The organism is Halomonas almeriensis (genome assembly GCF_030409235.1).
Taxonomy (GTDB): domain Bacteria; phylum Pseudomonadota; class Gammaproteobacteria; order Pseudomonadales; family Halomonadaceae; genus Halomonas; species Halomonas almeriensis.
Window position 1 is genome coordinate 225,935 of record NZ_JAUFPO010000009.1, and the last position, 113,647, is coordinate 339,581.

Here is a 113,647-nt window from a genome sequence, read left to right on the forward strand (position 1 = left end):
CAATCCGCTGATCGGCTCCGCCGGTGTGTCGGCCGTGCCCATGGCCGCCCGAGTATCCAACAAGGTAGGGCTCGAGTCCAATCCGCACAACTTCCTGCTGATGCACGCCATGGGGCCCAATGTGGCCGGTGTCATCGGCTCGGCGGTGGCGGCCGGGGTGATGATCAAGTATCTCGGCTGAACGGCGTTGCCTGTCCGACGCTGACTCCCTTCCGCGGCGCCCGAGTGGCGCCGCGCCATCGTCCTGTCATCTTTCGCTCCTAGTCTGTGGCCATCGGCGCGCGGGCGCCCGGCTGGAGCGAGTCCCGGATGATCGATATCGAACACTTCCTGCTGAGCAGGTCTTCCCGAGTGGCGGCCTGGCCCGCCTGGATGCGCCGGCCACTGGTGGCCGGGTTGCGTCGCCTGGTGCATGAGCGCGAGATCAACGACTTCCTGGCGCGCCATGGCCAACTGGGCTGGCTCGAGTTCATCGACCAGGTCTTCGACCATTTCCGCTTCGGCTACACCCTGTCGTCCCGGGAGCGTGACAATATTCCCGCGACCGGCCGGGTGGTCATTGTGGCCAATCATCCCCTGGGGGCCCTGGATGGTCTGGCGTTGATCCGGATGGTCGCCGAGCTGCGCCCCGATGTCTGCATTCTGGCCAATGATCTGCTGTGTCAGGTCGCCCCCCTGTGCGATGTGATCCTGCCGGTGGACAACCTGACGCGCAAGGGCTTTAGGCGCAGCCTGGGGCGTATGGTCGAGGCGCTGGAAGACGACCGTGCGGTGATCGTCTTCCCGGCCGGCGAGGTCTCGCGTGCCGGCCCTGCCGGGGTGCGCGACGGCAAGTGGCTGTCCGGGTTCCTGCATGCGGCCCGGCGCACCAATGCGCCGATTCTGCCGGTGCATGTCAACGGCCGTAATTCCTCCTGGTTCTATGGCCTGGCGTACCTCCATGGCCCGCTGGGTACCCTGATGCTGCCCAGCGAGATGTTTCGTCAGCGTGATCGCCAGGTGGCGCTGCGTGTCGGTGGCCTGATTCCGCTGGCTCGCTTCGACCGGGAGGATCTGACCACCGCGGTCAGGATGAAGTTGTTGCGCAAGCATGTGTACCGTCTGGGGCGGGGGCAAAAGGGCGTCTTCGTCAGCGAGGTCGGCATCGCGCGCCCCGAGAGTCGCCAGCGGCTGCGCGAGGAGCTGCGCGCTGCCAGGCGCCTGGGCGTCACTCAGGATGGCAAGCAGATCCTGCTGTTCGACAGCCGTGCCGATTCGGCGGTGATGCGTGAGCTCGGCCGGCTGCGGGAGATCACCTTTCGGCGTGTCGGGGAGGGCTCCGGCCGCAAGCGTGACCTGGATGACTTCGATCATCACTATCGTCACCTGATTCTGTGGGATGACCAGGATCTGGAAATCGCCGGTGCCTATCGTCTTGGAGAGGTCGGTCCGATTCTCGAGCGTCACGGCGCGGCCGGTCTCTACACCTCGACCATCTTCCAGCTCGATCAGGCGCCCTGGGAGCGGTGGCGCCATGGCCTCGAGCTGGGGCGCAGTTTTGTCCAGCCGCGTTATTGGGGACGGCGCAGCCTGGAGTACTTGTGGGTCGTGCTGGGGGCGTATCTGCGCGAGCATCCCGAGGTGCGCTGGCTGTTCGGGCCGGTCACCATCCCCAACCTGATGCCGCCCCTGGCGCGCGAGCTGCTGGTGGGCTATTACCGGCATTATCATGGTGATGACAGTGCCGGGATTCGGCCGCGGGCACCCTATCGGCTGTCGCTGGCGGGCGAGCAGGAGGTCGAACGCCTGCTGAGTGGCGATGATGCCCAGCAGGACTTTTGTCGCCTGCGTCATGCCCTGCAGGCGATGGGGGCCGGTGTGCCGGCGCTGTACAAGCAGTACATCGAGGTCGCTGAACCCGGTGGGGCTCGCTTTCTGGCATTCGGCGTGGATGCAGGGTTCGGTTACTGTACCGATGGCCTGGTGGAAGTGGACATCAGCCGGCTGAAGCCGGAAAAGCGGGCGCGCTACATCGGTCGTTCGGCACGGGATGATGACCAGCCGGCCGGGCGCTCCCGGGAGCTGGGTGATTCGTCGCTTGTCGCCGAATGACAGCCGGACCCGCTTGGGGCATGGCGGTCAGCTCGGGGTGAGCAGGGTCATGCGGCCCTTCAGCCTGGCATTCAACGTCTCGAGATCCTGGGCGCGGTCGAGTGGCCAGCCCAGGGTCAGGGTCACGCCATCGGCCCGGTAGTCGACCGCTTCGACGGGAATGTCGTGTTCGCCGCACCAGCTACGGGCAATGGCCTCTCCGGCGAAGTCGACCCTTACGTCGAGAGGGGTGCGCTCGATCACCTCGCGGAGCGGCAGGGCTTGCAGAGCGTCGCCCACGGCCTGGGAGTAGGCGCGGGCCAGCCCGCCCGTGCCCAGCTTGATGCCGCCGAAGTAGCGAATCACCACACAGCCAACCTGCCCCAGGCCGGCGCCCTCGAGCACCTGAAACATGGGCCGCCCGGCCGTGCCGCCGGGCTCGCCGTCATCGGCAAAACCGATGCGGTTCTGTTCACCGGGCGGCCCGGCGATGAAGGCCGTGCAATGATGGTTGGCTCCCGGATGCGACCACCTGGCGGCCCGCAGCAGGGCCTCGAAGGACTCGACACTAGGGATCCGGGCGGTCCAGGTGAGAAAGCGGCTGCGCTCTATCTCGAGCTCGGTTTCGTGCCACTCGCCCTCGGCCAGGTCGGGAATCGCGTAGCGCATCAGGCCGCGAGGTCCGGCTGGCGCACCACGCCCATGACCATACCCAGTACCCGGATATCACTGTTGTGCAGGAAGATGGGCGCCATGGATTCATTGGCCGGCTGCAGGCGAACGCCGGATTTCTCGATATAGAACTTCTTCAGCGTGACCTCCTGGTCATTGATCATCACCACGGCCGTTTCGCCGTTTTCCGCGCTTTCGCGACGCTCGATGATAATGACATCGCCATCAAAGATGTTGCAATCGACCATGGAGTTGCCGTTCACTCTGAGGGCGTAGGTATTGCGCCGGACCATGCGGGTGGGCACCTCGATGCTCTCGGCCTCAAGGCAGGCTTCGATGGGCATGCCTGCTGAGACGCGACCCAGCAGGGGGATCTCGACTTGCTCCTCGAGGTCGGCGGCGTCCAGTGGCGCCCAGCCCTCGGCAATGGGCAGGTTGGGCTGGCGAAACAGGTACTGTGTGGTGGGGCTTGACATGGCGCGACGTCTCCCTTTTGGCATTGACTGTTTATATATACAGTACTTGTCCAGCATAGCAGGCCAGTGCTATCTGGCAAGGTGCTTCAGGATTGCCCGAGGGCGCGTCGCGCAACAGCTCCCGCGGGGTGGCTGGCGATGCGAACGATTTGCGTGTACCGTGCAGGGCCCGATGTGAGTTTTCCGGAGCCCGATTTGAGCCTGCACCTGCAAGCCCGAAAGCTGGCCTGCGAGCGAGACGGCCGCTGGTTGTTCGGTGCGCTCGATCTGGAGATCCAGGGCGGTGACATCCTGCGTGTCGAGGGGGCCAACGGCAGCGGCAAGACGACGCTGTTGAAGATCCTGTCGGCCCAGTCCCTCGACTATCAGGGCACGCTGTTGTGGCGGGGTGAACCATTGCGCCGCGTCCGTCGGGACTTCCTGTCGCATCTGCTGTACATCGGTCATGCCTCGGCTCTCAAGCCGGCACTCAGCGCACTGGAGAACCTGGCCTGGCATGCCGCCCTGGCCGGTCAGCCGTCCGGCGACGCGGAGCGGCTTGCAGCGCTGTCGAGACTGGGGCTATCGGGCTTCGAGGATCTTCCGGTCGGGCAGTTGTCGGCCGGTCAGCAGCGCCGCATCGCCCTGGCGAGGCTGGTGCTCGTGCGTCGCCGGTTGTGGATGCTCGACGAGCCCTTCTCCGCCCTGGACCGGGACGGCATCCAGGTTCTGGAAGCGTTGTTGTCATCCCATGTCCGACAGGGCGGGAGTGTGGTGCTGACCACGCATCAGCCGCTGCATGTCGAGGTGCCGGTTCGTCGCTTGCGCCTCGGCGAGGAGGGCATGGATGTCACGACCTGAGCGAGACGGCGCTGCCGGCCCGACGCCGGCCAGGGCCCTGAGAGGCATGATGCGTCGTGATCTGTTGCTGCTGTCGCGCCATCCCGGAGCCTGGCTCAATCCGCTGGCCTTCTTCGCCCTGGTGATCACGCTCTTTCCCATCGGCATCTCGCCATCGGCGTCGCTGTTGTCGGACCTGGCGCCCGGTCTCTTGTGGGTGGCGGCGCTGCTGGCCACACTGCTGTCACTGGATGGCCTGTTCCGCGATGATGCCGAGGATGGCAGCCTCGAACAGCTCTTGCTCTCGCCTCAGCCCCTGCCGTTGCTGATTCTCGGCAGGGTCGCGATACACTGGGCGTCGACCGGACTGCCGTTGGCCCTGATGGCGCCGCTTCTGGGGGTCATGTTGTCCTTGCCCGCGGAAAGTTACCTGCTGCTGATGGTCGCGTTGGCACTGGGCAGTGCCACGCTCGGCCTGATCGGGGCCATCGGGGCGGCATTGACCATCGGGGTGGCGCGCGGTGGCATCATTCTGCCACTGCTGGTGCTGCCGCTTTACGTGCCGGTACTGATCTTCGGCAGCGGGGCGTTGCAGGCGGCCATCGGCGGGGGGAACGCGGCGCCCCACCTGGCAGTGCTGGGGGCTCTGCTGGCGCTGGCGCTGATGCTGGCGCCTTGGGCGACAGCCGCGGCGCTGCGTATCAGTCTCAATGGTTGAGAGGTCGTCACATTCATGTGGGCTTATTTACACAAGCTGGCGTCGCCCCAGGGCTTCTATGCCCTGAGTGTCCGCCTGTCTCCGTGGTGCTGGGGGCTGGCGTTGACCCTGATGGTGGTGGGCACGATCTGGGGACTGGGGTTCGCGCCGGCCGACTATCAGCAGGGCAACAGCTTTCGCATCATCTATGTACATGTGCCCGCGGCCCTGCTGGCCCAGTCAATCTATGTGACCATGGCCGTGGCCGGGCTGGTGTTTCTGGTCTGGCGGATCAAGCTGGCGGACATGGCGGCCACGGCCATGGCTCCCCTGGGCGCCGCCATGACCTTTCTGGCACTGTTTTCCGGCGCCGTCTGGGGGGTGCCCACCTGGGGCACCTGGTGGCAGTGGGACGCCCGCCTGACCTCGATGCTCCTGCTGCTGTTTCTGTATTTCGGTGTGCTGGCACTGCGGGGAGCGCTTGGCGGGCGTCAATCCGCCGCCAGGGCAGCCTCGGTGCTGACACTGGTGGGGGTGATCAACATTCCGATCATCCAGTACTCGGTGGAGTGGTGGTACACCCTGCATCAGCCGGCGACCTTTTCGGTGACCTCGCGTCCTGCCATGCCGTCCGACATGTGGCTTCCGCTGCTGGTCATGGTGCTGGGCTTCTACTGCCTTTTCCTGGCCGTGACGCTGACGCGCACCCGCCACGAGATCCTGCGACGCGAGGCCTCGCGTCGCTGGGTTCGGGCGCTGACCGGGGAGGGCTCCTGATGGCCTTCGACTCCTGGCAGGCCTTTCTCGCCATGGGTGGTCATGGCGTCTATGTGTGGTCGGCTTACGGCGTCGCCCTGCTGTTGTTGTCGGGCACTGTGCTGCAGGTACGCCTGGAGCGCCGACGGGTGTGGCGGCGTGTCTCTCGTCAGGCGCGACGGGGACGGCAGCGAGGCATGGACAGGGGGGCGTCATGAGAAGGCAGCGCCGACAGCGCTTGCAGGTCATTCTGGCGATGCTGGTCCTGGCCGCCATTGCCGCTGGCTTGATGCTGTATGCACTGCGCAGCAACATCAATCTCTTCTTCAGCCCGATGCAGGTCGTCGCCGGCGAAGCGCCAATGGACCGGCCGATACGCGCCGGCGGTCTGGTCGCCAAGGACTCGGTTAAGCGAGACCCGCAGAGTCTGGCCGTGCGCTTTGCTGTCACCGACCATGTGGAATCCATCCAGGTGCGCTATCGTGGCATTCTGCCCGACCTGTTCCGCGAGGGGCAGGGCGTGGTGGTGCTCGGCGAACTTCAGCCGGAGGGCTGGGTGCGCGCCGACGAGGTGCTGGCCCGCCACGACGAGAATTACATGCCGCCGGAGGTGGCCGATGCCCTCAAGGAAGCCGGTTATGCCCCGGAAGATTATCGGGACCGGGCCGATCAGTCGCCGCCACCGGCGGGCACTCAGCCAGACGCCGGCGTGGAGTGATGCGGAGCCACCATGCTGATCGAGATGATCCCAGAAGTCGGCCTTTTCGCCCTGATCATCGCCCAGTTGATGGCGCTGATCCTGGGCACGCTGCCGCTGGCCGGGGCCGCGACACGACGCCCATTGTGGATGGCTTATGCACGTCCCATGGCGACAGCGCAGTTTGCCTTCCTGTGCCTGGCCTATGCCTGCCTGACGGCCAGCTATCTGCTGGATGATTTCAGTGTGGCCACGGTGGCCAACAACTCGAACTCGATGCTGCCCTGGTACTACAAATTGAGTGCCGTATGGGGCAATCACGAGGGCTCGGTGCTGCTGTGGAGCCTGATGCTGGCCGGCTGGACCTTTGCCGTCGGTTATTTTTCCCGGGCGTTACCGCCCGAGGTCCTGGCGCGCGTGCTGGCCGTCATGGGGCTGATCAGCAGTGGCTTCCTGGCTTTCGTGCTGTGGACGTCCAATCCCTTCGCCAGGCTGTTGCCCGAGGTGCCGGCGGACGGCGCGGATCTGAATCCGTTGTTGCAGGACGTCGGCCTGATTGTCCATCCGCCCATGCTCTACATGGGCTACGTGGGCTTCTCCGTGGTCTTCGCCTTTGCCATTGCCGCTCTGCTCGGTGGTCGGCTGGATGCCGCCTGGACGCGTTGGGTCCGCCCCTGGACGAATCTGGCCTGGGCCTTTCTGACCCTGGGGATCGCCCTGGGTAGCTGGTGGGCCTACTACGAACTGGGCTGGGGTGGCTGGTGGTTCTGGGACCCGGTGGAGAACGCTTCGCTACTGCCCTGGCTGGCCGGCACGGCACTGATTCACTCCCTGGCGGTGACCGAGAAGCGGGGTGCCTTCAAGAGCTGGACCCTGTTGCTGGCGATCTCGACCTTTTCACTGTCGCTGCTGGGCACCTTTCTGGTGCGCTCCGGCGTACTGACCTCGGTGCACGCCTTCGCCAATGACCCCGATCGGGGACTCTTCATTCTGCTACTGCTCGGGTTGACCGTGGGCTGCTCGCTGCTGCTGTTTGCCCTGCGGTTGCCGCGAGTGGGGCAGCGAGCCGGGTTCACCGGCTTTTCCCGGGATGCGTTGTTGCTGATCAACAACCTATTGCTGGTCGTCATGACGGCCAGCGTGCTGCTGGGCACGCTGTATCCCTTGCTGCTCGACGCCCTGGGGCTCGGCAAGATCAGCGTCGGCGCCCCCTATTTCAACAGCCTGTTCGTCCCGCTGACGGTGCTGCTGGGCCTTGTCATGGGGCTGGGGCCGGTGTCGCAATGGAAGCGCACACCGCCGCGTGTGCTCTGGCGGCATGGCGGGCCCTCGGCCGTCCTGGCGCTGGTCATCGCGGCCCTGGTGCCGCTGGTCTATCGCGGTGACTGGAACCTGAGTGTCTCCCTGGGGCTGGCGACGGCCCTGTGGATCCTGCTGCCGATGCTCAAGGGGCTCTGGGAGCGCAGTCGTCAGGGGGTATCGCGGTGGGCAGCGCTGCGGCGCCTGTCGCTGGCCTATTGGGGCATGCTGGTGGCCCACCTGGGGGTGGCGGTCACCATTGTCGGTGTCAGCGTGGTGTCCAATTACGCCATCGAGCGCAATGTGCGCATGGCCGAGGGGGACACCACGACCCTGGCCGGCTACACCTTTACCCTGACCGAGCTCGGCGAGCGCCGCGGCGCCAACTTCATTGCCGATACCGCGCGCCTCGAGGTACGTCATCAGGGGCAGTCGCAGCCCTTCGTGATGACGCCGGAGAAGCGCCTGTACCTGGCCACCGGCATGCCGATGACCGATGTTGCGCTGCGCCCGGGACCCTGGCGGGATCTGTATGTGGCCATGGGGGAAGAGCTGGAAGCCGGCAGTTGGGCCCTGCGCTTGCAGTACAAGCCGATGGTTCGCTGGTTGTGGCTGGGGGCCCTGCTGATGGCGCTGGGCGGGCTGCTGGCCGTGGTGGATCGCCGCTATCGGCGACGTGGCCGCGCGCTCAGGCCTGATGCCGTGGAGGCGTCGTCATGAAACATCGCCTGATGCTGTTTCTGCCGCTGCTGGGGTTTCTGTTGCTGAGCGGTCTTTTGTATCGCGGCCTGTCGATGGAACCGGCAGGGCGGGAGTCGGCGATGATCGGCCAGCCGTTTCCCGCCTTCGAGCTGGCGACTCTGGCCGACCCCGGTCAGCAGGTGGATGCCTCCCTGCTGCAGGGCCAGGTGACCCTGGTCAATGTCTGGGGCGAGTGGTGCCCCACCTGCAAGCAGGAAATGCCCCAGCTTCAGGCCCTGGCGCAAGAGGGCGTGCACCTGGTCGGCATCGATTACAAGGATAAGCGGGAGAAAGGTCGTGCCTTCCTGGCGCAATACGGCAACCCCTTCACGCTCAACATCTTCGATCCGGAGGGCCGTCTGGGCTTTGATCTGGGGGTCTACGGCGCGCCGGAAACCTTTCTGGTCGACGCCGATGGCGTGATTCGTTATCACCATACCGGTTACATTGCTCCCCATGAGGTAACCGAGGTGATTCTGCCGGAGGTGGCAAGATGGCGCGAATGACAACCTGGCTGCTGTGTCTGTTGATGGGCGTCTGTCTGCCAGCGTTGGCGGCCGAGGAGATGCGCGCCTTCGAGGATCCGGTGCTGGAGGCGCGTTACGCCGAGCTGACCGCGGTGCTGCGCTGCCCCAAGTGCCAGAACCAGGCCATCAATGATTCGGCCTCTCCCATCGCCGGTGACATGCGCGAGCGCGTTTACCAACTTTTACATCAAGGGCAGTCGGATCAGCAGATCCTGGATTACATGGTGCAGCGCTTTGGCGACTATGTGCTTTATAATCCTCGCCTTGAAGGCCGCACCCTGTTGCTCTGGGGGCTGCCCGTGGTGCTGATGCTGATGGGCGGCCTGCTGGTGTTCGTGCTGGTTCGCGCGCGACGCCATGCGGCGGCGCAGGGGCTGAGCGACAGCGAGCGGGCCCGGCTGGCGTCACTGCTCGGCTCTGATGCGGCGGACGACTCGCGTGCGGGGCGCGAGTCGTCCGCACGCGGCGGCCAACGGAGCGACACATGACGCTGCTCTGGCTGGCGTTGGCCGCACTGCTGTTGCCGGCACTGTGGTGGCTGGTGGTACCCCTGCGCCAGGCAGAGCGGCTGCGTGGCACCCAGCAGGAAGCCGAGGCCTCTGAGCCGGGCATCGACGACAATCTGGCCATCTACCGACGTCGTCTGGCTTCTCTGGAAGCGGCGCGGGACCGCGGCGATGTCTCGGCACAAGGTTTCGAGGCTGACCGCCTGGAGCTCGAGCGCGAGCTGCTCGAGGACACCCGGCGCGGGCATCGCTCGCCGCTCGGGAGTCCTGGTGCCGGGCGCCTCATGGCGCCGTTGCTGATGGTCGCCGTGGTGCTGGCCAGCCTGCTGGCCTACCATCGGTCGGGCTCAGAGGGCGACCTGGCACTGCGTACCGCTCAGCAGGAGGTCTTGAACGGGCCCGAGGCGTCGGTCGAGCGGTTGATCGAGGCCCTGGAGGGCCAGGCGGCGCGGCAGCCCGACAACCCCAGTGTCTGGCGTCTGCTGTATCCGCTGTACCGCGACAGCGGACGCCTTGAGCCGGCCATGGCCTCACTGCAGCGGTTGATCGAGCTTCAGGGGCGTCGCCCGGCGCTGCTCGCCCGGTTGGCACAGCTGCGCTACTTCGCGGCGGGCCGGCGCATCGATGACGCGACGCGGGCGCTGATCGACGAAGTGCTGGCCGAGGCCCCGACTCAGCCCACTATCATGAGCCTGCTGGGCTTTGCGGCCTTTCAGGACGAGCACTATCGCCGGGCCATCGAACGCTGGCGCACGGCCATTGCGGGCCTGGACGATGAGCGTTCGGCCCGGTCCTTGCGGCAGGCAATCGACACGGCTCGTCAGCGACTTGGCGACGACACAGCGGAGTGACATGACACACACGACAACGCCAGCGCCGCCCTGCCGGTCAAGTCGGCGCACGTCATCGACACGGTGGTCGAGTAACGCATGCGCCTGACATCCATCCGCCTGGCCGGCTTCAAGTCCTTTGTCGACCCTGTGAATGTGCCCTTCGACGGCAACATGACGGCGGTCGTGGGCCCCAATGGTTGCGGCAAGTCGAACATCATTGATGCCGTGCGCTGGGTGATGGGCGAGTCATCGGCCAAGACGCTGCGCGGCGAGTCGATGGCCGACGTCATCTTCAATGGTTCCACCGGTCGCAAGCCGGTGGGCCAGGCCTCCATCGAGCTGATGTTCGACAACCGCGATGGTTCTATGGGTGGCGCCTATGCCCAGTATGCCGAGATTTCGGTCAAGCGCCAGGTTACCCGTGAGGGCCAGTCCAGCTATTTTTTCAATGGTCAGAAATGTCGCCGGCGCGATATCGCCGACCTCTTTCTGGGCACCGGGCTGGGGCCACGCTCCTACGCCATTATCGGCCAGGGCATGATCTCGCGTCTGATCGAGTCGCGCCCCGAGGAACTACGCGCCACCCTCGAGGAAGCGGCGGGTATTTCCAAGTACAAGGAGCGGCGACGCGAAACCGAGAACCGCATGCGCCGCACCCAGGAAAATCTCGAGCGCCTGGACGACATCCGCGAAGAGCTCGACAAGCAGCTCGAGAAACTCAAGCGTCAGGCCGATGCCGCCAAGCGCTACCAGACGCTCAAGCAGGAAGAATATCAGCTCAAGGGCGAACTGGCGCTGTTGCGCAAGCGCGCCCTGGCTGCCAGTCAGCAGGAGGAAGAATCTCGGGTCGCCGAGCTCGAAACCACGGTAGAGCGAGAAGTCCTGGGCCTGCGCCAGTGCGAGACACGCCTCGAGGAGGCGCGTGCCGAGCATGATCGTCTGGCCACCGAACTGGAGGGGTATCAGGCCCGATTTCATGAAACCACCACGGCCATCGCCCGGCTCGAACAGGACCTGGAGCATGCCCGCTCTCGCGATCAGCAGCTGGCCCGCGACCTGGACAACGCCCGGCGCGAGCTCGAGGATCTTCAGCAGGTCGGAGAGGACGATGGGGAGCGCCTGGCGGGCCTCGACGAACGCCTGGAGACCCTGGGGCCGGAGCAGGAGGAGGTCGCCGAGCGCCTCGCCGAGCTCGATGCAGCCCTCGAGGAGACCGAGCCCCTGGCCGAGCAGGCCGATGCCGACTGGGAAGCCTTCGGCGAGCGCTGGCAGGCGGACAGCCGCGAAGCCGAGCGCGCCCAGGACCGTCTGCGTGAACAGGAGGCGCAGCTGGAGCGCATCCAGGCGGATATCGCTAAGCGCCGCGAGCAGCGCGAGGAACTGCCCGACCTGGCCGAGCTCGAGGCCCAGCGGGGTGAGGTGGCCGAACGGCTGGCCGAATTCGACGAACACCTCGCGGCCAGTGAGGAGCAGCGTGCCAGCTGGCAGGCCCAGCGCGATGATGCCCGGGAGCGTAGGCGTCAGGATGAAGAGGCCCGCGACCTCGAGCGCCAGCGGCGCAGCAGCCTGCAGGGTGAGCTGGCGTCACTGGACGCTCTGATTCAGGCCGCCCTGGCGGATCATGACGAGCAGCTGGACGAGCATCTATCCCGGCATGGCCTGGCTTCGGCCCCGCGGCTCGGCGAACGGCTCGAGGTCACCCCGGGCTGGGAGGACAGCGTCTCCTGGGTACTGGCGCCCTGGCTCAAGGCACGCATGACGTCCGCCGAGGACGCCGCCGAGGTGTTCGGTGCCGACCTCTCGGCCGAGCTCGGGCTCTTGTCCGAGGCCCCGCACAGTCGACCGACCGGCAGCCTGGCGGCCGAGGTACAGGGAGCCGGGGCCGCCACCCCGTGGCTGGCGTCGATTCGCTGTGTGGCCAGTCGTGAGGCGGCCTGGGCCGGCCAGGCATCTCTAGCGCCGGGAGAAAGTCTGATCACGGCGGACGGTCTCTGGGTCGGTGATGGCTGGGCGCGGCATCGTGGTCAGTCCGACGGGCCGGATGCGCTGCTGGTCAGCCGGCGCCGCGAGGCCGAGGTGCGTGAAGCGCTCGCCGAGGTAGAAGAGCGCCTGGAAAGCCTGACGCAGCGTCTCGCCGATGCCGGCGAGGAAGAGCAACGCGCCGAGGCCGGGCTGGAAGAGGTGCGCGTTGCGCAGCGCGAGCTCGACCAGCAGCGTCAGCAACTGGCGGTCCAGGACAGCGGCCTGGCGAGTCGTCTCGAGCATCTGCAGGGCAGGGCAGCCGAGCTGGCGGAAGAAGTCGAGGGACTGGAAACCTCGGCACAGCAGTCACGCCTGGCCATCGAGGAGACGCGTGAGCACTGGCAGGCGGCCCTGGCGCGTCTGGAGGACGGGGCCGAAACCCGCGAGCGCCTGGAACGCGAGCGACGCGAAGCCCGCGAGCGCCTGACCTCCCTGCGCAGCCAGCGCCAGCCCCTGGCCGAGCAGGCGCAGCGTCTGGCCCTGGAGCATCAGCGGCTGACCGCCGAGCGGGCGGGGCTGGCGGAGCAACAGGGGCGCTCCGGAGAAGCGCGTCAGCGTCTCGAAGAACGCTGTCGGGAACTCGAGGAGGCCCGCGAGGGTCTTCAGGAGCCAGAAGAAGAACGTCGGGCCCAGCTCGAGGAGCTGCTGCAGCGTCGTGAGCACGAAGAGCGCGAGCTCAATGAAGCGCGCTCCCGGGCATCCGCCCTCGTCGAGCGACTGCGCGAGGATGAACAGGCTCGTCAGGGACACGAGCGTCAGCTTGAAGGCGTGCGTGAGCGATTGCAGGAGTCGCGCATGCAGGTTCAGGCCCTGGCACTGAAGGCCGAGACACAGGACGAACAGCTGCAGGAGCTCGGGCATGACACTGCTGCGCTGGCCAAAGGCCTCGACCCCAACGCCACGGAGTCCGCCTGGCAGACCCGTCTCGACGAGGTCGGCGAGCGCATCCGGCGCCTGGGGGCGATCAACCTGGCGGCGATCGAGGAATACGACCAGCAGGCCGAGCGTCGCGATTACTTGGAGGGCCAGCATGTCGAGCTCAGCGAGGCCCTGGCGACCCTGGATCGCGCCATACGTCGGATCGATCAGGAAACCCGGACACGTTTTCGCGATACCTTCGAACGAGTCAATACCGGTCTGCAGACGCTTTTTCCCAAGATCTTCGGTGGAGGGACCGCTTGGTTGACCCTTACCGGAGACGATTTGCTGGAGACCGGCGTGGCCATCATGGCGCGTCCTCCGGGTAAGAAGAACAGCACGATTCATTTGCTCTCGGGAGGCGAAAAGGCCCTCACAGCCCTGGCCATGGTGTTTGCCATCTTTCAGCTCAATCCGGCACCTTTCTGTATGCTGGACGAAGTGGATGCCCCCCTGGATGACGCCAATGTGGGCCGCTATGCCAATCTGGTAAAGGAAATGTCGGAGTCCGTGCAGTTCATCTATATCACCCACAACAAGATCGCCATGGAGGCATCCGAGCGCCTGATGGGAGTGACAATGCAGGAGCCGGGGGTGTCCCGGCTGGTGTCGGTCGGCGTGGAGGAGGCCGCCGCCCTGGCTGATGCCTGAGTGACTTGAACAATAATGAGCCGAGGGTTTACAACTAGGGCAATAATGTTGCAATGCGTGCTCTCGCAGGGATTGATGTGGGGTGATGACTCAAGGGCCGTCACTTGCTCGGGAGTTTTTTTCGAGCTTGACAAATAAAAAAAGTGGTCTTTTTTGGGGCAATAGCGCTATGCTGTTGTCGAACATCCTTCAGGCATGGAGCCTTAGCAATAGGCATGACGACCCATGGAACTTAGAGAGTGGCTGATCATTCTGGGGCTGGCATTGGTGACACTCATCGTTATTGATGGGGTGCGCCGCCTGCAGCGCCAACGTCAGGTACCGCGTCTCGACCGGGCCGGCTCCGAGCCGGCAGGCAACGAGAAAGTGGATTCCGAGAAAGACCCGGATGAGGCGGCACGCGAGGCCGAGCTCAGCTGGGAGTTGCCCAATGGAGGGGCGCGGGTCGTCAGGCCGGCGGAGTCGTCAGCGGTTCAGCCTAAGCCCAGATTGCAGCGCCAGGATCACCCTGGGCCCTCGCGCGTGCTCTCAGAGTTTCGTCGCCATCGCCATGACGATGAAGAGCCTGAAGTCGCTCGCCCGTCCATGGAAGCCGTCTCGACCCGTCAGGCGACCGCGGCACCCAGCGACGCTCGACCGGCCCCCGACAAGAGCTGGCACGAGAGGGCCGAGCCGAACTCTGTCGCTCCGCCTGATGCGACTCCTGCGGCTGCCTTCCATGAAGACGAGCCTGCGTCGAGTGGCGAGGCGACTGAGCAGGGCGCGCGTCGCGAGCCCGGCCTGCAGTTCGAAGCCGAACCCACCCTCTCCTCGAATGCCGACGCCTCCGCGCCCGAGCAGGAGCCACAACCGCTCGCGGCCGACCCTGAGGACCACGAGACCCATGACGATGAAGAGCGTTATCGCCTGGTCGATTTCGATGACATGGGCGACTCCCTGAAGAGTCATTCTCGTCGCATGGGGTCGTCGGTACACCGCCTCGGGGCCTCGTTGCAGAAGTCGCTCGCCGAACGCCGCGACAACAAGCGCCAGGAGCGTGCCCGTAAGGAACAGGAACGTGCCGAGCGCCAGCAGCGTGAAGAAGCCGAACGCCAGGAGAGGGCGCAGGAGAAGACACGCCGTGATCGCGAGGAAGCCGAAGCGAAGGCGGCGCGCAATGCCGAGCAGCCATCCGCCGAGGCCCTTGAGGAAACCCATGCCGCGGCCTTCGACGACGACCCGGCCGTTGAGCCTCATGAAGACGAAGTGGCCGACGTTCATCCCGTTCTGGAAAAGGTGCTGCGCAATGGCGTGACGGCCGAGCATGCCCGCCAGACGCTGAGCAATGCCGATGAGGTCATTGTCATCAGTGTCATGTCGCGGGACTCGCAAGGCTTCTCCGGCACGGCGCTGTTGAATCTGATGCTGGCCTGTGGTCTGCGTTACGGCAACGACATGGGCATTTTCCATCGGTTCGAGACCGATGATGCCGAAAGCCCCCTGCAATTCTCCATGGTCAATGTAGTCAAGCCGGGCACCTTCCCGATTCAGTCCATGGACGACTTCACTACACCGGGCGTGACGCTGCTGTTGCCCTTGCCGAGCACATGCGACACCTCGGCAGCCTTCGAGGCCATGGTCGAGACGGCCATGGTCGTGGTTCGCCACCTGGGTGGCGAACTCAAGGACGAGAACCTGAGTGTGATGACCGCTCAGACGGTGGAGTTTGCCCGCCAGCGGGTGCAGGAATTCGAACGCCGTCACCGGCTGAGCCGCTATCAGGTCAACTGACGCTGTCAGCCATAAACCGCAAGCTGGAAGTCTACCCCCCCCCCGGACAGGATGTTCGGGGGGTTTGACGTTTCTGGGCAGTCGGGCAAGATACTGACTTCGAGCTTCGAGCTTCGAGCTTCGAGCTTCGAGCTTCGAGCTTCGAGCTTCGAGCTTCGAGCTTCGAGCTTCGAGCTTCGAGCTTCGAGCTTCGAGCTTCGAGCTTCGAGCTTCGAGCTTCGAGCTTCGCGCCCTGCAACGAGAAACGGACCCTCATGACCCAGCCTGATCAGCGCATCCTCGATGAAGTGGCCCAGCTGCGAACCAGCCTCGAGGATGCCAACTATCACTATTACGTGCTCGATGAACCGCAACTCACCGACGCCGATTATGATCGGCTGCTGCGGCGCCTCCAGACCCTCGAGGCGGAACATCCCGAGCTGGTGACGGCGGATTCGCCGACTCAGCGGGTGGGGGCCGCGCCGGCCGATGGCTTTGCCGAGATCGAACATGCGGTGCCCATGCTGTCGCTGGATAACGCTTTCGACGAGCAGGAGCTGGCCGCTTTCGTCGAGCGGGTCGCCGAGCGCCTCGAAGTGGAGGCAGAAAGCCTGGTGTTCTGCTGCGAGCCCAAGCTGGATGGCGCCGCGGTCTCGCTGGTCTACCAGCAGGGGGAACTGGTGGCGGGTGTGACCCGGGGGGATGGCCGCACTGGTGAAGGCATTACCTCCAACCTCAAGACGCTGAAATCGATTCCCTTGAAGCTTCGTGGGCATGACGTGCCGGACCTGCTCGAAGTCCGCGGGGAGGTGACCATGCGTCACGCCAACTTCGAGGCCATGAATGAACGCGCCCGCGAGTCGGGCGGCAAGGTGTTCGCCAACCCGCGCAATGCCGCTGCTGGCAGTTTGCGCCAACTGGACCCGCGCATCACCGACCAGCGCCCCCTGGAGTTCAGTGCCTATCAGGCGGCGCGCATTCAGCCGGATGCCGGTGACGAGCATCATGCCCAGCTAATGACGCGGCTGGCCGAATACGGGTTTCGTACCAGTCGTGAGCTCGCCGTGGTCCAGGGAGCGGCTGGCGTCATCGACTATTGTCGTCAACTCGGCGCAAGACGTGATGGCCTCGGCTATGACATCGATGGCGTGGTCATCAAGGTCGACAATCTGCGTCAGCAACGCGAGCTGGGCTTCGTCGCCCGGGCGCCGCGCTGGGCCATTGCCTTCAAGTTTCCCGCCCAGGAGCAGCTCACTCGCCTCAATGATGTCGAGTTCCAGGTCGGCCGAACCGGTGCCATCACGCCGGTTGCGCGACTCGACCCGGTCTCGGTGGCCGGGGTGACGGTTGCCAATGCCACCCTGCACAATGCCGACGAGATCCAGCGCCTGGGCGTGATGATCGGCGATCGGGTCGCCATTCGGCGTGCCGGCGATGTCATCCCCCAGGTGGTGCGGGTGCAGGTCGACCAGCGGCCGTCGGATGCCCGCGCCATTGTCTTCCCCGAGCGTTGCCCGGTCTGTGAGTCGCAGATCGAGCGCCTCGGCGACGAGGCCGTGGCCCGATGCTCCGGCGGCCTCTATTGCCCGGCGCAACGCAAGGAAGCCTTGAAGCATTTCGCCAGCCGGCGGGCCCTGGACATCGAAGGGCTGGGCGACAAGCTGATCGATGGTCTGGTCGAGCGCGACTGGGTGAAGACCCCGGCGGATCTGTTCGTCCTGGAGGTCGAACGCATCGCCGAACTGCCTCGCATGGGGCAGAAGTCCGCCGCCAACCTGGTCGCGGCGCTCGACAAGGCCAGGAACACGACCCTGGCACGCTTTATCTTCGCGCTGGGTATCCGCGAAGTCGGCGAGGCCACCGCCGCCAACCTGGCACGTCATTTCGGCACCCTGGAGGCACTGATGGCGGCCGATCGTCAGGCCCTGGAAAAGGTCACCGATGTCGGCCCGATCGTGGCGGCCCATGCGCATACCTTTTTTCAGCAGCCGCATAACCGCGAGACGATCCAGGCCCTGATCGCCGCCGGACTGCACTGGCAGGAAGCCGAGGTCAAGACCGGCCCCAGCCCGCTGACGGGCCAGACCTGGGTGCTGACCGGCAGCATGCAAAGCATGACCCGCGACGACGGCAAGGCGCGTCTGCAGGCACTGGGGGCAAAGGTGTCGGGCAGTGTCTCGAAGAAGACGACCTGCGTGGTGGCTGGCGAAGCCGCCGGCAGCAAGTTGACCAAGGCCGAACAGCTGGGCGTTGAGGTCGTCGACGAGGCGACCTTTCTGCAGCGCCTGGCAGCCTGGGAAGAAGGAGGCGAAATCGATGGGTGAGCGCTTTATCGAAGTGCCTTATGGCATGCTCCCGGCTGACACTCTGGCGGCTCTGCTGGAGGCCTTCGTGACCCGGCAGGGTTACGACACCAGCGACACCGAGCAGGGCATGGGCGGCTGGACGCAGCAGTTGAAGCGCCAACTGGAAAGCGGCGAGCTGTTGATCGCGCATGACCTCGAGACCCAGACCACCGAGGTCATGACGCTCGCCCAGTGGCGGGCCTTCGGCCGCGACCTGGCCGACGACGAGGAAGAAGGCTAGCGGTCGGACCTTATCATGCTGCTCGAAGCTCGAAGCTCGAAGCTCGAAGCTCGAAGCTCGTCATTTGCCCTGTATCAGATCGCGGATCAGTCGCCGGCCCGGGTGCAGGTGGTTGATCAGCGTGGCCTCCAGCGGCATGGGCTCATCGCAGATACGCGAAGCGATGACCTCCGCACACAGAGGGGCGCTTGCCAGTCCTCGCGAGCCGTGAGCGGCACTGATCCACAACCCCTGGTGATATTGGCCCGGGGTGTCGGGCACGCGCGTGGCATCCTTGGCCAGCCGCGCATAATCCTCCCGCCAACGCGTAGCGTCGGGCACCGGACCGGCGTAGGGGGTCTTGTCCGGGCTGGCGGCACGCACCGCGGCGCGCCCTCTCATGGTGGCGGGGTCGAGAGATACGCCGGCGGCCTCGAGCCGCTCGGGATATCCGGGCAAGAGTCGCGCCAGCTCGGCGAGATTGGCCTGATGATCCGCCTCGCACAGGGTGTCGTCATTCTGATTCGGCTGAAAGGTGGCCCCGAAGGTCAGTTCACCGTTGTGCGGGGGCGCGACATAGCCGCCGCCACAGATGGCCATGTGGGGCGCTGGCATGTGATCAGGCAGGGGCAGCGCCGAAACTTGCCCGCGGACCGGCTGCAGAGGGAGGCGCTCTGTCTGGGTAAACCGATTGGCCAGGCTTGCGGTGGCGATCACCACCTGGTCGGTCTCGAGATGCTCGGTGCCCTTGTCCGTCGTCAGCGCCAGTCGCCAACTGGTCGAACTTGCCTGAAGGCTCTGGACATGGGCTCGGCGGAAGGTAACGCCCGGGGTCTCGGCCAGCCGACGACACAGAGCCTGGGGGCGTACCCAGCCGCCCAGCGGGTAATGCAGCCCGCCATGGTTCAGGGGCACGCCGGCCAGTTGACTGGCGGCGACGGCGTCGATGCGTTCGACCACATCCGACGGAAGCGGGTGATTGTCGGCAAAACGGGCCTGGCGAGCCTGTTCGCGAGGGCTGGAGGCGAGCTGCAGCACGCCGCTGGGCTGCCACAGGCGATGATGCGGGTCGAGGCTCTCCAGCCAGCGACGGCTATGCAGCAGGCCGGCGAGATAGCAGCGGCTCTGGTCATTGGTCTCGGCGGCAAGCTTGACGTAGAGCAACCCCTGCGTATTACCGGAGGCACCGGCACCGGGGGCCTCGCGATCGATGAGTGTCACCTGCACACCGCGGCGCGCCAGCGCGGCTGCCGCACTGGCGCCGGCCAGGCCACTGCCGATCACGCTGATGTGTCGGCGCGGGCCGGGGGAGGAGGGCAGAAACCAGGGGGTGGAGCGCCGACGCCGGTCCGCCGGTGGCTCGGCGATCTCGCCGACCAGCATGTCGCGTTTGCGGCCGAAGCCTGACACCTTGCGCCAGCGAAAGCCGGCGGCGGCCAGTCCGCGCTTGACGACACCGGCACAGGTGAATGTGGCCAGGGTCGCGCCGGGGCGGGAACGGGCCGCCATGGCCTCGAACAGCGAAGCCTGCCACATCCCGGGGTTGCGTGCCGGCGCGAACCCATCCAGAAACCAGGCGTCGACCCGGCCGTCCAGGTGGCGCAGGCGCTCGGTGGCATCCCCGAAATGCAGATCAAGGGTGACTCGCGCATCGAGCCACAGGCGGTGCACCCCACTGACCGCTGCAGGCCATTGGGCCAGCAGACAGGCGGCGCGCTCGGCGAGGTCCGGCCAGGCGGCCAGTGCTCTGGACAGATCGTCCCGCGTCAGCGGGTAGAGCTCCGTGGAGATCAGGTGCAGGCGGGCCTCCGGGGGAGCATGTTCATCGAAACAGGCCCAGGCGCAGAGCATATTGAGTCCGGTGCCGAAGCCGGTCTCGCCGATCACGAAGGGCCGGTCCAGCCGCCAGGCCGCCAGACGCCGAGGGAGCTGGTTGGCATCGAGAAACACATGTCGAGTCTCGGCGCGGCCATCGTGGCGCGAGAAGTACACATCCCCGAATTCCCGCGAGTGCGGGGACGCCGAGCCCGTTTCATCGGCTTGCCAGTCGAGGGATGCCGGGGTCAGGCCGGCCAGCGGGGGTAGGGCATCCGGGGCAGCGGGCAAGCGGGTCACCGTGTCGGTTGGTTAAAGATTGAACGCCTTGTGCCGGGAGGCAGGCTGACTGCCTTGTGGCGAGGCATCCGCGGCGTTTCAACAAGGTTGTCCACAGTTGCTGTGGGAAAGTGCCGGTGGACTGGTTCGTGCACTCAAGTGCCGGCGCCTGTGCGAGCGCGCTCAGGGCAGCACCTTCTTGAAGGGCTTGACGGTTACCCGCGCGTAGACTCCGGCAATCACGTAAGGATCGGCATCCGCCCAGGCCTGGGCGCTCTCCAGGTCGTCGAACTCGGCGACCACCAGGCTCCCCGAGAAGCCGGCATCACCGGGGGATTCGCTGTCGATGGTGGGCGTCGGTCCAGCCAGCACCAGCCGGCCCTCGTCGCGCAGTGCCTCGAGCCTGGCCAGATGGTCGGGGCGCGCGGCCAGACGCCGCTCCAGGCTGTTGTTCACATCTTCGCTGATGATGGCGTAGAGCATCTCGAAACATCCTCGGTTGAGCGGACTCGTGCCGCGTGATTGTGGGCTTGCCATTGACCCCCGCAGGAGCGGCGAGCACCATGGTCGGTATTCTGACAAAGACTCCTGCCAGCGTCATGCCAATGAATGCACTTCCCGAGCGTTTCGATGGGCAAGCGCTACCGATCGACCTGCACATGCACTCCACGGCGTCCGACGGCGCCTTGTCCCCGGAGGCCCTGGTCGCGTTGTGCGCTTCCCGTGGGCTGACACACCTGGCGCTGACCGATCATGACAGCCTGGCGGGTGTCGATCGAGCGGTCGAGGCGGGTCGGCAACACGACCTGGTGGTGCTGCCCGGCAGCGAACTGTCCTGTCAGTGGCGTGGCATCAATATCCATGTGGTGGGGCTGCTCCCCGAGGGTGCCGATGACGAGCTGACGGGTGGGTTGATGGCTCAGACCGAGGCCCGCTGTCGGCGTGCCGAACAGATTGCCGAGCGACTGCAGCGGATCGGCCTCGACAATGCGCTCGAAAGGGCTCGCGACGCGGCGGGCAGCGACCGCCCGCTGGGGCGTCCCGACTTCGCCCGGGCGCTGGTCACGGCGGGGCTGGTGCCGGACATGGCCACCGCCTTTCAGCGGCATCTGGGGCGTGGCAAGGCCGGGGACATCAAGTCGCACTGGCCGTCGCTGGCGACGGTGGTCGCCTGGATACTCGGTGCCAATGGCGTCGCCGTGGTGGCTCATCCGTTGCGCTATGGGCTGACGCGCCGCAAGCGCGGTCAGTTGCTGGATGATTTTCAGGCCGCCGGCGGGCAGGCCGTCGAGCTGGTCAGCGGCTTTCAGAACCCGGATGTCACGCGCGATCTGGCCAGGCAACTGGCGGAACGAGGCTTCTGGGCCTCGCTGGGCAGCGACTTCCACTTCCCCGGTGGCCATCTGGCACCGGGCAGCATGACTCGGGTGCCGCGGACCGCCGTGGCACCGGTATGGACGCACCCGCGCCTGCAAGCGGCGATGGGTGACGTTGTCCCCGTGGCGTGAAGTGCCATGGGCAGGGCGGCAACGGCCATGGTGGGACCCGCTCACCGCCAGTGTCGTGCCGAGCCGATGAACCCGTCCCGGCGATAAGGAAGCGCTCATGAGCCAGTTCTTTCAGATGCACCCGGAAACGCCCCAGAAACGCCTGATTGCCCAGGCCGTGCGCATCATCCGCGACGGCGGAGTCGTGGCCTATCCGACCGACTCGGGCTATGCGCTGGGTTGTCACCTGGGCGACAAGAAAGCCATCGAGCGCATCAAGTGGCTGCGCGCGCTGGACGACAAGCACAACTTTACCCTGGTGTGTTCGGACCTTTCCGAGATCGGCACCTACGCCAAGGTGGATAATGCCGTCTTCCGACTGCTCAAGGCGCATACGCCGGGGGCCTATACCTTTATCCTGCCGGCCACCACCGAGGTGCCCCGCCTGCTGCTGCATCCCAAGCGACGTACCATCGGGGTTCGCGTTCCCGACCACCCGATTCCCCGCGCCCTGCTGGCGGAGCTGGGCGAGCCGCTGATGAGCGTGACCCTGATTCCGGTCGGCGAGGACCGGCCCATGACCGAGGCCGAAGAGATTCGCGACCGCTTTGGCGCGCATCTGGACCTGATTATCGACGGCGGCGCCTGTCACCTGGAGCCGACCAGTGTCGTCGACATGCGCGAGATTCCGCCGCAGGTCATTCGCGACGGACGCGGTGATACCCGGGCCTTTGCCGACTGATTCGACCGGGGCGCGCGAGGTGCGGGTGTCGCCGGTTCAGGAGGCGCGCTCGGGCCTGGCGCGCCAGCGCAGCACGATCAGGCTGATACCGGCCACCACCAGGGTGCCGCCGAGCAGCTTGTGAGGCCCCAGGGAGTCCCCCAGCATGATGGCACCCAAGCCCACGGCCAGAACGGGCACCAGCAGGGTCAGGGGCACCACACGGTTGACCGGGTGACGCCTGAGAAGGCCATACCAGGCGCCATAGGCCAGGATCGACGACATGATGGCGGTATACAACACGGCGCCCCAGCCGCTCCATTCGGCACTCCTCAAGGCCTCCAGCTGCCCCTGCTCGAACCACCAGGAGCCCAGCGCCACCTGGGGCGTGGCTAACAGTGCCACCCAGCCGGCCAGCGCCATGGGGGCGACATTGGGGCCGCGCTTGATCAGCAACTGCGATATCGCCCAGCCCAGGGCACTGCACAACAACAGGCCGGTGGGCAGGGGCGCGGGCAGTGTCGGTCCGCCGGCAAGCACCACGATGCCGGCAAACGACAGGATCAGCCCCGCCAGGCGGCGGGCGCCCAGTTTCTCCTTTAGCACGATGACGGCCAGCAGGGTGGCAAAGGGGGTGCCCATCTGGACGAGCAGTGCCCCCGTGCCCGCCTCGGCCTGGCTGAGGCCGATGAACAGCAGCGCGAAGTGTAGGGTGCCGAAGGTCACCGAGAGCACCGCCAGAAAGGGCAGCTGGTGACGCGCCACCGGATGGAAGGGCACCAGCAGGAGGGCCGCCAGGGCAAAGCGCAGTGTGGTCAGCATCAGGGGCGGCATCTCGGTCACGCCGACCTTGATGACGATGATGTTGAGTGCCCAGATGAGTATGACACCCAGGCCGATGGCCAGGTCGCGAAGTGGCACGAGAGATCCTTTTCAAGGGTTGCAGCGTGGTCTCCAGCATATCAGAGGTCGCGTCTGTCGTGCCCCGTCATGCTTCCCGGATCAGGCCTTTGGGTACCTGTGGCTGCCCAGGGTGCTGGGGTATAACGTCTAGTCACGAGCTATAAGCTATGATTTGTGAGGTGTGGTGTTTGAGGGGAGATGCGTGTGGGGGAGCGATGCCTTGGGGTAGCGTGGACGAGGGCCATAAAAATTAACGAACGCTAAACGCTGTTGCCAGCTAAACTAATCCAGTAATCTAGTTACTGCATGAAGTTGCTGAATTTTTCGGTAAAGTGGAAACGGCGCTCCGCAGTCTGAGACTGGCTGTCGTGTTTCGCCAGCCAAGCACTTTAACCATAACGTCACAATGAGGTGTATTCATGAAACGCCATGCTTTCTCTGCCGCCGCCTTCTCTGGAGCCCTGCTCGGTGCCGCGATGTTCGCGTCCCCCGCCATGGCCCAGGACGAAGAGCAGTTCATCACCATCGGTACCGGTGGCCAGACCGGCGTCTATTACGTTGTCGGCCAGTCCGTTTGTCGTCTGGTGAACCGCCTTGAAGATGCCAACATCAAGTGTAACGCGCCCTCCACCGGGGGTTCCGTGGCCAATATCAACGGCATCCGAAGCGGTGAGCTGGACATGGGCGTTGCCCAGTCCGACGTTCAGTTCCAGGCCTACAACGGCACCGGCAACTTCGAGGATGACGCTTACGAAGACCTGCGCGCCGTCTTCCGTGTCCACGGCGAGCCGCTGACCATCCTGGCGCGTGCCGATGCCAACATCGAGTCGCTCGACGACCTGGCCGGCAAGCGCGTCAACATCGGTAACCCGGGTTCCGGCCAGCGCAACACCATGGAAGTGGTGATGGACGCCAAGGGCTGGACCGAGGATACCTTCTCGCTGGCCTCTCAGCTGGATGCCGCCGAGATGGCCTCCGCCCTTGCCGATAACAATATCGATGCCATGGCCTATGTCGTGGGTCACCCCAATGGTGCCATCCAGGAAGCTACCACCACGGTTGATGCCAACCTGGTCCCGTTGAATGATGAAGCCATCCAGGGTCTGGTCGAGGAGTATCCGTACTACTCCATGTCCACCATCCCGGGCGGGCTCTACAAGGGCAATGATGACGACGTCGAAACCTTCGGTGTCGCGGCGACCTTCGTCTCCACCACCGAGACCGATGCGGATGTCGTCTACCAGACCGTCAAGGCGGTGTTCGACAACTTCGATCGCTTCAAGAAGCTGCATCCGGCCTTTGCCAACCTCGAGCCGGAGACCATGGTCTCGGAAGGCCTGTCGGCGCCGCTGCACGAAGGTGCCGCACGCTACTATCGCGAGCAGGGCTGGATCGAGTAAGTTACCAGACGTAACTTCTCGCACCTTGTAGAAGGATGCGCGGCCTCTTGCTGAGGGGCCGCGCTTTGCGTTTGCGGTGCCGGTCGGTCGCCGGCGACGCACTGACACAGTGTCAACCGATACAGAGCAGGGCTCACATATGACGGAAGATAAGAAAAGAGGGCCGGAAACCGACGTTGACCTCGAGGATATGGTGACCTCGACCGACTCGGGTGCCCGTAAGCCGGCGGGAATGCCGGGTAAGCTGCTGGTCAGCATTGCCGCGGTATGGTCGCTCTTTCAATTGTGGATCTCGTCACCTTTGCCCTTCATGATGGGTATCGGGGTCTTCAACGCCACCGAGTCGCGCTCCATCCATCTGGCCTTTGCGCTGTTTCTGGCGTACATGGCCTATCCGGCGCTCAAGCGTTCGCCTCGTGACCGGATTCCCATCCAGGACTGGATCCTGGCCACCCTGGCAGCCTGTGCCGGGGCTTACATGTTCGTCTTCTACGAACAGCTGGCGCAGCGACCGGGCGCGCCCATCCTGCAGGACGTGATCGTCGGTGTCGTCGGCATCCTGTTGCTGCTCGAGGCAACGCGCCGAGCGCTCGGGCCACCGCTGATGATCATCGCCAGCATCTTTATCTTCTATTCGCTGGCCGGGCCCTGGATGCCAGGCATCCTGGCGCATGGTGGCGTCAGCCTGGCGGGCTTGATCAATCACCAGTGGCTGACCACCCAGGGGGTGTTCGGTATTGCCCTGGGGGTTTCGACCAGCTTTGTGTTCCTGTTCGTGCTGTTCGGCGCCCTGCTCGACAAGGCCGGGGCGGGTAATTACTTCATCAAGGTGGCCTTTTCCATGCTCGGCCACTACAAGGGCGGGCCGGCCAAGGCGGCCGTCGTCGCTTCCGGCATGACCGGTTTGATCTCCGGCTCCTCGATCGCCAATACCGTGACCACGGGCACCTTCACCATCCCGATGATGAAGCGGGTCGGGTTTTCCTCGGAAAAGGCGGGGGCCGTTGAGGTCTCGTCCTCGGTCAATGGCCAGATCATGCCGCCGGTCATGGGGGCGGCGGCCTTCCTGATGGTCGAGTATGTCGGCATCTCCTATGTCGAGGTCATCAAGCATGCCTTCCTGCCGGCGTTGATCTCGTATATCGCGCTGATTTATATCGTCCACCTCGAGGCCCTCAAGGCCAACATGCAGGGGCTGGAAAGCAGTAACCCGGCCAAGCCGCTGGTGCGCAAGGTGGTCGGCTTCCTGGGTGGCCTGTTGCTGATGATGATCACGGCCCTGATGGTCTATTACGGACTGGGCTGGTTGAAGCCGGTACTCGGGCCGGCCACCCCCTGGCTCGTGGCCGTCGCCCTGGTGGGGATCTATGTGGCCCTGCTCAAGCTGGCTTCCGGGTATCCCGAACTGGAGGTGGACGATCCCAATGAGCCCATCTATACCCTGCCGCAGACCCGCCCCACGGTGCTGGTCGGGCTGCAGTACATTCTGCCGGTCGTCCTGCTGATCTGGTGCCTGATGGTCGAGCGACTGTCGCCGGGGCTGTCGGCCTTCTGGGCGACCGTGCTGATGATGTTCATCATGCTCACGCAACGGCCCATCACGGCCATCTTCCGCCAGCGCAGCGATTTCGTGGCCGATGTCCGTGAAGGCTTCCTCGACCTCTGGGATGGCCTGGTGACTGGTGCGCGCAACATGATCGGCATCGGCATTGCCACGGCGACCGCCGGCATCATCGTCGGTGCTGTTTCCCAGACCGGCGTGGGGCTGGTACTGGCCGACGTGGTCGAGACCGTTTCCATGGGCAACCTGATGCTGATCCTGCTGTTCACCGCGGTGCTCAGCCTGATCCTCGGCATGGGACTGCCGACCACGGCCAACTACATCGTTGTATCGGCCCTGCTGGCCCCGGTCATCGTGCACCTTGGTGAGCAGAACGGCCTGCTTGTGCCGCTGATTGCCGTCCACTTGTTCGTGTTCTACTTCGGCATCATGGCCGATGTGACACCGCCGGTGGGCCTGGCATCATTCGCAGCGGCGGCCGTCTCGGGTGGGGATCCGATCCGAACCGGCTTCCAGGCCTTCTACTACAGCCTGCGTACAGCGGCTCTGCCGTTCCTGTTCATCTTCAACACCGACCTGCTGTTGATCGGTGTATCGCCGTTGCAGGGGGTGTTGATATTTGTGGTGGCGACGGTCGCGATGCTGATCTTCGCGGCGGCGACCCAGGGCTTCATGATCACGCGCAACCGCTGGTACGAGTCGATCCTGCTGCTGCTGGTGGCTTTCACTCTGTTCCGTCCCGGCTTCTGGATGGACATAGTGCATGACCCCTATCGCTCGATCCCGCCGGCACAGTTCGCCGAGGCGCTGGGCAATGTGGATAGCGACAGTACGCTGCGCCTGCAGATCCAGGGCGAAGATGCCTATGGGGATCCGATGACCACCTACATGACCATGCCGGTGCCAGATGGCGAGACCGGTGACGAGCGGCTGGCCAACATGGGACTCGATCTGCGCATGGAAGACGGCAGCGCCGTGGTCGACATGGTGACCTATGGCAGTCAGGCGCAGGAGCTTGGTTTCGACTTCGATCAGCAGATCATCGAGGTACTGGCACCTGTGGATCGCTGGTCCAAGGAGTGGATGTGGATACCGGCCTTCCTGGTGTTCGTGCTGGTGGTGATGCTGCAGCGCCGGCGTCGTGATCGCGATGTGGCACCGGCTTCGGCTTGAGGAGGTACACGATGTACAGCAAAATTCTCTTACCGGTGGATCTCAACGAGCAGGCTTCGTGGTCCAAGGCGTTGCCCACGGCATTGACGCTGTGCCGCAGTTTCGGCGCCTCCCTGCATGTGGTGACCGTGCTTCCTGACGTGCAGATGCCCATGGTCGGGGGATTCTTTCCCCCCGACTATGCCAGCAAGGCGCAGGAAGCCGTCAGCGAGGCCCAACATGAGTTCATTCGCGACAATGTGCCCGACGACATTCAGGTGCAGAGCGTGATTGTCGAGGGCTCACCCTGGGAGGCGATCATCCAAGCATCCAGGAAAGTGGATGCCGACCTGATCGTCATGGCCTCTCACACCAAGCGCAAGTTCGTCGATTATGTGCTGGGGCCCAACGCCGAGCATGTGGTGCACCACAGCAAGGTTTCGGTGATGATCGTGCGTTGATCGCCATGAGAGTGATGCGCTACCACTCAGGCCCTGCCTGTGTGGTAGCGTTCTTGCGACAGGCCCTGCATCGGCCTGTGGCATCGCTAGACTTCAGTCCACCACCGGTTTGCGAGGCGTACGCTATGGTCCTGGGATACCTGCGCTGGATCGGTGCCGCCGCCTTGCTGATCCTGCTCGGTGTGCCGTTTCAGACGATGGCTGCTTCCGAGGAGCTACCCAAGCCCAGTGGCGATGTCATTTTGACCATCAGTGGTGACATTGCACACACCAATGCGGGAGACGAAGCGCACTTCGATCGTGCCATGCTGGATCGCCTCGCGGCCCGCACCATCACGACCAGCACGCCCTGGCATGACAATGCTCAGCGTTTCGAGGGGCCGCTATTCACGGCGCTGCTCGACGCGGTCGGCGCCGATACCGAGCAGGTGCTTGTCGGCGCCCTCAATGGTTTCGAGGCCCGGATACCGGTAGCGGATTTTCGTCGCTACGAGGTCATACTGGCAATGCGCTGCAACGGCAAGCAGGTACCGATTCGCAACCTCGGGCCCCTGCTGGTGATGTACCCCTTCGATGAACACTCTGAGCTCAATACCGAAACGGTGCGTTTCCGGTCCGTCTGGCAGGTGGATCGCGTCTTCGTTTATTGAGTCGTCTGGAGACCCCGGTGCTGCAACATTATCCACTCCGCCTCAAGCTCGGGGCGATCTCCGCGTTATTGCTGTTCGTCGGTGCCCTGCTGGTCGTCGGCCTGGTGGTCTGGCGTCAGGACAGCCAATTTTGGCGTGTCGGCGCGGACACCACCTGGCATGCCTACAAGCTGGATCGTGATGTCGTGCAGTTGCGCAACTTCCTGTTGTCCGATCGACCGGGCAGCGAGAGCCTCGAAGGGGTACGCCTGCGTTTCGAGCTGCTCTACAGCCGGCTCAACCTGCTGGAAAGCGGCGACATTGCCGAGCTTCTCGCCTCGGTTCCACTGGCCGCGAGCCTGGCCCAGGATATCCAGGCACATATCCGCACTATCGATGACATTCTCGGCCAGGCCGATGTCATGAATGACACCGTCAGGAATCGCGTGGAGCGCGAACTGGCGGCCATGAGTGAGCCCACGGAACGCCTGGTAGTGTCGATCAATTCGCATCTGGCGGAGTCGACGACCCAGGAGCGCGAGCGCCTAAAGTGGTTGTACGGCCTGCTGCTGGTGCTGCTTCTGGCCATGAGCGTGGCGGCGATGATGGTGGTGGCCTTCCTGTTCCGCGAATCCCGTGACAACGCCCAAGCGCGCCGCACCCTCGAGGAGCTGAGTGCCGAGCTCGAGGTGACGGCGCATCAGGCACAATCGGCCAGTCAGGCCAAATCCGAGTTCCTGGCCACGGTCAGTCACGAGATCCGCACGCCCCTCAATGGGGTGATCGGCATGAGCGAGCTGCTCACCGAGGATGCGCTGAGCAGGGACGCTCGCCACTATGCCGATACCATCCAAGACAGTGCCCGGCGCCTGCTGGAGCTGATCAACGATATTCTCGACTTTTCCAAGATCGAGGCGGGGCGACTCGATCTGGAGGCGCGATCCTTCTCCCTGGAGGAAATGCTCAACGGCGCCACTTCCCTCTTCGCCCCGCATGCCGAAGCGCATGGCATTGCCTTGACGCTGCGGATAGACCCGGCACTGCCGGTGCATGTCATCAGTGACCCGGGCCGCTTGCGCCAGATACTGCTGAATCTGCTCTCGAATGCCATCAAGTTCACCGAGGAAGGCGAGGTCAGGGTGTCGGCCTTCCTCGACCAGGGAGAGCTGGCCATCGAGGTGAGCGACTCGGGGTGCGGTATCGAGCCCGAACGACAGCCACTCCTGTTCAAGCCCTTCCAGCAGGGTGACCCCTCCACGGCGCGCCGCTTCGGCGGTACCGGGCTCGGCCTGGCCATCTGCAAGCGCCTCGTCGAGGCCCTGGGAGGACGCATCGGTATGCAAAGCCAGTTGAAGTCGGGCAGCCGCTGCTGGCTTCGCCTGCCGCTGGTGGCCGGCACCGAGGAGCCGGCTCGGGCCGTGCCGAGTGTTCGCCGCGATGACAACAGCGTCCAGCAGGGGGCGCACTTGCTGGTCGTCGAGGACAATCCGGTCAATCGACAGGTGGCGCATGCCATGCTTGCCCGCATGGGATTTCAGGTCACCCTGGTGAGCTCCGGAGCAGAGGCACTGGAATGCGTGGAAGGCGAAGCGTTCGACCTGATCTTCATGGATGTGCAGATGCCCGACATGGATGGCCTGGACGTCACGCGGCGCTTGCGGGCCAGTGATGGCTGGGCCGCCGAGGTGCCCATCGTGGCCATGACCGCCGGCGGGTATGGCGGTGACCAGGCACGCTGTCTGGCCGCCGGCATGAATGGCTACCTGGTCAAGCCGATCTTCCAGGATGACCTGCACAGCGTATTGCGTCGGCATCTTGCCTGCGAGCCGGCCGACAGTGACGCCCGGGGAACGCCGAACGACGCCGAGCCCCTGCTGGACAGCGAGGCCCTGGACGCCTTGGAGAAGAGCCTGGGGCGCGCCGAGTTGCAGGACCTAGTCCGCTACTATCATCAGCAGGCCGTCGGTCAGCTGGCGGCATTGCGGCAGGCCGTGGTCCAACGGGACGGTGACGCTGTCATCCATCAGGCGCATCAGATCAAGGGCGAGTCGGCCAGCCTGGGCGCCAGCCGCGTCGCCGCCGTGGCAGCCCGAGTGGAGCAGGCCGGTCGCGAAGACCGCTTCGATGCCTTGACGCCCGAGCTTCAGCGTCTCAACAATCTCTTCGAGCTGAGCATTCAGGCACTCGAGGCGCGCTGGGCCTAGTCTTCGCAGGTTGCTGATTCTCAACGCCATCACCCCGGTGGTGCTTCACTGCTGGCCATCGTCGCCGGTTCCCTGGTCACCGGGCTGGGCTATGCCATGCTAGGCGTGGCGAGACGCCGGTGGCCGTGGAAGGCTGAACCATCTGACCATCTCGCTCCCGCTGCACCAGCGTCGAGCATGGTGCGGCGAGGATGTCCTGCCAAAGGCGTATATTCTCCCGGCGCTACATGACCAACACTGACCATGGAACCTATCATCCTCTTTCAGGAGTTATGCCATGATTTATGCTAACCCGGGTACCCCCGAGGCGCTGGTCGACTTTGCGGCGCGTTACGGCAACTACATCGGCGGCGAGTTCGTGCCGCCGGTCAAGGGGCAGTACTTCGATAATGTCAGTCCGGTCAATGGCGAGGTTTTCTGCGAGATACCGCGCTCCACCGCTGAGGACATCGACAAGGCGCTGGATGCCGCCCATGCCGCGGCCCCGGCCTGGGGTCAGACCTCGGCGGCCGAGCGCAGCAACCTCTTGCTGAAGATCGCCCAGCGCATCGAGGACAACCTGGAAGCCCTTGCGGTCGCCGAGTGCTGGGACAACGGCAAGGCGGTGCGCGAGACGCTCAATGCCGACCTGCCGCTGGCCATCGATCACTTCCGCTACTTCGCCGGTTGCATCCGTGCCCAGGAGGGTACCGCCGCCGATATCGATGCCAATACCGTGGCCTACCATTTTCATGAACCCCTGGGCGTGGTCGGGCAGATCATTCCCTGGAACTTCCCGCTGCTGATGGCGACCTGGAAGCTGGCCCCGGCGCTGGCGGCGGGCAACTGTGTGGTGCTCAAGCCGGCGGAGCAGACCCCGGCCTCGATTCTCAAGCTGATGGAAGTGATCGGCGATCTGCTGCCGGCCGGCGTGCTCAATATCGTCAATGGCTATGGCGCTGAGGCGGGCGAGGCGCTGGCAACCAGCACGCGTATCGCCAAGATTGCCTTTACGGGCTCGACCCCGATCGGCTCGCACATCCTCAAGTGCGCAGCGGCCAACATCATTCCGTCGACCGTGGAACTGGGCGGCAAGTCGCCGAATATCTATTTCGCCGACATCATGAATGCCGAACCCGAGTTCATCGACAAGGCGGTCGAGGGGCTGGTGCTGGCCTTCCTCAACCAGGGTGAGGTCTGCACCTGTCCGAGTCGTGCGCTGATCCAGGAGTCCATGTACGAGGACTTCATGGCTCGCGTCGTCGAACGCACGCGGTCGATCAAGCGTGGCAACCCGCTGGATACCGAGGTTCAGGTAGGGGCCCAGGCCAGTCAGGAACAGTACGACAAGATCCTGTCGTACATGGACGTGGCCCGCGAGGAGGGCGCCGAGTTCCTTACCGGCGGTGGCAAGGAGAGCTTCGATCCCGCCTATGACAGGGGCTATTACATCCAGCCGACCCTGCTCAAGGGCGACAACAGCATGCGTGTCTTCCAGGAAGAGATCTTCGGCCCGGTAGTCGGGATCACCACCTTCAAGGACGAGGCCGAGGCGCTGGCCATTGCCAATGACACCGAGTTTGGACTCGGCGCCGGCGTCTGGAGTCGCGACATGAACGTGGCTTTCCGCATGGGGCGCGGCATCCAGGCCGGCCGGGTGTGGACCAATTGCTACCACCAGTATCCCGCCCATGCGGCCTTTGGTGGCTACAAGAAGTCCGGTGTCGGCCGCGAAACCCACAAGATGGCCCTGGAGCACTATCAGCAGACCAAGAACCTGCTGGTCAGCTACGACAGCAACCCCATGGGTTTCTTCTGAGCGCCACGCTCGGGCGATGCCTTGTCCCGGCAGGCGGGATACACACGAAAGCGGCGGCCCTCGGGCCGCCGCTTCGCGTTTCAGGCAGGGGCAAAGTGCCCGTCAGGTCTGTGAAGCGGCCTCGGGCGGCTCGCCCACGAAGCCCGGCATGGCCTGGGCTTTGCCGTCTTCACCGGCCAGCACCAGGAAGTGCAGGTGGCGTTCGTACTCGGCCAGCACATCGCCGATGACCTGACCGCGTGTATAGCCATTGACGTCCTTGTCCGTGCCGCCCTCGGCCAGGTAGACGTCGAGACGCACATAATAGTCGTCATCCACCGGCAGGAAGCTGGGCGTGCGCAGTCGACGGGCACGCACCCGATAGACGAAGCTGGCGGCATCGTCGAAGTCGACCTGCAGGGTCAGGCTGGGTAGGGGCTCGCCCTCGAGCACCGCCTCATCAATCGTGGCCCTCTGGCCCCGTGCGCCGAGCTCCTCAGCGAACTGCTGCAGCGCGGGGCGGATGGCATGCTCGATGGTGGCGGCGGCTCCCGCACGGTTGGAGGTGTCCAGCGCCCGGTCGAGGCGCTCTCGCCATTCACCGCCGGCGGCGCCACCCGTGACATAGTGACGGGCATCGGCCTTGGTGCTTTCCAGCTTCAGGGCGCGGGTCATGCCGGCCATGATGGCAAAGATCACCAGCGAAAAGGGCAGGGCCGTGATCACCACCGCACTCTGCAGAGCCGAGAGGCCACCGGCCATCAGCAAGGCCACTGTGACAAGCCCGATGGTCACGGACCAGAAGATGCGCAGGCGTACCGGGGCGTCATGGTTCACATCGGCCAGAATCGAGGTGAAGTTGGCGAGCACCAGAGCGCCGGAGTCCGCCGAGGTGACAAAGAACACAATACCCAGCACGGTCACCACCGAGGCCGTGATCCCGATGTAGGGATACTGCTCGAGAAAGGTATAGATGGTGGTCTGAGGCGTGTTCAGTGCCTGCTGGCCGAGTTCGGCCAGGCCCTGGTTGGCCACCATCTCGATGCCGCTGTTACCGAAGATCGACATCCAGGCCATCATGAAACCCAGTGGAATCAGCAGGGCGCCGATGGCGAACTCGCGGATGGTGCGGCCTCGCGAGATACGTGCCAGGAAAAGCCCGACGAAGGGTGTCCAGGCGATCCACCAGCCCCAGAAAAAGATGGTCCACCAGCCCTTCCATTGTTGGGCATCCTCGCCGGCAAAGGCATAGGTATCGAAGCTCATGCCGACAAAGCCGCTGAGGTAGTCCCCGGCGTTGAGCACCAGGGCGTCCAGCAGGTGCAGGGTGTCGCCCTGGAAGAGTACGAACAGTAACAGCAACAGGGCCAGGCCCATGTTGAATTCGGAAAGGCGGCGGATGCCCTTCTCGACCCCGGTCACCACCGAGATGGTCGCCAGTATCACGACCAGCACGATCAGCACCACCTGGGTGGTCAGGCTCTCGGGAACGCCGAACATGAAGGTCAGCCCGTAGTTGAGCTGCATCACCCCGATGCCGAGGCTGGTTGCGATGCCGAAGACCGTCGAGATGACCGCCGTGATATCCACGGCATTGCCGATGGGGCCGTGAATACGCTTGCCGAGCAGCGGGTAGAGGGCGCTGCGAATGGCCAGCGGCAGGCGATGGCGATAGCTAAAATAGGCCAGTGCCATACCCATCAGGACGTACATCCCCCAGCCGGTCAGCCCCCAGTGGAGGAAGGTCTGAGGCACCGCGGCGCGCATCGCCGCGGCGCTTTCCGGCGCCATGTCGGGCGGCGTCATGTAGTGCGAGAGCGGCTCGGCAACGCAGAAGAAGAGCAGGTCGATGCCGATACCGGCGGCGAATAACATCGAGGCCCAGGACAACAGCGAGAACTCCGGGCGGGCATGATCCGGTCCCAGCCGGATGCGGCCAACGCGAGAGCAGCCGATCACGATCACGAAGACTAGATAGGCCACGGCGGCCAGCATGTAGTACCAGCCGAAGGTATCGCTCACCCAGGCCAGGCCGGCGTCGAAGAAGGCGCCGGCCTCCTGGGTGAACGTCATGGTCAGAATCAGGAAAACCAGGATACCGATCACACTGCCGTGGAAGACAATGCGATTGATCCGGTCCTTGTGTGCCGGGATGGCGGGATTATCCGACATTCAATGTATCCTCCTTGGTGGACGAATCTTTTTTAAATGAATGTTCAAATAAAATAACACATCCTCGAGATACTGCAAGTCGAGGGCTGTCGCCTGTCCTGCTGGCTTCGGGGTAAGGTTCGTCGTGAGCCACGGTGTCCGATCGGGGGCTGTGGCCGGATTGAACGCAGAACGCCCGGCACAGAGCCGGGCGTCGAGGGGAAGTGTGAGACGAAGCATCCTTGTCAGGCGTCGTCTTTGCTGCGCGTGTTAACCGCCTTGCGGTCCGCCGCGTCCCTGGGAACGCATGGCGTCGCCCAGAGCCTTCATCTGCTCGTCGTCGAGATGTTCCGAGAGGGCGTCACGCTGGGTGGTGACCAGTGCCTTCCAGGCGTCGCGACGCGCCTGGGGGCTTTCAAATGCTTTGTCCTTCAGGGCTTTGGCGTCGGAACGGAACTGCTCGAGCTGCTGCTCGAGGGTGCCTCGGGTGTCGTCGGACAGCTCCCACTGTTCGAAGAGCGCCTGGATGCGCTCGTCGCGCGCGGCCCTCTGCTCGGCACGCTGTTCTTCACGCATTTCCTGCTTGGCCTTTTCGAGGGCGGCCTGGCCGTCTTCGCCGAGGATTTCCTCGACCTTCTCGCGGTGCTCCGTGCGCAGCTCCATCATCGCCTCACGGTAGTCCTGGCGGGCTTGCTGGAGCTCATCACGCGTCTGTTGATCGATGCCGGCCTGTTCGAAAAGCTGCTGCTTGACGTCCGAACGCTGGTCGGCGGAGGCACTGACGGCCAGTGACAAGGGGGCGATGAGTGAAGCCAGCAGGGCGGGCATCAGCAGCTTGCGTGTGAGTGACTGGGTCATGAAAAGGCTCCTTGTGTCCTTGAGTGACCCGTGCAGTATTCACTCATGAAGTGCAAGGTTGGTGTAGCCAGCGTGCAAAGAGCGTGTAGATAGCGCCCCGAGGTATGAACCACGATCCAGGGCTTCGAGGGCCACACTAGCTCCTCACCCCTCACTCTTCCGGCTGATACTTGTAACCTACGCCATAGACCGAGCGGATGATCTCGCGCTCCGGCCAGACATCGGCGATCTTGCGGCGCAGTTTCTTGATGTGGCTGTCCACGGTGCGCTCGGAAACAATGCGGTGGTCGCGGTACATATGGTCCATTAGCTGTTCGCGGGAGAGGATGCGCCCCGGCGAGTGCATCATCACTCTGAGCAACTGGAATTCGACCGCGGTCAGGCCCAGGTCCTGGCCATCCGCCAGGGCGACCCAGCCGTCATCGTCCAGGCTGAGGGGAACGCTGGGGGCGACATCCGCCTTGGCGGCACGGCTGCGGCGCAGCACGGCACGGGCGCGGGCGACCACTTCGCGGGGGCTGAAGGGCTTGCAGATATAGTCGTCGGCGCCAAGTTCCAGGCCCAGCAGGCGGTCGACTTCCTCGACCCGGGCGGTAAGCATGATGAGGGCGACGTGCGGCCAGCGCTGGCGAACCTCGCGGCTCAGTGTCAGGCCATCGGTGCCCGGCAGCATCAGGTCCAGCAAGATCAGTTCGGGGGGCTGGTCGCGCGCCTCGATCCACGGCAGGACCTCATCGCCGTGGTCGATATGATGCGTGGTATAACCGCTGCCCTCGAGGTAGTCGGCCACCAGGCGCGCGATCTTGGGCTCATCCTCCACGATCAGGACGTGGTCGGTGTCGAGGTGGCTCATCGGTCATCCCCTGTGTGCTGGTGTGGTGGCATGGCGGGAAACATCAGGGTCCAGCATAACCCGCCCAGTTCGGAGCTGCCCGGTGTCATTTCGGCGCCGTGGGCCCTGGCCAGGGCCATGGCGATGGAAAGACCCAGGCCGCTGCCACCGCTGGCGCGGTTGCGCGACCCTTCGACGCGGTACAGGCGTTCGGTGAGCCGTGGCAGGGCGTCGCTGGCGACGCCCGGGGCGCTATCTTCCCAGTACAAGCACCAGTGATCCCCCCGTCGTGTCAGGCTGACCCGGAGAGTGCCCGGTGCCTGGGTATAGGCGACGGTGTTGTCGAGTAGGTTGCTCCATAGCTGGCGCAGTCGCTGGTGGTCCCCGCGGATCCAGGCCGGCCCCTGGATGTCAGAGGTCAGACTGACGTCGCTGTCGTTCAGCCAGCCTTCGGCTTCATTCAGGCGGCCGGTCAGGCTGTCGGCCAGGTCGAGGGGCGCGAGCTGGACCTCCAGGGCGCCGGCATCGCTCTGTGACAACAGGCGCAGGTCGGCGACGAGACGCTCGAGCTGACCGACCTCCTGGCCCAGTGAGCCCAGGCTTTCCAGGTCCAGGGGGCGAATACCATCCTGCATGGCCTCGATCTCGCCGCGCAGCACGGCGAGCGGGGTCCGCAGTTCATGGGCAATGTCCGAGACCCAGCGGCTGCGCGCCTGGCGACTGGCTTCCAGCGTTTCGGCCAGGACATTGAAATCCCGGGCCAGCCGCGAGAGCTCATCGCTCCCCCGCTCGGTCAGTCGTGTGCTGTAGTCGCCGTCCGTCAGGCGGCGGGCCGCCAGCGTCATGCCGCCGGTGCGTCGGCCCACCCACCAGGAGAGCCCGCCGGCCAGCAAGAGGGACGCCAGCCCCAGGGCGGCCACGATGATGGCCAGGTTGCGGCGCTGCTGTGACAGGAAGATCCGGTCCATGCGTGCCATCAGTTGCTGAGGGGGGCGATACCCCAGGGTGCCGACCTGCTGCCCTTTGCTGCGGATCGGCAGCCAGCGCAGCTCGGCGGCTTCCTGGTCGTTATCGGGTGGCAGGCCGATCACCGGCAGGCCATTGGCGTCATGCAGCACGAAATCCTGCGGGTCCCCCAGCCGGCGTTCTATGCCCTCGGGCGGCGTCGCTTCGCCCGGCCATAGCTGGTGGCGCACCAGATGGCGCCAGGCGCGCGGCGATTGACGCAACCATTGCCAGTCACGTCGGCGCGCCCACTCGTCGGCCAGTCCTTCGGCGAGGGTTTCGGCACGGCGCGTCTGGGTACGGTCGAGGTATTCGATGAAGCCCTGGTCGAGACTGCGTGATACGCCGATGAAAACCAGACCGGCGATGGCGACATTGACCAACAGGATGATCACAAACAGCTTGATGCCGAGACGTGAAAAGGAAGGCTGGGAAAAAGGCATGGTCGAGGCTTCCGCAGGGACTGTCCATGAAGGCGAGCGCTCAGGATACCCTTCATGGCGGTGTCGCTTCGTGCAAGCCCGGTGAAAGTTGTCGGCCGGAGTTGGCTCAGGGACAGCTTTCGCCGATGATCAGCTCGGTGGGCAGCCGCTGATCCCCGGGAGGATCCAGCCCCAGGATCATGCGCGCGGCGATGCGGCCCTTCTCGACGCTGTCCTGCCGCACCGTGGTCAGACGCGGCGCCCGATACTGGCCTTCGGCGATACCGTCGAAACCGGTCAGGCGCAGGTCCTCGGGCACGCGCAGGCCGCGCTGTTCGGCCAGGGTCAGGGCCGTCAGCGCCAGGCGATCCGACATGCACAGCAGCAGATCGGGGCGCTCGTCATCCGGGAGGTCGAGAATCCGGGCGATGACCGGCGCGCAGACCTCATGGGTATTTTCCTCCACGTTCCATATCGGCACCGTGTCGGGGGCAATGCCATGCGCTTCCAGCGCCCGGTAGAAGCCGTCGAGGCGCTCACGAGTAATGGTCTGCTCGGCGGTCAGCCAGGTCAGGTCGTCGCTGAGGGGGCCGTTGCAGGGCTGCTCGGTGAGGCGCAGGGTGAGGATGCCGACCCGGCGGGGCCGCTTTGCCAGGGCATGGTTGGCGATGGCCTGGCTGGCCGGCTGGTTGTCGATGTGCACGGTCGGCTGTCCATCCAGATTGAAGTCCACCGCGATCCGCGGACGATTGGTGGGCAGGGTTTCAATCAGCGCCATGCTGGGCATCAGGCCGTAGATGATGAAGCCGTCGGCAATGCTCATCGAACCTGGCAACTGCCCGGGTGACTGGCGCCCGGAGAGCAGCAGCAGGGTGTGATGCTGCTCATCCAGCACCTCGGCGATGCCCGACAACAGCTCGCTGGCCACGGCGTCATTGAGGCTGTAGGTGAGGCTTTCGGCCAGAATCACGGCGATGATCTGCGAGCGACCGGTTCGCAGGCTGCGGGCCTTGGCATCGGGGCCGTTGTAGCCGAGCCGCTTGGCCTCGCTGAAGACGCGCTGGCGCAGCTGGGGCGACAACTGGTCGGGGCGATTGAACGCATTGGAGACTGTCGCCGTTGATACCCCCAGTGCGGCGGCCAGTTCCTTCAAAGTGATATGGCGTGACGGTGTTGACACGTTCGTTCCCAGGCTAATCAGCTGATCATCAAGGATACCCTGCCAGGGTTCTGCGGCATAGCGGGTTCCGGCCGAAACGGCGCGCGGACATGACATTTCATGATGTCAGCCACAGCCAGATGGCCTCTCCCGGCGCCAACGAAACGGGTTGACCGGGGTGACGGCCGGCATCCCGGGCACGGCCACGGCATTCATGAAGCTGCGCAGATAGATCTGATAGATGACGGCACCGCGCCACCAGTCGGGCTGGTCGGGTCGCAGCGTGGTGGATTCAGGCACGAAACTCTACAGCAGGTAGGGGCGTCAGACGAGCCCGGCTGCCGCCGGGCCCCTGTGGGTTTCACCAGGCACGACGTCCGATTCGCTCGAGCTGGCGCTGCATCTGCGCGACGGCCGCGGCGCCCTCCAGTTCACCGGAGAGCACGCGGTGAGTGGCGTTGAAGAACGCATTGGAAACGCGGGCATAGGCGTCGCCGGTCACCGTGGCGGGCCGAGTCACCCCGTGCGTCAGGGTCTCATAGAGGTCTCCCATGGAAGGATTGCGCTCGAGCACTTCCTCGTCTTCATAAAGCGACACGATGGTCGGATTCATGCCCATGGCCAGGGCATGGTCCTTCTGTTGTGCGCGTGCCGTGATGTAGGCCACCAGTTCGGTGGCCAGTTCGGGGTGTTCGGAATAGCGTGACACCGCGAAATTCCAGCCGCCCAGAGTGGACGCGGACTCGCCCTCCGGCCCATGGGGCAGGGGGGCCATGCCGATCTTGCCGGCGACCTCGCTGCCCTCGCCATTGGCCAGGGCCCAGACATAGGGCCAGTTGCGCAGGAAGAGCGCATTGCCGGACTGGAAGATGCCGCGGGTCTTCTCTTCGGTATGGTTCAGCGTGCCTTCGGGACTGATCGTGCCGATCCAGCCAGCAGCGCGGTCCAGGGCCGCGGCGGCCTGCGGGTTGTCGATGGTGACCTTGCCGTCACTGTCGATGATGGTGCCGCCGCCGTGACTGGCGACCCACTCCAGGGCATTGGTGGTCAGGCCTTCGTAGGCGCGCCCCTGAAAGGTGTAGCCCCAGAAGTCATCGTTGCCGGCTTCGCGTTCGGCGTCCTGGATGTCGGTGGCGATGCGGGTCAGCTCCTCCCAGGTCTCGGGAACCTCATGGCCATGCCGTTCCAGCAGGTCGGTGCGGTAGTACAGCATGCCGGCATCGGTGTACCAGGGCATGGCGACCAGACGACCGTCCACCGTGTTGTTGTCGATCAATTCAGGGAAAAAACCGTCGGTGGCATCGTCGGGCAGGTATCGTGAGAGATCGACAAGGTGCTCGGAGAGCATCCCGGGCCAGACGATATCGATCATCATGACGTCGACATCGCTGGACTGGCTGTTGAGCAGTTGCTGAAACAGCGAGAGCTTTTCGGTCGTGGCATTGGGGGTCGAGACCACCTTGACGTCGTGACCGGTCTTCTCGGCCCATTCCTCGGCGACGGTGGGACAGTAGTCAGCGGCATCCCCCGAGCCGCAGGCAATGGCGATCTCGGCCGCCAGGCTGGACTGGGCGCCAAGAGCGGCGCCGGCCAGTACCAGGGAGGTCAGCAGGGGGCGAGTCGTCTTTTGGATATCAGGGTTTGGCATTGTAATGGCTCCTGACGCTATCGCGGGTTGGTCCCGGCTCTGATCGCCAGTCGCGATCGTTCGAGCGAGGTCATGGCAGGGTCATGGGCGTGGCGCGGGCAGGCGGCCCTGAGCAGGACATGGTATTTCGAGTGGACGGGAGCCGGGGCCCCCGTCCCGAGGGTGGGATGCTCGCGGGCAGTAACCCGCTCAGGCGGCTTCGGAGCGCTGCGTCAGGCCCAGGGCCTTGTCGTCACCATCGAACAGGTGGATATGTTCGATTTCCGGGGCCAGGGCTACCTTGTGCCCGACCTGCCAGTCGCTCGGTGCCTCGGTACGATGCACCAGTAGGATGTCGCCGTCCTTCGGTTCGAGGTAGACATAGACTTCATTGCCGAGGTATTCGACATTGACAATCTCGAAGGCATTGTCGCCCTGGGCTTCTTCCAGGCGCATATGCTCGGGGCGCACGCCCAGGGTCAGTTGGCTGCCCCGGGTGGTGTTGCTGGCATCCTGGGGAAGCGACAGCTCGCCGACGCCCGTTACTTGGACGCGGCAGCCCTGGCCACTGGCCTCGACCAGTTCCGCCGGCATGAAATTCATTGTCGGCGAGCCGATGAAGCCTGCCACGAAGCGTGTCTCCGGGCGCTGATAGAGATCGTGAGGGCTACCGACCTGCTCGATGCGGCCGTCGCGCAGCACCACGATCTTGTCGGCCAGGGTCATGGCCTCGACCTGGTCGTGGGTCACGTAGATCATGGTCGAGCCCAGCCGGTGGTGCAGGCGGGCGATCTCGTTACGCATCTGTACGCGCAGCGAGGCATCCAGGTTGGAAAGCGGCTCGTCGAACAAAAGGATCTTCGGCTCGCGCGCCATGGCCCGCCCCATGGCGACACGCTGACGCTGGCCGCCCGAGAGTTCCTTGGGCTTGCGCTGCAGGAGTTCCTCGAGCTGCAGGATGCGCGCCGTGGCCATGACCCGGTCGTCGACGGTTTCCTTGGCCATCTTGGCCAGCTTGAGACCGAAGGCCATGTTTTCGTAGACCGTCATGTGCGGGTAAAGCGCATACGACTGGAAGACCATGCCGACGCCGCGCTCGCGCGGCGGGAGTTCATTCACCACGTCGTCACCGATCTGCATGGTGCCGTCGGAGATCGATTCGAGGCCGGCGATCAGCCGCAACAGGGTGGACTTGCCGCACCCCGAGGGGCCGACGAAGACCACGAATTCGCCATTGCCGATCGCCAGATCGACATCCTTGATGATATGGGTGCTGCCGAAGATCTTGTTGAGCTTCTCAAGGGTCACGCTTGCCATGTGACATCTCCTTGTCGGCGGTTTGTGCCGGCATCTTGGGTAGAGGAATCCAGGCTCATGAAGGCTGCTTGATAGGGCGGAAGGGTCACGACATCGCCTTCCCATTCGCAGTCGAAACCAAGGGTATCGATGAGTTGGCCGGACGTGGCCAGTCGGGTGCTCTGGGTGTCGCCTGTCAGGTTGAATAGGCACAGAATGCGGTCTGCGTCGCGCTCACGAATGAAGCCAAGCAGGGAGTCGCCGACCTCAAGCAGCGTCAGGTCGCCGTCATGCAGGGCCGGGTGCTGTCGCCGGAACGCCAGGAGCTGGCGGACGGCGTGCAGGGTCGAGGCCGGGTCATGCTCCTGGTCTTCCACCGACAGCACCAGGTGGCGGTCATCGACGGGAAGCCAGGGGTCGCTGGTGGAAAATCCACCCCGCTCGGTCTGGCGCCACGGGATGGGCGTGCGGCAGCCATCGCGGCCCTTGAATTCCGGCCACAGCACTTTGCCGTAAGGGTCCTGGATGCGCTCGTAGGGCACCTCGGCTTCCGGCAGGCCCAGCTCTTCGCCCTGATACAGGCAGACGCTGCCGCGCAGCGAGAACAGCATGGCCAGTGCCACCCTGGGGTAGGCGGCATGATCCTCGTTGGCTCCCCAGCGTGAAGCGCTGCGCTCGACGTCATGGTTCGACAGCGCCCAGCAGGGCCAGGCATCCGCCGACATCTTCTGGAAACGTTCGATGACTTTGCGAATGTAGCCCGGTGAATGCGGCTCATTGAGCAGGTCGAACGTATACGCCATGTGCAGCTTGTCGCCGCCATCGGTGTACTCTGCCATGCGCTCGAGCGGCGAGTCGTCGCCGATCTCGCCCACCGTGGTGGTCCCCGGATAGTTGTCCATCAGGGAACGCAGGTCGCGCAGGAAGTCGAGGTTCTCCGGGCGGCTGATGTCGTACTGATGCTTCTGCCAGGTGTAGGGGTTGCTGTCCGGTGCCCCCAGGGTCTTGGTGTCGCCCGCCGGTACCGGCGGGTTGTCGCGCAGTTGGGTGTCGTGGAAGTAGAAATTGACGGTATCCAGACGGAAGCCGTCGACCCCGAGGTCCAGCCAGAAGCGCATGTTGTCGAGCTGGGCCTGACGCACTTCCGGGTTGTGGAAGTTCAGGTCCGGCTGGCTGGACAGGAAGTTGTGCAGGTAATACTGGCGACGGCGCGAGTCGAAGGTCCAGGCCGGCCCGCCGAAGATTGACAGCCAGTTGTTGGGTGGCGTGCCGTCCGGCTTGGGGTCGGCCCACACGTACCAGTCGGCGCGGGCATTGTGGCGGTCCTGACGACTCTGCTGGAACCAGGGATGGCGATCCGAGGAGTGGCTGAGCACCTGGTCGATGATCACCTTCAGCCCCAGCTCGTGGGCCCGCTTGATCAGGGATGTGAAGTCTTCCAATGTACCGAACATTGGATCGACACCGCGGTAATCACTGATGTCGTAGCCGAAGTCCTTCATCGGGGAAGTAAAGAAGGGCGACAGCCAGATACCATCGACGCCCAGGCTGGCCACATAGTCCAGCCGGCTGGTGACGCCGGCCAGATCGCCGACGCCGTTACCGCTGGCATCCATGAAGCTGCGGGGGTAGATCTGGTAGATGACGCCGCCACGCCACCAGAAGGTGTTGTCTTGCATGTGAATTAAATCCTTGATCTTGAAAGGTATTGTCTCGTTCAGCCCTTGACGGCGCCAGCGGTGAGTCCCGACACGATGCGACGCTGGAAGATCATCACCAGGATGACCAGGGGCACGGTGACGGTCACCGAGGCCGCCATGATGGGGCCCCAGGGCAGTTCATGCTGGCTGCCGCCGGAGATCAGGGCGATGGCGACCGGCACCGTGCGCTGGTCATCGGTCAGGGTGAAGGTCAGGGCGAACAGGAATTCGTTCCAGGCGGCGATGAAGGCCAGCAGGCCGGTCGTCGCCATGGCCGGCCACATCAGTGGCAGGAAGACGCGGGTGATGGTGACCCAGGGAGTGGCGCCGTCCATGATGGCGGCTTCCTCGAGCTCTTGTGGTAGCTGGCGCATGAAAGTGGTCAGTACCCAGACCGTGAAGGGCAGGGTGAAGATGGTGTAACTCAACACCAGGCCGGCCGGGTTATTGTATAGGTTGAGGGTGCGGATGACCTCGAACAGGCCCGACAGCACGGCCACCTGCGGGAACATCGAGACCCCGAGGATGGTCAGCAGCACGGTGGTTCGTCCGCGGAAGCGCACGCGCCCCAAAGCATAGGCGGCGGTGATGCCCAGCAGCAGGGCGATGAACACCACCGACAGGGCGACGATGATCGAGTTCATGATGGCGCGCAGGAAGCTGCCCTGGCTGAGAATCTGCACATAATTGTTGAAGTTGACCGAGGATAGCCAGAAATCCACCTGGAAGAGATCACTGGACGGTTTAAGCGAGGTGATCACCGCGTAGTAGAACGGGAAGACGGCGTAGACCAGCACCACGGCGATCAGGGCATAAAGGCCGACGCGCTTGAGAAGTTTCATCAATTGATACTGGTTCATTGGCCGACTCCCAGTTGACGGCGACCCAGGTACAGATAGATGACCACGGCCAGGGCGATGATGAAGAACAGCATGGTCGAGGCGGCACTGCCGTAACCCACATCCTGGAACTCCACCAGTTGCTGGCGCGCATAGATGGACATTGTCATGGTGTTGGTCGAGTTGGACGTCAGCACGTAGATCACGTCGAACACGCGTAGGGCATCCAGCAGGCGGAAGATGACAGCGACCAGCAGGGTCGGTGTGATCAGCGGCAGGGTGACGCGGAAGAACACCTTGATGGGGGAGATGCCATCGACCTCGGCGGCCTCATAGCAATCCTTGGGCAGCATCTGTAGACCGGCGAGTACCAGCAGGGCCACAAATGGAATGGTCTTCCAGACGTCGACCATGATCACCGCCCACATGGACAGATTGGCATTGGCCGTCCAAGCTAGCGGCGTATCGATGAGGCCCAGACCCATCAGAATGTGGTTGATGATGCCGAACTGATCATTGAGCATCCAGGCCCACATCTTGGCCGAGACGATGGTCGGGATGGCCCAGGGAATCAGCACCGCCGCGCGAACCAGCATGCGGCCCTTGAATTCGGCATTGAGCAGCAGGGCGACGATGATGCCGAAGAAGACTTCCAGCGACACCGAGACGATACTGAAATAGAAGGTGTTCCACACCGACTGCCACCACACCGGATCGGTCAACAGGCCATACCAGGCACCGTCATCGTAGACCAGGTAGTTCTCGAAGCCGATCAGGGCGGCGCGTCCGGTATCCGATAGCGAGGCGTCGGTAAAACTGAAATAGAAGGTGCGAAGCAGCGGCCAGCCGGCTACCAGCACCAGGGTCACCAGCATGGGCGCCAGGAATATCCAGGCGGCACGCACACGCTGACGGCGAACCTTGGTGCTGCGAAACCCGGTAGTGGAAGCAGCGCCCCCCTCGCGGGGGGCGCCTTGAGTGGCGGATTGGGTCATGAAAAGCCTCCTGGCTTACCAGCGGCGACGCTTGATACGCGACAGTTCGCTCTCCAGCTCGGACACGGCTTCCGCACCGCTCTGGTTGCCGGAGAGCACATCGTGCACGGCGTTAAAGAAGCTGTTGCTGACGCGGTTGTACTTGTCGCCGGTGGGTGCCGACGGGCGAGCGACCGCATTGGTGAAGGCTGGATACAGGGTCTTGAAGAAGGGCACGGCCTCGATGACTTCCTCGTCCTGATACAGGGCGTCGATGGTCGGGTTGTAGGAGGCTTCGACGGCGCGGCGCTTCTGCTCCTGCTCGGAGGTCAGGTAGGCCACCAGATCCGCGGCCAGCTCCGGGTTCTCGGAGTAGCGTGATACGGCCAGGTTCCAGCCGCCCAGGGTGGCTGCGCTGTCCTCGCCCTCGGCGCTGGGCAGGGCCACCACGCCGACCTTGTTGCGCACTTCACTGTCTTCGCTCTGCGCCAGTGACCAAGCATAAGGCCAGTTACGCATGAAGACCGCATCTCCGGACTGGAAGATGCCGCGGGCTTCTTCCTCGGTGTAGTTCAGGACACCTTCCGGCGAGATGTCGCCGATCCAGGTCGCCGCCAGGTCGAGCACATCGGCAGCCTGCTGGTTGTCGATGGTGATCTCGCCTTCACTGTCGATCAGCGTGCCACCACCGCTACTGGCCACCCACTCCAGGGCGTTGCAGGTCAGGCCCTCATAGGCGCGACCCTGGAAGACATAGCCCCACATGTCCTCATTGCCGGCTTCACGCTCGGCCTTCTTGATGCGGCGCGCGGTCTCGGTGAGCTGCTGCCAGGTCTCCGGCGGCTCGGCGTCGTATTTTTCCAGAAGGTCCTTGCGGTAGTAGAGCACGCCGGCATCGGTGAACCAGGGCATGGCGACCAGTCGGCCATCCACAGTGTTGTTCTGAACGATGGCCTCGAAGTGGCCCTCGGCGGCATCGTCTCCCATTTGTTCCTTGAGGTCGACCAGGTGATTGGCCAGCAGGCCGGGCCAGATGACGTCGACCTGCATAACGTCGATATCACTCGATTGGGCCGAGAGGAGCTGCTGGTAGAACGACAGGCGCTCGGTGGAGGAGTTTGGCGTTGAAACGATATTCACCGAGTGGCCCGTCTTTTCCTCCCAGGCGTTGACGCCCTCCTCACAGAGTTGCAACTCGGCACCCACGGCACCACAGGAGATGGTTAGCTCTTCGGCATGGGCCTGCTGGGCGGCCAGGCCGGCGAGCGCGATCGCGGTAATCCATTTGCTGTTCATAATGCTCCTCAGGCGAAGTTCTTGTTGTGTAACTCGACGTTCAGGCTGGCGTCGACATGATGTGACAGTGGTTGCGGTCTTGTCGTGAACGACCTTGTCTTAAACGATTAAGACATGGTGTTAGTTAAGCCATGATGTGGTCGACTCGCAACCTCAACTTTTGTCGTAGGGGTGTGCGAGTCTGGGCACCCGCTTGATACGGCAGTACGACTGGGATGGAAGTGGCCGGCGAGCTCGTTCACGTAGTGTTGTATGGTGGCGAAGGGATTAGACCTAGGTGGTATTTAAAAATTGTTGATGACGGATTAGTTTCTGAATCGATTAAGTTCGGTCTGACGCTGCCATGTCGTTTATGCAATTTGGCACCAGCGCCGCCGGCTGGTCTCTCCCCGTGACAACAACAAAGGCTGAAAGCAATGACATCTGCGAACCAACGCCTAAGGAAGTCTCCCCTGGTCCTGGCCGTCGCGGCCGCTGCCATGACCGCCAGCTCACTGTCGTATGCACAGTCGACCAGCGACCTTGAAGCTCGCCTGGCCGAGCTGGAACAGCGCATCGTGGCTGCCGAGCAGCGTGCCGCGGCGGCCGAAAAGCGTGCCGATCGGGCCGAACAGGAAATGGCCCAGGAGTCGGCTGGTGTCGAGCAGCAGGATATCGAGTCGCGCCTGGCCAAGGTCGAGCGTCAGGCGAGTGGCGAAGAAGGCTTCTCTTTCAACGTCTATGCACGCTCCGGCCTGCTGATCGGCGAGGACGGCAGAAGCTCGGAAGGTGGCCCCTATGTGACCCCGGCCGGAAGCCAGGGAGGGGCCGTGGGCCGACTGGGTAACGAGCCGGATACCTATGCCGAGGCGGTCTTCAATTACAAGATGCGCTTCGACAATGGTGCCAAGGCCAAGTACACCACCATGATCGCCGACGGCGTGAACACCAGTAACGACTGGACGTCCGGCGAGTCGAACCTCAACGTGCGTCAGGTCTACACCGAGTTCAGTGACCTGCCGAGCTTCACCGGTGCCTTCGAGGATGCCAAGATCTGGGCGGGCAAGCGCTTCGATCGCGACAACTTCGACATTCACTGGCTCGACAGCGACTTCGTCTTCCTGGCCGGTACCGGTGGCGGTATCTACGACATGCAACTGGCCGACAACTGGAAGTCGAACTTGTCCGTCTATGGCCGCAGCTATACCGACTTCCCGGTGGACAGCATGAATCCGGCGGCGGAAGAGACCGACAGCACCGACAGCCTCATCCTGACCTCCAACAACTACTTCGGTAACTTTCAATGGATGGTCAGCGGCATCAATGCCACTGACAATGATGAACGCCAGACCGCGGGCTCTCTGGACGCTGCCGATAATGGCGTGCACACCATGTTGGCCTATCATGGCGATGACTTCTTCGGCCTCAATGACGGCAATTTCAAGGCGGCCGTGATCCATGGTCAGGGCCTGGGTGCCGCTACCAAGACCATCGGCAGCAACGGCAACCTGACCGAGGATGCCACTGCCACCCGCATCGGTCTGTATGGAACCACCTACATGGCGCCCAAGTGGCGTGTCGCGCCGGCCATCCTGGCCGAGACCAGCGAGGACCGTTATGTCCAGGGCGACCAGTATGACTGGGCGACCTTCAACGTCCGCCTGGCCAACGAGCTGACCGAAAACTTCGAGATGCAGTACGAAGGCAGCTACCAGTGGATGGACATCTCGCCGGAAGGCTATGGCGGCAACAACGCTGTCGAGGGTGACTACACCAAGCTGACCATCGCGCCGACCTTCAAGCCCCAGGTGGGCGGCTTCTGGCAGCGTCCCGAGATCCGTGTCTTCGCCTCCTGGAGCGACTGGGATGAAGAGCTGAACGACTACAGTGCCGGTGACTCCTTTGGTAAGCCCGGTTTCACCGGTGACGACTGGTCCTTCGGCGTACAGACCGAAGTCTGGTTCTAAGGCATGCCTTGATGCCGGGTATTAGATCATGACCTTCCCTGGCTAGAGATCTTGAGCTGTTGTGATGCATTGCCCGCGCCCTGCGCGGGCTTTTTTTAGTTGTCTGCCTGGTGCGTCACCAGAAACAGGATCAACGGCGACGAGATCAGAGAGAATAAAGCCGCTGACCACGGCCACCGGAACACAGGCGATGCCACCATGTTGCTGGGTGAGCCCTAGAGAGCGGGAGGGTGAAATGGGGTTCCAACGTCAGCAGAAATAGGATCAACGGTGGCGAGAGCAGAGAGAGAATAAAGCCGCTGACCACGGCCACCGGAACACAGGCGATGCCACCATGCTGCTGGGTGAGCCCTAGAGAGCGGGAGGGTTAAGTGGAGTTACAACGTCAGCAGAAACAGGATCAACGGTGGCGAAAGCAGAGAGAGAATAAAGCCGCTGACCACGGCCACCGGAACACAGGCGATGCCACCATGTTGCTGGATCACCGGGAGGGTGAAATCCATGGACGTGGCCCCGCCGTAGCCGATGGCCAGCGCCGGGTGCCGTTTGATGACCAGCGGGATCAGCACGAAGGCCAGCAATTCGCGAAGCAGGTCATTGAGAAAAGCGATGCCGCCCAGAAGCGGTCCCAGCTGGTCACCGATCAGGATCCCGGACAGCGAATACCAGCCGAAGCCGGCGGCCATGGCCAGGCCCTCGTTCCATGGCAAGTCGAGCAGGGGCGCGGCCAGCAGCCCGCCGATCAGCGAGCTGGCGGCCAGCACGCTGGCGATGGCCAGGCCGAAGCGGTTGAGCAGGATCTGCTTGAGGGGCATGCCGGAATTGCGCAGCTGGCAACCGATCAAGGCCAGCAGCAGATACAGCACCCACTCGGACAGAGTCTCGGCCGCGTCGAACAGCGGCAAACCCAGCGGCCCGCTGGCCAGAAGGCCGAGGATGACGCCGCCCAGCACGGCCCCGATCAGCGACATAGAGCCGGCCATGGCGGCCAGCTTGCTGGTCGGCGCATCAGCCACTGAGGTCGAGGCCGCGACTTCAAGGCGCAGCCGGCGCGACAGCCAGGTCAGGGCCGCCAGGTTGCAGGCGGAGATCACCACGCACAGCAACAGTGACTGCCCGCCCAGCTGCGACAGCTTGCCTCCCAGATCTTCGAGGCCCGCCAGGCTGATGCCCATCAACAGCAGGATGATGTAGATGGAGGCGCTGACCCCACGGTTGATGGCGGCAAGAAAACGAGGGTGGCGAACCCTCACCAGGTAGCCCAGTACCAGTGGCAAGAGGACGATCAACAGGCTGCTCAACATCGCGATATTCCTTCCATGGAGGCGGGTGCACTGAAGCGGTTAGTGCACTAATGAAACGCCATTCTAGGCGCTTCTGCCGAGGCAGTGGAAGAGCTGTCGCGGATCAGGGCGTCGCCAGGTGAGTCATCTCCAGCCGGCTCTTGCGCTGGCCGTCGCTGTAGTAGGTCATCGACAGCAGCAGGCCGGGCAGGCGCGGCAGGAAGTCGAACACCAGACGGCGCTGGTCCTCGTCCGCTGAAGTGACCTCGACTTGCAGGGCTTCGAATTCGCCGGCGGGCAGGTCGAGTGTGCGCCGCCCCATCACGCGATAGTCGACACTTTCCTTGCGGCCGCGATGGTCCACGTAGTCCACGCGACAGGTCGATGCGCAGGAGCGTTCAATGGCGCGACGCGCCAGGGCGAAGAGCGCGCTCTGACGGTCGGGCAGCGTGGCCAGAGCCTGATGATCCAGCTTATAGGACTTCTTGATGCCCAGCAGCGAGTAGCCGGAAGCGTAGTAGTAGGCCTGCAGCGACGCCTCGCCGACGCGAAAGCGTCCGACCTCGTGGCCACTCATGCCCGGCAGTGTGGCGCTCATCCGGCTTTGCCAGCCACTGGCGGTGGCTTCCAGGCGATGCTGGATATCGGCATCCGGCCAGCCATCCACTTCCAGGTAGTAGCGCGCCTCGAAGGCCCGGGGCGATGTATCTGCGGCCAGACTGCCGCCGCTCGGCAGGGCCAGTAGAAGCAGCCAGAGTGTCAGGGGCAACCGCTTGGGCATGGTGATTCCTTGTGGTGTGGTAGGAAGGTGCCAGGCACCCCATCTGAACATCAGATTGCGCACAGCCTTCGCTGGTTCCCGAACCGCTGCGGGATTCGAGGCAATGCCGATCTTGTCCTATGCTGGCTATGGCGTTTCAAGCTCCCCCACGAATCAGGAGACAACATGGCTAGAGTACTGCTCATTGCCGGCGACTTCGTCGAGGACTATGAAATCATGGTGCCCTTCCAGGCGCTGCAGGCCATGGGGCATACGGTGGATGCCGTGTGTCCCGAAAAGCGCGAGGGAGACAGCGTGCGCACCGCCATCCATGACTTCGAGGGCGACCAGACCTATTCCGAGAAGCCCGGGCACAACTTTTCCCTCAATGCGTCCTTTGCCGAGGTCGCGATGGTGGACTACGACGCCCTGGTGGTGCCCGGCGGAAGGGCGCCGGAGTATCTGCGCCTGGATGAGCGTGTGCTCGAGATGGTCCGGCATTTCTTCGAGCACGACAAACCCGTGGCGGCGATCTGCCATGGCGCCCAGCTGCTGGCCTCGGCCATTTCGCTGGAGGGCTTTCGGGTCTCGGCCTATCCCGCCTGTGCGCCGGAGGTCACGCTGGCCGGCGGCAACTTCACCAGCCTCGAGGTCGATCAGGCGATCACCAGCGGCAAGCTGGTCACCGCCCCGGCCTGGCCGGCACATCCCGCCTGGTTGGCGCGTTTTGCCGAGCTGCTGTAAGTCGCGTTTGCCGAACCGAAGCCAGTAGTCGAGGGGCCGGCGGTCAGTAGCCGGCCTCCGGGTCAATGGTTGGCTGGGGCGTGCCGGCCTCGAATGCGCGCAATGCCTCGGCAACCTGATCGACGGCATCCTTCAGCGGCGTGGGGCCGGCCATGTGCGGCGTGACCAGAATGCGGGGATGCGACCACAGCGGGCTCTCGGCGGGCAGTGGCTCGACCGGGAAGGCATCCAGCAGGGCCCCTCGGAGATGGCCGCTGTCCAGGGCGTCGAGCAGGGCCGACTCCTCGATCAGCGAGCCGCGGCCCGGGTTGATAAGGCTGGCACCCTGCGGCAGCCGAGCCAGTGTCTCGCGGTTGATCAACTGATGCGTGGCCGGCGTGCCCGGCAGCAACAGCACCAGGCTGCGTACCCGGCCGAGCAGGCCAGTAAGCCCCTCATCACCATGATGGCAGGTCACACCTTCGAGGGTTCTGGGCGTGCGGCTCCAGCCGTGAACCGGAAAGCCATCGGCGGCCAGGCTGGTGGCGACCTGGGCGCCGATGGCGCCCAGGCCCAGTACGCCGACTGGCCAGTCCGCCTTGTCGGTCACGGCGTGTTCGCGCCATTCGCCACTGGCCTGCTGGCGGGCATAGCGGTCGAAGTCGCGCTGGAAGTGCAGCACGCCATAGCGCACATAGTCGGCGATGGGGCTCGCCATGCCGGCATCGCGCAACTTGACGATGGGGATTTCGCGGGGCAGCGCGGGGTTGTCGAGCAGGGCATCGACACCGGCGCCCAGGTTGACGATGCCCTTGAGCTGCTCGAGCTCGGCGAACAGCTCGGCGGGAGGCTGCCAGGCCGCCAGGTAGTCGACCTCGCGGCGCTGTTCGGGCGTTGCCTCCTCACCGAGGATTTCCGCATTCGGCAGGCGGCGCGACAGGGCGTCGCGCCAGGCGTCCGCGTTGTCATGGTGGATCAGTACGCGCATCCTTTCCCTCCCTTCAATAGACGAATTGCATCATGGGCGGTGGTGCCTCGCCCAGCAGGTTGACGAGGCGCTGCAGGCCCTCCTCGAAGCGCTCGATGTCCGGCTCCGCGCCGACGCTGACGCGCACCCGTCGTGGCGCGGCCGTCTGCTCGACCATGAAGGGCAAGGCGGTGGTAATGGCCACGCCTTCCTGTTCGGTTTGTTGCTGCAACTCCTCGGCCCGCCATGCGCTGGGCAGTCCCAGCCAGACATGCATGCCGGTGGTGCGTGCCATGCGCTCATGACCGCTCAAAAGCCGGTTGGCCAGACGCTGACGCTCGGCCAGCAGATGACGCTGCTCCGCGGCCATTTCCTCGACCGTGCCATCGGCCAGCCAGGCATCGGCGATCTCGAAGCTCAGCGGGGTGGCCATCCAGGTGGTGGCGCGCATGCGCGGCAGGGTGTGGTGCAGCTGGCCGCGCGGCACGCTCAGGTAGCCGGCACGCAGCCCCGGTATGGTGGCCTTGGTCAGGCTGGTGACGTGAAACCCCAGGTGCGGTACCCGAGCGGTCAGTGGCGTCAGCCCCGGCGGCTCGAGCAGGGCCATGACGTCGTCCTCGATCAGCCAGACCGCATGATGCTCCAGCACCTCGGCGACCGCATCGCGCCTTTCCTGCGTCATGGTAGCGCCGGTGGGGTTGAGCTGAGTGGGGGTCAGGCACACGGCTCGCGGCTTGAAGCGCCGACAGGCCACGTCCAGGGCGTCGGGCAGGATGCCCTGTTCATCGATGGCCACCCCCCGCATCTGGAACCCCAGGGTGCGCGACAGGGCGATCAGGCCGTGGTCGGTGAGGGCCTCGGTCAGCACCAGGTCGCCATGCTGGACAACCGTGGCGATGGCCAGCAGAAGCCCGTGGGCGGCGCCATTGCACAGGATGCGGTCATCCGCCTCTCCCGGCACGCCCAGTCGCTGTGTCAGCCACTGGCTGGCCCGCTCGCGCTGATGAGGCAGACCGGCAATCGGGCGGCTGGCGGTGATGATCTCGGGGCTCGCCTGCTCGGCCAGCTGCGCCAGGGTTTCACGAAAGCGCAGGTGATGGCTCGGCGGACATACGGGGTGGGCAATCGACAGGTCGATCAGGGTATCTTCATGCCGCGGGTCGGGCTTGCGCAGGTAGGCCGAATCACGCGAGTCATCTAGCGCATTGACCCAGGTGCCGCTACCGGTGCGGGCCTGCACCAGTCCCATCTTCTCGGCCTGGGCATAGGCCCGCGAGACGGTCTGCACGCTGATGCCCATGGTCTCGGCCAGCTCCCGGTGGGTGGGCAGCCGGGTGCTAGGCGGCAGTTCGCCCTGGCGAATGGCCTCGGAGAGTGCCCTGGCAATGGCGAGGTACTTGGGCCCCGAGTCCGAGAGATAGCTTGTGAGATCAATTGTCATGATTCAATAAAGCTTTTGACCGCCCGCTAACTGGTGGTGATAGTATCACCATACCGACAAAGGCCCGGTATTGTCATGATGTTGCCGAGTAAATGTCATGATAATGCGGGCCGCAGATGGTCGTCTTGAGTGTCAGCATTGATTCAGTGCTATGCCCCGGCGCCTGAGGAGAACAGGTGTCCGGATGTTGGTGGTGATCGTTTGGCGAGCGATGTCATGATTCAGGTTTCTCTTCCCTTCACTCGTGAAGAATATGCTGGCCGTCTCTGGAAGGTTCGTGCCGAAATGGCGAGCCGCGGGATCGACGTGCTGATCATAAGTGACCCTTCCAACATGGCCTGGTTGACGGGTTATGATGGCTGGTCTTTCTATGTCCACCAGTGTGTACTCCTAGGGCTGGAAGGCGAACCGGTGTGGTACGGGCGACGCATGGACGCCAATGGTGCCTTGCGGACCTGCTGGATCGATCCGGACAACATCACCTATTACCCGGATTACTATGTCCAGAATCCGGATATGCACCCCATGGACTACCTGGCGCAGACCATCCTGCCCGATCGCGGGTGGCATAAGGGCGTGGTGGGCATGGAAATGGACAACTACTATTTCTCGGCCAAGGCCTATCAGTGCCTGCTGAAAGAGCTTCCCCACGCGCGCTTTGCCGATGCCAACTCCCTGGTGAACTGGTGCCGTGCCATCAAGTCGCCCCAGGAAATCGAGTACATGCGGATCGCCGGCAAGATCGTCGCCGGCATGCACTCGCGGATTCTCGAATGCATCGAGCCGGGCCTGCCCAAGAGCAAGCTGGTGTCGGAAATCTATCGGGTGGGCATCGAGGGCTGGACATCCCCCGAGGGCAAGGTCTTCGGCGGCGATTACCCGGCCATCGTGCCGATGCTCCCCACCGGCAAGGATGCGGCGGCACCGCACCTGACCTGGGATGATTCGCCCTTCCGCGAGGGGGAAGGCACCTTCTTCGAGATTGCCGGCGTCTACAAGCGCTACCATGCGCCGATGTCGCGCACCATCTTCCTGGGTCGCCCGCCCCCCGAGTTCGTGCGGGCCGAGTCGGCGCTGCTGGAAGGCATCGACAATGGGCTGGAAGTGGCACGGCCCGGCAATCGCCCTGCGGATATCGCCATGGCGCTGGGTGCGGCCATGGACAAGTACGGCTTCGACCGGGGCGGCGCACGCTGCGGTTACTCCATCGGCCTCAGCTATCCGCCCGACTGGGGTGAGCGCAATATGAGTCTGCGTCCCTCGGACGACAGCATTCTCGAGCCCGGCATGACCTTCCACTTCATGCCGGGCCTCTGGGTGGACGACTGGGGACTCGAGATTACCGAAAGCATACTGATCACCGAAAACGGCTGTGAAACCCTGGCGGACTTTCCTCGCCAGCTGTTCGTCAAGTAAGGAGCCCTCATGAGCAAGCAATCCGGTCAGCTGCGGCCCAGCCCGATTTCCGCCACCGTCGACTTCGATGCCGACGGCGTTCAGCATGGCTTCCTCAAACTGCCGGTCTCCAATGATGAGTCGGCCTGGGGGGCGGTGATGATTCCCGTCACCGTGGTTAAGAACGGCGAGGGGCCTACAGCGCTGCTGACCGGTGGCAACCATGGTGATGAGTACGAGGGCATCACCGCCCTTCACAAGCTCTCCAGCCAGCTGCGCGCCGAGGACGTCACCGGCCGCGTGATCATCGTGCCGATGATGAACACGCCGGCCTGCATGGCGGGCCGCCGCACTTCTCCCATGGACGCCGGCAACGCGGGCAACCTCAATCGCAGCTTCCCGGGCGACCCGGATGGCAATGTGACCGAGAAGATCGCCGATTACTTCACCCGGGTGATGGTGCCGATGAGCGACGTGGTGCTCGACCTTCACTCCGGTGGACGCACTCTGGACATCATCCCGTTCGCGGCCTCCCATGTGCTGGACGATGCCGAGCAGCAGCGCAGCGCGCTGGAAGGTGCTAAGGCCTTTGGGGCGCCCTACGCGATGATGATGTTCGAACTGGATGCCGCGGCCCTGTTCGACACCGCGGTCGAGCGTCAGGGCAAGGTCTTCGTGGCCACCGAGCTGGGTGGTGGTGGCACCTCGACGCCGCAGAGTCTGGCGATCACCGAGCGTGGAATCCGTAACTTTCTGATCCACTACGGCCTGGTTGAGGGCAACGTCGAGATGCCGGCCGAGCCCCAGGTATATCTCGACATGCCGGACGCCAGTTGCTATGTGCAGAGCGAGCATACCGGTCTGCTCGAGTTGACACTGGCGCTGGGTGACCCGGTCTCGAAAGGGCAGGTCATTGCCCGTGTCTACGACATGACGCGCAGTGGCGTGGCACCCATCGAGTACACGGCCGAGCGCGACGGCGTCCTGGCGGCCCGGCGCTTCCCGTCCAGTGTCAACATGGGTGACACCATTGCGGTGATCGCCGAGGTCGTCGAGTCACTCGGCTGAATATTGAGAGCCAGGTAGACCCATGAAGCTTGATCGTTATGATCTGAAAATTCTGGAAATCCTCTCCCGGGATGGGCGCATTACCAAGTCCCGGCTGGCCGAGGCCATCAACCTCTCGGTCAGTCCCTGCTGGGAGCGCGTGCGTCGTCTGGAAAAGGCGGGCGTCATCGAAGGTTACAGTGCCCGCCTGAATACCGATGTGCTGGTCAGGCGCACCCCGGTCTGGGTGCAGGTCGAGCTCAAGGCCCACAACGCCGAGAGCTTCGCCCGCTTCGAGGCCCTGGTGCACGATACTCCGGAGGTCACCGAATGCGTGGCCGTCGGTGGGGGCCTCGACTATCTGGTCAAGATCGAGGCCTCGTCGATCGATACCTATCAGCGCCTGATCGACGATTGGCTGACGTCCGAGGTGGGCATCGAGCGTTACTTCACCTATATCGTGACCAAGACCGTCAAACAATCCACGGCCCAGATCACCGCCGAGGATCTCTCCCCTTGATCCCTTGTTGACGGGGCCGGATGCAGGCCCCGTCCTCCCGTCGGACAATCCGGCGCCACAGAAAAAACACCAAGTCCGTCGCGCCCGAAAAAAAATCCTCGCCTTTAAAGCGGCTCGCTTTGAAAAGTCCTGCCCCCTCTTACCCCTTACCATGGTGACATCAGGCGGCATCCGCCGCCGTTGTCTTCATGGCCGGTGTCGACGCGACGCCGGTTTACCAGAGGGAGAAGTATATGACGCTGTCCAACCAGCTGAGCGACCTGCGACTGTTCCGTCAGTACGCCTACGTCGACGGCAAGTGGACTCACGGCAGCAGCGGTCGCGAGGAAGCCGTGACCGATCCGGCCACCGGCGAGACCCTGGGGCACATCCCGGTGCTCGACGCCGACCAGATCCGCGGGGCCGTGGACGCCGCCGATACCGCCTTTGCCCATTGGCGAGCCCTGCGCGCCGACGAGCGCTGCGAGCGTCTGCTGGCCTGGTACGACCTGCTGCAGGCCAATCGCGAGGACCTGGCGACCATTATGACCCTTGAGCAGGGCAAGCCGCTGCCGGACGCGCGTGGCGAGGTCGAATACGGCGCCAGCTTCGTGCGCTGGTTCGCCGAGGAAGGCAAGCGCACCTTCGGCGATACCATCCCAAGCCATATTCCCAACGCCGCCCTGGGCACCCTCAAGGAGCCGGTGGGCATCGCGGCTTTGATCACGCCCTGGAACTTCCCGCTGGCGATGATCACCCGCAAGGCCGCGGCCGCCATGGCTGCCGGCTGCTCGGTGGTCGTCAAGCCGGCCCACGAGACGCCGTTTTCCGCGCTGGCGCTGGCAGAGCTGGCCGAACGTGCCGGCATCCCGGCCGGCGTGTTCAATGTGGTGCTGGGCGATGCGCCGGAAGTCTCCAAGCTGCTCTGCGATGACGAGCGCATCAAGGCGCTGTCCTTCACCGGCTCCACTCGAGTCGGCCGCCTGCTGCTCGAGCAGAGCGCCAACACCGTCAAGCGTGTCTCGCTGGAGCTGGGCGGCAATGCGCCCTTCATCGTCGGGCCGGACATGGATCCGCATGAAGCCGCGCTGGCCGCCGTGGCTGCCAAGTTCCAGACCGCCGGTCAGGACTGCCTGGCCGCCAACCGCATCCTGGTCCACGAGTCCATTCATGACGCCTTCGTCGAGCACTTCGCCGAGCGCATGGCCGCCATGACGGTGGGCAACGGCATGCAGGGCGAGGTCGATCAGGGGCCCTTGATTCATGGTCAGGCCGTCGACAAGGCCTCCGCCATCGTCGATGATGCCGTCTCCCGCGGCGCGACCCTGGTGGCCGGCGATCAGAGCCAGGCCCCGGGCCCGAACTTCTTCATGCCGACCCTGCTGACCGGCGTGACCCCTGACATGCAGGTCTGGCGCGAGGAAAACTTCGCTCCTGTGGCGGGCGTCTCTGCCTATCGTGACGATGACGAAGTCATCGAAATGGCCAACGATACAGAGTATGGTCTTGCCGCATACGTCTACACCCACGACATCCGCCGCATCTGGAAACTGCTGCGCGCCCTGGAATACGGCATGGTCTCGGTGAATTCCGTGAAGATGACCGGCCCGCCGGTGCCCTTCGGCGGCGTCAAGCAGTCAGGCCTCGGCCGCGAGGGTGGCGTGATGGGTATCGATGAGTATCTCGAGACGAAGTATTACTGCCTGGGGGCGCTGGGCTCCGTCTCTGGTAGCTGATCCGGCTGCGAGTTTCGAGATACGAGCTTCGAGATACGAGCACCCCCAACCCTGCTCCGAAGGTGGGGTGGGGTTCGCAGCTCGTTACTCGTTTCTCGCGAACACGGGCTGGCTGCTATCCGCAGGCCGAGCCAAGATGACGAACATCCTCTCCGGCGCCGCCGGGGAGCTTTAATGGAGAACTGCATGACCACGCACAAGGATCTGATCGATCGCGACCGCAAGGTGACCTTCCACGCCTCCACGCACCTGCGTGACTTCGCCCAGGGCGATGCACCGGGCCGCGTCATCACGGGTGGCAAGGGCATCAACATCGTCGACAAGGACGGTCGCGAATTCATCGACGGCTTTGCCGGCCTGTACTGCGTCAACATCGGCTATGGCCGCAGTGAAGTCGCCGAGGCGATCTACCAGCAGGCGCTGGAGATGTCCTACTACCACACCTATGTGGGCCACTCCAACGAGCCGCAGATCGCGCTTTCCGAGAAGATCCTCGAGCTGGCCGGCCCCGGCATGTCCAAGGTCTACTACGGCATGTCCGGCAGCGATGCCAACGAGACCCAACTCAAGATCGTGCGTTACTACAACAACGTGCTCGGCCGCCCGCAGAAGAAGAAGGTCATCTCGCGCATGCGCGGCTACCACGGCTCCGGCATCGCCTCCGGCTCGCTGACCGGCCTCAAGGCGTTCCATGATCATTTCGATCTGCCGATCGAGACGATCCGTCATACCGAGGCGCCGTACTACTATCACCGTGCCGCCGAACAGGAAGGCATGAGCGAGCGCGAATTCTCCAAGCACTGCGCCACCAAGCTGGAAGAAATGATCCTGGCCGAAGGCCCGGACACAGTGGCCGCCTTCATCGGCGAGCCGGTGCTGGGTACCGGGGGTATCGTGCCGCCGCCCGAAGGCTACTGGGACGAGATCCAGGCCGTGCTGGCCAAGTACGACGTGCTGCTGATCGCCGACGAAGTGGTGTGCGGCTTCGGGCGTACCGGCAGCGAGTTCGGCAGCCACCACTACGGCATCAAGCCGGACCTGATCACCATCGCCAAGGGCTTGACCAGCGCCTACCAGCCGCTTTCCGGCGTGATCGTCGGCGACCGCGTGTGGAACGTGCTGGAGCAGGGCACCGGCGAATACGGCCCGATCGGCCACGGCTGGACCTATTCCGGTCACGCCCTGGGCTGCGCCGCCGGCCTGGCCAACCTGCAGATCATCGAGCGCGAAGGCCTCACCGCCAATGCCGCCAACACCGGTGCCTATCTGCAGGAACGCATGCAGGCCACCTTCGGCGATCATCCGGTGGTCGGCAACGTGCGGGGCGTGGGCATGATGGGCGCGCTGGAATTCGCCGCCGATCCGGCCAAGCGTCAGCACTTCGATCCGTCCCTCAAGGTCGGGCCGCGCATGTCCGCTGCCGCGCTCGAGCAGAACCTGATCGCGCGTGCCATGCCGCAGGGCGATATTCTCGGCTTCGCACCGCCGCTGACCACGACCCGCGCGGAAGTCGACGAGATCGTCGCGCGCACCAAGAAGGCCGTCGACAAGGTGACCGACGAGCTGACGCGGGAAGGCGCGCTGCAGACCGCCTGAACAGCATCACCGTCATGATGTGAAAGAATCGCCGCAGGGACTCGCGCCCTGCGGCGATTGCGTTTGGGCGTTGCATGATCCGCGCAGAGAGAGGAGAGATGAGATGTCGAAGCCGGAGCTGGGTGTGACACTGGCCGAAATCCAGGCGGCGCGTCGGCGTATCGCCGGGCAGGTGACGCGCACCCCCTTGATCCGCTCGGCGGCCCTGTCGGCGCGTTTCGAGGCCGAGGTCCTGCTCAAGCTGGAAACCCTGCAGCCAACCGGTGCCTTCAAGCTGCGCGGCGTCGTCAACATGATCAGCGCCCTGCTCGAGCGGGATGGCCGGCAGGCCCTGGCGGCCGGTGTCACCACGGCCTCGACCGGCAATCATGGCCGGGCGGTCGCCTACGCGGCATCACGCCTCGGCGTGCCGGCCATCATCTGCCTGTCGCGCCAGGTGCCGGACAACAAGGTCGCGGCCATCGAGGCGCTGGGCGCTGAGGTACGGCGTATCGGCGACAGCCAGGACGAGGCCTTCGGCGAGGTGGCGCGACTGGTCGACGAGCAGGGCATGACGCTGATTCCGCCCTTCGATGACCCCCTGATCGCTGCCGGGCAGGGCACCATCGGCCTGGAGCTACTGGACGACGCGCCGGACCTGGATCAGGTGCTGGTCGGCCTCTCGGGAGGCGGCCTGCTGGGCGGCATCGGGGCCGCCCTCAAGGCCAGCGGGCCCGAGCTGGAGGTCACGGGCGTCAGCCTGTCCCGGGGAGCGGCCATGCATGACAGCCTGCTGGCCGGTCACCCGGTCGAGGTGGAAGAAGTCGCCAGCCTCGGCGATTCGCTGGGCGGCGGCATCGGTCTGGACAATCGCTGCACCTTTGCGCTGGTGCGCGAGGTCATGGATTCCCACTGGCGGGTTTCCGAAGCCGCCATTGCGCGTGCCATGGTGGAGCTACTGGAAGACGACAAGCTGTTCGTCGAAGGCGCCGCCGCGGTGGGGCTCGCCGCATTGAACGAGCATCAGCTGGATATCCGCGGCCGCAAGGTGGCGCTGATCCTGTCCGGTAACGGCGTCTCGCTGGAGACGCTTGATCAGGCCCGTGGGCTGGCGGGACGATGAATGTCGAGCTTCGAGCTTCGAGCTTCGAGCTTCGAGCTTCGAGCTTCGAGCTTCGAGCTTCGAGCTTCGAGCTTCGAGCTTCGAGCTTCGAGCAGGGAGTTGCAGCTCTGGAGGCGGTTGTCGGGGTTCGGATCTCGCATCTCGCCGCTCGTATGCTTTGGGTTTCGAGCTTTTGAGGAGGTTTTTCCATGCAGTTGTATCAACGCGATGCCATCGAGGCTGCCGTGACCCTGGACCATGCGGCGTTGGCGGCCGTGGAGGCGGGCTTCGCGGCGCTGGGGCGCGGCGAGGTGGTGCAGCCGCCGATTCTGTCCATGGCCATCGAGGAGTCCAATGGCGAGGTCGACGTCAAGACCGCGCATATCCGCGGCGCCGAGCGCTTCGCCATCAAGGTCAGTCCCGGCTTCTTCGACAACCCCCAACTCGGGCTGCCGAGCCTGAATGGCCTGATGATGGCGTTCTCGGCCCGCACCGGCCAGGTGGAGGCCGTGCTCTTCGACGAAGGCTATCTGACCATGATCCGCACCGCGCTGGCCGGCGCCATCGCCGCCAAGCAGCTGTCGCGGGAGAGCAGTCAAAGGGTCACGGTGCTGGGCGCCGGTGAACAGGCCGAGCGGCAGGTAGAGGCCTTGCGGCTGGTGCGCGATATCCGCGTCGTCGATGTCTGGGCGCGGCGCCGCGAGGCCGCCGAGTCGTATGCCCACCAGCTGCGGCAGCGTGGCCTGGAAGTCAATGTGCATGAGGAGCTGCCGAGCGCCTGTGCACAGGCCGATATCATCGTCACCACCACGCCTTCCCGGGAGCCGCTGCTGCAGGCACGCGACCTGCCGGAGGGGGTGCATATCACCGCCATGGGCTCGGACGGCCCGGACAAACGCGAGCTGGCGGACGCCCTGCTGACCCGCGCCGATGCCTTCGTCTGTGATACCCGCGCCCAGAGCGAGACCAATGGCGAGCTCAAGGGCTTCGCCGGGCGCGAGGCGCCGTTCAAGGTGCATGAGCTGGGGCAGGTGATCGCCGCCGGCGAGAGCCTTCGACTGACGGATGCCACCATCACCGTCTGCGACCTGACCGGAACCGGCGTGCAGGATACCGCCATTGCCGGTTTTGCCCTGTCACGCCTGGCCGACTGAGGCAGGGACTGCCTGCGGCCGGGCTTGCCGAACCCGCGGACTCGCGTCACGCTGAGAGCAGGAGGTTTCACAACGCATTGTCGAGGAGGGCGTGATGAAGCGACGCGTACTGGCGTTTGATGTCTATGGCACCCTGATCGATACCCATGGCGTGGTCGAGGCCCTGGCGTCGCTGCTGGGCGATATCGAACGCGCCGCGGCGTTTTCGCGCTGCTGGCGCGACAAGCAGCTCGAATACAGTTTCCGACGTGGGCTGATGGGGGCCTACGTGGATTTCTCGCGCTGTACCCGGGAGGCGCTGGAATTCACCGACCGGTTGCTGGGTACCCGGCTGTCCGATACCGACAAGGAACACCTGATGGGGGCCTATGCCGGTCTGCCGGCCTTTGCCGATGCCGGGACGGCACTGGCTCGCCTCGCCGAGGCCGATGTCACCTGCGTGGCCTTTTCCAATGGTGGTCGGGACGCGGTGGCCGGGCTGCTCGAAGGGGCCGGCTTGAGCGAGTATTTCGCCGATATCGTCAGCGTCGAGGAGGTCCACCGCTTCAAGCCCGATCCGGTGGTCTATGCCCACCTGCGCCAGCGCCTCGAAGCCGAGCCGGCCCGGACCTGGCTGATTTCCAGCAATGCCTTCGATGTCATCGGCGCCCGCCACGCGGGGCTGCACGCCGCCTGGGTGCGCCGCAGTCCGGAGGCGCCCTTCGACCCCTGGGGCATCGAACCGGATACCACCGTGGCCGATCTCGAAGGTCTGGTCGAGTATCTGCAGCAACGGGCCGACCACTGAGCCGCGGCGTCAACGCCTTGTTGCGCCCGGCAGCCAGACGCTGAGCAGGGCATCCAGCGAGATCAGGCCGGCGCCGCGCAGGATCAGGGTCAGCAGGCTGGCGGCCCAGAGCCCGTGGGTGACCCAGGCGCCGGGGTAGACGAAGACCTGGATGACCAGTGTCATGCCGAGCAGGCCGACGGCGGCAAGCCGGGTCGCCAGTCCGGCCCAGAGCGCCAGGGACAGTGAAAACTCGGCGAGGGTCGCCAGATAGGCGGCCAGGGCGGCGGGGATCAGCGGCAGGGCGTATTCGTGCTCGAACAGGAAGAAGGTGCTCTGGGTGATGCCGCCGCTGTCCACCTTGGTCAGGGCCGAGAGAAAGAAGACGCTGCCCAGCACCAGACGCATCAGCAGCAGGACGGCATCCAGCGGCAGTCGGTCGAGACAGGGGGCGAGCTTCAGGTAGTAGCCGTGGAGTGGCTTGCGCCAGTCAATCTTCATGAGGGTATCTCCTGAGCCTGAGTCAGGCTGCCCAGTGCCAGCAGGGTGCCCAGCGCCTCGCTGACCTGCGCCTGATCCGTCTGGCGGGCGCTGGTCGCCAGCGCCTCGCCGAGTGGGATGGGGGTCGCCAGAGTCTGATAGAGCCGGCGCGTGCCGGGGTTCACGGGGTGTATCTCGACACGCCGGCCATGGCGAATCAGCAGCCAGGGCCAGTCACCGGCGGCGCCGACGGGGGCGTGGTCTTCGCCGCGCTCCAGGGCGTGCCAGAGGCCCAGTACATCGTGGTGGCCCTCTACCAGCCGGGACGCCGGATGCGTCATGCAGCAGACGGCTTGCGGGTCCTCTGCCTGGCCCAGCAGTTCGGCGCTCAGTGGTGCGGCATCGGCCGCGTGACTGACGATGAGTCGGGCATGCTCGAGCCGACAGATATCCACCACATAGCGGTAATCCTGCATCACGCTCAGGCGCTCCAGCGCCTCGGCAAAGGCCTGGCCGTAGTAGCGCAGGCGTGGCTCCTCGGGGAGCCGTTGACGCACATGGTCGCTGGCCACACTCCGGAAGAAACGCTCGCCGAGCAGTGTGCGGGTGTGCGGAAAGGTCTGGGCCAGGGCCTCGATCAGGCTGTGGCACACATTGTTGCGATAGACATCGAAGCCCGGCTGATGGCCCAGCCGGCTGTCGCCGGCCTCGCCAAACTGCAGGGCCCGGGCGAAGTCCCGTTGCCATTCGGCGAGCGAGGTCATGAGGCCGGCTCCAGGCAGGCCAGCGGTGCGGTGGCCGCGCTGGCGTGATAGCGGCGGGCGAGGGCAGCCTCTTCCAGCCAGCGGGGCAGGCTGGGGATGCGGGTATCCCACTCGATGAGGGTGGGTACCGCCGGCAGGGCGTCCGTCAGCTGGGCATAGCGCTGCCAGACGGCCTCGCAGACCGGGCTGCCGTGATCGTCGATGCGCAGGGGCGGCGTCGCCTCGGTGTCCAGCGAGTGCCCGGCCAGATGAAACTCGCCCACCGCCGACAGCGGCAGCGCACTCAGGTAGTCACTCAGGTCACGCCCCAGGTTCTCGGCGCTGATGTAGGCGTTATTGATGTCCAGCAGCAGGCCGCAACCGGTGCGCCGGACGAGCTCGTTCAAAAAGTCGGCCTCGCTCAGGGTGTTGTCCAGCGCCATGTAGAGGCTGGGGTTCTCGACCAGCAGTTGTCGCCCCAGGGCCTGCTGGGTGGTGTCGACATGGCGGGCCACCACCTCGAGGCTTTCCTCGCTCAGCGGCAGTGGCAGCAGGTCATTGTAGAAATCGCCTTCCAGTCGGCTCCAGGCCAGGTGCTCGGAGACACGCACCGGGTTCAACTCGTCCACCAGATGCACCAGACGGGCCAGGTGCTGGTCGTCCAGCGGCTCGGCGCTGCCCAGTGACAGACCGACGCCATGCACCGACAGCGGGTAGCGCGCGGCGATGGCGGCGAGGTCGTCGCGCATGGGCCCGCCCGCGCTCATGTGGTTTTCGGCGTGCAGTTCGAGAAAGTCGATGTTGGCCGGCTCGGCGATCAGCTCGGCCATGTGCTGCGGCTTCAGGCCGATGCCCTGGGCGGCGCGGGGCAGACGGTGGGCATCCATGAGCATGTCGCTTCCTCCTCTGTGGTAACAGGCTCCTGCCGATATCCGGCTCACCCCGCGGGATGAGCCGGTGACATTCAGGGACGCTCGATGGGTTCCAGGCTGCCGTTGCCGTGGGGGGTCTCGATGCTGGTGCAGCTGCCTTCGGGGACCAGGGTCCAGGCATTGCCCTGGTAGTCGACAGTGGAAGTGCCGGCGCAGGTGGTGCCCGGTCCCGCCTTGCAGTCGTTCTCGCCGGCCAGGGCGACGCCGTAGCACTTTTCCATGGACTCTTTATCGTCGGCCATGGTGGTGCCCATGGCGCCGGCCTGGGCAATGGCGGTGGTGATGATGGCGGCCATCAGTGTGGACTGTTTCATGATCTGACTCCTCGTTGGCTGGGGTCTAACGCCACCGCGCCAGCTCGTCAGGCGTCGGTGGTCATGATTGAGTGGCGCGGGATCACGGATCCTTACAGCCTCGAGGAAATTTTTTTGGTTCATCGCACTTTCGCGTGGCGAGCCTCCCGTAAGGCAAGGCGCGTTGGCGGGCACCGCGCCCGTGCCGGCACCTACCTGCTTTATGCCAGTCATGTGGCGGCGATGGCGCCGGCCCACAGTGATCGCTCCGGTCGCGGCCGGCAGGCCATCCGTCAGTTGCCGCCGGCCGTGACGTCGGCATGCTCCGCTGCAGCATCAAGCAACGGCGAGGCAGCGCCGACATGGGTCAGGGCCAGCCGGTGCATGGCACGGGTACAGGCCACGTAGAGCAGGTTGCGGTCCATGTCGCTGGTATAGTGGCTCGCCGACGCATCCGGCACGATAACGCGGTCAAACTCCAGCCCCTTGGCCATGTGGGCCGTGCAGGCGATGATGCCCCGGCCGAAGGCCTGGCTGTGCTCGCCGAGCAGCTGTAACCGCTCGAAGCGGCCATCCAGGGCCTCGAAGACCTTTCTGGCCTGCTTCTGGGTCTTGCAGATGATCCCCAGGGTGTTGTGCTCGCCCTGTTCGAAGTCCTGGACCAGGGCATCAATGGTCGCCATCTGATCCTTGCGGGTGCGGCAGGGGATGACCCGAGGCTCTTCGTCATGGCGCTCGATGGCCTCGAGCTCGGGATTGGGTGAGATGCGCTGGGCGAAACGGGTGATCTGAAGGCTGGAGCGATAGCTCTTGTTGAGGGTCACGCAACGCGCCTGACGCATGACCCGGCGGATTTCATCGGCCTGCGAAGCGCTGTAGGGGTTCACCGACTGGAAGGCGTCCCCGAGGATCGTCTTCTTGCAGCTGAACAGGCGGCCGATGACCGCGTACTGTACCGGGGTATAGTCCTGCATTTCGTCGATCAGCAGGTGCTTGACGCTGCGCCAGCTGGAGTGAACGCCCTCCAGTCGCATCTTCAGATAGATCAAGGGGAAGACATCGGCATACTCGAGCCGCCCGCGGGAGGCCGGCTTGAAGAGTTCGGGGCGGCCCTGCCAGTCGTAGAACCCCTTGTAGGTCTCGCGCAGGGTGGACTGGCGCAGCATCTTCCTGATCGAGGCCTTGAGCTCGCGGCGTTCCTCGGGCTCCAGATCATAGTGGTACTGATTGCCGATCTTTTTCTCGATCTCCCAGCTGACCTGCTGCAGGCGTTCATTGGTGGGCAGGTGGCGGTGTTTGCGAAACACCTCTTCCAGTAACCAGCCGGGTACCAGGCGTCGGGCGATCCAGATGTCCTCGGCGGCGAAGCGATTGGCTTCGACATGGCCGGCATAGCGATCCAGCTCATCGAGGAAGTCCGGCGAGGCCTTGAAGCGCAGGCGCGCCGTCATTGCCTCATCATGCTTTTCCAACAGCTTGGTGGTCTGCTCGAAAAAGGTCTCAAAGCGATACTGGCCCGCCAGAAGCTCGTCGGCCAGGTCTTCCATGCCGATCTGGTTGACCGTCTCCTCGCCCAGTTCGGGTAGCACATTGCCGATGTAATCGGAGAATACCCGATTGGGCGAGATGATCAGGATATCCTCGGAACCCAGGCTATCCTTGAAGCGGTAGAGCAGATAGGCGATGCGGTGCAGGGCGATGGAGGTCTTGCCGGAGCCGGCCACCCCCTGGATGATCAGCGCCTGTGCCTCATCGTTGCGAATGATGGCGTTCTGGTCGCGCTGGATGGTGGCGACGATGTTCTTCATGCCCTCATCGCTGGCACGGCTCAGCTCGTCCTGGAGCACGTCGTCGACCACATGCACGTCACTGTCGATCATCAGCTCGATGTCGTGCCCCTTGATGCGGAACTGACGCTTCAGGGTGATCTCGCCGGCGACGTGACCTTCCGGGCTCTCGTAGGACGCCGGGCCGGTTTCGACTTCGTAGAACATCGACGCGATGGGGGCGCGCCAGTCATGCACCCGACTCTCGCCGCTCAGGTCGTCGTGGAAATGGTGAATGCCGATGTAGACGGGTTTTACGTCCCCCTGCCGGGCAAAGTCGAAGCGGCCGAAGTAGGGCGACTTTTTCAGCTTCTCCAGCTTCCGGCGGCGTGACAGCGCATTGTCGCCGGTCATGACCGCCTGCTGGATGGACTCCCGCGCCGAGATCTTCTCGATATGATCCATCTCGTCGCGGCTCGACCACAGATACTCCTTCTGTGCCTGAACATCCTCGGCATAGGCGTCGATCCGGCGGTCCAGCTCGGCAAGGTTGGTGTCGATACGGGTGTGAATGTCGTCGAGGTGTCGACGCTCGGCCTGGCGTGCGGCCGAATCATTGCTGTCATTCATGTCGTCAGCTTCCTTTGGCACCCTGGATGGAGCGGAATGGCGCCTGATGCATCGTCCGGGAACCTGTCGTCATGCCAGGACCGGCGCAGCGAACTTCGCGGGCCGCGCCGGTGCCGGGCAGCCTAGCGCAGCAGCAGAACCGGGATATCGGCCTTGCGCAGCATTTCGGTGGTAGTGCTGCCGACCAGCAGCTGGCGGATCCGCGAGTGGCCGTAGGCGCCCATCACCATCAGATCAATGGCGTGCTCTTCCTGATAGGCGTGGAGTGTGGCTTCCACTTCGCCGGCGCGGATGGCGCCCTCGGCCTCGTGGCCGGCCTCGCGCAGTGTCGACAACGCCCAGTCGAGCTGTGAGCGGTGGTCGCCGGTGTCGGCGCCGATCATCACCACATGCACCGGGATGCCCTCGAACAGCGGGCTCTTGGCCAGCATCTCGACGCCCTTGCGGGTGGTCTTGCTGCCGTCGAAGGCGATCAGCACGCGTGCGGGCTGCTTGAAGGCGCCGGGAACCATCAGAATGGGGCGGTGCAGGCCGCGCACCACGCGTTCCAGGTTGGAGCCCAGGTGCTCGCTGTCCTGGTGAGCGTTCGCGCCGCGCTTGCCCATCACCAGCAGTCGGGTCTCGTCGGCCAGCTCCTCCAGGGTCTCGACCAGGGTGCCATTGCGCTGGCGAGTCACCGGCTCGGCCACACCGCCCTCGATGGCGCGATCCCTGGCCGCCTGGAGAATCAGCCGGCCCTGCTCCTGGGCCACCTTGGCGCGCTGCTCATCCAGCTCGGAGAGTTCCTCGAGCAGGTGCTCCCGCGCGCCCAGCCCGATGTTGCCGGACAGGTCCGCCTCGGCGGTCTGGGGGTGATTATCCACCACATGCAGGAAAGTCAGTGGCGCCTCGAGCGCCTGACTGGTCCAGGCGGCGTAGTCGCAGACCCCTTCCGAGGAGGTCGAGCCATCAATGGCGGCCATTACGTGTTCGGTCATTGGAATTCCCTTGTCTATCGAAAATGTACGGCGTCGCAACGATCGCGATCCAGCAGGGATCACGCCCAGTGGGTCACGCCCCAGAAGCCCACCAGCGACAGCACGACCGCATAGGGGAAGGCCATGACGACCATCCTGCCGTAGGAGAGGCGCAGCAGTGGTGCGATTGCCGAGGTGAGCAGGAACAGGAAGGCGGCCTGACCATTGGGCGTGGCGACGCTGGGCAGGTTGGTGCCGGCGTTGACGGCGATGGCCAGCAGGCGAAACTGTTCGGCGCTGATATCGCCCCGGAGTAATGCGGCCTTGATCTCGCCGATATAAACGGTGGCGACAAAGACGTTGTCGGAGATCGCCGACAGCAGCCCATTGGCGATGAACAGCAATCCCGCCTGGCCCTCGGCGGGCTGTGCCAACACCATCTCGATGAAGGGCTGAAATAGATGCTGGCTGTGGATAACCGACACGATGGTAAAGAAGACGACCAGCAGGGCGGTGAACGGCAGGGCTTCCTGAAAGGCCTTGCCGATCTGATGCTCGTCACTGACGCCGTTGTTGCAGGTCAACAGCACGATCACCGCCAGCCCGATCAGCCCGACTTCGGCCAGATGCAGCGCCAGTGACAGGATGAGGAAAACGGCCACCAGGGCCTGCCCGATAAGCGCGGCGCGTTCGCGATTCGTCCGTTTCATCGCCTTGTGATGGTCATAGTCCCTGAGGATCTTGCGAATGGTCTTCGGCATGGCAGTGCCATAACCGAACCATTGAAGTTTTTCCAGGGCCAGACACGTCATGAGCCCTGCCACCAGGACGGGCAGGCTGATCGGCAGCATGTTGAGATAGAACTCGATAAAGTTCCAGTCAGCCTCCTTGGCAATCAGCAGGTTCTGGGGCTCTCCGACCATGGTGGCGACCCCACCCAGGGCAGTACCGACAACGCCATGCATCAACAACGAGCGCAGGAAGGCGCGGAAGTCGTTCAGCTCCTTCTGCAATTCGGCGCGCACCGGGGCGTCGTCGTGGTGGTCATGGTTATGATCGTAGCTCTTGCCCGAGGCGACCTTGTGATAGATGGAGTAGAAGCCCACGGCGATGGCGATGATCACGGCGGTGACCGTCAGGGCATCCAGGAAGGCGCTGAGCACTGCCGCCATGGTGGAGAACAACAGCGCCAGCAGATACTTTGAGCGCACATGGATCAGCAGCTTGGTAAAGGTGAACAGCAGCAGGTTCTTCATGAAGTAGATGCCCGCCACCATGAACATCAGCAGCAGGATCACCTCAAGGTTGTGCTCCACTTCGCTCATGACCGCCTCGGTCGAGGTCAGGCCCAGAAAAACCGCCTGCAGGGCCAGCAGTCCGCCGGGCAGCAGCGGGTAACACTTGAGGGCCATGGCCAGGGTGAAGATGAACTCGCCCAGCAGCAGCCAGCCCAGCAGGGTCCCGGCCTGCTCATCGAGGGTCCAGTGACACAGGGCATTGAACACCAGAAAGGCGAGAATGACGATCTTGTACCAGATCGGCGTATTGCCCAGGAAATTGCGGAAGGCGCCGCCCAGCATGAGGCGCGGAGAAGAAGGGCGTGGGGTCGTACTCTCTGAAGGCATGGTGGCAACGTTGTGTCGGCGGTTCGTTCCGGCCTGCCCGGCTACCGCGAGTGCGGCATGCCGGGCGGTGCGCTTGATTGCGTGATGGAAGGCGGCGTACCTCGAGACTCGAGGCCTGCCGCCTGGAAGTCGCGGTACCTCAGTGTCCGCCCATCAGTTTTTCGACGGCTTCCGGGTCATCATGCACGGCATAGCGGTCGACGATGGTTGCGCTGGCCTCGTTGAGGCCGATCAATTCCACCTCGGTACCTTCGCGGCGGAACTTGATGACGATCCGGTCCAGCGTCTGAACGGCCGTAATATCCCAGAAGTGAGCGCGCGACAGGTCGATGGTGACCTTCTCCACGGACTCCTTGAAGTCGAAGGAGTCGCCGAAGCGTTCGGAAGAAGCGAAGAACACCTGGCCGACCACCTTGTAGATACGGTGGTGCCCCTTTTCCGCCTCCTCGCTGCCGACATAGAGGATATTGCCGACCTTGTTGGCGAAGAACAGTGCCGCCAGCAGCACACCCACGAAGACGCCGATGGCCAGGTTATGGGTGCCCACCGTGACCACCACGGTCGCGACCATGACGATGTTGGAACTCATCGGGTGCTTCTTGAGGTCGCGGATCGATGACCAGCTGAAAGTGCCGATTGAGACCATGATCATTACCGCCACCAGGGCGGCCATGGGAATCTGCGAGACCCAGTCGGCGAGGAAAACGACCATCATCAGCAGCGCCACGCCGGCGATCAGGGTCGACATGCGGCGCCGACCGCCGGACTTGATGTTGATCACCGACTGGCCGATCATCGCGCAGCCCGCCATGCCGCCGAGCAGGCCGGCGCCGATGTTGGCGATGCCCTGGCCCTTGCACTCATGGTTCTTGTCGCTGGAGGTGTCGGTGAGGTCATCGATGATGGTGGCGGTCATCATCGATTCCAGCAGACCCACGACGGTCAGCATCAGGGAGTAGGGCAGGATGATCATCAGGGTTTCGAGATTGAGCGGCACGTCCGGCCACAGGAAGACCGGCAGGCTGTCGGGCAGCTCACCCATGTCGCCCACGCTGCGGATTTCCATGCCGGTGGCCATGTAGACGACCGTCAGCACCACGATGCACACCAGCGGTGAGGGCAGGGCCTTGCCGATGACCGGGAGATAGGGAAAGCCGTAGATGATGGCCAGGCCGGCAGCGGTCATGGCATAGACCGGCCAGGTGACATCCGTCAGCTCGGGCAACTGGGCCATGAAGATGAGGATGGCCAGGGCATTGACGAAGCCGGTGACCACCGAACGCGAGACGAAGCGCATCAGATCGGCCAGCTTGAGGTAGCCGGCGACGATCTGCAGCACCCCGGTGAGCAGGGTGGCGACCAGCAGGTACTCCAGACCATGCTCCTTGACCAGGGTGACCATCAGCAGGGCCATGGCGCCGGTCGCGGCCGAAATCATCCCGGAGCGCCCCCCGGTAAAGGCGATGATCACGCAGATCGCGAAGGACGCGTAGAGACCGACCTTGGGGTCGACGCCGGCAATGATGGAGAAGGCAATGGCTTCGGGAATCAGTGCCAGTGCGACGACGATGCCCGCCAGGGCATCGCCCTTGAGGTTGGAGAACCAACTCAGTTTCATTTTTTCGTACATGCTGCGATCCAGTCGGAGGTGTTCGTTGTGCCGTTGGGCCGAGGCCATGTCGTGAACGTGCCCATCCCGATACCGCAGGCATCAGGCACTCAAGGTGCAGGGGCTAGGCATGGCGAAGTGTGGACGGCGGGGCGTCCGGAACAACATCGGAACGATGTCGGCCTGCAACACCATCGTCGAGAGGCGTCGAGGCGGGAGGAGGCGAGAACGCTAGGGTGGAGTCATCAGCCCTGTCAGCAGAGTGCTCATGTAATGGAGAAGCCCTTCTGGGTCGATGGTTCAATGCTCTGAAGGCAGTCGGCGCTGCCGCCCTGCGTCAACGGCGGCTGATTATACCAAAGGATAAAAGCGTCTGCACTTTATGGATTTTTCCCCTTGTGACACGCCGGCGAGGATGGTGTAGAACGAGGGTGACGAATACCCTACGCCAGCTTCAGGACAGACAGATGACAGAACAAGTGATGGCCGCCATCGACGGCTCGAGCGTTTCCGAAAGTGTCTGCGACTATGCGACCTGGGCCAGCCGGGCGCTTGCAGCGCCACTGACCTTCCTTCACGTGGTGGATAACCACCCTCAGACCGCCGAGGCGGACCTGTCCGGCAATATCGGGCTGGGCGCGCGGGAGCACCTGCTCGAGGAGCTTTCCCACCTGGACGAGGAACGCGCCAAGCTGGCCCAGGAACAGGGGCGGGTGATGCTCAAGGCGGCCGTGGAACGCGCCAGCCAGGAGGCTGACGGCGAGCCGGCCACGCGCCAGCGCAATGGCACCCTGGTCGAGACCCTTGAGGAGCTCGAGGACGAAATCCGTCTGATGGTGATCGGCAAGCGCGGCCAGACCGCACAGCAAGCCAGTGAACACCTGGGCTCCAACCTGGAGCGGGTGGTACGCGGTCTGCACCGGCCGATCCTGATGGTGCCCGAGGGCTTCAAGACGCCACAGCGCGTGCTGGTCGCCTTCGATGGCAGCAAGACCACCCGCAAGGGAGTCGAGATGCTCGCCAGCAGCCCGCTGTTCCAGGGCATCGCCTGCCATGTAGTGATCGTCGGCGCCGACACCGGGGATCATCGCTCGCAACTGGAGTGGGCGCTGAAGACGCTGCGCGACGCCGGCCACGAGGCCGAGGGTGCCATCCGCGCCGGTGAGGTCGAGGAGACCCTGAGAACCTACACCCGGGAACAGGATATCGACATGCTGGTGATGGGCGCCTACGGCCACTCGCGCATTCGCCATCTGCTGGTCGGCAGCACCACCACGGCGATGCTGCGCAAGGCGAGCGTGCCGGTACTGCTGCTGCGCTGAGCTTCGTCGGTTGTCAGGCGGGGGTGGTGTCGTCACTTGGGCCAAGCCGGTTGAGCAGTGGCTGGGCAAGCGTCCAGCCGGTGGCCAGCAGCACCAGCATGCCGATCAGCACCTGGTTGAAGCTGGCGCCCAGGTCCAGGGCGATACCCAGCACGGCGGGGGCGATGCCGGTGGAGAACACCATGCAGGCGCTGAGGGTGGCGCGCAGGGTGCCGAGATACTCGGCGCCCCACAGGCGCACCAGCAGGCTGGTGGCAATCGACTCCTGAGCGCCGACCGCCAGGCCGCCGCCGACCATCAGGGCCCATACGCCGGCATGCCCGCCGATCAGGATGGCGATCAGCAGGGCGGCGACAAAGGGCACTAGATACCACCTTGCCACGCGTGCCGCCCCAAGGCGGTCGACCCAGCGCCCGCCGAGCAGGGCGCCGGGCAACTTGGCCAGTCCCATGCCGGTCAATGCCAGGGCATAGACGGCCAGGCTGCTGTCCAGCGCCTCGGTCATCTGCGCCTGATAGATGAACAGCCCGGTCATGGTGACCGGCATGATCATCAGCAAGGGCAAAAGCTGCCAGAAACGCCGCTCGCGGAAGGGCTTGAGCCCACCCTTTTGACGACTTTCCGGCTTCCTGCCCGGTGCCCCGGGCCATCGGCCACGCCACAGCAGGGGCAACCAGAGACTCCCCAGCAGCAGGCCGAAGCACCACCACAGCTCCCGCCAGCCCAGCCACACCAGTAGCGCCGCGACCAGTGGCGGCAGCAGGGTCTCGCCCAGCATGAGGCCGGTACCGGCCAGTCCCAGCGCTCGCCCGCGCAGCGTGGTGAACTCGCGCCCGGCCAGGGTATTGCCGAGGTGGGACATCATGCCCTGGCCGCATAGCCTGACCAGGCCGAGTCCCAACAGCCCGAGCCCCCAGAACGGTGACAGCGTGAGCATCAGGACTCCCAGCAACAGCATTCCCAGCACCACCATCGCGAACCGACGTGGCGGAATCCAGTCGATGCTGGGGCCGAAGCGCAGCATGGCGAAGCCGGCGATCAGGGTTACCACGGTGTAGGCGGTGCCGAACTGACCGGCGCTGAGTCCGAGGTGCTCGGCCATGGGGGCCTGGAAGAGGCCAACGAAGAAACTCTGACCCAGGCTCGAGGAGAACATCGCCATAAAGGCAATACTCAACAGGCCGCGGTGTTCCTGCAGCAGGGTGCGGTAGCCCATCTTGTTGCTTGTCATGACGGTCCTTCGTGACGTGCGCATGGTGTCGCCGGAGTGCTGCCACTGGCAGGATGGCAGGGTTGCGACCTTGTCATGGCATTACAGGTTACCATGCTTTTGTTACCAGGCTTAGTACTATGTCGTCCCCAATGGATCCGGAGGCCAGCATGAATCACCCCGAACTGGACAGGCAGACCGTGGAGACGCGGCTGCACGAACTTCGCGCTGACCTCAAGGCACAGAGCGAGGCCAGTCAGGAGGCGCGCGATACCGTGATGCTTGACCAGACATCGGTCGGCCGACTGTCACGCATGGACGCCCTCCAGGGTCAGGCCATGGCCAAGGCCGAGGAGGAACGTCGCCAGCTGGCCCTGAAGCGCATCACCGCGGCCTTTCAGCGTCTCGAGCGTGGCGAGTATGGCGAGTGCATCGAGTGTGGCGAGTGGATCGCGACCCAACGCCTGCAGTGGGACCCGCTGGTACTCAAGTGCATCGAATGCGCTGACTGAGGCGCCCGGCTGCCTGCCGAGGCGCGCGAATATGGGGTAAGATGCGCCCTCCAGCCGATAACGACAGGAGAGTCACCAATGAGCATCCAGCGTCACGATACCCAGACCCGCATGAGCCGAGCCGTCATCCACAATGGCGTGGCCTATCTGTGTGGCCAGGTTCCCGGCCCCGAGGTTCGCCCCGGCGAGATTACCGAACAGACCGAGAGCATGCTGGGCCGGCTGGATGCCCTGCTGGAAGAGATCGGCTCCGATCGGCAACACCTGCTGACGGCGACCCTGTATCTGAAGGATGGGGGCGACGTCGCCGCCATGAACGCCGTCTGGGATGCCTGGGTGCCGGAAGGCCATGCGCCGGCGCGTACCTGTGTCTGTGCGCCCATGCCCGCCGAGGACCTGAAGGTCGAGATCACCGTCACCGCAATGATCAAGGATTAAGCCAGCGACTCCCCGACCTCTGACGTGGCCGCCCGGGGGCGCAGTCGTCGCGACAGGGCGTCCACGCCGATGTTGAGCATGGCGGTCACCAGCAGCAGCAGGAAGGCGATGTCGAACATCAGGTACTGGAAGTTCTCGTCGATGTAGTAGCCCAGGGTGGCCACGCCCAGCATGCCGAGGATCGCGGTCTCGCGCAGAATGACCTCGGCACGGTAGTAGAGCAGCGCCAGCAGGCTCGGGTAGACACGTGGCAGCAGCTCATAGGCCAGGCGCCCCGAGGCCGGCAGCTGGGCCATGCCGAGTGTCAGGCTGTCGGCATGGCGCGCCACCAGGAAGGCGATCAGGGCGCCGTTGTGCAGTGCCAGGGCCAGCCAGGCCGGCAGCATCGACGGGCCCAGCAGCAGCAGGAAGATGAAGGCCAGCATCAGCTCGGGCGTGGAACGCAGGAAGACCAGCAAGCTGCTGCCCGCCAGCCGGGTGGCGCGGTTGCCGAAGTGGCGGCTGGCCAGCGGCCACATCACCAGCGCTACCAGCAGGCTGCCCACGGTGCCCAGCAGCCCCAGCAAGAGGGTGTTGCCGATGGCCGGGGCGAGGTCGGGGACCTCGGCCAGCCAGGCGAGCAGGCCGGCCCCGTCGCCTTCGAGCAAGGGGCGCGGCCAGATATCCTGACTGATGAAACGCCACACCAGCCCCCCATCGATGGCCGGCCATGGGCCCAGCAGGAAGGCGCCGCCGATCAGCAGCACCGGCAGCAGCCGGCGGTGGCTCCACCAGGGCAGGCTGGCGATCAGCAGATAGAAGAGCCACAGCAGGGCGCCGGCCTCGTGGTAGCGCCCTTCGCGGAAGGCGGTCTCGAGCTGGAAACCGAGCGTCGGCAGGCCGACAAACCCCAGCAGCACGCTGGCGCGCAGGCCGCACTCGAAACGGTAGCGGGTGTAGGCGGCGAGCCGTGGCCAGGCCAGGGGCAGCTCGCAGTAGACTAAGCGCACCAGCCGGCCGACCCCGGGCGGCAGAGCGTCGACCGGTGCGCGCGGCGTCTCTTCGAGAATTTCCGCATAGACCTTGGCGAAGATTCCGGCATAGGGAATGGCCAGGGCAGCCAGCGCGGTCAGCGCCGAGAGGCCGAATACCTGCAGGAACAGCAGCGCCCAGAAGAGCTCATGAATGGCCCGCACGAAGGCGCAGCCGGCGCGCACCAGTCGCGAGCGGGCGAACAGCAAGGCCAGCGGGAAGCCTAGTATCACCCCCGCCAGGGTGCCCCACAGCGCCACGGCAATGGTCAGTCCGAGGGCATGCAAGGGCGTTTCCACCGCACCCCAGGCGGGCCAGGCCAACCCCTGGGCCAGGCGGGTGATTTCCGCCCAGGGGTCTCGCGTCACCACCGCCAGGTCTGCCAGCGGCAGCAGGAGCAGCGCCAGGGCGACCAGTGTCAGGGTATGGCGTGCCAGACGCGGCCCCAGGGCGTCACCGCCCAGCCACAGCGGGCGCGAGGCACTCACGCTCAAGCCTGCCCCCGGTAACAGGGCATGGAGGGCATCGGCGACGGCCGAGCCGCCTCCTCGTCGGCGGACGAGGTCCGGGCGTCGGGGTAGAGGGCATCCAGGTCCGCGAGGCCCAGCTCGGCCGCGGGCGCATCCAGCACCAGGTGACCATTCCGAAGGCCCAGCACCCGGTCGAAGTGCGACAGCGCCAGCTCGCGCTGATGCAGGGCAATCACGCAGGTATCGTGGTTGTCGTCGATCAGCGCGAGCAGGCGTAGTGCCTGGTGGGGGTCGACACTGGCCACCGGCTCATCGCCGAGGAAGATGCGACGCTGCTGGTAGAGGGCGCGCCCGATGGCGGTGCGCTGGCGCTGCCCGCCGGAGAGCTGGCCCACCGGGCGGCGCATCAAGTCACCGATACCCAGTCGCTTGCATAGATCGGACACCTCCTGCCAGGGGCGGCGCAACGGCCGCACCAGATTCCACAGGTTGGCCACGGCCGAGTGCTCGGTGAGCCGACCCATGTAGATATTGTGATAGACGGCCAGGCCTGGCACCAGGCCGTGATGCTGCGGGCACCAGGCGACCTCGTCGCCCAGCCGCGCACGCAGGGCGGCCAGCAGTGTCGACTTGCCGGCCCCGCTGGCGCCCAGCAGGGCCACTCGCTCGCCGCGCTGGAGCCTCAGGCTCAGGCGCGGCAGCACCACCTGGTCGCCATGCCCCAGGTCAAGGTCATCCAGCCGGAGCAGAGGAGCGGCGGCAGAACCCATCTCAGCGCAGCAGGCCCAGGGACTCCGCCACGTCCTTGATGGTGGCGTACATGCTGTTATCCGCCGGAATGAAGGCCGAGCGCGGGAAGCTTTCCAGCAGAGCCGGGTCATCCATCTCCAGCAGGGCCCGCTGAACTCGCTCGCTGAAGCCATCGCCATAGCGTTCATCGGCATCGCCGCGGATCGTCCACTGATAATCCGGGTAGCTGGGCGTCGACCAGATCACCTCGACCTTGTCGGTATCCACGCGACCATCCTCGACGGCCGATTCCCAGACCGAGTAGTTCACGGCGCCCAGCTCATAGGTCCCGGATTCCACCAGGGCGATGGTACGCGAGTGATCACCGGAGAAACCGACACGGGAGAAGATGGCCTCGGGGGCCTCGTCGAAACGCTGACGCAGGAAGTGCTCCGGCATCAGTCGCCCGGACGTGGAGGTCTTGGCACCGAAGGTGAAACTCCTGTCGGCGATCGCTTCCGGAAGCTCATCGGCGGGCTCGAGATCGGTGGAACGGTGCGCGATGAAGTAGCTCTGGAACTCGGCATCTTCCTCACCCTGGGCCAGCGCCCGGGAATCAGGCACCAGGCGGCGCGCCTGAACACCGGAGAGGCCGCCGAACCAGGCCAGCTGAACCTGATCGTTGCGGAACGCCGTGACCGCAGCTCCGTAGGACTTGACCGGCACATACTCCACCTCGACATCAAGCTCGACTTCGAGGTAGTCCGCGACCTTCGAGAAACGTTCGATCAGCCGCGATTGATCTTCATCGGGAATGGCGGTAAAGCGGAAGGTCTCTTCGGCCTGAGCCCCCTGGGCCAGCACGGCCAGGGCAGCGGCGGTCATGGCAATCCAGCGCATCGAGGGTCTCCTTGTACATGGGAAGCCCCTATTGTTGTGGCTGGGCGGTGTATTGGCAAGTTGGTCGGGCCCTGGCTAACCGGCGTGCGCCTGAGAATCCTGGCTCGGGGACTGCTGTGCCTTCCTTGTATTCGGTCGCAGCTGGTGTTTCAGGTCAAGGTGCCTCGCGTGTGGCCGGATACCGCGTTTCCTTGAGGCTGTCCTTGATCTTCTTGAGGTGGGGCAGGAAGTCTTCGCCGCGTCTCAGGGTGACGCCGGTGGCCAGGACGTCGATCAGCGCCAGCTGGATCATGCGCGAGGTCATCGGCATGTAGTGGTCGGTGTCTTCCGGGGCGCCGACGGCGAGTATCTCGGTGCACTCGTCGGCGAGCGGCGAGGCCGGGTCGGTGATGCCGAGCACCACAGCGCCGTTGTTGCGCGCCAGGCTGGCGATATCGACCAGCTCGCGGGTGCGTCCGGTATAGGAGAGCACCACCACTACATCGCCGGTGTGGCAGGCCGCGGCTACCATGCGCTGCATCAGCACATCGATGTAGGCCGAGACCGGGATGTTGAAGCGAAAGAACTTGTGCTGGGCATCCTGGGCGACGGCGCCCGAGGCGCCCAGGCCGAAGAAATGCAGCTGCTTGGCCTGGGTGAGGTAGTCGACCGCGCGATCCACGCGTGCGGGGTCGGTTTCGCGGCGCGCCAGGTCGAGGGCGGCGATGGTGGCGCCGAAGATCTTGCTGGTATAGCCCTCTGCCGAATCACCGGGCTCGACCGCCTGGCTGACATAGGGGGTGCCGCCGGCCAGACTCTGGGCGAGCTTGATCTTGAAATCCGGATAGCCCTTGGCATCGAAGCTGCGGCAGAAGCGGTTCACCGTGGGCTCGCTGACCGAGGCGGCGTGGGCCAGACTGGCGATGCTCATGCTGGTGGCCGCGGTCGGATCCGCCAGGATGACATCGGCGACCTTGCGTTCGGAACGGTTGAGTTCGTCGAGACGCTGGCGAATACGGTCGAGCAGATCGTGACTGACCATGAGCGGAGGCTCTCCCTGATGGCGGGCCAAGGTGGTAATTTAACGACGTAAACCCGCTATCCTAGCGCGAGATGAAGGCGCGATGCCAGAAGTGGCCGCCGCAGCCCGAGCGCTTTATCTTTAGTAGTAATCTTACAAAATTTTTTGGATGCTGACGCGGCTTTGCGCTAGTATTTTGCTAAGTTAACCAGATAGGGGCGGACATGAGTCACGATAAGCGGTCCCGGTCATCGAAGCTTGCCGACACGCTCGGCTCCGACGTCGACTTTGTGTTGTTCGGTGCGCTCGGTGATCTGTCGCAGCGCAAGCTGTACCCGGCACTGTATCAGCTCGACCGGGAAAACCTGCTGGCCGAGAGCACGCGCCTGCTCGGGGTGGCGCGCCAGGATTTCGACACCGCCGGCTTCAGGGCACGGGTCGAGGCATCGCTCAAGGAATACATCAAGCGTGACGAGCTGGATGCCGACGTGGTCGAGCGCTTCCTCGACAGGCTGGATTACCGCTGTGTCGATGCCACCCAGGTGGAAGGCTACGCGAGCATCCGCGACTGGCGCCAGGACGCCGGTGATCGCCCCATGGTGGTCTATCTGGCGGTTGGCGCGAGCCTGTATGGCGACATCTGCCGTCACCTCGAGGACAGCGGCAGTCTCGACGATAGCGCTCGCGTGGTGGTGGAGAAGCCGATCGGCCATGATCTGGAATCCTCCGCCGAGATCAATGATGCCATCGGCGCGGTCTTTCCAGAGTCGCGCATCTATCGCATCGACCACTATCTGGGCAAGGAAACGGTGCAGAACCTGATCGCCCTGCGTTTTGCCAACCCCTTGTTCGGCACCCAGTGGAATCAGAACCACATCTCTCATGTTGAGGTCACGGTAGCCGAGAAGGTGGGCATTGAAGGCCGCTGGGGCTACTTCGATCAGGCGGGCCAGTTGCGCGACATGGTGCAGAACCACCTGCTGCAGTTGATCTGTCTGATTGCCATGGATCCGCCGGCCAACCTTGATGCCGACGCCATTCGCGATGAAAAGGTCAAGGTACTCAAGGCGCTCAAGCCGTTCACCGATGACATGCTGGGCACTGATGTGGTGCGTGGCCAGTACATCGCCGGGACCAGTGACGGCAAGAGCGTGCCCGGCTACCTCGAGGAGCCGGATGCCAACACGGCCAGCCATACCGAGACCTTCGTGGCCATGAAGACCGAGGTGTCGAACTGGCGCTGGGCCGGGGTACCCTTCTATCTGCGCACCGGCAAGCGCATGCCCGAGAAGCTCTCGCAGATCGTCATTCACTTCCGCCAGCAGCCGCACTATATCTTCGACCCCGACCAGCGTTCCCTGGCGGCCAATAAGCTGGTGATTCGCCTGCAGCCCGACGAAGGCATCGCCCTGCAGGTGCTGACCAAGGACAGTGGCCTGGACAAGGGCATGCGCCTGCGGCCCGGTCCGCTGCATCTGGACTTCAACAATGCCTTCGCCAAGACACGTATTCCGGACGCCTATGAGCGTCTGCTGCTCGAGGTCATGAAGGGGCAGCAGTATCTGTTCGTGCGCCGGGATGAGGTGGAGCATGCCTGGAAGTGGTGCGACAGCCTGATCGAGGCCTGGCAGGAACGTGACGAGCCGCCCAGACGCTATCCGTCAGGTTCCTGGGGGCCGGTGGCGTCGATTGCCATGATCAGCCAGGACGGCCGCAGCTGGTACGAGGATTATTGACATGAGTGATGCCATTTCTCCCCGCGACAGACTCTCCATGCAGCTCGCCGAGGCCGTGGCCGAAGCGCTGCGGAGCGACCTGGCCGATCGTCAGCGCGTTCTGCTGGTGGTCTCCGGCGGTTCCACGCCGGTGCCTTTCTTTCGCGCCCTGGCCGAGACACCGCTGCCCTGGTCGCGGGTCGATGTCACCCTGGCCGATGAGCGCTGGGTGGCCGAGTCCGATGACGACAGTAATGCTCGTCTGATTCGCGAACACTTGCTGCGAGACGAGGCGCGTCAGGCCAACTTTGTGCCCTTGACCACCACGGCCGCCACCCCCGAGGAAGGTACCGTCGAGGTAGCCGAGCGTGTCGCCGCCCTGGCCTGGCCGGCCAGTGCGGTGGTGCTGGGCATGGGCGGAGATGGCCATACCGCCTCGCTGTTTCCGGACAGCCGCGAGCTGGAGCTGGCCCTTTCGACCCCCGAACCCGTGGTGGCGGTGCGCACGCCCAGCCAGCCGCAGCCGCGTATCACCCTGAGCGCCGATCGTCTGCACCAGTCGTCGCGACACTTCCTGCACATTACCGGCGATGCCAAGCGCGATGTGCTGGGTAAGGCCATGACCGGCGACGATACGCGCGCCCTGCCGATTCGCGCCTTTCTGGCGGCCCCCCTGGGTATCTATTGGGCACCCTGAACGCTACCGGCCTGTATTTCGGAGAACCACATGACCATCGATAAGCAATTGCCCTCCACGCGTACCACCGAGCTCGACAGCATCTGCCTCAAGGCGGAGGTCATCCCGGTGCTCGCCATTCAGCGCGTGGAAGACGCCGTGCCGCTGGCTCGCGCCCTGGTGGAAGGCGGCATCAGTGTGCTGGAGGTGACGCTGCGCACCGAGTGTGCCCTGGAAGCCACTCGGCGCATCAAGGAAGCCCTGCCGCAGGCCAGCGTGGGCATCGGCACGGTGCTGACCACGGCGCAGTATCGTCAGGCCGAGCAGATCGGCGCCGACTTCGTGGTCACGCCGGGCACCACCGAGGCCCTGTATCGCCACGGTGTCAGCAGCCCGGTGCCAATGCTGCCGGGGGTGGCTACCGTCTCCGAGGTCATGATCGGCTGGCAGTTCGGTTACCGTCGCTTCAAGTTCTTCCCGGCCGAGGCCAGTGGTGGCGCCAAGGCGCTCAAGGCCTTTGCCGGGCCGCTGCCGGAGGCGCGCTTCTGTCCGACCGGCGGCATCGGTCTGGATAATGCCGAGGACTATCTGGCACTCAAGAACGTGATGTGTGTCGGCGGCTCCTGGCTGACCCCGGGTTCGCTGGTCGAGGCGGAAGACTGGGATGCCATTCGCCGCCTGGCCCGGGAAGCGGCGGATCGTTTTCATCACTGAATGAGAGGGGGCGGCGCGCGCTGTCTGAACCGGATGCGTCAGGCAGAGGCACCGCCACCCGGACCTCTCGACAGGTTCTCTCTCGACAGCCCGGCTGTCGCTTTCCCGCCGGCCCCTATGGGCCGGTTTTTTTAGGTGCATCGTCGGTGTCTCAAGCGCCGGTTGAGTGGACGCTCTCCGGATATCAGTCGAGGTCTGCACGGGTTGGCAGGGCAGCATAGGCGCCGGGGCGAGTGACCGCATGGGCGCCACAACGGCAGGCGAAGGCCAGGGCATCCTCGAGCAGTGCGGTGTCGCGAAACCAGTCGTCATGGTAGCGCTCGACGAGGCGCGTCAGCAGGCCGCCGATGAAGGCGTCGCCGCCGGCGGTGGTGTCGACGGCCTTGACCGCGGGCGGCGCCAGGCGTGTTTCATGGTCGCGCTGCTTCAGCCTGACCTCGCCGGGCCCCTGGGTGATGACGATGGCCCGCGCGCCGGCGGCCAGACGCTCGGCCAGCCAATCGTCCTCCGGGTGGTCGGCGCGTAGGTAGGTCAGCTCGTCGTCGGCCAGCTTGATCAGGTCGGCGTTATCGAGGAGCTGGGTAACCAGGCTGATATCGGCTTGCCCGGTGGCCCAGAGGTTATGGCGCAGATTGGCGTCGACGCTGACCAGGTAACCGGCTCGCCTGGCCATCTCGGCCATGGCCAGCGTCGTCTCGGCGATGGCGGGCTCGGTCAGGCTGTTGCTGCACAGGTGCAGCAGGCCCGGTTCGCTGAAGGTGCCGGCGGGGATATGCTCGATACGGTACAGCAGGTCGGCGGCCGGCGGCCGGTAGAAGTCGAAGGTGCGATCGCCCTCGGCATCCCGCGAGACAAAGGCCAGCGCGGTGCGAGCTTCGTGGGTGCGGCTGACACCCGAGACGTCGACACCGTGTGCCGCCAGCTCGGCGGCCAGGAAGTCGCCGAAATAATCCTCGCCGAGCATGCCGAGAAATCGGCTGGACAGCCCCAGCCTGGCGCAGGCCACGGCCACGTTGGCCGGCGCACCGCCGGCGTAGGGCGTGAAGGTCTCCGGGCCTTGCCGGTCGTCTCCCAGGCGGCTCGACAGCATGTCGACCAGGGCTTCGCCGAAGGCAATCAGGTGGTTCATGACATATTCCCCAGAGTTGGTGTTGTTGGCCGGGGCGCATGACGCCTCGGGTCAGGCGACCTCGTGGCCGCGCGCTGTCTCGAGCAGGTGATACCAGGTGGCGCGGTCCAGATCATGACGGGCATCGTCGAGCAGCTGGGTGATGCGTGAGGCCGTCAGGCTGCCGATGACCGGCAAGGGGCGCCCGGGAAGGGCGCGCAGCCAGGCCAGGGCGAGCCCGGCAGCAGAGAGCCCCCGGACGGCTGCCAGGCTTTCCAGCCGCTCCCCCAGGGCGCCCGAGAGACATGCGCCACCCCCGAGTGGTGACCAGGCCATGGGCTGTTGACCATCGCCGATGACGGCGTCGTAGAGCCCGTCGAACAGCGGTGTGGAGTGTGCCAGGGACAGCTGCAGCTGATGGGCCCGCAGCGGGTGGTGCATGGCCGAGGCCAGGCGTCGCCAGGCCTCCGGCAGGAAGTTGGACACGCCCGCAGCGCCGATCTTGCCGGCCTCGATGGCGTCATCCAGGGCCTGGCCGGTGGCCTCGGCCGACATCAAGGGGTCGGGGCGGTGCAGCAGGAAGTGCTCGATGTGCTCGACCCCGAGCCGCTTGAGGGCGGTATCGATGGCGGCGCTGACATGGGCATGCGAGCTGTTGTAATGCTTGACCCCGAAGGCTGAAGTGTCACGCTCCGGCGTGACGATGCCGGTCTTGGTGATCAGGCCTAGGCGTCCGGCGAGGCCGGGACGCAGGCGCAGCGCCTCGCCGAACAGGACCTCGCAGTGTCGGTTGCCGTAGATGTCGGCGTGGTCGAACCACACCAGGCCCTGATCCAGCCTGGCCTCGATCCAGTCGGCCAGGGCGGCGGGGCGTTGCAGGTCCGGGGCCTCACCCAGGTTCATCATGCCCAGGGCAAAGGGGGCGTCGAACGCCGGTGTCGTGTGCATCGTCAGGTATCCCGTGACAGGGTGGTGCCCAGCAGGTGCTGGGCGCCCGGGACCAGCCAGACCGGGTCGAGACGGGTATTGGCCGACTCGACACAAAGGAAGCGTCGTGCATCGACCGGGTCGGTGTCCTCGGGCGGCGCCTCGCCGGGGTTCCAGACCACTACCGAGTCGCTGTTCTGCCGGGCAATGCGTAGCCGTCGTTGCTCATCGTCGAGCACGACCTCGGCATTGCTGTGGTAGATGCGGTCGATGCTGCCGCGCACACCGAGCTCGCCCTGCTGCTCGCAGTCGGCGAAGTCCTGGAGCTTGTCGAGGTAGCGGGCTCCCGCCAGGCCCTCGACACGGCAGTGCCGCGCATCCGCCACCGCCAGGTAGCTGTGCAGGGCGCCGGTGATCTTCACCGGGGTCTCGCCCAGGTGCTCGGTGATCAGCTCGACATGCAGCCGATGGGCATTGGCCTGGATCACGGCGCGCGGCACCAGCTGGCTGTGCAGGCGCTCGAGCGGGCTCAGGTGCAGCTCGACCCCTTCTTCATGTTCATCGACGGCTTCCAGGCGCCAGTTGGCCTGGCGCGCCGGACCATGCATGGGCCCAGAACGATCCGGAGACTCGTCGGCGGTATGTTCATCGGCGAACCATGGCCAGCACAGTGGTATCCCGCCACGGATGGCCCCGGGCAGCGCCTGGGGCGTCGGCGTCACCCACAGCCAGCCACCCGGCACCAGCGTCTCGCCGGGGGCTGCGGCCGGCGCGTGGTCGGACGCCGGAGAAGAGCCTTCAGCCGTCGCGTCCTTGGGCGACGCAGAAGCGCCTGCGGCTCGCGCGGCATCGGGCGCGGGAGAGAAGTGCAGGACCTGGGCGCCCTGCAGCGAGACGACGAGTTCGCCCCAGGCTTCGTTGGCCAGCCAGACGTTGCGTCCGGCCCATTCGGCGTAGCGTTGTCCCTGGGTATGGTCCAGCAGGGTGCGCAGCGTTTCGGGAATCATTCGGTCTCCTCGCCGGTCATTCGACCTCGGGGTTGTGCAGGGCCTCGGCGGCGCCCAGGAGTCCCGTCCAGGGGGCGGTCACTACTTGAACGGGCAGTGAGGCGGTGTAGTCGCGCATGCGCCCCTTGTCGTGGAAGGCCTCGAGAAAGCGGCTGTCGGGCAGCCAGTCGAGCAGCCTTGGGAGGATGCCGCCGCACAGGTAGACGCCGCCCCGGGCGCCCATGGTCAGAGCGGCATCGCCGCTGACATCGCCGAGGATCTTCAGAAAGCGCAGCAGGGTATCACGCGCCACCGGGTCGCCGCTGCCGGCGGCCGCCGTTACCTCGGCCGGGGTGCGGTGCTGTGGGTTGGCGCCTTTCAGCGAGCAATGCGCCACATACAGGTCCAGGAGCCCCTGACCGCTCAGTAGGCGCTCGACCGAGATGCGGCCATAGCGGTTGCGGAAGTGGCGCAGCAGGTTCTGCTCGCGTTCGTCGGTGGGAGCAAAGGTGACATGGCCGCCCTCGGTGGGCAGCGGAATCCAGTCATGCCGGCCCGGAAAAACGCCGGCCACACCGAGCCCGGTTCCCGGGCCGATCACCAAGCGCGTGGCATGCGGAGCACAGTGTCCGGCCTGGAGCGTGACCCGTTCACCCTCGGCGACATGCGGCACGCCCAGGGCCTGGGCCATGAAGTCATTGATCACCTTGAACAGTTCGAGGTTCAAGGCGTCACGCACCTCGGTCCGGGTGAAGTCCCAGTGGTTGTTGGTCATCACCACACGCTCGCCGTGCACCGGACAGGCCAGGGCCAGGCAGGCCTCGCGCGGTGCATGCTCGCCGTGGGCGCCGACCCGGTCCAGATAGTCGCGGACCGCCTCGATGATACCCGGATAATCGGCACAGGGCAGGCTCAGGATGTCGTGAGGCGCAAAGGCGCCGGGCGTCACCAGGGCGAAGCGGGCATTGGTGCCGCCGATATCGCCAATAAGAGCGGGTCGAGTCATGATGAATTCGTGTCTTGATGAAGTCGTTTCGAAAGGCCGTCGCAGAGGCCGGGCCCGCCAGCACGGGCCCTGGCGCTGTCAGGCGTCTTCGTCGTGGATCTGTCCCTGCTGCCGGGCCAGGTCATCGGCCTCGAAGCCACCGAACACGCCGGCGCCTTCCTCGCCGCGCATGGCGAGATGGCGAAAGCCGGAAAACAGCTCCCGGCCGAGGCCCACATGGTAGTGATCCAGCGAGGCCACGTGTTTCTCGCGGCCGGCCCAGGTCGTCGGGTCGACGCGGGCGTCAAGGGTACCGGCATTGGCATCGAGGCGCACGATATCGCCGTCACGCAGTCGCGACAGCGGGCCTCCGTCGAGTGCCTCGGGGCTCATGTGAATGGCGGCCGGCACCTTGCCGGAGGCGCCCGACATACGGCCGTCGGTGACCAGGGCCACCTTGTAGCCGCGGTCCTGCAGCACGCCGAGGAAGGGCGTCAGCTTGTGCAGTTCGGGCATGCCGTTGGCCTTGGGGCCCTGAAAGCGCACCACGGCGACCACGTCACGATCCAGATCGCCGGCCTCGAAGGCGGCCTTGAGCTCGTTCTGGTCCTCGAAAATGCGCGCCGGCGCCTCGATGAGGCGGTGCTCCGGTTCCACGGCCGAGACCTTGATGACGCCGCGGCCCAGGTTGCCGTCCAGCACGGTCAGGCCGCCGGTGGCCTGGAAGGGGTCGGCGACCGGACGCAGTACATCCTTGTCGAGGCTCTGCTGTGGGCCCTCGCGCCAGATCAGCTGGCCATCCTCGAGGAAGGGTTCCTGGGTATAGGCGCTCATGTCGGTGCCGAACACCGTGGGGATGTCGCTGTGAATCAGTCCGGCGCCGATCAACTCGCGGAACAGGTAGCTCATGCCGCCGGCGGCCTGGAAGTGGTTGATGTCCGCCTGACCGTTGGGATAGACCTTCATCAGGCTGGGGGTAACCGCCGAGAGGTCGGTGAAGTCGTCCCAGGTCAGGGTGATGCCGGAAGCGGCGGCCATGGCCACCAGGTGCATGGTGTGGTTGGTGGAGCCCCCCGAGGCCAGGAGGCCGACGATGGCGTTGACGAAGGCGCGCTCGTCGATCTGCCGGTAGAAGGGGCGGTAGTCGCCACCGGCTTCGGTGTTGCGCACGGCCTGCTCGGTGGCATAGCGCGTCAGCGCCTCGCGCATCTCGGTGCCCGGGTTGACGAAGGAAGTGCCGGGCAGGTGAAGCCCCATCATTTCCATCATCAGCTGGTTGGAGTTGGCAGTGCCATAGAAGGTGCAGGTGCCCGGGCTGTGGTAGGACTCGGACTCGGCCTCCAACAGGTCTTCGCGGCTTGCCTTGCCTTCGGCAAAGAGCTGGCGGATGCGCGCCTTTTCCTTGTTGGGCAGGCCGCTGGGCATGGGGCCGGCGGGCACGAACATGGCCGGCAGGTGGCCGAAGCGGGCCGCGGCGATGAACAGTCCCGGGACGATCTTGTCGCATACGCCCAGGTAGAGGGCGGCGTCGAACATGTTGTGCGAAAGCCCGACCGCCGAGGCCATGGCAATGACATCACGGGAGAACAGCGAGAGCTCCATGCCGGGCTGGCCCTGGGTCACGCCGTCGCACATGGCGGGGACTCCACCGGCAAACTGTGCCGTCGAGCCCATCTCTCGGGCGGCCGCCTTGATGGTCTCCGGGAAGGTTTCCAGCGGCTGGTGCGCCGATAGCATGTCGTTGTAGGCAGAGATGATGCCCAGGTTGGCGCTGTTCATCAGCTTCAGCGCATTCTTGTCCTCGCTGCCGCAGGCGGCAAAGCCATGGGCCAGGTTGCCGCAGGAGAGCTCGCCGCGGTGGACGCCGCGACGATGCTGGTCCGCCATGCGCTGCTCATAGAGCGCGCGTCGTTCGCTCGAGCGTTCACGGATGCGTTCGGTGACCTGTTGAACGGTGGCATTGAGGGGCGTGGAAGCTTGGGCCATGGGGCACCTCGGGGGTGTTATCGAGAATTTTGGTAAATTTAACAAAAATTTCGCTAGCTGTGCCGCAATAATAGGTCTTTTACTGGCAGTTTGTAATTAATTAACCCAAAAGGATAAGGCAGCCGGTAAGGTCGCGTCGTGTTCCGCCGGCGTGAAGGCGAGGGCTCAGCACCCGGGAGCGCCGCCTGGCATGCGGCAGGCCCGGGGTGGCGAGAGTGGGTATGCCTGAGCACAATGTAGGGCCTTTTACGGTTGTCTGTCAGCCAGCCCGTGCTGTCCTTCGGAGGTTTCATGACGCGACTCCATCTTGCAGATCCGCTTGCCATGGCAGATATCCCGCCGGAGGCGTGGAATGCCCTCGTGGATGATGATTATCCCTTCCTGCGCCATGAATTCCTGTCCGCTCTGGAGTCGACAGGCGCCGTGACACGCGAGACCGGCTGGGTGCCGCGACACCTGACTCTGTGGCGCGATGGCGAGCTGGTCGGGGCGCTCCCGCACTACCTCAAGTATCACTCCTTCGGCGAATATGTGTTCGACTGGGCCTGGGCGGATGCCTGGGAAAGAGCGGGCGGGCAGTATTATCCCAAGTCGGTCAGTGCCGTTCCATTCACGCCGGTCCCGGGGCCCAGGCTGCTGCTCGCCGAGGATGTCGACCCGAGCGAGGCCATGTATCTGCTGTCCGAGGCCTGCTGCGGCGAGGATACCTCGGGCTGGCACCTGTTGTTTGCCGAACAGCGGGAAGTCGCAGCCTGGCAGCAGGCGTGCCCGGACCTGATAGCGCGGGATGGCGTACAATTTCAATGGCGAGACAGAGGCTTTGGTGACTTCGAAGGCTTTCTTGCCACTTTGACCTCTAAGCGGCGCAAGGCCATTCGCCGAGAGCGTCGGCGCATCATCGAGCAGGGACTGACGCTGCACCGGCTCGAGGGGGCCGATATTGGTGAGGCGGACCTGGCGCATTTCTACCGGTGTTACCAGATGACGTACCTGGAGCGCGGGCAGCGCGGCTACCTGAGTCATGACTTCTTCGCGCAGTTGCTGCAGCGGCTGCCCGAGGCGCTCCTGTTGATACAGGCCCGGTTGCACGATCGGCCCGTGGCGGCCGCCCTGTGCCTGCAGGGGAGGCATTCGCTGTACGGCCGTTACTGGGGCAGCGAGGTCATGGCCGATGGGCTGCATTTCGAGGCCTGCTACTACCAGGGCATCGAACACTGTCTCGCCAGGGGGCTCGATCTCTTCGACCCGGGCACCCAGGGGGAGCACAAGCTGGCGAGGGGCTTCGCTCCGCTCCGTCTCACCTCGTTGCATCATATCGCTGACCCGCGCTTGCGAGGCGCGGTCGTGCGTTTCTGCCGCGAGGAAGGCGCTCATGTCAGCTCCTATCATGAGACCGCGACTCAAGGCTTACCGTTTAAAAGTGAAGAAAGGTGAACTATTCTGCGTTTAATCCCGTAGGGATTTTTCACACTATTCTGTCATCTCGATGCGATTAGTTTTTGTGTGACAGGAAGCCCTTTTGTTTAGTAATTACTGATTTACAGCTGGGTTAATGTGCGCCTGCTAGTCGTTTCCGCGGTGGAAGCTTTATTGCGGGCAAGAGGAATGCCGCTGAGAACTTCTTCCGTGAGCTCCCGTTGAAGAGGAGAGGGTCTGATGGAATCGGCGGCAAGAGTGAAGCTGCTGGGCAAGGGCAGTGACAATGAAACGCAGTTTTTGGAGATATTGCAGCAGCAGGGCTGGCAAGTCTCGCGACGTTTTCTCTTCGATGAGTCCGGTGCCTGTTGTTGTCATCAGCATTCGGTCTCCGACGGCGTGGGGGTGGTCGTCCTGGACGCACTCTCCACCGATGAATTGAGAAGGCTCGAGGCCTCCATGTGTGGCATTCGGGTACCCTGGATCGCGGTGGTGGATGAGTCGGCACTTGCCGTCAGTGATATCCGGCACCTGATCCTCGATCTGTGCTTCGGGTTCGTCACCTACCCCGTAGATCACGAGAGCCTGCAGTCTCTGCTGCGCAATGCCGCCCGGCTGGCGCATGTCCAGCACCTCGAAGACGACGCCAGGGGGGCCGACGCACCGCAGGACGACGTCAGTGAATACGAGATGGTGGGCACGACGCCCGTCATGTGGGACCTGTTCAAGACCATTCGCAAGGTAGCGGCCGTGGATGCCTCGGTGTGCATTCACGGCGAGTCGGGTACCGGCAAGGAACTGACGGCCCAGGCGATCCATGAGCGCTCCCATCGCTTGTCGGGGCCGTTTCAGGCCATCAACTGTGGTGCCTTGCCCGACAACCTCATTCAGTCCGAGCTGTTCGGACACGAGAAAGGGTCCTTCACTGGAGCGGCGCAGCGCAAGATCGGGCGTATCGAAGCGGCCGACGGTGGCACTTTGTTCCTCGATGAGATCGGCGACCTGCCGCTCGATCTGCAGGTCAATTTGCTGCGCTTTCTCGAGACCCGGCGCATTCAGCGTATCGGCTCGCTCAATGAGATTGATGTGGACGTTCGGGTGGTGGCGGCAACGCATGTCGATCTGGCAAAGGCGGTGGATGAAGGGCGCTTTCGTGAGGACCTCTATCATCGGCTCAATGTGCTTCAGGTGGTGGTGCCTGCCCTGCGCGAGCATCCCGAGGACATCGAGATCATGGCGCGTTTCTTCTTCAAGCGCTTTGCCGGTGAAAAGCCGGCGACCCTGCGCGGCTTTTCCCGGGAGTCGATGGCGACCATGCGCCAATACCCCTGGCCGGGAAACGTACGCGAACTGATCAACCGCATTCGCCGCGCCATGGTGATGTGCGAAGGGCGACTCATCCAGCCGGACGACCTGGGAATCGAGCGCCGCAAGATTCATCGCCACATCCGCACCCTGGATCAATCCCGGGATCGTGCCGAGTGCGATGCCATACTCTCGGCACTGGTGCGCAACAAGTACTGCATCAATGCGGCGGCGGAAGAGCTCGATATTTCTCGCGTCACCCTGTATCGGCTGTTGAACAAGCACGGTATCCCGCGCCCCTCGGGTGGAGCGACAGAAGATGATCCGGCGTCCCACCCGGCTCAGCTGTAGTCCCTTCAGTACTTGATACCTTCGACGACGCCTGTCGGATATCTTCGGCGGGCGTCCTGCGTTGTGTGTCCTAGCCTCCTGTTTGCCCCTCCGCTGTTTCATCTGTCTAACACTTATCGTAATGCCTTGATTCAATGAGGCATTAATAAGGATTTCCTGGTTCGGGACGATCGTCTGACCTCGAAATGTTTCATGAAGTTAACACTTTTGTGTGGCCTGAAATCTCCAAGTATTTGTAAACAAAAGAAAAACAATGTTGGCACGCGCCTTGCTCATACAAAGGGACACAAAGCGGACCCTGGCAAAAGCGAGGACACCAGCATGATTGACCGAATTCGCAAGACGAGCTGGCTGTGGCGGGTTGTCGTCCTCGCGGGACTGGGCGTGGCGTCGAACGTGGCTGCCGAACAGCGCGGTCTGGATGTCCCCGAGATATTCGAGAGTCCGAAGGTCGAGCGCCAGGCCGTATTGACGGACGAGGTGCTCGACGGGATCCAGGGTCGCTATACGCCGGAATGGCAGGTGCCGCGAGCAGGGCAGGTCATCCTCTGGGATGAACGCCCGGGGCATGATGCGGGGGGCAATCGAGACAACGCACAACAGACAAGTGGATTCGGAAATCACCAGCGTAGCGGTGTGACCACCATGAGGAGTCGGTAATGGAACCCTTCTGGAAAACCGCTTTTCAGTATCGCGCCCGGCCGAGTGGGCGAATAGCCCTCAAGGGCAGGGGGTTCATCAAGGGCATGAGCGTCATGATGTTGGCAGCGGGGACCGGGCTTGCAGCGCCAAGCGTCTGGGCCGATCAAGTGGGCCAGCAACTTAATCCTGGCGTGCGACTCGGTGATGTTGTGCTGGTTCGCAGAGTCGAGCCGATGCCCATGCGGGTGGTGGACAAGCATTCTGGGCCTATCACCAGCCGCGTCAATGCTCGTGACCGGGGCCTGGAGGCGAGGTCTCAGGTACAAGGTGCGACGGTCATCGCCCTGACGGATGAACGGGCCGCGGGAATTCGCGGAAGCGTGACACGCGCCGTTTCCGCTGGTGTCGGGCAAGGGATGGATGGCGTCAGGGCCTCGGGCGGCTCGGGGGACCTGAGTCACATCGGCGCCATGGGGCGTTCGTTGGGTGGCTCTGGTGGGGGCATCGCAGGGCAGGTGACATCCGCTACCGGCGGCATTTCCGACACGATCGGTGGCGCCATGGCGCCGCTAAGCAATCTGGGGGGGAAATGACATGAGCGGGGCTCGAGTAGGCAGTAAATGCTCGCTATCAGCAGGGAAAAGCATATGGCTAGGCGCGATGTTGCTGGTGGTGGTGGAAGCTTCCCAAGCCCAGGACCCTTTCGGGGACGGTATCCATAACACCGTGTTGGGTGGAAGTGCATTGAGCCGTATCAGTGGCGTCAGCACCACCAATATGTCTGCGGGGGATGGCAACGTTCAAAGCAATATTGGCAGCGTTGCACTGGGGAACAGCGCCAACGCGGCCAGTGTGCTACAGCAGCAATCCTGGATCGGCGAACGCCTGTCCAGTCAGCAGGAGAATGTGCAGATCAAGGACCGGGCCTATCGAGGTGCCGAGGGATGGCTATCGATCAATCAGGCGGCCGGTCAAGGGAATGTGCAGAGCAACAGTTTCAATGTGGCTCTGGGCATATCGGTCAGCAGCTTAAGCGACGCATCACTGCAGCGGGTGCTGGCCGAACAGCAGGGGCTGAGTGGGACCGACGGTCAACAGAGTTCAACCAGGCGAAGCATCAAGATAGAGCGTTCGGCCTTCGTTGATGCTCAAGGGGTCGTCCAGGTCAACCAGTCAGCCGGAACGGGGAACGCGACGAGCAACAGCTTTGGCATGTCCATGTCGCTGTCGCCCTAGCGTATCGAAGGAAGCCGTAGAACGATCTGGTTCACAAGAGCTTAGTTCATTCGGGAGAAAGATTATGAAAACCTTCAATAAAGCTCCACTGGCAATGGCAGTCACTGCCCTGATGGTTGCCCCCTACGCGTTGGCGGATGGGGACTTCGATACTTCCAGCACGATCGATTCCGAGTTCTATAACGAGATCGATGTCGCTCTGGAACATAACTCCACTACCAACAAAAACTTCGATGTGGATGTCTCTGTCAATGATCCTGCGGAGACATACTCCGGCGCGACCGTCGACAGCAAGCAGTTCGTCGAGGGCAACGGTGTGACTAACCAGAAGTCCACCAATGATGCGACCGTTGGGGCGAGTGTGGGCGCAGGCTCTTCCGGCAACATCGGGATCAACGTGGCGGCTGGCGATAATAACAGCCAGGCTAACGATGCTGCACTTGCTTCCTCGGATGCCGCCGATGTCTTCGGTCAGTCCGCTGCCTATTCGGCGCAATCCGTATCTGGCAACGTCACCCATAACTACGGTAGCCCGAACAACGCGCGAGTCGGGGGGTCTACCCTGCAAGGAGCGACCGGCAATGTCGGCCTGAACGTGGCCGCCGGTGTCGGCAATGCTCAGCAGAACTCACTGGCTGCGTCCAGCAACGAGAGTTCCGCTGGCCATACTCGTGCCACCGTGGGTGGTGTGCAACAGGCCATCGGCAACACCAGCGTCAATGCGCCTCATGAAGAAACCCGCACGCGGATGCGGGCGCACGAGACCACCTTCGAAGTGGATGCCACCAATCTCGTGATGGATCAGGAAGGCGATCTCTTCCCGGATACCTGGGGCGCCGATGTCAATAATGGTGATCATAGCTCAGGCCCGCGTCTAGGCCACTTCGACCTGGATACCGGTGTACAGTATCAGCGCGGAACGGGAGATGGCGAAGTGCCCGATTATAACGATGATGGCGGCGCCTTGGCATTCCGCGCCACGGACGAGTCCGTGCTGAGTGGTACCATTACCGGGCGGATGCCGGTCGAGTTAACCACCTACACCGATCACAGCAATGACGCTACTCTGGGAGGTAACGCATTGCAGAATGCGAGTGGCAATATCGGGGTGAACGTTGCCGCTGGCACCAACAATATGCAGCGTAACTCTCTGTCCATCTCGTCCTCAGTGGGTGGTACCGGCGGAACTACCCCTGGAAATGGTGGTGGCTGATACGTACGGGATCTAGCTGATTCCGGTGCTCGATAGAAAGACTCCCGGCCTGCCATCGCAGGCCGGGATATCGCTATCGACCTATTGGGTATATGCCTTGAGGGAGGTCATCATGCATTCGTGTTTTGAAAGGGTTGGCTTCATGGTTCTGATCATAGGGGTATGCCTGATACTAAGGCCTGATGTTTCGTTTGGCGCATCCATGCCGATGGGCAATATCATGTCGGATACCATGCTGCACAAGAAAGTGGAATCGATTCGTGAGCGCCGCTACCGAGAACTCATCGAGCAGGAAACGGACTTTTCATGTGGTGCCGCTTCGCTTGCGACCATCCTGAAGTATGCCTACCAGCGTGATGAGGTGACGGAAGTCAGTGTTCTGGAAGGAATGATGAAGATTGCGGACCCTGAGCTAGTGCGCGTTCAGGGCTTCTCTCTGCTTGATTTGAAAAACTATGTCGAGAAGATCGGGTTTCGTGGGCGTGGCTATGAGGTGGCTCCGGATACACTTGATAGTGTCTCAATACCAGTGGTGGTGCTGCTCGATATAGAGGGATACAAGCACTTCGTGGTGATGAAGAAGGCAAGTGGCGACAGGGTCTATGTGGGAGACCCTGCACTCGGTAACCGAGTGATGTCACGCGAAGATTTCATGGCAGCATGGAACAATATTATCTTTGCGGTGGTGGGTGATGGATATGACAGGAATAACCCGCTTTTGAAACCATCTCAACCTCTGACTGCTCACATGATGGGGGATGTTTTTGCTCCGGTATCCACGCAGAATTTGATTGATTTCGGGTTTCGTCATGCCGATCTTATGTAGCAGGTCGGCACTTTCTGGAGAGGGTGGCGAACATGATCAGCAACGGGAATGTTAAGTGGATGAGAAGAGGAGGGCGGTTTGCGCTTGTTTTGAGCGTCTTGCCGTTGGTTGGAATGCCTACCGTACAGGCAGCAACTTCCAATTTCTCCGGATTTTCGTCGGCACGTCAGCTCAGCGACGGTGAGCTCGGGGCATTAAGGGGGCGCTATGTGGACCAAGGGAAGTTGATGTATTTCGGCATTCAAATGAACACTGAGTGGCTTACATCGGCCGGCGATTATATCAATGCAGGCGCCGAACTTAAGGGCAATCTTACCGGTTCGTCTCCTGGTGTTTCTTTCGAGCCTAGGCTGACCATGGTGGAGGCGGTTGACTCTGATGTGGACATGTCAGGTAGCGATGCGCGTATTGTGGATGCCGGAACTGGAAATGCCAGAGGGGTCGTGCAGACCATCCAGGCGGGGGGCAACTATAACGCTGCTTCCAATGACATGACCGTCGATATCCTGGGAGCCTCGGATTTCAGTGGATTGAGTGCGAGTGGTGGAGAATCCATCGAGCGTCAGCTGGCGTCTGGGATGCGTGTGGCTGTTGGACAGGGAGGGCGAGGGCCGGGTCTCGATGTCAACCTGCCGGGGGTCGGCAATGTCCAGCAGAGGATCATGCCGGGACAGGGATTGCGTCAGACCATTCAACTTAGCAGTAACGATCAGAGTGTGCGTAACATCACTCGCTTGCAGCTTTATATGGATAGGCAGGCGGCGCGAACAGGTAGTGTCGGGATGCGCCAGGCCGTTGAATCGCTCCGGGCGCTAAACCGTTAATGATGAATAAGTGTCAACGTAGTTCTGGGCTACACTGAAAGAGAGATTTACGATATCTGATTGTAATGTGTTGTAAATGCTCAAAAAATATCTGCCCATTGCAGTCATGAGAATGGGTGAAGATCCGGCCATTATCAGGAGGAGCCTGTGGATACCGTGAAGCCGGCCAAAAGAAACACTCTCTTGCCCAGGACTTATCGACTTCGTGTGCCCCTCGTGGCGGTTTCCTTTCTATTGCCCGGTCTGGCCAGCGCTCAGGAAGGGAATGGTGATGAGGTGGTTCGTGAGGCGAGACCCAGCCAGAGCGTCGAAAACGTGCTCCGAGAGGAGCACGCCCTGTTTTCCGATCGCTTGACCATCGAGCCTGGCATCAACTACTCCTATTCTGATAGATCTCAATTGGCGTTGAGAGGGTTTTTAGCTCTCGACGCCATTTTTCTGGGAGAGCTCAATGTCGATTCGGTGGAAAGCCATATTACCACCATGGACTTAAACGTCCGATATGGCTTGACCGAAAGGCTCGAACTCGGCCTCAACGTCCCGTTCGTCTACCGGACCACCACCTACCAATCCATCGGAGACGAGTTCTCCACCGAGCGAAACAGTGAAACGGATGTCGACAATGCTGATCTGGGCGATGTTAGCGTCAACATGTCCTATCATTTGTTTCCCGAGACCGAGACTCGGCCCGATGTGGTGCTTGACATGGGGGTAAGGGCGCCCACCGGCAGGGATCCTTATGGAATCGAGTTGCGCGAGAATCCCAATACCAACCTCAATGTACCCAAGGAGTTACCGACCGGGAACGGTGTATGGGGAATCACGGCTGGTGTCTCGGCACTCAAGACACTGGACCCCGCCATTGTCTTCGGCAATCTGGGGTATACCTATAATCTGGAAGAAAGTTTCGGTGATATCTCCGCTACCACCGGCCCTCAACCCGGGGATGTCAAACTGGGCGATACCATTCGTGCGGGGTTCGGCACGGCCTTTGCCTTGAATAAGCGCCTCAGTCTGTCGCTGTCATATTCCCATGAGTACATCAGGAAGTCCGAGACTACTCAGCAGGGGGTTACCAACAAGGTAGTGGGCAGCGACGCCAATGTCGGCGTCTTCAATATCGGTGGCACCTATGCCTTGAGTGACAGCACCTCCATGGTGACTAGCCTTGGTATTGGCCTTACCGAAGATGCCTCCGATATCAGCCTGACCTTCCGGATGCCTTTCCAGCTCTGAGGGACAGGCGGGAATGGCCGAGACCTGAGGGTCGAGGCCTGATACCAGAACGGCGGCCGGGCCTTGTCCCGGTCGCCGTTGCTGTTTCAGACATACTGGGCCCGGGAGCGCTTCGTGGGTGAGGTTGGTTGAGGAAACTGGCATAATGCACGCATTGCAATCTTTCGATGGAATTCTCGCATGCTCAAGTGGTTGGCCTTCGTGCTGCTGGTCTTGCTGGTGCTGCTGCAGTATCGCCTGTGGCTGGGTGAAGGGAGTCTGAGCGAGCTCGCTGAGGTAGGGCAACGTGTCGAGCAGCTGGAAGCGGAAAATGCCCCTTTGCGAGCACGCAACGAACGACTGGCGGCCGAGGTGGTTGACCTCAAGACCGGCCTGGATGCCATCGAGGAACGAGCGCGCAGTGAGGTGGGCATGGTGCGTACCGATGAACAGTTCTTCTGGGTGCCGAACGCCGGCAACAAAGGAGCCAGCCCGTGAGCCGACCTCCCTGGCTGATTGTTCCTGCTGCCGGTAGCGGTCGGCGCATGGATGCGGACCGGCCCAAACAATATTTGCCGTTGGCCGGCCGGACGGTCATGTGGCACACCTTGCGGCGCCTTCACTCGGTTTTTCCCGGGGCCCGCTTGTGCCTGTGCCTGGATGAGGCGGACGCCTGTTTCGATCCGTCCAGCGTGCCCTTCGCGCACTGGCAGCGGGTTGCCGGTGGTGCCGAGCGGGCCGATTCGGTCCGCAATGCCCTGGAGTGGATTGCCGGGCAGGAGGAGGATGACCAGGCTCTGGTTTTTGTCCACGATGTGGCTCGCCCCTGTGTCAGCCCGGAGGACCTGCGGCACCTTTATGCAGCTCTGGCCGAGGATGCGGTCGGTGGGCTGCTGGCGGCTCCGGTGGCCGATACCATGAAGCGGGATGACGGCCAGGGGCGAGTTGCCGCCACCGAAGAGCGAGCCGGCCTCTGGCATGCCCTCACGCCCCAGGGTTTCCGGCTCGGCGTCCTGCGGCAAGCGCTGGATGCCGCCCGTCGGGCAGAGTTGCCGAGCACCGATGAAGCCTCGGCGGTCGAGGCCACGGGATTATCGCCACGGCTGGTGTTCGGTCGCCGCGACAATCTCAAGATCACTCATCCCGACGACCTGGTCCTGGCTGAGCAGATTCTGGCGGCCCAGGCGTCGTGCTCTCTTTCCCCTGCCGGCGAGGAGGCCGACTGAGCCCATGATGAGAATCGGCCATGGTTTCGATGTGCATCGCTTCGGGCCGGGCGATCATCTGATGATCGGCGGCGTTCGCCTGCCCCATGATCAGGGGTTTGTCGCTCACTCCGATGGCGATGTGCTGCTGCATGCGCTCTGTGATGCGCTGCTGGGCGCCTGTGGCCTGGGAGATATCGGACGCCACTTTCCCGATACCGACCCCGCCTGGCAGGGGGCCGACAGCCGCGAGCTGCTGCGCCATGTCGTGGCGTTGGTCAGCGCTCAGGGCTGGGTGCCGGGCAATGTCGATACCACCCTGATGGCCCAGGCCCCGCGCATGGCGCCGCATGTCGACGACATGGCGGCGCATATCGCCACAGATCTGGCCATCCCGCGTGCATGCGTCAACGTCAAGGCCACCACTACCGAGCGCCTGGGCTTTACCGGGCGCGGTGAAGGCATTGCCGCAGAGGCGGTTGTGCTGCTGGAGGCTCGCCCGGATGCTTGAGCCTCGACCGGCCTGGCCGCCTGGCTGGCCTCGCGTATTGGATGAGCATTTCGGCGCGCCCCGGCCCGGGGCTTATCGGCAGTCGCCGGAGGATTTTCAGGTCGAGGAGAACCTCGGCTTTACCCCTCAAGGGGAGGGCGAACACCTCTGGCTGTGGGTCGAAAAACGTGATATGACCACCGCCATGGTGGCGCGCCAGCTTGCTGACCTCTGCCAGGTCGGTCCCCGCGACGTGGGGTATGCCGGCATGAAGGATCGAGTGGCGGTGACGCGGCAATGGTTCTCGGTGCACCTTCCGGGCCGGGCCACGCCCTCGGACCTGGCGGACCGCCTGTCCAATGACTGCGTTACCCTGCTGGCTCAGGCGCGCCATCCGCGGAAGCTCAAGCGAGGCGTTCATGTCGGCAACCAGTTCCGCCTGCGCCTGAGCGGAGAGGCGGTCGAGGACCCGCAACTGGAGGCTCGCTGGGCATGGTTGTGCCGCCATGGGGTGGCCAACTACTTCGGGCCGCAGCGCTTCGGAGCCGATGGACGCAATCTGCTGCGTGCCGTGCCCTTGTTGTCCAAGGGCTGGCGCAAGCGGGACGATCCCCAGGGCATGCTGCTCTCGGCGGCCAGAAGCTATCTGTTTAATACACAGCTCGCCGAGCGCATCGCGAATGGTAGTTGGGCCACTCTGCTGGCCGGCGAGGTGGCGGTGCTCGACGGCAGCAGCAGTCAATTCTGCGTCGACTTGCTGGATGACGAACTGCTGGCGCGCGCCGAACGACTCGATCTGCATCCCAGTGGCGTGCTCTGGGGGCAAGGGGACTCGCGGGCGCAGGACGCTGCCCGAGACGCCGAGTGCGCCGCCCTGGCGTCGCACCCTGCGCTTTGCCGGGGCATCGAGCACGCCGGTGCGCGTCTGGCCAGGCGCCCTCTGCGGCTCCGTCTGGCAGCGCCGGCACTGCAGCGACTCGCGGATGGTGCGGTGTGGCTGTCATTCGGCTTGCCGGCGGGGGCTTTCGCCACCTCGGTATTACGTGAGCTGCTGGATCACCCGACCCTGAATTTTCAGCCCCCTTCGTCGAAGGGGCATCAACAAGGAGCCGCGGATGCGCCGACTGCTGCTGTCCAATGACGATGGAGTCCATGCGCCGGGCTTGAGGGCCCTGCATGATGCCCTGCTGGACCATGCCCGGTTGCGCGTGGTGGCACCCGATCGTGACAAGAGCGGGGCCAGCAATTCGCTGACCCTGACGCGGCCGCTGGCGCTTGCGACCATGGACAATGGCTTTTATAGCGTCGATGGCACCCCGGCCGACTGCGTGTACCTGGGTGTGAACGGTGTCTGGGCCGAGCGTCCGGACCTGGTCATCTCGGGTATCAACCATGGCGGCAACCTGGGAGATGACGTTCTGTATTCCGGCACGGTGGCGGCGGCCATGGAAGGCCGCAATCTGGGCATGACCGCGATCGCCATGTCACTGGTGGGCCGTCACCACTTCGCCACGGCGGGTCGTGTGGCGGCCAGCCTGGTAGGGGGTGCCGATCAACTGTCACTGCCGCCGCGTAGCCTGCTCAACGTCAATGTGCCGGATCTGCCCTGGTCCGAGGTCAAGGGCTTTCGCGTGACGCGCATGGGGCATCGTGGTCCGTCCGAACGACCGCAGGAGGTGTTCGACCCACGCGGGCACAAGCGCTACTGGATTGCCCCGGTGGGCGAAAATGCCGATGATGGCCCGGATACCGATTTTGCCGCCGTGGAAGACGGCTATGTGTCCATCACGCCGCTGCAGACGGATTTGACCCGGCATGCGGCTCGAGACGACGTTCAGGACTGGTTGAATGCACTCACCTGACCTTAGCCCCGGCCTGCTGGAAGGGGTCGGCATGACATCGCAGCGCACGCGGGACCGCATGGTCGAGCGTCTGGCGCAACAGGGAATCGGCGATCGCCGGGTGCTGGATGTGATGACGCGGGCGCCGCGCCACCTCTTCCTCGATGAAGCGCTGTCGCACCGGGCCTACGAGGACACGTCCCTGCCCATCGGGCACGGCCAGACGCTGTCGCGCCCCTGGATCGTGGCGCGCATGAGCGAGCTGGTGGTGCAGGAGAGCCCGGCCCGGGTGCTGGAAGTCGGCACCGGCTCCGGTTATCAGACGCTGGTGCTGGCGCGGCTGGTGCCGGAGCTCTGGTCGGTGGAGCGCATCAATGCCCTGCATGAACGGGCGGGTGAGCGGTTGAACTGGCTCGGGGCCGGCAATGTGCAACTGCGTCTGGCGGATGGTGGGCATGGCTGGCCGGAAGCGGCGCCCTTCGACCTGGTCCTGTTGACCGCATGTGCCAGTGAAATCCCCATGCCCTTGCTGGCACAGCTGGAGGAAGGCGGCATCATGATCGCTCCCGTCGCCGACAGGAAAGGGGAACAGTGGCTGGTGCGCGTGCGTCGCCAGGGCAACCAGTTCGAGCGCGAACGACTCGAGCCGGTGCATTTCGTGCCCTTGCTGGAAGGAGTCATTCGGTGAAGCGATATCTGGGGCTGGTCTACAAGGGCGCCGGCATGGGAGCCGCGGATGCCGTGCCCGGGGTGTCGGGTGGCACCATCGCCTTCATTACCGGCATTTACGAGGAATTGATCCAGACCATTGAACGCTTTGGCCCCGGTGCGGTCGGCATCTGGAAGCGCGAGGGCAGCGCGGGCCTGGTGGAATATCTCAACCTGCGCTTCCTGTTGCCGCTGCTGGCCGGTATCGGCCTGAGCCTGGTGAGCGTCGCGCATATCGTCGTATGGTTGATGGAAGCACAACCCAGGCTGCTGGATGGTTTCTTCTTCGGCCTGGTGGGCGCCTCGGCCCTGGTGGTCTGGCGACGGCCTTCGACCTGGCGCTGGTGGTATCTGTTGCCTCTTGCGGTGGGACTGGTGCTGGCTCAGGCCCTGCCTGCCCTGATGCCGCTGGTCTCGCAACTGGGTAGCCCGCGGCTGGTACTGGTGCTGGCGGGATTCATCGCCATCAGTGCCTTATTGCTGCCGGGCGTTTCGGGTAGCCTCTTGCTGTTGACCATGGGCCTCTACGGCACGGTCATGGAAGGTATCCGCAGCGCCGACATGGCGCTTCTGGCGGTGTTCGGCCTGGGGTGTCTGGCAGGTCTGATGGTGTTCTCGCGAGTGCTGGGCTGGTTGCTGCGTCACGGTCATGACGCGACCATGCAACTCTTGGTGGGCTTTATCCTGGGGTCCCTGCCGGCCCTGTGGCCCTGGCGGCAAATGACGGCCTATCAAATGGGGCCGGATGAACAGGCGATCCCCCTGGACTATCAGTATCTGGCCCCGGGAGAGTACAGCGTTGTCACGGGAGAGCCGTCTCAATGGCCTTTGGTGGTGCCGCTCATGTTGCTGGGTGCGGTTCTGGTGCTGAGCGTTGATCGCTTCACCGCCGGCTCCCCTACATCGAATGAAGACGAGCGTGATAGCGTAGACAAGGACAAGGAGGATGGTTCCAATGCATAAGGGGTTGCTGATCCCGGGGGTTGCGCTGCTGCTGGCTGGCTGTGTGGCCTCGCAAACCGAGACGGCGCCGGTACGCGTCGATGACCTGTCGACCGAGCGCGCGGCGTCCACGCCGGCCCAATACACCGTCAAGTCCGGTGATACGCTGTATGGTATCGCCTGGCGGCACGACATGGACTATCGCGACCTGGCCGAGATCAATGATATTGGCCCGCCCTATGAGATCCAGCCGGGACAGCGTCTGGTGCTGAACGCCCAGGGTGCTGACGCGAGTGATACCACGACGGCGTCGGGTGCTGCCGAGACGGACGATGCCGAGTCGGGTGACAGCGGTGCCGTGGCCAGCGGTGTTGCGGTAGCGGGCGGTGTCTCGGGCAGTGCGGCTGATGGTGGCACCGGTAACAGCGGCACGGCCGGGGATGACGAATCCCTGGACTGGCTGCTGCCCGCCGATGCCGGCAATGCTTCCGGCGCGTCGGGCGACAGCGAGAGTGCGCCCGGCCCGGTCTATGAGGACGACAGCTCGGACTCGGCCGACACGCAAGATTCGGCTGCCAGCGATTCGGACGACGAGACGGCCACCAGCGAGGCAGACGACACCGAATCCGAGGGGGATACCCAGTCTGACGCCGAGCAGCGTGATGCCTCGAGCGAATCCACGCAGGACGCCGAGCAGGATGCCGGACAGTCCGGCGACGACGAGGATGCCCGGGTGGCTCAGAATGACGCTGAACAGAGCGCTTCCGAGTCGTCCAGCCAGGCCGCGACCGATGCATCCAGCGGTCAGGACAGGTCGGGCCGGCAGTACACACCGGTCGATCCGGTGCCCTGGCAATGGCCGACCAGCGGCAGTGTCGTCGGCAATTACGGCGAGGGTGACAGCATCACCGCCGGCATTGATATCAGTGGTCAGAAGGGGCAGCCTGTCAAGGCAGCCGCGCCGGGTATCGTGGTTTACGCGGGCAGTGGCGTGCGTGGTTACGGCAACCTGATTCTCCTCAAGCACAATGACCAGTTCCTGAGTGCCTATGCCCACAACGACGCCCTGAGCGTGAAGGAAAACGATGTGGTGCGGGCAGGCGAGGTGATCGCCAGCATGGGGGACAGCGATGCCCAGGATGTGCGGCTGCATTTCGAGGTGCGCAAGGACGGTCAGCCGCAGGACCCCCTGGAGTATCTTCCCGCGCGTTGAATGATGCGCCCAATGTCGTGATTGCACTTCGCCATCCGGGCGTCATACAACAATAATCTCGGGCATTGAAGGTGGGTAGTGACATTCACAATGCCGAGTCGCAACCATGGGGTAGCAATCGATGAGCATGCTTGAACGGGACCTTCAGGATGTGAATCTGGAGTCGGCCGCCGAGGCGGATGATGAGTCGGTAGAAACCGTCGAACTCGAAGTCGGGGCGGTGGATGACAGTGACGAGGCCTTCGAAAAGGCCTTGAGTCGCGAGGATCGTCACCAGAATCACAGCCTCGACGCCACCCAGATCTATCTCAACGAGATCGGCTTCTCGCCCTTGTTGACGCCCGAGGAGGAGGTCCACTACGGGCGCCTGGCGCGCCAGGGCGACCCCCAGGGGCGTTCGCGCATGATCGAGTCGAACCTGCGCCTGGTGGTCAAGATCGCCCGCCGCTATCTCAACCGGGGTTTGACGCTGCTCGATCTGATCGAGGAGGGCAACCTCGGCCTGATCCGGGCCGTGGAGAAGTTCGACCCCGAGCGCGGGTTCCGCTTCTCCACCTATGCGACCTGGTGGATCCGTCAGACCATCGAACGTGCCCTGATGAACCAGACGCGTACCATTCGTCTGCCGATTCATGTGGTCAAGGAGCTCAACATCTATCTGCGGGCCGCCCGCGAGTTGACCCAGAAGCTCGACCACGAGGCGACCGCCGAGGAAATCGCCGACCACCTCGACAAGCCGGTGGCCAGCGTCAAGAAGATGATGGGGCTCAACGAGCGGGTGTCCTCGGTGGATTACCCGGTGGGCAGCGAGAGTGACAAGCCGCTCATCGAGACGATCACCGACGAGAACGACCTGGGCCCCGAATCCTCGCTGGTGGACGGGGACGTCAAGCAGCATGTCGACGACTGGCTGGCCGAGCTGACCGACAAGCAGTGCGAGGTGGTGGTGCGCCGCTTCGGGCTGCGTGGGCACGAGGCCGCCACCCTGGAACAGGTCGGTGAAGAGATCGGCCTGACCCGCGAACGGGTGCGCCAGATTCAGGTGGAGGCGCTGAAAAAACTGCGTCGTCTGCTCGACAAGCAGGGCCTGGACCTGGACGCCATCTTTGAATAGCGCAGGTCAGCCGGCTTGACGCCCGCGCTTGCCTGCCGTGCCGCTGGAAAGCCAGGACATTGTTCTGGCTTTTCCTGTGTTATCCCCCCGCCCATGAAGTGAGTACTGCCCATGGCACGCCCCCTGACAGCCGACATCGACCTGGATGCCCTGCGCCATAATTACCTGCTGGCGCGGGATCTGGCACCGCAAAGTCGGTCAATGGTAGTGCTCAAGGCGGATGCCTACGGTCATGGACTAGTGGCCTGTGCGCGCGCTCTAGCCGACCTGGCCCCGGCGTTTGCAGTGGCCTGCATCGAGGAGGCCGAGCTACTGCGGGATGCCGGCATCACCACGCCGATCGCCTTGCTCGAGGGTTTCTTCACGGCAGACGAACTGACGCGTATCGATGAGCTGGACCTGTGGACGGTCGTGCACAGTGACTGGCAGGTCGAGGCTCTGCTCGCCTACCGTCCCGCCCGGCCGCTTCACGTCTGGGTCAAGGTGGATTCCGGCATGCACCGACTCGGTTTCATGCCGGGCCGGGTGGCGGTTGTCTGGGAGCGTCTGGCCGGAGCCACCCAGCAGGTCGGTGACCTGCATCTGGTCAGCCATTTCGCCACGGCCGATCAGGCCGACACGCATGACTTTCAGCGGCAGATGGGACTCCTACAGCGCCTGGCCGACGACCTTCAGGCGCCGACCTGCCTGGCAAATTCGCCGGCGACGCTGTCCAGGCCGCAATCGCACGCTGACTGGAACCGTCCGGGTGTCATGCTGTACGGCAGTGATCCGCTGGAAGTTCCCAATGCGTTCAGCCAGCGTCTTCGGCCGGTGATGACCCTGAGCTCGGAAATCATCGCCATTCGTCATCTGGCGACGGGCGAGCGGGTCGGCTATGGCGGGCGCTGGCAGGCGGGCCGGGCATCGCGCATTGCCGTGGTGGCCTGTGGCTATGGCGATGGCTATGATCGTCATGCCCGGGATGGCACGCCGGTACTGGTGGGCGGCCAGCGAACCGAACTGGCCGGCAAGGTGTCCATGGACATGTTGACCGTCGATATCACCGACCTGCCCGAGGCCGATATCGGCACCGAGGTCACCTTGTGGGGGCGCGCCGCCAACGGCGAAGTGCTGACGGTCGATGAGGTCGCCCGTCACTGCGACACCATCAGCTATACCCTGATGACCGGGGTGCTGCCCAGAGTGCCCAGACGTTATCATGACGCTCGACCCCGAGTGTGAGAGCCCCATGACCGACAACGCTTCCGACGCCCGCTTTCTCCACCCCCGCTACTGGACGACCTGGCTGGCCATCGGTGCCATGTATGTCGGCGCCTGGCTGCCCTGGCGGCTCAAGATGGCCATCGGCAGAGGCATCGGCCTGCTGGCCTGGCGCTTTGCCAAGCGGCGTCGCCATATCACCGAGACCAATATTCGGCTGTGTTTCCCGGAGCGTGACGCGGCGCAGCAGCGCAAGCTGGTCAAGGAGGTCTTCGTGGCCAACGGCATGGGCATTCTCGAAACCGCTACCGGCTGGTGTCGGGATCCCGAGCACCTGCGGCATCGTGTGGTCTTCGAGGGCCGGGAGCACATGGCGCGGCTTCAGGCCGAGGGCAGGGGCGCCCTGATCATCGGCATCCACTTCTCGACACTGGACCTCGGCGGCGCCCTGCACTCGCTGTTCTTTCCTGCCGACGCGGTCTACCGGCCGCACAACAATCCGCTCTTCGAGCGTTTCATGACCCGCGCCCGCCATCGCAGCTTCGGCACGGCCATCGACCGGCATGACCTGCGAGGCGTCGTCCGTCACCTCAAGGCCGGGCGCAACGTCTGGTACTCTCCGGATCAGGACTTCGGCCGAGACGCCAGCGTCTTTGCGCCCTTCTTCGGCGTGGAAGCGGCCACCATCCGGTTGACCGCCAAGATCGCCCGGATGACCGGCGCCCCGGTGATCCCCTTCATCTTTCACCGTGACACCGATGACACCACCTACCGGCTGGAATATCTGCCGCCGCTGGAAGACTTTCCCAGCGGCGATGAACGAGCCGATGCCGCCCGCATCAACGCCGTGATCGAAGCCGCCATCCGCCGCCACCCGGAGCAGTACCTGTGGCTGCATCGACGCTTCAAGACCAGGCCCGAGGGCGAGCCCGAGCTGTATTGAAGCTTGGGAGCTGTAAGCTTTAAGCCGTAAGCCATAAGAAAACCCCACGACCGCGAGGGGCCGTGGGGTTCGTGCTCTGCTCAAGGCAGTCGAGTTGCGGAAGGTGGCGAGCGACGGTCAGACCAGGCGAGAATCGGCGAGGCCGCGCAGTGTACGAGCGGGGTACATGAGCATGCCGAGCCGATTCTCAACGCCGTATGACCGAGCGCAGCCCCTTCGCTGCACTCAGGCGTCGATTCGCTTGTACTTCATCCTGTGCGGCGTGTCATCGCCGACACGCTTCTTGTGATCCGCCTCATATTCCGTGTAGTTGCCCTCGAAGAATTCCACGTGGGAGTCGCCTTCGAAAGCCAGAATATGGGTGGCGATGCGGTCGAGGAACCAGCGGTCGTGGGAGATCACCAGGGCACAGCCGGGGAAGGCCAGCAGGGCTTCTTCCAGGGCGCGCAATGTCTCGATGTCCAGGTCGTTGGAGGGCTCGTCGAGCAGCAGCACGTTGGCGCCCTGCTTAAGGGTCTGTGCGAGCTGGAGACGGCCGCGCTCACCACCCGAGAGATCCGAGAGGCGCTTCTGCTGGTCGTTGCCCTTGAAGTTGAAGCGACCCACATAGGCCCGCGACGAGACCTCATAGCCATTGATGTTGAGGACATCCTGGCCATCGGAGACGGCTTCCCAGACGGTCTGCTTGTTGTCCAGGTCGTCACGCAGCTGTTCGACATAGGCCACATCGACGGTATCGCCCTTGACCACTTCTCCGCTGTCCGGGGATTCCTTGCCCTCGATCAGCTTGAACAGGGTCGACTTGCCGGCACCGTTGCCGCCGACCAGGCCGACGATGGCGCCGGGCGGGATGGCGAAGTTCAGGTCGTCGTAGAGCAGCTTGTCGTCGAAGGACTTGGCCACCCCGTGAAACTCGATGACCTTGTCGCCGAGCCGCGGGCCGGGCGGAATGTAGATCTCGTTGGTCTCGTTGCGCTTCTGTACCTCGCCGGACTGCAGCTCATCGAAGCGGTTGAGGCGCGCCTTGCTCTTGGCCTGACGGCCCTTGGCATTCGAGCGCACCCACTCGAGCTCCTGCTTGATGGCCTTCTGACGCGAGGCTTCCTGCTTGGCTTCCTGCTGCAGGCGCTTTTCCTTCGCTTCGAGCCACTGGGAATAATTGCCCTCGAAGGGAATGCCCTCGCCACGGTCCAGCTCGAGGATCCAGCCGGCCACGTTGTCGAGGAAGTAGCGGTCGTGGGTGATGGCCACCACGGTGCCACTGTAGTCGTGCAGGTAGCGCTCCAGCCAGGCCACCGACTCGGCGTCCAGGTGGTTGGTCGGCTCATCCAGCAGCAGCATGTCCGGGCTGGAGAGCAGCAGGCGGCACAGCGCCACGCGGCGACGCTCACCCCCGGAGAGGTGACCGACTCGCGCGTCCCAGGGCGGCAGCCGGAGGGCTTCGGCGGCCACTTCCAGCTTGCGCTCCAGGTTGTGCGCGTCGGCGGCTTCGATGATGTTTTCCAGGCGCGCCTGCTCGGATGCCAGGGCATCGAAGTCGGCATCGGGGTCTGCATAGGCCGCATAGACGGCATCGAGTTGTTCCTGGGCCTCCTTGATGGCGCCCAGCGCCTCCTCGACGGTCTCGCGTACACTCTTGTCGTCGTCGAGCTCGGGTTCCTGCGGAAGATAGCCGACCTTCATGTTCGGCATGGGCCGCGCTTCGCCCTCGAACTCGGTGTCCACACCGGCCATGATGCGCAGCAGGGTCGACTTGCCGGCCCCGTTGAGGCCCAGCACGCCAATCTTGGCGCCGGGGAAGAAGGACAGCGAAATATCCTTGAGGATCTGTTTCTTGGGGGGCACGACCTTGCCCACCCGGTTCATGGTGAAAACGTATTGCGCCATGGAATCTCACTAGGTTGGAGGTTCAGGGTTGGAAGTTCGGGGTTGGAGCACTGCCCCGATGATAGTGGCCGCGTTCGGGAAAGGCCAGGGAGTCGCCGACAAAGTCGCCGATCATGACCGCCCGCCCGGGAGAGTGCGCCGGGCGCGACCCCGGGCTTTTGGCCCGGGGTCGGCCATCATTCCTGTTCTTCGTCGAGATCCAGGTCCCATTCGTCCTGGAGGTCGCGTTGCAGACGACGCGCTTCCAGAAGGTCTTCCAGGCGTCGCCGGGCCTGCAGCTGCTCCGCCCGGCTGGCCGGACGCTGCGGTGCCGCGTCGGCATCCACATCGATCTGGTCAAGCGCATCGTCATCATCATCGTCAATCGTGTCAGGGCGCATGTGATGTCCCTCCAAGGCCGGCCACGCTGCTCGGTCAGTCCACGCCCGCCGCGTGCCGATGCGCGACACGCGTCAGGGCCCCTGTCGGCTATATAAGACGAGATGCGCGAGAGTGCAAGTCCCCTGCGTGGGCTCGGGTCTACTCCGCTTCAGGCAACCTGTGGGATGTCAGTGCGGCAGCCAGGCCGCACAACGCTAACAGGAGCAGCAGCGGGGCGGTGCCCAGCCATTGGGCGAGGCCCCCGATCACCCCGCCAACCAGCAGCATCAGGATGCCCGTGAAGGTGTTGGACAGTGCCACGTAGAGGGAGCGCTGCTGCTGGCTCGCCATGTCAACGACATAGGTCTTGCGGCCCAGGCGTATCCCGGCATGCACGATAACCAGCAGGGCATAGACCAGCGCATAGGGCCAGACCTGCTGCGACCACGCCTCTGGCCACCAGGCGATGCTGGCGCCGAGCAGGCAGCAGGCGGCCGTGCCCAGTCCACCATCACGCAGGACCCGCCGGCTCGAGGTGTCGGCACGCTTGCCCCACAGCGGGCTGGCCAGCATGCCGGCAATACCCGAGACGAGAATCAGGATGCCCAGCCCGCCCAGTTCGGCGCCACTCTGCTGCTGGCCCATCAGCGCCACATAGGGCAGGGCCAGTGCACTGGCAAGCAGCAGGCCACGTGCCAGATTGAAGTGCCGGAAGGTGCGGTCGTCGCGGAGGAGTCGCAGGCCGCTGGCCAGCGACTGGCGGATGCTGTCGCCACCCTCGATGGCCCCCGGGGCTTCGCGAATGCGAGCGGCGCACAAGGCATTGATGGCCCAGCCACAGGCACCCACGCTCAGCAGGATGGCCAGGGCGAGCTGGCCGGGCCGGTCATCGAAGCCCAGCAGCACGGCTCCGGCCAGCAGGGTGGTGGCGCTGGCCACGCTACCGCTCCAGCCCATCAGGGTGCCGCGCTGGCGCTTGGCGATGGTCTTGCCCAGCACATCCTTGGTGGCAATGGATGACAGCCCGCGGGACAGTGACAACATGGTCACCACGGCCAGCACCAGGGCGCCGCCCCAGCCGCCCTCCCCCTGCAGGGCCAGAACCGCCAGGGCCGCCGCGCAGCCTGCCTGCAGGATGCTGCCGATGGCCCAGGCCCACTGGCGTCGGCGGTGCTGGCGGATCAGACCGGCGAACAGCAGCTGGGGCAGCAGGGCGCCGGCCTCGCGGATCGGTACCAGCATGCCCACCATCCAGGCCGGCCCACCGATGACTCCCAGCAGCCAGGGCAGCACCAGGCGCGCACTGGAGAGCTCGTCAGCCAGCTTGTTACCCACTGACGCCACCAGATGTAGGACGGCATTGCGCGGCTGCTCGCGACACGCCGAGTCGGGAATATCCTGGCACAGGCGGCTGTCTTCATCGCCGGTGAGCCACTCGAAGAGTCGTGATTGACTGATGTCGCCTTGTGCCATTCTGTCTCCAGGGCGGTATTATGGGGGTTTACATTCTTGCGGCACTCGAGGTGATATGTCACGTATCCATATTCACTACTGTACACAGTGCCAGTGGTTACTGCGTAGTGCCTGGTATGCACAGGAGCTGCTTTCTACCTTCGGCGAAGCGCTCGAGGAAGTGGCCCTGGTGCCTGCCCACAGCGGGCATTTCGAGATCCTCATGGATGATGAGAGCCTCTGGGAGCGCAAGCGCGACGGCGGCTTTCCGGACAGCAAGGTGCTGAAACAGAAAGTTCGGGATCGCCTGGACCCGGGCCGCGACCTGGGGCATGTCGATCGATAATGCACTACGAGCTACGAGCTACGAGCTACGAGCTACGAGCTACGAGTTACGAGTTACGAGATGTGAGTCGTGCTGGACTGGTCGCGACAAGTGTGCGGGGCTTTTTTTCAGATGATAAGTGGGGAAATGTCATGACCGGGGATCGTCGCGCGATCGTCTTCGGCCTGGGCGCAGTGGGGCTCTGGTCGACAGTGGCCACCGCCTTCAAGGTGGCGCTTTCGCACATGTCGCCTCTGACCCTAATGTGTATCGCCTCCCTGGTGTCCTGGGCGGTAATCGGGGCACTGGTGGTGTATCGCGGTGAGGCGCGTCCGGCACTGCGCAGCGGTTGGCGCACGGCTGCCTGGGCGGGCTTGATGAACCCGGTAGCCTATTACCTGGTGCTGTTCGCTGCCTATGATCGTCTGCCCGGTCAGGAGGCCATGGCGCTCAATTATACCTGGGCCCTGACCCTGGCGTTTCTTGCCGTGCCGATTCTCGGCCAGCGGCTGACGCGCATGGATGTGCTGGCCGGCCTGATTGCCTACAGCGGCGTCTGGGTGATTGCGACCCGTGGCCAGGTGCTCGACGTCAACTTTGCCGACCCGCTGGGCGTCGCCCTGGCGCTGGTCTCGACGCTGATCTGGGCGCTTTACTGGCTGCTCAATACCCGTGATCACCGGCCACCACTGGTGGCCCAGTGGCAGAACTTCAGCGTGGGGGTGCCGATCCTCTGGCTGCTGTTGTGGTGGGGCCCGGAGATAGCACCACTGAGTATGGCCGGACTGGCGGCGGGAGTGTATGTCGGCCTGTTCGAGATGGGCATTGCCTTCGTGCTCTGGCAACTGGCGATGCACGGCGTGTCGCGCACCGCGAAGATTTCCAATCTGATCTTTCTCTCGCCGCCCATCTCGCTGATGCTGCTGTTTGTGGTCGTCGGTGAGCCGGTCCTGCCTTCCACCCTGGTGGGGCTGGTGTTGATTCTCGGCGGGCTGGGCCTGCAGCAATGGCAGAAGGCACCGGCCGCGGCCGGTGCCCAATAGCCCGCTCTTCAGTCGCCGGTCTGCCGGGCGGTCTGGCCATCGGCCAGGGGCACGCCGCTGCTCTCCAGCAGGGGCGACAGCACCGGCCAGACGTTGTCGAGCACACGGGGCTGTGCCTCGGCGGTGGGGTGAATGCCATCTTCCTGCATCAGTTCGTCGTTCAAGGCCACGTCTTCCAGCAGGAAGGGCACCAGCGGCACATCAAAGCGTTCCGCGAGATCGGAGAAGACCTGCCTGAAGGCCTCACGATAGGCCTGGCCATAGTTGGGCGGAATATCGATGCCGAGCAGGGCGACCCGGGCGCCCGAGGCCTGGCTGGCCTCGATCATCGCCGCCAGATTTGCCCGCATCTGCTCAGGAGACAGGCCTCTGAGCCCATCGTTGCCGCCGAGTTCGATCAGAACAATATCCGGGTCATGCTGTCCCAGTTGCTCGGGGAGCCGGGTCCTGCCGCCAGCGGTGGTTTCGCCACTGATGCTGGCATTGACGACGTCGGCCTTTCCCTCGAGGCGGTCGGCCAGCAAGCTGACCCAGCCAGCCTCACGCTCGATGCCATAGGCCGCACTCAGGCTGTCACCCATGATCAGTATCCGCGGAGACGACCCGGCCCACACCGGCCCGTTTGCCAGCCATAGAAAGAGCGCCAGCCAGATCAGCCGCAGGGGCTGCCGGAAGGGCCTGTGAACTTGACCAACAGGGGAATGCTGCAGCATGTCCAACTCCTCGCACGCGAATGACGATACGCCGATTCTACACGCCGAGGGCCTGAGCAAGCAGGTTGTCAGTGGCGAACGATCACTGACCATTCTGCAGGCCCTTGATCTGGCAGTGCATGCCGGCGAGAGCGTGGCCATCCTGGGGCAGAGTGGGGCCGGCAAGTCGACCCTGCTGGGACTGCTGGCCGGCCTCGATGCGCCGAGCTCGGGCCTGCTGACGATGTTCGGCCAATCCCTGGGCGACCTGGACGAGGATGGCCGTGCCGGGCTGCGCGCCGGGCGTGTCGGCTTCGTCTTTCAGAACTTCCAGTTGTTGCCGACCTTGACCGCGCTGGAAAACGTTCTCATGCCGCTGGAGTTGACCGCGGCCCGTGATGCCGACCGTCTGGCCCGGCGCTGGCTGGGGCGGGTGGGGCTCGGCGAGCGACTCGACCACCTGCCCAAGCAGCTTTCTGGTGGTGAGCAACAGCGTGTGGCCCTGGCGCGGGCCTTCGTGACCGGGGCCGACCTGGTG

General features: G+C 64.1%; 105 protein-coding genes (2 of these 105 cut by a window edge). 62 read left to right on the forward strand and 43 right to left on the reverse strand.

Annotated features, from left to right (window positions below):
• Both QWY74_RS07885 and olsF read left to right on the forward strand, forming a co-directional pair.
• Positions 1-181: the 3' portion of a sodium ion-translocating decarboxylase subunit beta gene (locus QWY74_RS07885; protein WP_264824213.1), read on the forward strand. It extends 1,145 nt beyond the left edge of the window; only the last 181 of its 1,326 coding nucleotides appear in the window; its start codon lies beyond the left edge, outside the window; its stop codon occupies positions 179-181.
• Between the two features lie 128 nt (positions 182-309).
• Positions 310-2,091 (forward strand): bifunctional ornithine lipid synthase OlsF, encoded by a 1,782-nt coding sequence (gene olsF, locus QWY74_RS07890; protein ID WP_264824212.1) that lies wholly within the window; start codon positions 310-312, stop codon positions 2,089-2,091.
• A gap of 27 nt (positions 2,092-2,118) precedes the next feature.
• Here the strand turns inward: olsF and QWY74_RS07895 are convergent, their stop codons facing one another.
• The gene (locus QWY74_RS07895) at positions 2,119-2,739 is read right to left on the reverse strand and encodes an IMPACT family protein (RefSeq protein WP_264824211.1); all 621 of its coding nucleotides are present in this window, start codon (positions 2,737-2,739) and stop codon (positions 2,119-2,121) included.
• Positions 2,739-3,218, reverse strand: coding sequence for a transcriptional repressor LexA (gene lexA, locus QWY74_RS07900; RefSeq protein ID WP_264824210.1), 480 nt, complete (start codon positions 3,216-3,218; stop codon positions 2,739-2,741). The genes QWY74_RS07895 and lexA overlap by 1 nt, the downstream gene beginning before the upstream one ends.
• A gap of 195 nt (positions 3,219-3,413) precedes the next feature.
• Between lexA and ccmA the strand changes: the two genes are divergently transcribed.
• From ccmA to QWY74_RS07965, 13 genes are all read left to right on the forward strand, one after another.
• A complete protein-coding gene (gene ccmA, locus QWY74_RS07905; protein WP_264824407.1) occupies positions 3,414-4,058 on the forward strand; it encodes a cytochrome c biogenesis heme-transporting ATPase CcmA in 645 nt (214 codons plus the stop codon).
• Positions 4,059-4,104: 46 nt separating this feature from the next.
• Positions 4,105-4,755 (forward strand): heme exporter protein CcmB, encoded by a 651-nt coding sequence (gene ccmB, locus QWY74_RS07910; RefSeq protein WP_264824406.1) that lies wholly within the window; start codon positions 4,105-4,107, stop codon positions 4,753-4,755.
• 15 nt (positions 4,756-4,770) lie between these two features.
• Positions 4,771-5,511, forward strand: a complete 741-nt coding sequence (locus QWY74_RS07915) for a heme ABC transporter permease (protein WP_264824209.1) — start codon at positions 4,771-4,773, stop codon at positions 5,509-5,511.
• Positions 5,511-5,708: a heme exporter protein CcmD gene (gene ccmD / locus QWY74_RS07920; RefSeq protein ID WP_290314097.1), complete on the forward strand. Its 198-nt coding sequence runs from the start codon at positions 5,511-5,513 to the stop codon at positions 5,706-5,708. The genes QWY74_RS07915 and ccmD overlap by 1 nt, the downstream gene beginning before the upstream one ends.
• Positions 5,705-6,208: a cytochrome c maturation protein CcmE gene (gene ccmE / locus QWY74_RS07925; protein WP_264824207.1), complete on the forward strand. Its 504-nt coding sequence runs from the start codon at positions 5,705-5,707 to the stop codon at positions 6,206-6,208. The genes ccmD and ccmE overlap by 4 nt, the downstream gene beginning before the upstream one ends.
• A 12-nt stretch (positions 6,209-6,220) precedes the next feature.
• Positions 6,221-8,206 (forward strand): heme lyase CcmF/NrfE family subunit, encoded by a 1,986-nt coding sequence (locus QWY74_RS07930; protein WP_290314099.1) that lies wholly within the window; start codon positions 6,221-6,223, stop codon positions 8,204-8,206.
• Positions 8,203-8,733, forward strand: coding sequence for a DsbE family thiol:disulfide interchange protein (locus tag QWY74_RS07935; protein WP_290314100.1), 531 nt, complete (start codon positions 8,203-8,205; stop codon positions 8,731-8,733). The genes QWY74_RS07930 and QWY74_RS07935 overlap by 4 nt, the downstream gene beginning before the upstream one ends.
• Positions 8,721-9,242 carry a cytochrome c-type biogenesis protein gene (locus tag QWY74_RS07940; protein ID WP_264824205.1) on the forward strand — a complete coding sequence of 174 codons (522 nt, stop codon included), beginning with the start codon at positions 8,721-8,723 and terminating at the stop codon, positions 9,240-9,242. Before QWY74_RS07935 ends, QWY74_RS07940 begins: the two co-directional genes overlap by 13 nt.
• Positions 9,239-10,111 (forward strand): c-type cytochrome biogenesis protein CcmI, encoded by an 873-nt coding sequence (ccmI, locus tag QWY74_RS07945; protein WP_264824204.1) that lies wholly within the window; start codon positions 9,239-9,241, stop codon positions 10,109-10,111. Before QWY74_RS07940 ends, ccmI begins: the two co-directional genes overlap by 4 nt.
• A 78-nt stretch (positions 10,112-10,189) precedes the next feature.
• On the forward strand, positions 10,190-13,684 hold the full coding sequence (gene smc / locus QWY74_RS07950; RefSeq protein ID WP_264824203.1) for a chromosome segregation protein SMC: 3,495 nt from the start codon (positions 10,190-10,192) through the stop codon (positions 13,682-13,684).
• A gap of 225 nt (positions 13,685-13,909) precedes the next feature.
• Complete coding sequence (gene zipA / locus QWY74_RS07955; RefSeq protein WP_290314102.1) at positions 13,910-15,454, forward strand: cell division protein ZipA; 1,545 nt, start codon at positions 13,910-13,912, stop codon at positions 15,452-15,454.
• 254 nt (positions 15,455-15,708) lie between these two features.
• Positions 15,709-17,757 carry an NAD-dependent DNA ligase LigA gene (gene ligA / locus QWY74_RS07960; protein WP_264824201.1) on the forward strand — a complete coding sequence of 683 codons (2,049 nt, stop codon included), beginning with the start codon at positions 15,709-15,711 and terminating at the stop codon, positions 17,755-17,757.
• Positions 17,750-18,019 (forward strand): YheU family protein, encoded by a 270-nt coding sequence (locus tag QWY74_RS07965; RefSeq protein WP_264824200.1) that lies wholly within the window; start codon positions 17,750-17,752, stop codon positions 18,017-18,019. Before ligA ends, QWY74_RS07965 begins: the two co-directional genes overlap by 8 nt.
• A 60-nt stretch (positions 18,020-18,079) precedes the next feature.
• On the opposite strand, the gene mnmC is transcribed toward QWY74_RS07965, so the two are convergent.
• Positions 18,080-20,104, reverse strand: coding sequence for a bifunctional tRNA (5-methylaminomethyl-2-thiouridine)(34)-methyltransferase MnmC2/FAD-dependent 5-carboxymethylaminomethyl-2-thiouridine(34) oxidoreductase MnmC1 (gene mnmC, locus QWY74_RS07970; protein WP_264824199.1), 2,025 nt, complete (start codon positions 20,102-20,104; stop codon positions 18,080-18,082).
• A gap of 171 nt (positions 20,105-20,275) precedes the next feature.
• Positions 20,276-20,575, reverse strand: a complete 300-nt coding sequence (locus QWY74_RS07975; protein WP_264824198.1) for a YciI family protein — start codon at positions 20,573-20,575, stop codon at positions 20,276-20,278.
• A gap of 116 nt (positions 20,576-20,691) precedes the next feature.
• Between QWY74_RS07975 and QWY74_RS07980 the strand changes: the two genes are divergently transcribed.
• Complete coding sequence (locus tag QWY74_RS07980; RefSeq protein ID WP_290314103.1) at positions 20,692-21,600, forward strand: PHP domain-containing protein; 909 nt, start codon at positions 20,692-20,694, stop codon at positions 21,598-21,600.
• A 97-nt stretch (positions 21,601-21,697) separates the two neighbouring features.
• A complete protein-coding gene (locus tag QWY74_RS07985; RefSeq protein ID WP_264824196.1) occupies positions 21,698-22,321 on the forward strand; it encodes an L-threonylcarbamoyladenylate synthase in 624 nt (207 codons plus the stop codon).
• Between the two features lie 36 nt (positions 22,322-22,357).
• Here QWY74_RS07985 and QWY74_RS07990 read toward each other — a convergent pair whose 3' ends face one another.
• Positions 22,358-23,221 carry a DMT family transporter gene (locus QWY74_RS07990; protein WP_264824195.1) on the reverse strand — a complete coding sequence of 288 codons (864 nt, stop codon included), beginning with the start codon at positions 23,219-23,221 and terminating at the stop codon, positions 22,358-22,360.
• A gap of 401 nt (positions 23,222-23,622) precedes the next feature.
• Between QWY74_RS07990 and QWY74_RS07995 the strand changes: the two genes are divergently transcribed.
• The 6 genes from QWY74_RS07995 to exaC all read left to right on the forward strand — a co-directional run bounded on the left by QWY74_RS07995 (position 23,623) and on the right by exaC (position 32,408).
• Positions 23,623-24,603: a TAXI family TRAP transporter solute-binding subunit gene (locus QWY74_RS07995; protein WP_264824194.1), complete on the forward strand. Its 981-nt coding sequence runs from the start codon at positions 23,623-23,625 to the stop codon at positions 24,601-24,603.
• 139 nt (positions 24,604-24,742) lie between these two features.
• Positions 24,743-27,337 (forward strand): TRAP transporter permease, encoded by a 2,595-nt coding sequence (locus tag QWY74_RS08000; protein WP_264824193.1) that lies wholly within the window; start codon positions 24,743-24,745, stop codon positions 27,335-27,337.
• An 11-nt stretch (positions 27,338-27,348) separates the two neighbouring features.
• Positions 27,349-27,777: a universal stress protein gene (locus QWY74_RS08005; RefSeq protein WP_264824192.1), complete on the forward strand. Its 429-nt coding sequence runs from the start codon at positions 27,349-27,351 to the stop codon at positions 27,775-27,777.
• Between the two features lie 125 nt (positions 27,778-27,902).
• On the forward strand, positions 27,903-28,427 hold the full coding sequence (locus QWY74_RS08010) for a putative pterin-binding protein (protein WP_264824191.1): 525 nt from the start codon (positions 27,903-27,905) through the stop codon (positions 28,425-28,427).
• A 17-nt stretch (positions 28,428-28,444) separates the two neighbouring features.
• Positions 28,445-30,610 (forward strand): ATP-binding protein, encoded by a 2,166-nt coding sequence (locus tag QWY74_RS08015; protein ID WP_290314104.1) that lies wholly within the window; start codon positions 28,445-28,447, stop codon positions 30,608-30,610.
• 277 nt (positions 30,611-30,887) lie between these two features.
• Positions 30,888-32,408, forward strand: a complete 1,521-nt coding sequence (gene exaC / locus QWY74_RS08020; protein WP_264824189.1) for an acetaldehyde dehydrogenase ExaC — start codon at positions 30,888-30,890, stop codon at positions 32,406-32,408.
• Between the two features lie 102 nt (positions 32,409-32,510).
• Here the strand turns inward: exaC and betT are convergent, their stop codons facing one another.
• The 12 genes from betT to QWY74_RS08080 form a co-directional block, all read right to left on the reverse strand.
• Positions 32,511-34,559 carry a choline BCCT transporter BetT gene (gene betT / locus QWY74_RS08025; protein ID WP_264824188.1) on the reverse strand — a complete coding sequence of 683 codons (2,049 nt, stop codon included), beginning with the start codon at positions 34,557-34,559 and terminating at the stop codon, positions 32,511-32,513.
• A gap of 249 nt (positions 34,560-34,808) precedes the next feature.
• Positions 34,809-35,396 carry a hypothetical protein gene (locus tag QWY74_RS08030; protein WP_264824187.1) on the reverse strand — a complete coding sequence of 196 codons (588 nt, stop codon included), beginning with the start codon at positions 35,394-35,396 and terminating at the stop codon, positions 34,809-34,811.
• A gap of 151 nt (positions 35,397-35,547) precedes the next feature.
• Positions 35,548-36,249 carry a response regulator gene (locus QWY74_RS08035; protein ID WP_264824186.1) on the reverse strand — a complete coding sequence of 234 codons (702 nt, stop codon included), beginning with the start codon at positions 36,247-36,249 and terminating at the stop codon, positions 35,548-35,550.
• Positions 36,246-37,676, reverse strand: coding sequence for an ATP-binding protein (locus QWY74_RS08040; protein ID WP_264824185.1), 1,431 nt, complete (start codon positions 37,674-37,676; stop codon positions 36,246-36,248). Before QWY74_RS08040 ends, QWY74_RS08035 begins: the two co-directional genes overlap by 4 nt.
• A 106-nt stretch (positions 37,677-37,782) precedes the next feature.
• Complete coding sequence (locus QWY74_RS08045; protein WP_290314105.1) at positions 37,783-38,835, reverse strand: LacI family DNA-binding transcriptional regulator; 1,053 nt, start codon at positions 38,833-38,835, stop codon at positions 37,783-37,785.
• Between the two features lie 105 nt (positions 38,836-38,940).
• The gene (locus QWY74_RS08050) at positions 38,941-39,114 is read right to left on the reverse strand and encodes a hypothetical protein (RefSeq protein WP_264824183.1); all 174 of its coding nucleotides are present in this window, start codon (positions 39,112-39,114) and stop codon (positions 38,941-38,943) included.
• Positions 39,115-39,175: 61 nt separating this feature from the next.
• Complete coding sequence (locus tag QWY74_RS08055; protein ID WP_264824182.1) at positions 39,176-40,462, reverse strand: ABC transporter substrate-binding protein; 1,287 nt, start codon at positions 40,460-40,462, stop codon at positions 39,176-39,178.
• A gap of 189 nt (positions 40,463-40,651) precedes the next feature.
• Entirely contained in the window at positions 40,652-41,758 is a 1,107-nt protein-coding gene (locus QWY74_RS08060) for an ABC transporter ATP-binding protein (protein ID WP_264824181.1), read from the reverse strand.
• Positions 41,746-43,416, reverse strand: coding sequence for an alpha-glucosidase (locus tag QWY74_RS08065; RefSeq protein ID WP_264824180.1), 1,671 nt, complete (start codon positions 43,414-43,416; stop codon positions 41,746-41,748). The genes QWY74_RS08060 and QWY74_RS08065 overlap by 13 nt, the downstream gene beginning before the upstream one ends.
• Before the next feature lie 38 nt (positions 43,417-43,454).
• Positions 43,455-44,297: a carbohydrate ABC transporter permease gene (locus QWY74_RS08070; protein WP_264824179.1), complete on the reverse strand. Its 843-nt coding sequence runs from the start codon at positions 44,295-44,297 to the stop codon at positions 43,455-43,457.
• Positions 44,294-45,271: a carbohydrate ABC transporter permease gene (locus QWY74_RS08075; RefSeq protein WP_264824178.1), complete on the reverse strand. Its 978-nt coding sequence runs from the start codon at positions 45,269-45,271 to the stop codon at positions 44,294-44,296. Before QWY74_RS08075 ends, QWY74_RS08070 begins: the two co-directional genes overlap by 4 nt.
• Before the next feature lie 15 nt (positions 45,272-45,286).
• Entirely contained in the window at positions 45,287-46,546 is a 1,260-nt protein-coding gene (locus tag QWY74_RS08080; protein WP_264824177.1) for an ABC transporter substrate-binding protein, read from the reverse strand.
• A gap of 416 nt (positions 46,547-46,962) precedes the next feature.
• Between QWY74_RS08080 and QWY74_RS08085 the strand changes: the two genes are divergently transcribed.
• Complete coding sequence (locus tag QWY74_RS08085) at positions 46,963-48,492, forward strand: carbohydrate porin (RefSeq protein ID WP_264824176.1); 1,530 nt, start codon at positions 46,963-46,965, stop codon at positions 48,490-48,492.
• A gap of 377 nt (positions 48,493-48,869) precedes the next feature.
• Here the strand turns inward: QWY74_RS08085 and QWY74_RS08090 are convergent, their stop codons facing one another.
• Together QWY74_RS08090 and QWY74_RS08095 are read right to left on the reverse strand one after the other, a co-directional pair.
• Positions 48,870-49,796 (reverse strand): LysO family transporter, encoded by a 927-nt coding sequence (locus QWY74_RS08090; protein WP_264824175.1) that lies wholly within the window; start codon positions 49,794-49,796, stop codon positions 48,870-48,872.
• A 103-nt stretch (positions 49,797-49,899) separates the two neighbouring features.
• Positions 49,900-50,556 (reverse strand): hypothetical protein, encoded by a 657-nt coding sequence (locus tag QWY74_RS08095; protein WP_264824174.1) that lies wholly within the window; start codon positions 50,554-50,556, stop codon positions 49,900-49,902.
• A 165-nt stretch (positions 50,557-50,721) separates the two neighbouring features.
• On the opposite strand from QWY74_RS08095, the gene QWY74_RS08100 reads away from it, so the two are divergent.
• Entirely contained in the window at positions 50,722-51,279 is a 558-nt protein-coding gene (locus QWY74_RS08100) for a DJ-1/PfpI family protein (protein WP_264824173.1), read from the forward strand.
• A 43-nt stretch (positions 51,280-51,322) separates the two neighbouring features.
• Here QWY74_RS08100 and QWY74_RS08105 read toward each other — a convergent pair whose 3' ends face one another.
• Both QWY74_RS08105 and ehuR read right to left on the reverse strand, forming a co-directional pair.
• Positions 51,323-52,246, reverse strand: a complete 924-nt coding sequence (locus QWY74_RS08105; protein WP_264824172.1) for a 2-hydroxyacid dehydrogenase — start codon at positions 52,244-52,246, stop codon at positions 51,323-51,325.
• Positions 52,247-52,259: 13 nt separating this feature from the next.
• Positions 52,260-53,666, reverse strand: a complete 1,407-nt coding sequence (gene ehuR / locus QWY74_RS08110) for a MocR-like ectoine utilization transcription factor EhuR (RefSeq protein ID WP_264824171.1) — start codon at positions 53,664-53,666, stop codon at positions 52,260-52,262.
• Positions 53,667-53,882: 216 nt separating this feature from the next.
• On the opposite strand from ehuR, the gene doeA reads away from it, so the two are divergent.
• The 8 genes from doeA (at position 53,883) to QWY74_RS08150 (ending at position 62,961) form a co-directional block, all read left to right on the forward strand.
• A complete protein-coding gene (gene doeA, locus QWY74_RS08115; RefSeq protein ID WP_264824170.1) occupies positions 53,883-55,082 on the forward strand; it encodes an ectoine hydrolase DoeA in 1,200 nt (399 codons plus the stop codon).
• A 9-nt stretch (positions 55,083-55,091) separates the two neighbouring features.
• The gene (doeB, locus tag QWY74_RS08120) at positions 55,092-56,129 is read left to right on the forward strand and encodes a N(2)-acetyl-L-2,4-diaminobutanoate deacetylase DoeB (RefSeq protein ID WP_264824169.1); all 1,038 of its coding nucleotides are present in this window, start codon (positions 55,092-55,094) and stop codon (positions 56,127-56,129) included.
• Positions 56,130-56,151: 22 nt separating this feature from the next.
• Positions 56,152-56,628, forward strand: coding sequence for an Lrp/AsnC family transcriptional regulator (locus tag QWY74_RS08125; protein WP_264824168.1), 477 nt, complete (start codon positions 56,152-56,154; stop codon positions 56,626-56,628).
• A gap of 233 nt (positions 56,629-56,861) precedes the next feature.
• The gene (locus QWY74_RS08130; RefSeq protein WP_290314106.1) at positions 56,862-58,343 is read left to right on the forward strand and encodes an NAD-dependent succinate-semialdehyde dehydrogenase; all 1,482 of its coding nucleotides are present in this window, start codon (positions 56,862-56,864) and stop codon (positions 58,341-58,343) included.
• A 186-nt stretch (positions 58,344-58,529) separates the two neighbouring features.
• The gene (locus tag QWY74_RS08135) at positions 58,530-59,939 is read left to right on the forward strand and encodes an aspartate aminotransferase family protein (protein ID WP_290314107.1); all 1,410 of its coding nucleotides are present in this window, start codon (positions 58,530-58,532) and stop codon (positions 59,937-59,939) included.
• 103 nt (positions 59,940-60,042) lie between these two features.
• Positions 60,043-61,041 (forward strand): hydroxyectoine utilization dehydratase EutB, encoded by a 999-nt coding sequence (eutB, locus tag QWY74_RS08140; RefSeq protein WP_290314108.1) that lies wholly within the window; start codon positions 60,043-60,045, stop codon positions 61,039-61,041.
• 188 nt (positions 61,042-61,229) lie between these two features.
• Entirely contained in the window at positions 61,230-62,174 is a 945-nt protein-coding gene (locus QWY74_RS08145; protein ID WP_290314109.1) for a cyclodeaminase, read from the forward strand.
• Positions 62,175-62,268: 94 nt separating this feature from the next.
• A complete protein-coding gene (locus QWY74_RS08150) occupies positions 62,269-62,961 on the forward strand; it encodes a haloacid dehalogenase type II (RefSeq protein WP_290314110.1) in 693 nt (230 codons plus the stop codon).
• A gap of 9 nt (positions 62,962-62,970) precedes the next feature.
• On the opposite strand, the gene QWY74_RS08155 is transcribed toward QWY74_RS08150, so the two are convergent.
• The 8 genes from QWY74_RS08155 to QWY74_RS08190 form a co-directional block, all read right to left on the reverse strand.
• Positions 62,971-63,441 (reverse strand): DoxX family protein, encoded by a 471-nt coding sequence (locus tag QWY74_RS08155; RefSeq protein WP_290314111.1) that lies wholly within the window; start codon positions 63,439-63,441, stop codon positions 62,971-62,973.
• A complete protein-coding gene (locus QWY74_RS08160; RefSeq protein ID WP_264824160.1) occupies positions 63,438-64,184 on the reverse strand; it encodes an HvfC/BufC N-terminal domain-containing protein in 747 nt (248 codons plus the stop codon). Before QWY74_RS08160 ends, QWY74_RS08155 begins: the two co-directional genes overlap by 4 nt.
• Positions 64,181-65,056, reverse strand: a complete 876-nt coding sequence (bufB, locus tag QWY74_RS08165; protein ID WP_290314112.1) for an MNIO family bufferin maturase — start codon at positions 65,054-65,056, stop codon at positions 64,181-64,183. Before bufB ends, QWY74_RS08160 begins: the two co-directional genes overlap by 4 nt.
• 71 nt (positions 65,057-65,127) lie before the next feature.
• Positions 65,128-65,409 carry a BufA1 family periplasmic bufferin-type metallophore gene (locus QWY74_RS08170; RefSeq protein ID WP_264824158.1) on the reverse strand — a complete coding sequence of 94 codons (282 nt, stop codon included), beginning with the start codon at positions 65,407-65,409 and terminating at the stop codon, positions 65,128-65,130.
• Between the two features lie 272 nt (positions 65,410-65,681).
• A complete protein-coding gene (locus QWY74_RS08175; protein ID WP_264824157.1) occupies positions 65,682-67,784 on the reverse strand; it encodes a HelD family protein in 2,103 nt (700 codons plus the stop codon).
• A gap of 122 nt (positions 67,785-67,906) precedes the next feature.
• Positions 67,907-68,761 carry a universal stress protein gene (locus tag QWY74_RS08180; RefSeq protein ID WP_264824156.1) on the reverse strand — a complete coding sequence of 285 codons (855 nt, stop codon included), beginning with the start codon at positions 68,759-68,761 and terminating at the stop codon, positions 67,907-67,909.
• A 59-nt stretch (positions 68,762-68,820) separates the two neighbouring features.
• Positions 68,821-70,320, reverse strand: coding sequence for a sodium/proton antiporter NhaB (nhaB, locus tag QWY74_RS08185; RefSeq protein WP_264824404.1), 1,500 nt, complete (start codon positions 70,318-70,320; stop codon positions 68,821-68,823).
• A 184-nt stretch (positions 70,321-70,504) separates the two neighbouring features.
• Entirely contained in the window at positions 70,505-71,995 is a 1,491-nt protein-coding gene (locus QWY74_RS08190) for a SulP family inorganic anion transporter (RefSeq protein WP_264824155.1), read from the reverse strand.
• A gap of 446 nt (positions 71,996-72,441) precedes the next feature.
• Here QWY74_RS08190 and QWY74_RS08195 point away from each other — a divergent pair, with 446 nt between their 5' ends.
• A complete protein-coding gene (locus QWY74_RS08195; protein WP_264824154.1) occupies positions 72,442-73,296 on the forward strand; it encodes a universal stress protein in 855 nt (284 codons plus the stop codon).
• Between the two features lie 13 nt (positions 73,297-73,309).
• On the opposite strand, the gene QWY74_RS08200 is transcribed toward QWY74_RS08195, so the two are convergent.
• Positions 73,310-74,527, reverse strand: coding sequence for an MFS transporter (locus tag QWY74_RS08200; protein ID WP_290314113.1), 1,218 nt, complete (start codon positions 74,525-74,527; stop codon positions 73,310-73,312).
• Between the two features lie 149 nt (positions 74,528-74,676).
• Between QWY74_RS08200 and QWY74_RS08205 the strand changes: the two genes are divergently transcribed.
• Positions 74,677-75,018, forward strand: a complete 342-nt coding sequence (locus tag QWY74_RS08205) for a TraR/DksA family transcriptional regulator (RefSeq protein ID WP_264824152.1) — start codon at positions 74,677-74,679, stop codon at positions 75,016-75,018.
• A 78-nt stretch (positions 75,019-75,096) separates the two neighbouring features.
• Positions 75,097-75,456 carry a RidA family protein gene (locus QWY74_RS08210; protein WP_264824151.1) on the forward strand — a complete coding sequence of 120 codons (360 nt, stop codon included), beginning with the start codon at positions 75,097-75,099 and terminating at the stop codon, positions 75,454-75,456.
• Here QWY74_RS08210 and QWY74_RS08215 read toward each other — a convergent pair.
• The 4 genes from QWY74_RS08215 to QWY74_RS08230 form a co-directional block, all read right to left on the reverse strand.
• Positions 75,453-76,955, reverse strand: coding sequence for a PhnE/PtxC family ABC transporter permease (locus tag QWY74_RS08215; RefSeq protein ID WP_320109308.1), 1,503 nt, complete (start codon positions 76,953-76,955; stop codon positions 75,453-75,455). The genes QWY74_RS08210 and QWY74_RS08215 overlap by 4 nt on opposite strands.
• Positions 76,956-76,957: 2 nt before the next feature.
• Complete coding sequence (locus tag QWY74_RS08220; RefSeq protein WP_264824149.1) at positions 76,958-77,707, reverse strand: ATP-binding cassette domain-containing protein; 750 nt, start codon at positions 77,705-77,707, stop codon at positions 76,958-76,960.
• A 1-nt stretch (position 77,708) separates the two neighbouring features.
• Positions 77,709-78,566: a putative selenate ABC transporter substrate-binding protein gene (locus tag QWY74_RS08225; RefSeq protein WP_264824148.1), complete on the reverse strand. Its 858-nt coding sequence runs from the start codon at positions 78,564-78,566 to the stop codon at positions 77,709-77,711.
• Between the two features lie 154 nt (positions 78,567-78,720).
• On the reverse strand, positions 78,721-79,587 hold the full coding sequence (locus QWY74_RS08230) for a MurR/RpiR family transcriptional regulator (RefSeq protein ID WP_264824147.1): 867 nt from the start codon (positions 79,585-79,587) through the stop codon (positions 78,721-78,723).
• 203 nt (positions 79,588-79,790) lie between these two features.
• On the opposite strand from QWY74_RS08230, the gene zwf reads away from it, so the two are divergent.
• Genes zwf through QWY74_RS08245 form a run of 3 tightly spaced genes read left to right on the forward strand, consistent with a single transcriptional unit; the run spans position 79,791 to position 82,671 of the window.
• Positions 79,791-81,302, forward strand: coding sequence for a glucose-6-phosphate dehydrogenase (gene zwf / locus QWY74_RS08235; protein ID WP_264824146.1), 1,512 nt, complete (start codon positions 79,791-79,793; stop codon positions 81,300-81,302).
• A gap of 1 nt (position 81,303) precedes the next feature.
• Positions 81,304-81,978 (forward strand): 6-phosphogluconolactonase, encoded by a 675-nt coding sequence (pgl, locus tag QWY74_RS08240; RefSeq protein WP_264824145.1) that lies wholly within the window; start codon positions 81,304-81,306, stop codon positions 81,976-81,978.
• A gap of 30 nt (positions 81,979-82,008) precedes the next feature.
• On the forward strand, positions 82,009-82,671 hold the full coding sequence (locus tag QWY74_RS08245) for a bifunctional 4-hydroxy-2-oxoglutarate aldolase/2-dehydro-3-deoxy-phosphogluconate aldolase (protein ID WP_264824144.1): 663 nt from the start codon (positions 82,009-82,011) through the stop codon (positions 82,669-82,671).
• Positions 82,672-82,855: 184 nt separating this feature from the next.
• Here the strand turns inward: QWY74_RS08245 and QWY74_RS08250 are convergent, their stop codons facing one another.
• The 5 genes from QWY74_RS08250 to edd form a co-directional block, all read right to left on the reverse strand.
• Positions 82,856-83,800: a carbohydrate kinase family protein gene (locus QWY74_RS08250; RefSeq protein ID WP_290314114.1), complete on the reverse strand. Its 945-nt coding sequence runs from the start codon at positions 83,798-83,800 to the stop codon at positions 82,856-82,858.
• Positions 83,801-83,851: 51 nt separating this feature from the next.
• Complete coding sequence (locus QWY74_RS08255) at positions 83,852-84,727, reverse strand: aldo/keto reductase (protein ID WP_290314115.1); 876 nt, start codon at positions 84,725-84,727, stop codon at positions 83,852-83,854.
• Between the two features lie 2 nt (positions 84,728-84,729).
• Complete coding sequence (locus QWY74_RS08260) at positions 84,730-85,713, reverse strand: D-hexose-6-phosphate mutarotase (protein WP_264824141.1); 984 nt, start codon at positions 85,711-85,713, stop codon at positions 84,730-84,732.
• Positions 85,714-85,729: 16 nt separating this feature from the next.
• On the reverse strand, positions 85,730-86,698 hold the full coding sequence (glk, locus tag QWY74_RS08265) for a glucokinase (protein WP_264824140.1): 969 nt from the start codon (positions 86,696-86,698) through the stop codon (positions 85,730-85,732).
• A 78-nt stretch (positions 86,699-86,776) separates the two neighbouring features.
• Positions 86,777-88,663 (reverse strand): phosphogluconate dehydratase, encoded by a 1,887-nt coding sequence (gene edd / locus QWY74_RS08270; RefSeq protein ID WP_264824139.1) that lies wholly within the window; start codon positions 88,661-88,663, stop codon positions 86,777-86,779.
• A 291-nt stretch (positions 88,664-88,954) separates the two neighbouring features.
• Here edd and QWY74_RS08275 point away from each other — a divergent pair, with 291 nt between their 5' ends.
• The 20 genes from QWY74_RS08275 to lpxL all read left to right on the forward strand — a co-directional run bounded on the left by QWY74_RS08275 (position 88,955) and on the right by lpxL (position 107,350).
• Positions 88,955-90,097, forward strand: a complete 1,143-nt coding sequence (locus QWY74_RS08275) for a GNAT family N-acetyltransferase (RefSeq protein ID WP_264824138.1) — start codon at positions 88,955-88,957, stop codon at positions 90,095-90,097.
• Positions 90,098-90,319: 222 nt separating this feature from the next.
• A complete protein-coding gene (locus QWY74_RS08280) occupies positions 90,320-91,735 on the forward strand; it encodes a sigma-54 dependent transcriptional regulator (RefSeq protein ID WP_290314116.1) in 1,416 nt (471 codons plus the stop codon).
• A 321-nt stretch (positions 91,736-92,056) separates the two neighbouring features.
• Positions 92,057-92,395, forward strand: a complete 339-nt coding sequence (locus tag QWY74_RS08285; RefSeq protein WP_290314117.1) for a hypothetical protein — start codon at positions 92,057-92,059, stop codon at positions 92,393-92,395.
• Positions 92,395-92,970, forward strand: a complete 576-nt coding sequence (locus QWY74_RS08290) for a hypothetical protein (protein ID WP_264824135.1) — start codon at positions 92,395-92,397, stop codon at positions 92,968-92,970. Before QWY74_RS08285 ends, QWY74_RS08290 begins: the two co-directional genes overlap by 1 nt.
• A gap of 67 nt (positions 92,971-93,037) precedes the next feature.
• Positions 93,038-93,613 (forward strand): FapB/FapC family functional amyloid domain-containing protein, encoded by a 576-nt coding sequence (locus QWY74_RS08295; RefSeq protein WP_264824134.1) that lies wholly within the window; start codon positions 93,038-93,040, stop codon positions 93,611-93,613.
• A gap of 64 nt (positions 93,614-93,677) precedes the next feature.
• Positions 93,678-94,826 carry a FapB/FapC family functional amyloid domain-containing protein gene (locus QWY74_RS08300; RefSeq protein ID WP_264824133.1) on the forward strand — a complete coding sequence of 383 codons (1,149 nt, stop codon included), beginning with the start codon at positions 93,678-93,680 and terminating at the stop codon, positions 94,824-94,826.
• Positions 94,827-94,938: 112 nt separating this feature from the next.
• Positions 94,939-95,652, forward strand: coding sequence for a C39 family peptidase (locus tag QWY74_RS08305; protein WP_290314118.1), 714 nt, complete (start codon positions 94,939-94,941; stop codon positions 95,650-95,652).
• A 32-nt stretch (positions 95,653-95,684) separates the two neighbouring features.
• Positions 95,685-96,476, forward strand: a complete 792-nt coding sequence (locus QWY74_RS08310) for a hypothetical protein (RefSeq protein WP_290314119.1) — start codon at positions 95,685-95,687, stop codon at positions 96,474-96,476.
• 147 nt (positions 96,477-96,623) lie between these two features.
• Positions 96,624-97,712, forward strand: a complete 1,089-nt coding sequence (locus QWY74_RS08315; RefSeq protein ID WP_290314120.1) for a transporter — start codon at positions 96,624-96,626, stop codon at positions 97,710-97,712.
• Positions 97,713-97,892: 180 nt separating this feature from the next.
• Positions 97,893-98,189 (forward strand): cell division protein FtsB, encoded by a 297-nt coding sequence (ftsB, locus tag QWY74_RS08320; RefSeq protein ID WP_264824129.1) that lies wholly within the window; start codon positions 97,893-97,895, stop codon positions 98,187-98,189.
• Entirely contained in the window at positions 98,186-98,917 is a 732-nt protein-coding gene (gene ispD / locus QWY74_RS08325) for a 2-C-methyl-D-erythritol 4-phosphate cytidylyltransferase (protein ID WP_290314121.1), read from the forward strand. The genes ftsB and ispD overlap by 4 nt, the downstream gene beginning before the upstream one ends.
• 7 nt (positions 98,918-98,924) lie before the next feature.
• The gene (gene ispF, locus QWY74_RS08330; protein WP_290314229.1) at positions 98,925-99,407 is read left to right on the forward strand and encodes a 2-C-methyl-D-erythritol 2,4-cyclodiphosphate synthase; all 483 of its coding nucleotides are present in this window, start codon (positions 98,925-98,927) and stop codon (positions 99,405-99,407) included.
• Positions 99,400-100,527: a tRNA pseudouridine(13) synthase TruD gene (gene truD, locus QWY74_RS08335; RefSeq protein WP_290314122.1), complete on the forward strand. Its 1,128-nt coding sequence runs from the start codon at positions 99,400-99,402 to the stop codon at positions 100,525-100,527. The genes ispF and truD overlap by 8 nt, the downstream gene beginning before the upstream one ends.
• Positions 100,502-101,248 (forward strand): 5'/3'-nucleotidase SurE, encoded by a 747-nt coding sequence (gene surE, locus QWY74_RS08340; protein ID WP_264824125.1) that lies wholly within the window; start codon positions 100,502-100,504, stop codon positions 101,246-101,248. The genes truD and surE overlap by 26 nt, the downstream gene beginning before the upstream one ends.
• Positions 101,235-101,915 carry a protein-L-isoaspartate(D-aspartate) O-methyltransferase gene (locus QWY74_RS08345; RefSeq protein ID WP_264824124.1) on the forward strand — a complete coding sequence of 227 codons (681 nt, stop codon included), beginning with the start codon at positions 101,235-101,237 and terminating at the stop codon, positions 101,913-101,915. The genes surE and QWY74_RS08345 overlap by 14 nt, the downstream gene beginning before the upstream one ends.
• A complete protein-coding gene (locus QWY74_RS08350; protein ID WP_264824123.1) occupies positions 101,912-102,898 on the forward strand; it encodes a DUF368 domain-containing protein in 987 nt (328 codons plus the stop codon). The genes QWY74_RS08345 and QWY74_RS08350 overlap by 4 nt, the downstream gene beginning before the upstream one ends.
• The gene (locus QWY74_RS08355; RefSeq protein ID WP_264824122.1) at positions 102,891-104,090 is read left to right on the forward strand and encodes a peptidoglycan DD-metalloendopeptidase family protein; all 1,200 of its coding nucleotides are present in this window, start codon (positions 102,891-102,893) and stop codon (positions 104,088-104,090) included. Before QWY74_RS08350 ends, QWY74_RS08355 begins: the two co-directional genes overlap by 8 nt.
• Positions 104,091-104,211: 121 nt before the next feature.
• Positions 104,212-105,204 (forward strand): RNA polymerase sigma factor RpoS, encoded by a 993-nt coding sequence (rpoS, locus tag QWY74_RS08360; RefSeq protein ID WP_290314123.1) that lies wholly within the window; start codon positions 104,212-104,214, stop codon positions 105,202-105,204.
• A 111-nt stretch (positions 105,205-105,315) separates the two neighbouring features.
• Complete coding sequence (gene alr / locus QWY74_RS08365) at positions 105,316-106,428, forward strand: alanine racemase (protein ID WP_290314124.1); 1,113 nt, start codon at positions 105,316-105,318, stop codon at positions 106,426-106,428.
• Between the two features lie 7 nt (positions 106,429-106,435).
• Positions 106,436-107,350 (forward strand): LpxL/LpxP family Kdo(2)-lipid IV(A) lauroyl/palmitoleoyl acyltransferase, encoded by a 915-nt coding sequence (gene lpxL / locus QWY74_RS08370; protein ID WP_264824119.1) that lies wholly within the window; start codon positions 106,436-106,438, stop codon positions 107,348-107,350.
• A 225-nt stretch (positions 107,351-107,575) separates the two neighbouring features.
• Here lpxL and ettA read toward each other — a convergent pair whose 3' ends face one another.
• From ettA to QWY74_RS08385, 3 genes are all read right to left on the reverse strand, one after another.
• Positions 107,576-109,237, reverse strand: coding sequence for an energy-dependent translational throttle protein EttA (ettA, locus tag QWY74_RS08375; protein ID WP_264824118.1), 1,662 nt, complete (start codon positions 109,235-109,237; stop codon positions 107,576-107,578).
• Positions 109,238-109,413: 176 nt separating this feature from the next.
• Positions 109,414-109,617 carry a PA3496 family putative envelope integrity protein gene (locus QWY74_RS08380; RefSeq protein ID WP_264824117.1) on the reverse strand — a complete coding sequence of 68 codons (204 nt, stop codon included), beginning with the start codon at positions 109,615-109,617 and terminating at the stop codon, positions 109,414-109,416.
• Positions 109,618-109,756: 139 nt separating this feature from the next.
• On the reverse strand, positions 109,757-111,070 hold the full coding sequence (locus QWY74_RS08385; protein ID WP_264824116.1) for an MFS transporter: 1,314 nt from the start codon (positions 111,068-111,070) through the stop codon (positions 109,757-109,759).
• 55 nt (positions 111,071-111,125) lie between these two features.
• Between QWY74_RS08385 and QWY74_RS08390 the strand changes: the two genes are divergently transcribed.
• Both QWY74_RS08390 and QWY74_RS08395 read left to right on the forward strand, forming a co-directional pair.
• Positions 111,126-111,395 carry an Rdx family protein gene (locus tag QWY74_RS08390; RefSeq protein ID WP_290314128.1) on the forward strand — a complete coding sequence of 90 codons (270 nt, stop codon included), beginning with the start codon at positions 111,126-111,128 and terminating at the stop codon, positions 111,393-111,395.
• Between the two features lie 131 nt (positions 111,396-111,526).
• Complete coding sequence (locus QWY74_RS08395; protein ID WP_264824114.1) at positions 111,527-112,417, forward strand: DMT family transporter; 891 nt, start codon at positions 111,527-111,529, stop codon at positions 112,415-112,417.
• A gap of 8 nt (positions 112,418-112,425) precedes the next feature.
• On the opposite strand, the gene QWY74_RS08400 is transcribed toward QWY74_RS08395, so the two are convergent.
• On the reverse strand, positions 112,426-113,130 hold the full coding sequence (locus QWY74_RS08400; RefSeq protein ID WP_435389140.1) for an arylesterase: 705 nt from the start codon (positions 113,128-113,130) through the stop codon (positions 112,426-112,428).
• Here QWY74_RS08400 and QWY74_RS08405 point away from each other — a divergent pair.
• A protein-coding gene (locus QWY74_RS08405) for an ABC transporter ATP-binding protein (protein WP_264824113.1) crosses the window boundary here: on the forward strand, positions 113,129-113,647 show its 5' portion. The gene runs 201 nt beyond the window's last position; only the first 519 of its 720 coding nucleotides appear in the window; its start codon is at positions 113,129-113,131; the stop codon falls past the right edge of the window. The genes QWY74_RS08400 and QWY74_RS08405 overlap by 2 nt on opposite strands.

Bases quoted from the DNA above. Each gene is read 5' to 3' on its own strand.
- olsF (WP_264824212.1), top strand. From the start codon at position 310: ATGATCGATATCGAACACTTCCTGCTGAGCAGGTCTTCCCGAGTGGCG.
- QWY74_RS07895 (WP_264824211.1), bottom strand. From the start codon at position 2,739: ATGCGCTACGCGATTCCCGACCTGGCCGAGGGCGAGTGGCACGAAACC.
- lexA (WP_264824210.1), bottom strand. From the start codon at position 3,218: ATGTCAAGCCCCACCACACAGTACCTGTTTCGCCAGCCCAACCTGCCC.
- ccmB (WP_264824406.1), top strand. From the start codon at position 4,105: ATGATGCGTCGTGATCTGTTGCTGCTGTCGCGCCATCCCGGAGCCTGG.
- QWY74_RS07915 (WP_264824209.1), top strand. From the start codon at position 4,771: ATGTGGGCTTATTTACACAAGCTGGCGTCGCCCCAGGGCTTCTATGCC.
- ccmD (WP_290314097.1), top strand. From the start codon at position 5,511: ATGGCCTTCGACTCCTGGCAGGCCTTTCTCGCCATGGGTGGTCATGGC.
- ccmE (WP_264824207.1), top strand. From the start codon at position 5,705: ATGAGAAGGCAGCGCCGACAGCGCTTGCAGGTCATTCTGGCGATGCTG.
- QWY74_RS07930 (WP_290314099.1), top strand. From the start codon at position 6,221: ATGCTGATCGAGATGATCCCAGAAGTCGGCCTTTTCGCCCTGATCATC.
- QWY74_RS07935 (WP_290314100.1), top strand. From the start codon at position 8,203: ATGAAACATCGCCTGATGCTGTTTCTGCCGCTGCTGGGGTTTCTGTTG.
- QWY74_RS07940 (WP_264824205.1), top strand. From the start codon at position 8,721: ATGGCGCGAATGACAACCTGGCTGCTGTGTCTGTTGATGGGCGTCTGT.
- ccmI (WP_264824204.1), top strand. From the start codon at position 9,239: ATGACGCTGCTCTGGCTGGCGTTGGCCGCACTGCTGTTGCCGGCACTG.
- smc (WP_264824203.1), top strand. From the start codon at position 10,190: ATGCGCCTGACATCCATCCGCCTGGCCGGCTTCAAGTCCTTTGTCGAC.
- zipA (WP_290314102.1), top strand. From the start codon at position 13,910: ATGGAACTTAGAGAGTGGCTGATCATTCTGGGGCTGGCATTGGTGACA.
- ligA (WP_264824201.1), top strand. From the start codon at position 15,709: ATGACCCAGCCTGATCAGCGCATCCTCGATGAAGTGGCCCAGCTGCGA.
- QWY74_RS07965 (WP_264824200.1), top strand. From the start codon at position 17,750: ATGGGTGAGCGCTTTATCGAAGTGCCTTATGGCATGCTCCCGGCTGAC.
- QWY74_RS07975 (WP_264824198.1), bottom strand. From the start codon at position 20,575: ATGCTCTACGCCATCATCAGCGAAGATGTGAACAACAGCCTGGAGCGG.
- QWY74_RS07980 (WP_290314103.1), top strand. From the start codon at position 20,692: ATGCCAATGAATGCACTTCCCGAGCGTTTCGATGGGCAAGCGCTACCG.
- QWY74_RS07985 (WP_264824196.1), top strand. From the start codon at position 21,698: ATGAGCCAGTTCTTTCAGATGCACCCGGAAACGCCCCAGAAACGCCTG.
- QWY74_RS07995 (WP_264824194.1), top strand. From the start codon at position 23,623: ATGAAACGCCATGCTTTCTCTGCCGCCGCCTTCTCTGGAGCCCTGCTC.
- QWY74_RS08000 (WP_264824193.1), top strand. From the start codon at position 24,743: ATGACGGAAGATAAGAAAAGAGGGCCGGAAACCGACGTTGACCTCGAG.
- QWY74_RS08005 (WP_264824192.1), top strand. From the start codon at position 27,349: ATGTACAGCAAAATTCTCTTACCGGTGGATCTCAACGAGCAGGCTTCG.
- QWY74_RS08010 (WP_264824191.1), top strand. From the start codon at position 27,903: ATGGTCCTGGGATACCTGCGCTGGATCGGTGCCGCCGCCTTGCTGATC.
- exaC (WP_264824189.1), top strand. From the start codon at position 30,888: ATGATTTATGCTAACCCGGGTACCCCCGAGGCGCTGGTCGACTTTGCG.
- betT (WP_264824188.1), bottom strand. From the start codon at position 34,559: ATGTCGGATAATCCCGCCATCCCGGCACACAAGGACCGGATCAATCGC.
- QWY74_RS08030 (WP_264824187.1), bottom strand. From the start codon at position 35,396: ATGACCCAGTCACTCACACGCAAGCTGCTGATGCCCGCCCTGCTGGCT.
- QWY74_RS08035 (WP_264824186.1), bottom strand. From the start codon at position 36,249: ATGAGCCACCTCGACACCGACCACGTCCTGATCGTGGAGGATGAGCCC.
- QWY74_RS08040 (WP_264824185.1), bottom strand. From the start codon at position 37,676: ATGCCTTTTTCCCAGCCTTCCTTTTCACGTCTCGGCATCAAGCTGTTT.
- QWY74_RS08055 (WP_264824182.1), bottom strand. From the start codon at position 40,462: ATGCCAAACCCTGATATCCAAAAGACGACTCGCCCCCTGCTGACCTCC.
- QWY74_RS08060 (WP_264824181.1), bottom strand. From the start codon at position 41,758: ATGGCAAGCGTGACCCTTGAGAAGCTCAACAAGATCTTCGGCAGCACC.
- QWY74_RS08065 (WP_264824180.1), bottom strand. From the start codon at position 43,416: ATGCAAGACAACACCTTCTGGTGGCGTGGCGGCGTCATCTACCAGATC.
- QWY74_RS08070 (WP_264824179.1), bottom strand. From the start codon at position 44,297: ATGAACCAGTATCAATTGATGAAACTTCTCAAGCGCGTCGGCCTTTAT.
- QWY74_RS08075 (WP_264824178.1), bottom strand. From the start codon at position 45,271: ATGACCCAATCCGCCACTCAAGGCGCCCCCCGCGAGGGGGGCGCTGCT.
- QWY74_RS08080 (WP_264824177.1), bottom strand. From the start codon at position 46,546: ATGAACAGCAAATGGATTACCGCGATCGCGCTCGCCGGCCTGGCCGCC.
- QWY74_RS08085 (WP_264824176.1), top strand. From the start codon at position 46,963: ATGACATCTGCGAACCAACGCCTAAGGAAGTCTCCCCTGGTCCTGGCC.
- QWY74_RS08090 (WP_264824175.1), bottom strand. From the start codon at position 49,796: ATGTTGAGCAGCCTGTTGATCGTCCTCTTGCCACTGGTACTGGGCTAC.
- QWY74_RS08095 (WP_264824174.1), bottom strand. From the start codon at position 50,556: ATGCCCAAGCGGTTGCCCCTGACACTCTGGCTGCTTCTACTGGCCCTG.
- QWY74_RS08100 (WP_264824173.1), top strand. From the start codon at position 50,722: ATGGCTAGAGTACTGCTCATTGCCGGCGACTTCGTCGAGGACTATGAA.
- QWY74_RS08105 (WP_264824172.1), bottom strand. From the start codon at position 52,246: ATGCGCGTACTGATCCACCATGACAACGCGGACGCCTGGCGCGACGCC.
- ehuR (WP_264824171.1), bottom strand. From the start codon at position 53,666: ATGACAATTGATCTCACAAGCTATCTCTCGGACTCGGGGCCCAAGTAC.
- doeA (WP_264824170.1), top strand. From the start codon at position 53,883: ATGATTCAGGTTTCTCTTCCCTTCACTCGTGAAGAATATGCTGGCCGT.
- doeB (WP_264824169.1), top strand. From the start codon at position 55,092: ATGAGCAAGCAATCCGGTCAGCTGCGGCCCAGCCCGATTTCCGCCACC.
- QWY74_RS08125 (WP_264824168.1), top strand. From the start codon at position 56,152: ATGAAGCTTGATCGTTATGATCTGAAAATTCTGGAAATCCTCTCCCGG.
- QWY74_RS08130 (WP_290314106.1), top strand. From the start codon at position 56,862: ATGACGCTGTCCAACCAGCTGAGCGACCTGCGACTGTTCCGTCAGTAC.
- QWY74_RS08135 (WP_290314107.1), top strand. From the start codon at position 58,530: ATGACCACGCACAAGGATCTGATCGATCGCGACCGCAAGGTGACCTTC.
- eutB (WP_290314108.1), top strand. From the start codon at position 60,043: ATGTCGAAGCCGGAGCTGGGTGTGACACTGGCCGAAATCCAGGCGGCG.
- QWY74_RS08145 (WP_290314109.1), top strand. From the start codon at position 61,230: ATGCAGTTGTATCAACGCGATGCCATCGAGGCTGCCGTGACCCTGGAC.
- QWY74_RS08150 (WP_290314110.1), top strand. From the start codon at position 62,269: ATGAAGCGACGCGTACTGGCGTTTGATGTCTATGGCACCCTGATCGAT.
- QWY74_RS08155 (WP_290314111.1), bottom strand. From the start codon at position 63,441: ATGAAGATTGACTGGCGCAAGCCACTCCACGGCTACTACCTGAAGCTC.
- QWY74_RS08160 (WP_264824160.1), bottom strand. From the start codon at position 64,184: ATGACCTCGCTCGCCGAATGGCAACGGGACTTCGCCCGGGCCCTGCAG.
- bufB (WP_290314112.1), bottom strand. From the start codon at position 65,056: ATGCTCATGGATGCCCACCGTCTGCCCCGCGCCGCCCAGGGCATCGGC.
- QWY74_RS08170 (WP_264824158.1), bottom strand. From the start codon at position 65,409: ATGAAACAGTCCACACTGATGGCCGCCATCATCACCACCGCCATTGCC.
- QWY74_RS08175 (WP_264824157.1), bottom strand. From the start codon at position 67,784: ATGAATGACAGCAATGATTCGGCCGCACGCCAGGCCGAGCGTCGACAC.
- QWY74_RS08180 (WP_264824156.1), bottom strand. From the start codon at position 68,761: ATGACCGAACACGTAATGGCCGCCATTGATGGCTCGACCTCCTCGGAA.
- nhaB (WP_264824404.1), bottom strand. From the start codon at position 70,320: ATGCTGGGCGGCGCCTTCCGCAATTTCCTGGGCAATACGCCGATCTGG.
- QWY74_RS08190 (WP_264824155.1), bottom strand. From the start codon at position 71,995: ATGTACGAAAAAATGAAACTGAGTTGGTTCTCCAACCTCAAGGGCGAT.
- QWY74_RS08195 (WP_264824154.1), top strand. From the start codon at position 72,442: ATGACAGAACAAGTGATGGCCGCCATCGACGGCTCGAGCGTTTCCGAA.
- QWY74_RS08200 (WP_290314113.1), bottom strand. From the start codon at position 74,527: ATGACAAGCAACAAGATGGGCTACCGCACCCTGCTGCAGGAACACCGC.
- QWY74_RS08205 (WP_264824152.1), top strand. From the start codon at position 74,677: ATGAATCACCCCGAACTGGACAGGCAGACCGTGGAGACGCGGCTGCAC.
- QWY74_RS08210 (WP_264824151.1), top strand. From the start codon at position 75,097: ATGAGCATCCAGCGTCACGATACCCAGACCCGCATGAGCCGAGCCGTC.
- QWY74_RS08220 (WP_264824149.1), bottom strand. From the start codon at position 77,707: ATGGGTTCTGCCGCCGCTCCTCTGCTCCGGCTGGATGACCTTGACCTG.
- QWY74_RS08225 (WP_264824148.1), bottom strand. From the start codon at position 78,566: ATGCGCTGGATTGCCATGACCGCCGCTGCCCTGGCCGTGCTGGCCCAG.
- QWY74_RS08230 (WP_264824147.1), bottom strand. From the start codon at position 79,587: ATGGTCAGTCACGATCTGCTCGACCGTATTCGCCAGCGTCTCGACGAA.
- zwf (WP_264824146.1), top strand. From the start codon at position 79,791: ATGAGTCACGATAAGCGGTCCCGGTCATCGAAGCTTGCCGACACGCTC.
- pgl (WP_264824145.1), top strand. From the start codon at position 81,304: ATGAGTGATGCCATTTCTCCCCGCGACAGACTCTCCATGCAGCTCGCC.
- QWY74_RS08245 (WP_264824144.1), top strand. From the start codon at position 82,009: ATGACCATCGATAAGCAATTGCCCTCCACGCGTACCACCGAGCTCGAC.
- QWY74_RS08250 (WP_290314114.1), bottom strand. From the start codon at position 83,800: ATGAACCACCTGATTGCCTTCGGCGAAGCCCTGGTCGACATGCTGTCG.
- QWY74_RS08255 (WP_290314115.1), bottom strand. From the start codon at position 84,727: ATGCACACGACACCGGCGTTCGACGCCCCCTTTGCCCTGGGCATGATG.
- QWY74_RS08260 (WP_264824141.1), bottom strand. From the start codon at position 85,713: ATGATTCCCGAAACGCTGCGCACCCTGCTGGACCATACCCAGGGACAA.
- glk (WP_264824140.1), bottom strand. From the start codon at position 86,698: ATGACTCGACCCGCTCTTATTGGCGATATCGGCGGCACCAATGCCCGC.
- edd (WP_264824139.1), bottom strand. From the start codon at position 88,663: ATGGCCCAAGCTTCCACGCCCCTCAATGCCACCGTTCAACAGGTCACC.
- QWY74_RS08275 (WP_264824138.1), top strand. From the start codon at position 88,955: ATGACGCGACTCCATCTTGCAGATCCGCTTGCCATGGCAGATATCCCG.
- QWY74_RS08280 (WP_290314116.1), top strand. From the start codon at position 90,320: ATGGAATCGGCGGCAAGAGTGAAGCTGCTGGGCAAGGGCAGTGACAAT.
- QWY74_RS08285 (WP_290314117.1), top strand. From the start codon at position 92,057: ATGATTGACCGAATTCGCAAGACGAGCTGGCTGTGGCGGGTTGTCGTC.
- QWY74_RS08290 (WP_264824135.1), top strand. From the start codon at position 92,395: ATGGAACCCTTCTGGAAAACCGCTTTTCAGTATCGCGCCCGGCCGAGT.
- QWY74_RS08295 (WP_264824134.1), top strand. From the start codon at position 93,038: ATGTTGCTGGTGGTGGTGGAAGCTTCCCAAGCCCAGGACCCTTTCGGG.
- QWY74_RS08300 (WP_264824133.1), top strand. From the start codon at position 93,678: ATGAAAACCTTCAATAAAGCTCCACTGGCAATGGCAGTCACTGCCCTG.
- QWY74_RS08305 (WP_290314118.1), top strand. From the start codon at position 94,939: ATGCATTCGTGTTTTGAAAGGGTTGGCTTCATGGTTCTGATCATAGGG.
- QWY74_RS08310 (WP_290314119.1), top strand. From the start codon at position 95,685: ATGATCAGCAACGGGAATGTTAAGTGGATGAGAAGAGGAGGGCGGTTT.
- ftsB (WP_264824129.1), top strand. From the start codon at position 97,893: ATGCTCAAGTGGTTGGCCTTCGTGCTGCTGGTCTTGCTGGTGCTGCTG.
- ispF (WP_290314229.1), top strand. From the start codon at position 98,925: ATGAGAATCGGCCATGGTTTCGATGTGCATCGCTTCGGGCCGGGCGAT.
- truD (WP_290314122.1), top strand. From the start codon at position 99,400: ATGCTTGAGCCTCGACCGGCCTGGCCGCCTGGCTGGCCTCGCGTATTG.
- surE (WP_264824125.1), top strand. From the start codon at position 100,502: ATGCGCCGACTGCTGCTGTCCAATGACGATGGAGTCCATGCGCCGGGC.
- QWY74_RS08345 (WP_264824124.1), top strand. From the start codon at position 101,235: ATGCACTCACCTGACCTTAGCCCCGGCCTGCTGGAAGGGGTCGGCATG.
- QWY74_RS08355 (WP_264824122.1), top strand. From the start codon at position 102,891: ATGCATAAGGGGTTGCTGATCCCGGGGGTTGCGCTGCTGCTGGCTGGC.
- rpoS (WP_290314123.1), top strand. From the start codon at position 104,212: ATGAGCATGCTTGAACGGGACCTTCAGGATGTGAATCTGGAGTCGGCC.
- alr (WP_290314124.1), top strand. From the start codon at position 105,316: ATGGCACGCCCCCTGACAGCCGACATCGACCTGGATGCCCTGCGCCAT.
- lpxL (WP_264824119.1), top strand. From the start codon at position 106,436: ATGACCGACAACGCTTCCGACGCCCGCTTTCTCCACCCCCGCTACTGG.
- ettA (WP_264824118.1), bottom strand. From the start codon at position 109,237: ATGGCGCAATACGTTTTCACCATGAACCGGGTGGGCAAGGTCGTGCCC.
- QWY74_RS08380 (WP_264824117.1), bottom strand. From the start codon at position 109,617: ATGCGCCCTGACACGATTGACGATGATGATGACGATGCGCTTGACCAG.
- QWY74_RS08385 (WP_264824116.1), bottom strand. From the start codon at position 111,070: ATGGCACAAGGCGACATCAGTCAATCACGACTCTTCGAGTGGCTCACC.
- QWY74_RS08390 (WP_290314128.1), top strand. From the start codon at position 111,126: ATGTCACGTATCCATATTCACTACTGTACACAGTGCCAGTGGTTACTG.
- QWY74_RS08395 (WP_264824114.1), top strand. From the start codon at position 111,527: ATGACCGGGGATCGTCGCGCGATCGTCTTCGGCCTGGGCGCAGTGGGG.
- QWY74_RS08400 (WP_435389140.1), bottom strand. From the start codon at position 113,130: ATGCTGCAGCATTCCCCTGTTGGTCAAGTTCACAGGCCCTTCCGGCAG.